112 protein-coding genes, 4 pseudogenes, 1 riboswitch and 2 other annotated features (1 of these 119 cut by a window edge) are annotated in these 115,343 nt (G+C 34.0%); of the genes and pseudogenes, 89 read left to right on the forward strand and 27 right to left on the reverse strand.

Translation table 11 applies throughout. The annotated features are described in order from the left end of the window. The 6 genes from DN393_RS02545 to DN393_RS02570 form a co-directional block, all read left to right on the forward strand. Positions 1-38 carry the 3' end of an ABC transporter permease/substrate-binding protein gene (locus tag DN393_RS02545; RefSeq protein WP_048563114.1) on the forward strand. The gene continues 1,474 nt to the left of window position 1, outside the view, so 38 of the gene's 1,512 nt are visible here — the last part of the coding sequence; its start codon lies beyond the left edge, outside the window; its stop codon occupies positions 36-38. 213 nt (positions 39-251) lie between these two features. Continuing rightward, positions 252-1,679, forward strand: coding sequence for a basic amino acid/polyamine antiporter (locus DN393_RS02550; protein ID WP_000129472.1), 1,428 nt, complete (start codon positions 252-254; stop codon positions 1,677-1,679). A gap of 75 nt (positions 1,680-1,754) precedes the next feature. After that, positions 1,755-2,015: a hypothetical protein gene (locus DN393_RS02555; protein ID WP_064477339.1), complete on the forward strand. Its 261-nt coding sequence runs from the start codon at positions 1,755-1,757 to the stop codon at positions 2,013-2,015. Between the two features lie 106 nt (positions 2,016-2,121). Continuing rightward, on the forward strand, positions 2,122-3,942 hold the full coding sequence (locus DN393_RS02560) for an AAA family ATPase (protein WP_064477338.1): 1,821 nt from the start codon (positions 2,122-2,124) through the stop codon (positions 3,940-3,942). Continuing rightward, complete coding sequence (locus DN393_RS02565; RefSeq protein WP_064477337.1) at positions 3,932-5,782, forward strand: hypothetical protein; 1,851 nt, start codon at positions 3,932-3,934, stop codon at positions 5,780-5,782. The genes DN393_RS02560 and DN393_RS02565 overlap by 11 nt, the downstream gene beginning before the upstream one ends. Positions 5,783-6,056: 274 nt before the next feature. Then, a complete protein-coding gene (locus DN393_RS02570; RefSeq protein ID WP_000487799.1) occupies positions 6,057-6,653 on the forward strand; it encodes a hypothetical protein in 597 nt (198 codons plus the stop codon). A gap of 96 nt (positions 6,654-6,749) precedes the next feature. Here the strand turns inward: DN393_RS02570 and racA are convergent, their stop codons facing one another. Next, positions 6,750-7,292 (reverse strand): chromosome-anchoring protein RacA, encoded by a 543-nt coding sequence (gene racA / locus DN393_RS02575; RefSeq protein ID WP_064477336.1) that lies wholly within the window; start codon positions 7,290-7,292, stop codon positions 6,750-6,752. Between the two features lie 353 nt (positions 7,293-7,645). Between racA and DN393_RS02580 the strand changes: the two genes are divergently transcribed. After that, positions 7,646-9,001: a hemolysin family protein gene (locus DN393_RS02580; protein WP_064477335.1), complete on the forward strand. Its 1,356-nt coding sequence runs from the start codon at positions 7,646-7,648 to the stop codon at positions 8,999-9,001. Between the two features lie 132 nt (positions 9,002-9,133). Beyond that, positions 9,134-10,558: an aldehyde dehydrogenase family protein gene (locus DN393_RS02585; RefSeq protein ID WP_149173299.1), complete on the forward strand. Its 1,425-nt coding sequence runs from the start codon at positions 9,134-9,136 to the stop codon at positions 10,556-10,558. A 120-nt stretch (positions 10,559-10,678) separates the two neighbouring features. Here the strand turns inward: DN393_RS02585 and DN393_RS02590 are convergent, their stop codons facing one another. Further along, positions 10,679-11,071, reverse strand: a complete 393-nt coding sequence (locus DN393_RS02590) for a YueI family protein (protein WP_064477333.1) — start codon at positions 11,069-11,071, stop codon at positions 10,679-10,681. 233 nt (positions 11,072-11,304) lie between these two features. Between DN393_RS02590 and DN393_RS02595 the strand changes: the two genes are divergently transcribed. Then, positions 11,305-12,438 (forward strand): BA2291 family sporulation histidine kinase, encoded by a 1,134-nt coding sequence (locus DN393_RS02595; protein ID WP_081257457.1) that lies wholly within the window; start codon positions 11,305-11,307, stop codon positions 12,436-12,438. A gap of 33 nt (positions 12,439-12,471) precedes the next feature. Here DN393_RS02595 and DN393_RS02600 read toward each other — a convergent pair whose 3' ends face one another. After that, positions 12,472-13,221 carry a DUF4397 domain-containing protein gene (locus DN393_RS02600; RefSeq protein WP_149173300.1) on the reverse strand — a complete coding sequence of 250 codons (750 nt, stop codon included), beginning with the start codon at positions 13,219-13,221 and terminating at the stop codon, positions 12,472-12,474. Positions 13,222-14,225: 1,004 nt separating this feature from the next. Here DN393_RS02600 and DN393_RS02605 point away from each other — a divergent pair. From DN393_RS02605 to DN393_RS02650, 10 genes are all read left to right on the forward strand, one after another. After that, the gene (locus DN393_RS02605; protein ID WP_001205889.1) at positions 14,226-15,536 is read left to right on the forward strand and encodes an aspartate aminotransferase family protein; all 1,311 of its coding nucleotides are present in this window, start codon (positions 14,226-14,228) and stop codon (positions 15,534-15,536) included. Further along, positions 15,533-16,231, forward strand: coding sequence for an acetate CoA-transferase subunit alpha (gene atoD / locus DN393_RS02610; RefSeq protein WP_149173301.1), 699 nt, complete (start codon positions 15,533-15,535; stop codon positions 16,229-16,231). The genes DN393_RS02605 and atoD overlap by 4 nt, the downstream gene beginning before the upstream one ends. After that, positions 16,216-16,878, forward strand: coding sequence for a CoA transferase subunit B (locus DN393_RS02615; protein ID WP_064477331.1), 663 nt, complete (start codon positions 16,216-16,218; stop codon positions 16,876-16,878). The genes atoD and DN393_RS02615 overlap by 16 nt, the downstream gene beginning before the upstream one ends. A gap of 15 nt (positions 16,879-16,893) precedes the next feature. Next, on the forward strand, positions 16,894-18,162 hold the full coding sequence (locus tag DN393_RS02620) for a peptidase (protein ID WP_064477330.1): 1,269 nt from the start codon (positions 16,894-16,896) through the stop codon (positions 18,160-18,162). Continuing rightward, positions 18,159-19,004, forward strand: a complete 846-nt coding sequence (gene ablB / locus DN393_RS02625) for a putative beta-lysine N-acetyltransferase (protein ID WP_149173302.1) — start codon at positions 18,159-18,161, stop codon at positions 19,002-19,004. Before DN393_RS02620 ends, ablB begins: the two co-directional genes overlap by 4 nt. A gap of 99 nt (positions 19,005-19,103) precedes the next feature. Next, positions 19,104-20,489: an arginine utilization transcriptional regulator RocR gene (gene rocR, locus DN393_RS02630; RefSeq protein ID WP_087980322.1), complete on the forward strand. Its 1,386-nt coding sequence runs from the start codon at positions 19,104-19,106 to the stop codon at positions 20,487-20,489. 210 nt (positions 20,490-20,699) lie between these two features. After that, entirely contained in the window at positions 20,700-22,121 is a 1,422-nt protein-coding gene (gene kamA, locus DN393_RS02635; RefSeq protein ID WP_000902134.1) for a lysine 2,3-aminomutase, read from the forward strand. Further along, positions 22,118-22,390 carry a YokU family protein gene (locus DN393_RS02640; protein WP_000995761.1) on the forward strand — a complete coding sequence of 91 codons (273 nt, stop codon included), beginning with the start codon at positions 22,118-22,120 and terminating at the stop codon, positions 22,388-22,390. Before kamA ends, DN393_RS02640 begins: the two co-directional genes overlap by 4 nt. A gap of 72 nt (positions 22,391-22,462) precedes the next feature. Further along, complete coding sequence (locus tag DN393_RS02645; RefSeq protein ID WP_000750728.1) at positions 22,463-22,678, forward strand: YozE family protein; 216 nt, start codon at positions 22,463-22,465, stop codon at positions 22,676-22,678. A gap of 189 nt (positions 22,679-22,867) precedes the next feature. Beyond that, entirely contained in the window at positions 22,868-23,530 is a 663-nt protein-coding gene (locus DN393_RS02650; protein ID WP_000101496.1) for a hypothetical protein, read from the forward strand. Between the two features lie 4 nt (positions 23,531-23,534). On the opposite strand, the gene DN393_RS02655 is transcribed toward DN393_RS02650, so the two are convergent. Further along, positions 23,535-23,702: a DUF3930 family protein gene (locus DN393_RS02655; RefSeq protein WP_000456535.1), complete on the reverse strand. Its 168-nt coding sequence runs from the start codon at positions 23,700-23,702 to the stop codon at positions 23,535-23,537. A gap of 150 nt (positions 23,703-23,852) precedes the next feature. On the opposite strand from DN393_RS02655, the gene DN393_RS02660 reads away from it, so the two are divergent. From DN393_RS02660 to DN393_RS02680, 5 genes are all read left to right on the forward strand, one after another. Then, positions 23,853-24,032: a YozD family protein gene (locus DN393_RS02660; RefSeq protein ID WP_000658451.1), complete on the forward strand. Its 180-nt coding sequence runs from the start codon at positions 23,853-23,855 to the stop codon at positions 24,030-24,032. 110 nt (positions 24,033-24,142) lie between these two features. After that, positions 24,143-24,325, forward strand: a complete 183-nt coding sequence (locus DN393_RS02665) for a hypothetical protein (RefSeq protein WP_000473373.1) — start codon at positions 24,143-24,145, stop codon at positions 24,323-24,325. Beyond that, on the forward strand, positions 24,325-25,146 hold the full coding sequence (locus DN393_RS02670) for a serine/threonine protein kinase (protein WP_088122034.1): 822 nt from the start codon (positions 24,325-24,327) through the stop codon (positions 25,144-25,146). The genes DN393_RS02665 and DN393_RS02670 overlap by 1 nt, the downstream gene beginning before the upstream one ends. Further along, on the forward strand, positions 25,128-25,883 hold the full coding sequence (locus DN393_RS02675) for a sporulation protein (protein WP_064477326.1): 756 nt from the start codon (positions 25,128-25,130) through the stop codon (positions 25,881-25,883). Before DN393_RS02670 ends, DN393_RS02675 begins: the two co-directional genes overlap by 19 nt. A gap of 77 nt (positions 25,884-25,960) precedes the next feature. After that, the gene (locus DN393_RS02680; protein WP_064477325.1) at positions 25,961-26,596 is read left to right on the forward strand and encodes a phosphatase PAP2 family protein; all 636 of its coding nucleotides are present in this window, start codon (positions 25,961-25,963) and stop codon (positions 26,594-26,596) included. Here the strand turns inward: DN393_RS02680 and DN393_RS02685 are convergent. After that, positions 26,586-27,467 (reverse strand): cation diffusion facilitator family transporter, encoded by an 882-nt coding sequence (locus tag DN393_RS02685; RefSeq protein ID WP_000380378.1) that lies wholly within the window; start codon positions 27,465-27,467, stop codon positions 26,586-26,588. The genes DN393_RS02680 and DN393_RS02685 overlap by 11 nt on opposite strands. Before the next feature lie 237 nt (positions 27,468-27,704). Between DN393_RS02685 and DN393_RS02690 the strand changes: the two genes are divergently transcribed. Next, entirely contained in the window at positions 27,705-28,073 is a 369-nt protein-coding gene (locus DN393_RS02690) for a YhfM domain-containing protein (protein ID WP_098110993.1), read from the forward strand. Positions 28,074-28,109: 36 nt separating this feature from the next. On the opposite strand, the gene DN393_RS02695 is transcribed toward DN393_RS02690, so the two are convergent. Next, positions 28,110-28,424: a thioredoxin family protein gene (locus DN393_RS02695; protein ID WP_098110992.1), complete on the reverse strand. Its 315-nt coding sequence runs from the start codon at positions 28,422-28,424 to the stop codon at positions 28,110-28,112. 23 nt (positions 28,425-28,447) lie between these two features. Further along, on the reverse strand, positions 28,448-28,600 hold the full coding sequence (locus tag DN393_RS02700; protein WP_229135726.1) for a hypothetical protein: 153 nt from the start codon (positions 28,598-28,600) through the stop codon (positions 28,448-28,450). A gap of 591 nt (positions 28,601-29,191) precedes the next feature. Between DN393_RS02700 and DN393_RS31350 the strand changes: the two genes are divergently transcribed. Continuing rightward, positions 29,192-29,365: a hypothetical protein gene (locus tag DN393_RS31350; protein WP_154131299.1), complete on the forward strand. Its 174-nt coding sequence runs from the start codon at positions 29,192-29,194 to the stop codon at positions 29,363-29,365. Here DN393_RS31350 and DN393_RS02705 read toward each other — a convergent pair. Further along, positions 29,344-29,952, reverse strand: coding sequence for a hypothetical protein (locus tag DN393_RS02705; protein WP_088046813.1), 609 nt, complete (start codon positions 29,950-29,952; stop codon positions 29,344-29,346). The two genes, DN393_RS31350 and DN393_RS02705, sit on opposite strands and share 22 nt — an antisense overlap. Positions 29,953-30,652: 700 nt before the next feature. Between DN393_RS02705 and DN393_RS02710 the strand changes: the two genes are divergently transcribed. The 3 genes from DN393_RS02710 (at position 30,653) to DN393_RS02720 (ending at position 32,456) form a co-directional block, all read left to right on the forward strand. Then, the gene (locus DN393_RS02710; protein ID WP_088046814.1) at positions 30,653-31,006 is read left to right on the forward strand and encodes a hypothetical protein; all 354 of its coding nucleotides are present in this window, start codon (positions 30,653-30,655) and stop codon (positions 31,004-31,006) included. A 280-nt stretch (positions 31,007-31,286) separates the two neighbouring features. Beyond that, positions 31,287-31,943: a DUF6944 family repetitive protein gene (locus DN393_RS02715; protein ID WP_088046815.1), complete on the forward strand. Its 657-nt coding sequence runs from the start codon at positions 31,287-31,289 to the stop codon at positions 31,941-31,943. A 234-nt stretch (positions 31,944-32,177) separates the two neighbouring features. Then, positions 32,178-32,456 (forward strand): hypothetical protein, encoded by a 279-nt coding sequence (locus DN393_RS02720; RefSeq protein WP_098110990.1) that lies wholly within the window; start codon positions 32,178-32,180, stop codon positions 32,454-32,456. 119 nt (positions 32,457-32,575) lie between these two features. Here DN393_RS02720 and DN393_RS02725 read toward each other — a convergent pair whose 3' ends face one another. Continuing rightward, a complete protein-coding gene (locus DN393_RS02725) occupies positions 32,576-32,713 on the reverse strand; it encodes a DUF3956 family protein (protein WP_000443219.1) in 138 nt (45 codons plus the stop codon). 190 nt (positions 32,714-32,903) lie between these two features. Between DN393_RS02725 and DN393_RS02730 the strand changes: the two genes are divergently transcribed. The 7 genes from DN393_RS02730 to DN393_RS02765 all read left to right on the forward strand — a co-directional run bounded on the left by DN393_RS02730 (position 32,904) and on the right by DN393_RS02765 (position 37,843). Then, complete coding sequence (locus tag DN393_RS02730; protein ID WP_064477318.1) at positions 32,904-33,302, forward strand: CHRD domain-containing protein; 399 nt, start codon at positions 32,904-32,906, stop codon at positions 33,300-33,302. Positions 33,303-33,678: 376 nt separating this feature from the next. Continuing rightward, on the forward strand, positions 33,679-33,930 hold the full coding sequence (locus DN393_RS02735) for a DUF3947 family protein (protein WP_098110989.1): 252 nt from the start codon (positions 33,679-33,681) through the stop codon (positions 33,928-33,930). A 615-nt stretch (positions 33,931-34,545) separates the two neighbouring features. Then, positions 34,546-35,046, forward strand: coding sequence for a sigma-70 family RNA polymerase sigma factor (locus DN393_RS02740; protein WP_098110988.1), 501 nt, complete (start codon positions 34,546-34,548; stop codon positions 35,044-35,046). Next, positions 35,036-36,058 (forward strand): anti-sigma factor, encoded by a 1,023-nt coding sequence (locus tag DN393_RS02745; protein ID WP_149173303.1) that lies wholly within the window; start codon positions 35,036-35,038, stop codon positions 36,056-36,058. Before DN393_RS02740 ends, DN393_RS02745 begins: the two co-directional genes overlap by 11 nt. After that, complete coding sequence (locus DN393_RS02750; RefSeq protein WP_064477314.1) at positions 36,040-36,351, forward strand: hypothetical protein; 312 nt, start codon at positions 36,040-36,042, stop codon at positions 36,349-36,351. The genes DN393_RS02745 and DN393_RS02750 overlap by 19 nt, the downstream gene beginning before the upstream one ends. A gap of 235 nt (positions 36,352-36,586) precedes the next feature. Next, on the forward strand, positions 36,587-37,123 hold the full coding sequence (locus tag DN393_RS02760; protein ID WP_098110985.1) for a C1q-like domain-containing protein: 537 nt from the start codon (positions 36,587-36,589) through the stop codon (positions 37,121-37,123). A gap of 117 nt (positions 37,124-37,240) precedes the next feature. After that, positions 37,241-37,843 (forward strand): C1q-like domain-containing protein, encoded by a 603-nt coding sequence (locus tag DN393_RS02765; protein ID WP_088046818.1) that lies wholly within the window; start codon positions 37,241-37,243, stop codon positions 37,841-37,843. Positions 37,844-38,561: 718 nt separating this feature from the next. Here DN393_RS02765 and DN393_RS02770 read toward each other — a convergent pair. Continuing rightward, on the reverse strand, positions 38,562-38,987 hold the full coding sequence (locus DN393_RS02770) for a GIY-YIG nuclease family protein (protein WP_081257454.1): 426 nt from the start codon (positions 38,985-38,987) through the stop codon (positions 38,562-38,564). Positions 38,988-39,404: 417 nt separating this feature from the next. Then, on the reverse strand, positions 39,405-39,599 hold the full coding sequence (locus DN393_RS02775; protein ID WP_000412573.1) for a hypothetical protein: 195 nt from the start codon (positions 39,597-39,599) through the stop codon (positions 39,405-39,407). Positions 39,600-39,868: 269 nt separating this feature from the next. On the opposite strand from DN393_RS02775, the gene DN393_RS02780 reads away from it, so the two are divergent. The 5 genes from DN393_RS02780 (at position 39,869) to DN393_RS02805 (ending at position 44,049) form a co-directional block, all read left to right on the forward strand. Beyond that, on the forward strand, positions 39,869-40,882 hold the full coding sequence (locus DN393_RS02780) for a glycoside hydrolase family 25 protein (RefSeq protein ID WP_149173304.1): 1,014 nt from the start codon (positions 39,869-39,871) through the stop codon (positions 40,880-40,882). Positions 40,883-41,059: 177 nt separating this feature from the next. Further along, on the forward strand, positions 41,060-41,911 hold the full coding sequence (locus DN393_RS02785; RefSeq protein WP_064477310.1) for a peptidylprolyl isomerase PrsA: 852 nt from the start codon (positions 41,060-41,062) through the stop codon (positions 41,909-41,911). 489 nt (positions 41,912-42,400) lie between these two features. Continuing rightward, a complete protein-coding gene (locus DN393_RS02790) occupies positions 42,401-42,619 on the forward strand; it encodes a hypothetical protein (protein ID WP_000864293.1) in 219 nt (72 codons plus the stop codon). A 228-nt stretch (positions 42,620-42,847) separates the two neighbouring features. Continuing rightward, a complete protein-coding gene (locus DN393_RS02795; protein WP_064477309.1) occupies positions 42,848-43,255 on the forward strand; it encodes a hypothetical protein in 408 nt (135 codons plus the stop codon). A 458-nt stretch (positions 43,256-43,713) separates the two neighbouring features. After that, on the forward strand, positions 43,714-44,049 hold the full coding sequence (locus DN393_RS02805; protein WP_064477390.1) for a YolD-like family protein: 336 nt from the start codon (positions 43,714-43,716) through the stop codon (positions 44,047-44,049). 217 nt (positions 44,050-44,266) lie between these two features. Here DN393_RS02805 and gerPF read toward each other — a convergent pair whose 3' ends face one another. Next, positions 44,267-44,482, reverse strand: a complete 216-nt coding sequence (gerPF, locus tag DN393_RS02810; protein ID WP_001141565.1) for a spore germination protein GerPF — start codon at positions 44,480-44,482, stop codon at positions 44,267-44,269. A 209-nt stretch (positions 44,483-44,691) separates the two neighbouring features. Between gerPF and DN393_RS02815 the strand changes: the two genes are divergently transcribed. From DN393_RS02815 to DN393_RS02835, 5 genes are all read left to right on the forward strand, one after another. After that, on the forward strand, positions 44,692-45,027 hold the full coding sequence (locus tag DN393_RS02815; protein WP_064477308.1) for a hypothetical protein: 336 nt from the start codon (positions 44,692-44,694) through the stop codon (positions 45,025-45,027). A gap of 41 nt (positions 45,028-45,068) precedes the next feature. Then, positions 45,069-45,269: a hypothetical protein gene (locus DN393_RS02820; RefSeq protein ID WP_064477307.1), complete on the forward strand. Its 201-nt coding sequence runs from the start codon at positions 45,069-45,071 to the stop codon at positions 45,267-45,269. A gap of 132 nt (positions 45,270-45,401) precedes the next feature. Next, positions 45,402-46,109 carry an SDR family oxidoreductase gene (locus DN393_RS02825; RefSeq protein ID WP_064477306.1) on the forward strand — a complete coding sequence of 236 codons (708 nt, stop codon included), beginning with the start codon at positions 45,402-45,404 and terminating at the stop codon, positions 46,107-46,109. A 187-nt stretch (positions 46,110-46,296) separates the two neighbouring features. After that, positions 46,297-46,956, forward strand: coding sequence for a DUF6944 family repetitive protein (locus tag DN393_RS02830; protein ID WP_064477305.1), 660 nt, complete (start codon positions 46,297-46,299; stop codon positions 46,954-46,956). Between the two features lie 134 nt (positions 46,957-47,090). Continuing rightward, positions 47,091-47,303: a YqaE/Pmp3 family membrane protein gene (locus tag DN393_RS02835; RefSeq protein WP_064477304.1), complete on the forward strand. Its 213-nt coding sequence runs from the start codon at positions 47,091-47,093 to the stop codon at positions 47,301-47,303. Between the two features lie 68 nt (positions 47,304-47,371). Here DN393_RS02835 and DN393_RS02840 read toward each other — a convergent pair whose 3' ends face one another. Further along, positions 47,372-47,581, reverse strand: a complete 210-nt coding sequence (locus DN393_RS02840; protein ID WP_000977083.1) for a KTSC domain-containing protein — start codon at positions 47,579-47,581, stop codon at positions 47,372-47,374. Between the two features lie 465 nt (positions 47,582-48,046). Between DN393_RS02840 and DN393_RS02845 the strand changes: the two genes are divergently transcribed. Beyond that, on the forward strand, positions 48,047-50,554 hold the full coding sequence (locus tag DN393_RS02845) for a transglycosylase domain-containing protein (protein ID WP_064477303.1): 2,508 nt from the start codon (positions 48,047-48,049) through the stop codon (positions 50,552-50,554). Positions 50,555-50,784: 230 nt separating this feature from the next. Here DN393_RS02845 and DN393_RS02850 read toward each other — a convergent pair whose 3' ends face one another. Next, a complete protein-coding gene (locus DN393_RS02850; protein ID WP_064477302.1) occupies positions 50,785-51,066 on the reverse strand; it encodes a hypothetical protein in 282 nt (93 codons plus the stop codon). 237 nt (positions 51,067-51,303) lie between these two features. On the opposite strand from DN393_RS02850, the gene DN393_RS02855 reads away from it, so the two are divergent. From DN393_RS02855 to DN393_RS02890, 8 genes and pseudogenes are all read left to right on the forward strand, one after another. Beyond that, entirely contained in the window at positions 51,304-52,449 is a 1,146-nt protein-coding gene (locus tag DN393_RS02855; protein WP_088046824.1) for an MFS transporter, read from the forward strand. 15 nt (positions 52,450-52,464) lie between these two features. After that, a pseudogene (locus DN393_RS02860) lies at positions 52,465-52,707 on the forward strand (HesB/YadR/YfhF family protein). 396 nt (positions 52,708-53,103) lie between these two features. Then, positions 53,104-54,225 (forward strand): citrate synthase, encoded by a 1,122-nt coding sequence (mmgD, locus tag DN393_RS02865; protein WP_064477300.1) that lies wholly within the window; start codon positions 53,104-53,106, stop codon positions 54,223-54,225. Between the two features lie 98 nt (positions 54,226-54,323). Continuing rightward, positions 54,324-55,760 carry a 2-methylcitrate dehydratase gene (prpD, locus tag DN393_RS02870; RefSeq protein WP_064477299.1) on the forward strand — a complete coding sequence of 479 codons (1,437 nt, stop codon included), beginning with the start codon at positions 54,324-54,326 and terminating at the stop codon, positions 55,758-55,760. Between the two features lie 18 nt (positions 55,761-55,778). Further along, positions 55,779-56,687: a methylisocitrate lyase gene (prpB, locus tag DN393_RS02875; RefSeq protein WP_063261135.1), complete on the forward strand. Its 909-nt coding sequence runs from the start codon at positions 55,779-55,781 to the stop codon at positions 56,685-56,687. 154 nt (positions 56,688-56,841) lie between these two features. After that, on the forward strand, positions 56,842-58,551 hold the full coding sequence (locus tag DN393_RS02880) for an acyl-CoA dehydrogenase family protein (protein WP_064477298.1): 1,710 nt from the start codon (positions 56,842-56,844) through the stop codon (positions 58,549-58,551). Positions 58,552-58,567: 16 nt separating this feature from the next. Beyond that, entirely contained in the window at positions 58,568-59,458 is an 891-nt protein-coding gene (locus tag DN393_RS02885; protein WP_149173305.1) for an NAD(P)-dependent oxidoreductase, read from the forward strand. Positions 59,459-59,494: 36 nt separating this feature from the next. Next, positions 59,495-60,955 (forward strand): CoA-acylating methylmalonate-semialdehyde dehydrogenase, encoded by a 1,461-nt coding sequence (locus tag DN393_RS02890; protein ID WP_098102831.1) that lies wholly within the window; start codon positions 59,495-59,497, stop codon positions 60,953-60,955. A 70-nt stretch (positions 60,956-61,025) separates the two neighbouring features. Here DN393_RS02890 and DN393_RS02895 read toward each other — a convergent pair whose 3' ends face one another. Both DN393_RS02895 and DN393_RS02900 read right to left on the reverse strand, forming a co-directional pair. Further along, a complete protein-coding gene (locus tag DN393_RS02895) occupies positions 61,026-61,658 on the reverse strand; it encodes a LysE family translocator (RefSeq protein WP_000572331.1) in 633 nt (210 codons plus the stop codon). Between the two features lie 227 nt (positions 61,659-61,885). After that, positions 61,886-62,941 carry an enoyl-CoA hydratase/isomerase family protein gene (locus DN393_RS02900; protein WP_064477294.1) on the reverse strand — a complete coding sequence of 352 codons (1,056 nt, stop codon included), beginning with the start codon at positions 62,939-62,941 and terminating at the stop codon, positions 61,886-61,888. Between the two features lie 316 nt (positions 62,942-63,257). Between DN393_RS02900 and DN393_RS02905 the strand changes: the two genes are divergently transcribed. The 4 genes from DN393_RS02905 to DN393_RS02920 all read left to right on the forward strand — a co-directional run bounded on the left by DN393_RS02905 (position 63,258) and on the right by DN393_RS02920 (position 68,197). Continuing rightward, positions 63,258-63,515, forward strand: coding sequence for a hypothetical protein (locus tag DN393_RS02905; protein ID WP_046955733.1), 258 nt, complete (start codon positions 63,258-63,260; stop codon positions 63,513-63,515). Between the two features lie 183 nt (positions 63,516-63,698). After that, positions 63,699-63,938 (forward strand): DUF2584 family protein, encoded by a 240-nt coding sequence (locus tag DN393_RS02910; protein ID WP_000667347.1) that lies wholly within the window; start codon positions 63,699-63,701, stop codon positions 63,936-63,938. 15 nt (positions 63,939-63,953) lie between these two features. Continuing rightward, on the forward strand, positions 63,954-65,111 hold the full coding sequence (locus DN393_RS02915) for an exonuclease SbcCD subunit D (protein WP_064477293.1): 1,158 nt from the start codon (positions 63,954-63,956) through the stop codon (positions 65,109-65,111). Further along, entirely contained in the window at positions 65,108-68,197 is a 3,090-nt protein-coding gene (locus DN393_RS02920) for an AAA family ATPase (RefSeq protein WP_103655316.1), read from the forward strand. Before DN393_RS02915 ends, DN393_RS02920 begins: the two co-directional genes overlap by 4 nt. Positions 68,198-68,320: 123 nt before the next feature. Here the strand turns inward: DN393_RS02920 and DN393_RS31355 are convergent, their stop codons facing one another. Beyond that, the gene (locus tag DN393_RS31355) at positions 68,321-68,494 is read right to left on the reverse strand and encodes a hypothetical protein (protein WP_064477291.1); all 174 of its coding nucleotides are present in this window, start codon (positions 68,492-68,494) and stop codon (positions 68,321-68,323) included. A 330-nt stretch (positions 68,495-68,824) separates the two neighbouring features. On the opposite strand from DN393_RS31355, the gene DN393_RS02925 reads away from it, so the two are divergent. After that, positions 68,825-69,124 carry an ArsR/SmtB family transcription factor gene (locus DN393_RS02925; protein ID WP_064477290.1) on the forward strand — a complete coding sequence of 100 codons (300 nt, stop codon included), beginning with the start codon at positions 68,825-68,827 and terminating at the stop codon, positions 69,122-69,124. A 58-nt stretch (positions 69,125-69,182) separates the two neighbouring features. Here the strand turns inward: DN393_RS02925 and DN393_RS02930 are convergent, their stop codons facing one another. Then, positions 69,183-69,368 (reverse strand): YkvS family protein, encoded by a 186-nt coding sequence (locus tag DN393_RS02930; protein WP_000646787.1) that lies wholly within the window; start codon positions 69,366-69,368, stop codon positions 69,183-69,185. 489 nt (positions 69,369-69,857) lie between these two features. Here DN393_RS02930 and DN393_RS02940 point away from each other — a divergent pair, with 489 nt between their 5' ends. From DN393_RS02940 to DN393_RS02985, 10 genes are all read left to right on the forward strand, one after another. Next, positions 69,858-71,060, forward strand: a complete 1,203-nt coding sequence (locus DN393_RS02940) for an L-lactate MFS transporter (RefSeq protein WP_064477288.1) — start codon at positions 69,858-69,860, stop codon at positions 71,058-71,060. Between the two features lie 637 nt (positions 71,061-71,697). Further along, positions 71,698-72,483: a 2,3-dihydro-2,3-dihydroxybenzoate dehydrogenase gene (dhbA, locus tag DN393_RS02945; RefSeq protein WP_064477287.1), complete on the forward strand. Its 786-nt coding sequence runs from the start codon at positions 71,698-71,700 to the stop codon at positions 72,481-72,483. Positions 72,484-72,509: 26 nt separating this feature from the next. Next, positions 72,510-73,709: an isochorismate synthase DhbC gene (dhbC, locus tag DN393_RS02950; protein ID WP_098102828.1), complete on the forward strand. Its 1,200-nt coding sequence runs from the start codon at positions 72,510-72,512 to the stop codon at positions 73,707-73,709. Between the two features lie 12 nt (positions 73,710-73,721). Then, positions 73,722-75,338: a (2,3-dihydroxybenzoyl)adenylate synthase gene (locus tag DN393_RS02955; RefSeq protein WP_088046890.1), complete on the forward strand. Its 1,617-nt coding sequence runs from the start codon at positions 73,722-73,724 to the stop codon at positions 75,336-75,338. Between the two features lie 30 nt (positions 75,339-75,368). Continuing rightward, positions 75,369-76,262, forward strand: coding sequence for an isochorismatase family protein (locus DN393_RS02960; RefSeq protein WP_064477284.1), 894 nt, complete (start codon positions 75,369-75,371; stop codon positions 76,260-76,262). A 33-nt stretch (positions 76,263-76,295) separates the two neighbouring features. After that, positions 76,296-83,456, forward strand: a complete 7,161-nt coding sequence (locus DN393_RS02965; RefSeq protein WP_149173306.1) for an amino acid adenylation domain-containing protein — start codon at positions 76,296-76,298, stop codon at positions 83,454-83,456. Beyond that, positions 83,453-83,677 (forward strand): MbtH family protein, encoded by a 225-nt coding sequence (locus tag DN393_RS02970; RefSeq protein ID WP_000184070.1) that lies wholly within the window; start codon positions 83,453-83,455, stop codon positions 83,675-83,677. Before DN393_RS02965 ends, DN393_RS02970 begins: the two co-directional genes overlap by 4 nt. Continuing rightward, positions 83,677-85,119 (forward strand): MDR family MFS transporter, encoded by a 1,443-nt coding sequence (locus DN393_RS02975; protein WP_149173307.1) that lies wholly within the window; start codon positions 83,677-83,679, stop codon positions 85,117-85,119. Before DN393_RS02970 ends, DN393_RS02975 begins: the two co-directional genes overlap by 1 nt. A gap of 63 nt (positions 85,120-85,182) precedes the next feature. After that, the gene (sfp, locus tag DN393_RS02980; protein ID WP_098654731.1) at positions 85,183-85,932 is read left to right on the forward strand and encodes a 4'-phosphopantetheinyl transferase Sfp; all 750 of its coding nucleotides are present in this window, start codon (positions 85,183-85,185) and stop codon (positions 85,930-85,932) included. 35 nt (positions 85,933-85,967) lie between these two features. Next, positions 85,968-86,510: a hypothetical protein gene (locus DN393_RS02985; protein WP_000959141.1), complete on the forward strand. Its 543-nt coding sequence runs from the start codon at positions 85,968-85,970 to the stop codon at positions 86,508-86,510. A 37-nt stretch (positions 86,511-86,547) separates the two neighbouring features. Here the strand turns inward: DN393_RS02985 and DN393_RS02990 are convergent, their stop codons facing one another. Continuing rightward, complete coding sequence (locus tag DN393_RS02990; RefSeq protein ID WP_001043960.1) at positions 86,548-86,820, reverse strand: HU family DNA-binding protein; 273 nt, start codon at positions 86,818-86,820, stop codon at positions 86,548-86,550. A gap of 204 nt (positions 86,821-87,024) precedes the next feature. Between DN393_RS02990 and DN393_RS02995 the strand changes: the two genes are divergently transcribed. Together DN393_RS02995 and DN393_RS03000 are read left to right on the forward strand one after the other, a co-directional pair. Next, positions 87,025-87,792, forward strand: coding sequence for a DUF3891 family protein (locus DN393_RS02995; RefSeq protein ID WP_000577278.1), 768 nt, complete (start codon positions 87,025-87,027; stop codon positions 87,790-87,792). A gap of 14 nt (positions 87,793-87,806) precedes the next feature. Next, a complete protein-coding gene (locus tag DN393_RS03000; protein WP_000666442.1) occupies positions 87,807-88,331 on the forward strand; it encodes a DinB family protein in 525 nt (174 codons plus the stop codon). Between the two features lie 100 nt (positions 88,332-88,431). On the opposite strand, the gene DN393_RS03005 is transcribed toward DN393_RS03000, so the two are convergent. The 3 genes from DN393_RS03005 to DN393_RS03015 form a co-directional block, all read right to left on the reverse strand. Then, the gene (locus DN393_RS03005) at positions 88,432-89,625 is read right to left on the reverse strand and encodes a S8 family peptidase (protein ID WP_000790928.1); all 1,194 of its coding nucleotides are present in this window, start codon (positions 89,623-89,625) and stop codon (positions 88,432-88,434) included. Positions 89,626-89,857: 232 nt separating this feature from the next. Further along, complete coding sequence (locus tag DN393_RS03010) at positions 89,858-91,225, reverse strand: alanine/glycine:cation symporter family protein (protein ID WP_000451054.1); 1,368 nt, start codon at positions 91,223-91,225, stop codon at positions 89,858-89,860. 107 nt (positions 91,226-91,332) lie between these two features. Further along, positions 91,333-91,452, reverse strand: a riboswitch (glycine riboswitch). Positions 91,453-91,660: 208 nt separating this feature from the next. Further along, positions 91,661-92,236, reverse strand: a complete 576-nt coding sequence (locus tag DN393_RS03015) for a hypothetical protein (RefSeq protein WP_064477280.1) — start codon at positions 92,234-92,236, stop codon at positions 91,661-91,663. 132 nt (positions 92,237-92,368) lie between these two features. Between DN393_RS03015 and DN393_RS03020 the strand changes: the two genes are divergently transcribed. The 4 genes from DN393_RS03020 to thrS all read left to right on the forward strand — a co-directional run bounded on the left by DN393_RS03020 (position 92,369) and on the right by thrS (position 97,024). Continuing rightward, positions 92,369-92,734, forward strand: a complete 366-nt coding sequence (locus DN393_RS03020) for a hypothetical protein (RefSeq protein WP_098102826.1) — start codon at positions 92,369-92,371, stop codon at positions 92,732-92,734. A 206-nt stretch (positions 92,735-92,940) separates the two neighbouring features. Continuing rightward, the gene (locus DN393_RS03025; protein WP_064477278.1) at positions 92,941-93,561 is read left to right on the forward strand and encodes a YdbC family protein; all 621 of its coding nucleotides are present in this window, start codon (positions 92,941-92,943) and stop codon (positions 93,559-93,561) included. 183 nt (positions 93,562-93,744) lie between these two features. Further along, positions 93,745-94,452 carry a 23S rRNA pseudouridine(2604) synthase RluF gene (gene rluF / locus DN393_RS03030; protein ID WP_001222161.1) on the forward strand — a complete coding sequence of 236 codons (708 nt, stop codon included), beginning with the start codon at positions 93,745-93,747 and terminating at the stop codon, positions 94,450-94,452. Positions 94,453-94,577: 125 nt separating this feature from the next. After that, positions 94,578-94,802 (forward strand) — a binding site (T-box leader). A gap of 35 nt (positions 94,803-94,837) precedes the next feature. After that, positions 94,838-95,060, forward strand: a binding site (T-box leader). Between the two features lie 44 nt (positions 95,061-95,104). Next, the gene (gene thrS / locus DN393_RS03035; RefSeq protein ID WP_098102825.1) at positions 95,105-97,024 is read left to right on the forward strand and encodes a threonine--tRNA ligase; all 1,920 of its coding nucleotides are present in this window, start codon (positions 95,105-95,107) and stop codon (positions 97,022-97,024) included. A gap of 125 nt (positions 97,025-97,149) precedes the next feature. Here thrS and DN393_RS03040 read toward each other — a convergent pair whose 3' ends face one another. Further along, on the reverse strand, positions 97,150-97,632 hold the full coding sequence (locus DN393_RS03040; RefSeq protein ID WP_064474092.1) for a DUF2975 domain-containing protein: 483 nt from the start codon (positions 97,630-97,632) through the stop codon (positions 97,150-97,152). A 388-nt stretch (positions 97,633-98,020) separates the two neighbouring features. Between DN393_RS03040 and DN393_RS03045 the strand changes: the two genes are divergently transcribed. The 6 genes from DN393_RS03045 to DN393_RS03070 all read left to right on the forward strand — a co-directional run bounded on the left by DN393_RS03045 (position 98,021) and on the right by DN393_RS03070 (position 105,404). Further along, positions 98,021-98,788 carry an ABC transporter ATP-binding protein gene (locus DN393_RS03045; RefSeq protein WP_064474093.1) on the forward strand — a complete coding sequence of 256 codons (768 nt, stop codon included), beginning with the start codon at positions 98,021-98,023 and terminating at the stop codon, positions 98,786-98,788. A gap of 12 nt (positions 98,789-98,800) precedes the next feature. Then, positions 98,801-100,684, forward strand: a complete 1,884-nt coding sequence (locus tag DN393_RS03050; protein WP_064474094.1) for an FtsX-like permease family protein — start codon at positions 98,801-98,803, stop codon at positions 100,682-100,684. Between the two features lie 260 nt (positions 100,685-100,944). Further along, positions 100,945-101,976 carry an alpha/beta fold hydrolase gene (locus DN393_RS03055; protein WP_088046884.1) on the forward strand — a complete coding sequence of 344 codons (1,032 nt, stop codon included), beginning with the start codon at positions 100,945-100,947 and terminating at the stop codon, positions 101,974-101,976. 214 nt (positions 101,977-102,190) lie between these two features. Next, a complete protein-coding gene (locus tag DN393_RS03060; RefSeq protein WP_149173308.1) occupies positions 102,191-103,477 on the forward strand; it encodes an MFS transporter in 1,287 nt (428 codons plus the stop codon). 54 nt (positions 103,478-103,531) lie between these two features. Continuing rightward, positions 103,532-104,398, forward strand: coding sequence for an ABC transporter permease subunit (locus DN393_RS03065; protein WP_098112040.1), 867 nt, complete (start codon positions 103,532-103,534; stop codon positions 104,396-104,398). 1 nt (position 104,399) lies between these two features. After that, positions 104,400-105,404 (forward strand): ABC transporter permease subunit, encoded by a 1,005-nt coding sequence (locus DN393_RS03070; RefSeq protein WP_149173309.1) that lies wholly within the window; start codon positions 104,400-104,402, stop codon positions 105,402-105,404. Positions 105,405-105,447: 43 nt separating this feature from the next. Here the strand turns inward: DN393_RS03070 and DN393_RS03075 are convergent. Further along, positions 105,448-107,147: pseudogene (locus DN393_RS03075) on the reverse strand (pyruvate oxidase). A gap of 81 nt (positions 107,148-107,228) precedes the next feature. Further along, complete coding sequence (locus DN393_RS03080; protein ID WP_149173310.1) at positions 107,229-107,966, reverse strand: ZIP family metal transporter; 738 nt, start codon at positions 107,964-107,966, stop codon at positions 107,229-107,231. Between the two features lie 135 nt (positions 107,967-108,101). Between DN393_RS03080 and DN393_RS03085 the strand changes: the two genes are divergently transcribed. The 3 genes from DN393_RS03085 (at position 108,102) to DN393_RS03095 (ending at position 110,544) form a co-directional block, all read left to right on the forward strand. Beyond that, on the forward strand, positions 108,102-108,890 hold the full coding sequence (locus tag DN393_RS03085) for a class I SAM-dependent DNA methyltransferase (protein ID WP_088046881.1): 789 nt from the start codon (positions 108,102-108,104) through the stop codon (positions 108,888-108,890). Between the two features lie 48 nt (positions 108,891-108,938). After that, positions 108,939-109,568, forward strand: coding sequence for an immunity protein Imm33 domain-containing protein (locus DN393_RS03090; protein ID WP_088046880.1), 630 nt, complete (start codon positions 108,939-108,941; stop codon positions 109,566-109,568). Positions 109,569-109,680: 112 nt separating this feature from the next. Then, entirely contained in the window at positions 109,681-110,544 is an 864-nt protein-coding gene (locus tag DN393_RS03095; RefSeq protein ID WP_088046879.1) for an MBL fold metallo-hydrolase, read from the forward strand. A gap of 166 nt (positions 110,545-110,710) precedes the next feature. Here DN393_RS03095 and DN393_RS03100 read toward each other — a convergent pair whose 3' ends face one another. Both DN393_RS03100 and DN393_RS03105 read right to left on the reverse strand, forming a co-directional pair. Then, the gene (locus DN393_RS03100; RefSeq protein ID WP_064474101.1) at positions 110,711-111,652 is read right to left on the reverse strand and encodes a nucleoside hydrolase; all 942 of its coding nucleotides are present in this window, start codon (positions 111,650-111,652) and stop codon (positions 110,711-110,713) included. Positions 111,653-111,685: 33 nt separating this feature from the next. Next, positions 111,686-112,288: a DUF2441 domain-containing protein gene (locus DN393_RS03105; protein WP_064474102.1), complete on the reverse strand. Its 603-nt coding sequence runs from the start codon at positions 112,286-112,288 to the stop codon at positions 111,686-111,688. A 212-nt stretch (positions 112,289-112,500) separates the two neighbouring features. On the opposite strand from DN393_RS03105, the gene DN393_RS03110 reads away from it, so the two are divergent. The 4 genes and pseudogenes from DN393_RS03110 to DN393_RS03125 all read left to right on the forward strand — a co-directional run bounded on the left by DN393_RS03110 (position 112,501) and on the right by DN393_RS03125 (position 114,794). After that, positions 112,501-112,986: a DUF2798 domain-containing protein gene (locus DN393_RS03110; RefSeq protein WP_064474103.1), complete on the forward strand. Its 486-nt coding sequence runs from the start codon at positions 112,501-112,503 to the stop codon at positions 112,984-112,986. A gap of 181 nt (positions 112,987-113,167) precedes the next feature. Beyond that, positions 113,168-113,593, forward strand: a pseudogene (locus DN393_RS03115) (DMT family transporter). A 19-nt stretch (positions 113,594-113,612) separates the two neighbouring features. Next, positions 113,613-114,307 (forward strand): annotated as a pseudogene (locus tag DN393_RS03120) (Crp/Fnr family transcriptional regulator). Positions 114,308-114,323: 16 nt separating this feature from the next. Then, on the forward strand, positions 114,324-114,794 hold the full coding sequence (locus DN393_RS03125; protein ID WP_098102813.1) for a DMT family transporter: 471 nt from the start codon (positions 114,324-114,326) through the stop codon (positions 114,792-114,794). Positions 114,795-115,343: the final 549 nt, after the last annotated feature.

Consider the following 115,343-nt stretch of genomic DNA (forward strand, 5'->3'; position numbering starts at 1 on the left):
CGAAACAATTTTTACAAAAAGAGAATTTACTTCGTTAATTTTACAAGAAATATACAAATTTATATGTATGAAATGACCGTTCATTACAAAATGAACGGTTTTTTTGTGCATACTTATACATTTTTTCAAAAAAGTATTCCATTTTTCTTCATTTTCTTTTAGAATAAGTAATGTTTTCCTGAAAAAATATAAGAGAAACGTCTATTAGAGAAAAAGGTGACTTTAATAGTTGAACGAACATAACACCTAGAATGACAGATGGGGTGGTACAAATAGAAAAGAAGTTAGGTTTTTTTCCATTAATTGCATTAGTAGTCGGAACGATGGTTGGTGGCGGTGTTTTTAGTTTACCGCATGATTTAGCAGTAGGAGCGAATAGCGGCTCTATAATAATTGGTTGGTGTATTACAGCGATGGGAATGATTCCACTCGCGCTCGTATATCAAACGTTAGCAAGACAAAAACCGGAGCTTGAGGGCGGAATTTATAGTTATGCACGTGCTGGTTTCGGAGAATATATCGGATTTAACAGTGCTTGGGGATATTGGCTAGCAGGAATTTTAGGAAACGTTGCAACAATCATGTTACTGTTTAGTACATTAGGTTATTTCTTCCCCATTTTTAAAGGTGGAAATAATGTTGCGTCTATTGTTGGAGCGTCACTTTTATTATGGACACTTCATTTTCTAATTTTATTTGGAATTCGTGAAGCATCTATTATGAATGTTATTGCAACGATAGGGAAATTAGTTCCAATCGTATTATTTATTGTTGTAATGGTAACAGCATTTCGCTGGGATACGTTTACACATGATTTTTGGGGAGAAGGAACTATATCAGTTTCCTCTATACTTGGTCAAGTGAAAAATACAATGCTTGTAACTCTTTGGGTTTTCATTGGGGTTGAAGGAGCGGTTGTATTATCTGGTAGAGCGAAAAATAGCCGAGATGTTGGTAAAGCGACAGTACTTGGACTTATTTTAGTAATGTCTATTTATATTTTAATTTCTGTCTTGTCTATGGGAGCGATGACAAGAGGAGAGCTTTCCGTGTTAGAAACCCCATCAATGGGACATGTATTAGAACATGTTGTTGGGACATGGGGCGCAGTTGCGATTAACATTGGGTTAGTTGCTTCACTTGTAGGTACATTAATAGGCTGGTTTTTACTTGTTTCTGAAATTTCCCACGTAGCAGGAAAAGATGGCGTGTTTCCGAAAGTCTTTACGAAAACAAATAAAAAACAAACGCCACATATGGCATTATGGATTTCAAATTGCGTTGCCCAAATTATATTTATAATCGTTCTGTTTTCAGAATCAACATATCAAATTATGTATTTCATAGCTTCAACATCAATTTTAGTACCATATTTATTATCAGCGTTATTCCAATTCAAATTAGTTATTACAAACGAACTAAAAGATGCAAAAGTAAAAAACGGCTCGTTAGCTTTAATTGCTTCTATTTATTCTGTATGGCTTCTATATGCAGCAGGTTTGAAAAATTTATTACTTGTTTCAATCGTGTATGGAATCGGGATTATTGTTTACATGTATGCAAGAAAAGAAAAAGGAAATCGTTGTTTTAAAGGTATTGAGAGATATGTAATGTGGGCAATTGTTATCGCAGCTATCACATCACTTTATATGCTATTAACTGGAAATATAAAAATGTAAAAGTCCTTTTAAATAAAGGGCTTTTTTCTTTGTCTAGAGAATATTTAATACATAAGATATTCAGGAGGGATGAAAATGGAAGAAAAAAAACAGTTAACCAGAATTGTTGATTTAGCGAGTGAAGTAAGGAAAGTATTAGTGCAAGAATCCTTTTTTAATCATCATCCTGAACTACGAGGAGTGATTGAAAATTTAGCGAGTGCTGTAGAGAATTTGGCGGAATTACAGCAAAATACAGATGAAAACGCTGAAGATCGATTACGATATGTACTTGCTAAAATGAAAATTGCTCATAATGCCATTTTACAAGAGAAAAAAGCATTTCCATCTCATTAATATACGTTTTTATTTTGAACCTGGCGGATAACGTCAGGTTTTTTGTTTCTAGTTTTTCATTTCTTTCATACACTAAGAATAGTATGAAAAAAAGAAGGTGACGAAGGTGAAATTACATAAAGCTCTTCAGCCAAGTTTTATAAAAAGAATGTACTATATGAGGTTTATCGGAAAGTTTACAAAAGCAGAGAGAGAGAAGAATGGAGAGAATTTTTTTGTGCAATGCCTATCGCCAATACCATTCACGTTACAAGAGCAATTAAAAAATGAACCATACGTATTTGAAGGTTTATGTAGCAATAAAAAGAATGAAAAAGTCTTTTCGGAATTAAAGAAAAGAAAATTAGAAAAGCAATTGGTTATGTTTCGTCTCTATTATGAAAGAGGACATATATACGTGGAGTTAATTTGTGCGGAAGAACCACGAGAAATGGCCAATGGCTATAAAATGATTCCAGTACCTAAAGTTTCCGAATACAAAAAAGGAGAGTCTTTAGAAAGAAAACTTGGAAATGGCTATTTGTCATTTCTAATGCCAAAATATCCGAAAGACTTTGAGCCTCCCGAATTATTGTGGCACGATGGAAGGTTATATGGAAATATATCTTTAAAGTCATCATCAATTAGTTCAATCGCCTATTTTGAACAGCAGCGGGAATGTAAGTATATAGACTTAAATGACTGGATGAAGTATGTGGAAATAGCGGTAGAAGATCAATTGTATTTTGTAAGCAATCACATGTATGAGCAATTAAAAAAACGAATGACTGAAGAAGGTAAGCATGTAGAAGTAGAGGAAATAAAAGTGCACAAGGATGAATGGGAATGGGATGAGCGTGAATCCGTCTTTTTACAGTATGTAAAAAGTTTTGTACGTAATAAAGGGCTATATTTGGATGAAACGGACATTTATAATTTCCATATAAGTGCGAAAACAAATATGTTGACGATTCTAGGTGGTATACCAGGCGCTGGGAAATCCCGATTTGTGCAAGCTTATGCAGAAGCACTTGGATTACAGTATGGGGAAGAATTGGTTTGGATTCCGATTTCACCATCGTATCAAGAACCACATGATTTACTTGGTTACCTTCACCCAAATGGTACTTTTATTGAAAGTGAAACAAAATTAGTTAGGGCGTTAATGAAGGCAAAAGAAAATCAAAATCAACTATATATAATCGTTTTTGATGAAATGAATATGTCGCATATTGAGCATTGGTTTACTCCATTTCTATCTGTTCTTCAACTTGAAAAGCAAAACCGTATTCTAAATTTGTATGAAGGTGTACAAGAAAAAGAAAATCCAATTCCATCAACAATTGAAATTGGTGAAAATATTATATTTGTAGGTACAGTAAATTTTGATGAAACAACGAAAGAACTCTCAGATCGATTATTAGATCGGACGAATTTAATAACGTTACAAAAGATTCCGTTTTGTGAGATGTGTATGGAACAAGAGAAAATTGTATTACAACCACCTCTGAAAGTAACTGCAGGAGAATTTCGTATAAGCTGGGTCAGGAATAAAGCGATGATTGAGGTGTTTTCTGAAGAAGAGTTAGAACTATTAGATAAGTTACATGTTGTATTGTCATCACATGATATGTCAAAGGGAATTTCATTTCGATGTGCAAACGCAATCGCTACTTACTTGCAAAATATACCGTTCCAAAATAATCATTCCTATATGATCAGTAGAGAAGAGGGATTTGATTTACAAATCAAGCAACGTGTATTGACGAAAATAAGAGGGACTGAAATGATGGTTGGGTCTTTACTTTCTGAAGACGTAAAAAGGGGGGCAACATTACTACCTCTTTTGCAATCGCCACTTGCAAACAGAGTATCTACATTTGAACACTCTTTAGCATATATAAGAGAAAAGCGTAGAGAACTGGAGCTGTATGGCTATGCAAAATGAAGGGCGATATGAAACAGAAATCGTTGATACGAAAGAAACGCTCCCTTTTGTATTAAAGTTAATCATTGGAACTGAGGCAAAAGGGGAATATATTTTATTAAATCGTCTTTGTACATCTACTACAGAATTAGTTCAATGTATTTATAAAGTACAAGAATTAAAACCAATTAGATTGCATTACCATTATGAAAGTCCAATGAATATTACTTTTATATGGAATAAAGTATATGAGGGACAGAAAAATATAAAAGAGTCAAAATATGAAATAAATGAAAAAAAACAAAAGGTATTAATATATGAACATGGAAAAACGGAATTCTTTTATCCATGGCGTTGTGGATTATATCATTTTGAAGTGAATATAGAAGATAGAACGTATTATGGCGCATTTCAAATCGTTCCCAAAAATTTTTTTGATGATCAATTTGAAATGATTCAAAACTATGTAAAGTCAATTTTGAATGAGTTGATTTTAGATAGAGGTTATTATAAAAAGACTTTCTCTGCACTTAGTGATATTGAAGATTCTTCTTATTTAGTGTTACTTAGAAAGTTGCCGCAAAAAATGAAAAAGATAAAGCAAATTTTCAAGAAAATAGAATCGAGTTCAAAATTTATACATGAATATAAATGGGAAGAAAAGGAGCGGAAAGCGACGAGAAAAGGAGCCATAGTGGCGGAAAGAAAACCGTATGCAAAATATTATAATCGTAAGTTGATAGAACAAAAAAATAGTAAGGAAAATGCATTTCTTAAATTTAAAGCGATGCAATTTTATCTCTATTTACTTGAAGCGGAAAGTTTTTTGCGCCAAACAATTGAAATATTAGAAAGAGCAAAAAGGAAGAAATCAGAAGAATTTCAAGCTGTAAAAACGATTATACAAACAATTGAGCGTAATGGATCAGTGACCGATAGAGAGAAACAAAAATATAAAAATATACATTTACTAAAAGAGGCGGATTTGCGAAAAAGCTCTATGAAGATACAAGAATATAAAATATTAGCGCATTTTGTACATGAAAGTGTACAATACTTTCAAACTTTAATGCATTCTCCATTTTGGAGAGAAGTTTCCGAAACTGGTAACATGCACTCACATAATTTACCGATACCACATCAACAACTACTACAGCATTTAGATTTACTTCCACAATATACAGAACAATCTCCATCTTTATTATTTGTTTATAAACCAACATTTTTAGTGTATGAATATTACGCTTTTTTTATCGTTATTTCCATGTTAGAGCAAATTGGTTTTGAGGCTAGAAATTCCATTCGTGAACAAATTCAAGAACATTTTTATGTAGATGGATTACAGGATGGAACGACAGTAGTTTTACAACGAGATGATATTAGAGTACAAGTCGCATTTAATGATTTAATTGAAACTCATCCTCTTATTGCATTAAGTAAAGGGAGTAATTTTTATAATGGAGAAGATACGAAGAAGCCAGACATTCGCTTAGACTGTTATGTAAAGGAAGAAGGGAAATACGTATATCAATCTTCTATTATTATCGAAGTGAAGTATAGCCCCATGTACAATATTTTTCAGCACGTTGGAAATACGAAGGCAACTGAGCAAATGTATAAGTACTGGTCTATAAAATATGTAGAAGAACAGGATGGAAAGAGAGTCTATTATCGAAGGGCCATTTATGAAGTTATTTGTGTATATCCAGGAAGTCATATGCATAGTAAAAAAATTGAGTCTGGATGTGGTGTGTTCTTGCAATTATATCCATATAAAACGAAACAAGGGGAAGAGAAATTAGCCGGAAAACATGGAATGGTACAAATTTTTGAGAAGTGGTTAAAAAGCATGAAGAAGTAAAAAAATCCTTTTTTATAAAGGATTTTTTTAGATTAAGAAGAAATATATGCTGTATGGAAGGCAGCTTTATACGATTTGAATTTGAAAGTAATATAAATATATTGTTAGAAGAACGGTACATGAGGGATAAAAGACAATTAAGATGGAATTTAATTCATTTTGCAGAATATAATAAGTCATAAATATTTTTAGTTGCATACGAAGATTTGTTCTTATATGATAGATAGTGAAAGCGTTATCAAAAACAGAGCGGCGATGGGAAAGGCGGGTAAATATGTTCCAGCGTGTTCAAACAAAAGAAGAACATTTTTGGTTCGAGCAACTATGGGGAGATTTTTGTGAAGAAAGAAACTTAATGTTCGTAGAACGTAATTTAAATCCATCACGATTTTTATTAATAGAAGATGAACATCATATTGGTACAGTAGAATGTATTAAGTATACGGAACCAGAGCAATCGAATTCTGAGTTTTTCTATCCGTTTTCTAAAAATGATTTAGTGAAAGATTTGAAAAATGTGTATGAAATAGGCAAGTTAAGTATTGCGAAAACGTCTCGTGGGAGAGGACACTTCAAAAGACTAACAGCTATTTTATTTATGCATGCATTAGAAACGAAAGCAGAATGGTATATTGCAGCAGTGACAAAAAGAATGTATATGTATTTATTAACACTCGGTTTCCCAATTGAACCGGTAGATAAGCCATTTCAGTTTCATGATACTTTACAAGGTGTACCAGTGCGAATTCATGCCCGAAAAGGGGCTACGCATTTGTATTCTTTAAAAGAATTTCGAGATGTGATTCAAGGGAATGCTCATGCACAGGCATTAATCGCAGAATACAGTAAAAATATTATGTTAACAAAATAAAGCGAAATGAATATATATAATAAAGAGAATGCTATTTTAATATGAAGTCTTTCTTCATGAAAAAAGACCCTTATTATTTTAATAAGGGTCTAAAAATTATAATCCAAATATACTAAAAATCATTTTGCGGCGCTTCGGCTTCTTTTCTCGTTCATATGTTGGTTTTGAATCGGGAGTAATATATATTGGTTCTTCTTTCTTGAGGGAAGCTTCTAGCTTTTGAATCCGCTCTAACATTTCCTCCATTTCACGGCGATGTTGTAAAAGTTGGTACGTAACAACATCATTTGCCTTATCTTGCATTTGTTCTTCCATTCGATCTAGCCTTCTCGTAATAGTGTTTAATTGAGCTGCTAATTGCTCAAATTCATGTGATGATTTGTTTTGAACAATTGTATTTACTTGAGTTTTTAATTCTTCAACATCATTTGATGATGTTTTTTGAGTAGGGTGAGAGTTTTGAGACTGCTCTATTTGTAAAAGATGGAATTCTAACATTTGATCTAAATCTTCTTGTGTGAAAATAAAGTGACCATATTTATTTTTTTCTATCGTAAGATTTAATTGTTGTGCAATCCGGACAACAGCCTTTGGGCTAACACCTAATTTTTTTGCGATAAATGGTGTTTTATATTCCAAAATAATCCCTCCTATATATATCCTGTTGAATGATTTCGATCTATGAAGGAAGTTCCCTTCTAGTGTGACAAAAGAAGTGTGGAATCGGCAAAGAAAGTGTTTTTTCACGAAATGAAGCTGTGAAGAATATATCGTTTATATAAAATGTTTTATCTTAAGATTTAGAACTATTTGACTAAGGGAAATGAATTAGATTATCATAATGATAAATATCTTTTTTATGTATGCATATAATATATAAAAAGGTGGTTGCTAATGTAGAATTTTGTTAGAGTATTAGAATGCTTACTTCACTTGAATAAAATTAAGTAGGAGGTGGCTTCCTTGCTTACAATGTAAGTAAGGAGAAGTATTTGGACATATATAGTATAAGTATAGTGATTGTTTTAATTGCCTTAACGGCATTTTTCGTTGCAGCAGAATTTGCAATTGTTAAAGTGCGAAGTTCACGAATTGACTATTTAATTGCAGAAGGAAATAATCGCGCAACATCTGTCAAAACAGTCATTACAAACTTAGACGAATATTTATCTGCTTGTCAGCTAGGAATAACAGTTACAGCTCTGGGGATTGGGTGGTTTGGTAAACCGGCGTTAAAGCAAATGTTTGACACGCTTTTTGCAAATTTGAACATTTCTACTCAACTAGCAGACATGTTTGCTGTAATTTTAGTGTTTTTGTTTATTACATTTTTACATGTTGTAATAGGGGAATTGGCCCCAAAAACATTCGCGATTCAAAAAGCTGAACAAGTGAGTTTGTTTGTTGCTAAACCATTAATTTTCTTTTATCGTATGGCGTTTCCATTTATTTGGCTATTAAATGGATCAGCCCGCATTATTACGAAGTTGTTAGGGCTGAAACCACCGAAAGGGCACGATGAGGTTCATTCAGAAGAAGAATTACGGTTATTAGTTTCAGAAAGTTACAAAAATGGAGAGATTAATCAGTCTGAATATAAATATGTAAATAAAATTTTTGAATTTGATGATCGTATAGCGAAAGAAATAATGGTACCCCGAACTGAGATGCATATTATAAGTAAAGAAATGCCTGCTGAAGAAGCTTTGCAAAAAATGTCTCGGGAAAAATATACGAGATATCCAGTTGTAGATGGGGACAAAGATCACGTAATAGGCTTTGTAAACTTTAAAGATATTTTCACAGATTTTGTGCAGCATAATGCAGTAAGTAATAAGAAAGTAGAGCAATATATTAGGCCAATCATTTTAGTTATCGACTCTATCCCAATACACGACTTATTTTTAAAAATGCAAAAAGAAAGAACACATATTGCTATATTGATAGATGAATATGGTGGTACGTCTGGACTTGTTACAGTTGAAGACATTTTAGAAGAAATAGTGGGAGATATTCAAGATGAGTTTGATACGGATGAACAGCCAGAAATTCAAAAAGTTAGTGAAACGAAAACAATACTAGAGGGAAAAGTGCTTGTTAGTGAAGTGAATACGTTATTAGGTTTAACGATTGATGATAATGGTGTTGATACAATTGGTGGTTGGATTTTAACGAAGAATATAGAAATTGCTGAAGAGGATTTCATTGAAATTGAAAATTATAAGTTTTGTGTAAAAGAATTAGATGGACACTATATAAAGAGATTAGAAGTTACAAAAACTGTAGAATCAATTGTTATTTTAGAAGATGAAAAACAAATTCCATTTCAAGAACAAATTAGTTCGTAGACTCTGCTATATGGCAGGGTTTTTTTGAGCATAATGTTTTTGGCAGAATAAGTGCTATGATACAATGACATAAGTCAGACCTTTCACTAGGTGAAATATTGTTGTAAACATATATTTGGAAGGGGAAGAATTATGAAAAAGCATTTATATATAAATGGAGATTGGAAGCCTGTAAACACTTATAAACCATTATACGCACCATATTCTGAAGAAACGTTAGCGGAAATTGCACAAGGAACGGAAGAAGATGTACAAGAGGCTGTTACTGCTGCAAAAAATGCAATGAAAAAAATGAATACATTATCTGCATATGATCGTGCGACTATTTTAGAGAAGGTTGCACAAAAAATGGATGAAAGAAGAGAAGAATTTGCAGAGATTATTGCAAAAGAGGCTGCAAAACCAATTCGTGCTGCGAGGGGAGAAGTAGATCGTACCGTTCAGACATACAAATTTGCAGCGGAAGAAGCGAAGCGTATATACGGTGAGACACTGCCACTTGATGCAGCACCTGGTGCAGATGGGCGTATTGCATACACAATACGTAAACCGATTGGGGTTATAGGAGCTATTACACCATTTAATTTCCCATTAAATTTAGTGGCGCATAAAGTCGGCCCTGCAATTGCTGCCGGAAACACAGTTGTGTTAAAACCAGCTGATCAAACGCCATTATCGTCTTACGCATTAGTTGAATTATTTGAAGAGGCAGGATTGCCAAAAGGAGCTTTAAATATTATTTCTGGTCCCGGTTCAACTGTAGGTGAGGCGATAGTTACAAATGATGATGTTGCTTCCATTACTTTTACGGGAAGTCCGAAAGTTGGAATTGGAATTAAGGCAAAGGCTGGGTTAAAGCGAGTTACATTGGAACTAGGATCAAATGCTGCTGTAATTATTGATGAAGATGTAGAATTAGCAGATGAATTAATTGAACGTGTAAAATGGGGAGCATTTGTAAACAATGGACAAGTTTGTATTTCGGTACAACGTGTTTTTGTACATGAAAAGAGAATGGATGAATTTCTTTCAAAGCTAAAGAAAGCGATGGAAACAGTTATTGTTGGGGATCCATTGCTGGAAGAAACGGATGTATCGGCTTTAATTTCGAAAAAAGATGTAGAGCGAATAGAAATGTGGGTGCAAGAAGCTATTAAGGAAGGGGCAGCTGTTTTATACGGTGGTAAGAAACGTGATGCAAGGATTTTTGAACCAACTGTATTAACAAATGTTCCAGAGTATGTATCTGTTCAGTGCCAAGAAGTATTTGGTCCACTCATGACAGTAAATACATTTAAAGAATTTGATGAAGCGATAGAGCAAGTAAATCATTCACGTTACGGCCTACAAGCAGGTGTGTTTACAAATAATTTGTTTAAAGCAATGCGTGCAATTGATGAGCTTGAAGTTGGTGGTGTCATGATAAATGATATTCCAACGTTTAGGGTAGATCATATGCCTTACGGTGGTGTGAAAGAAAGCGGTACGGGGCGTGAAGGAATTAAATATGCAATAGAAGAAATGACAGAAATGAAATTAGTGTGTATTAAAAAATAAAGTAGATTAAGCTTAAACAAAACAATAAAAAACGAGAAGGAAATGTTTACGATTCCATACTCGTTTTTTATTGTTTGTTTTACGTTTTTCAGAACGATTTCATTTAATCAAGTGTACCTTTTATTTCATTTCTTGTTTGAAAATAGCATCTTCTACATAAATTTGTTCTTTGTCAATAGCAGTGCTATGAGATAATACTAAACCGATTGGTGTTTCTATGCCTTTATTTTGAACAATTGTAAAAGGAACATTTTTTTCATTTGCTAATTTAATGTATTTTGATAAATGTGGGTAAGCAATGCCACCATTTAGGAATATTTGTAATGATTGAGAAGAGCGCATGCTACTAGCTACTTCAGAATATACATTACTTTGCATTACTTGACCGATAGTTAAAGCGATTTCTACACGCTCACGTAATGTAGTTAAATACATATTACGTTCTTCTGGTTTGTTCTGCTTTTGGCCGTAAATGCCTTCTTGGAGATAATCTTCCACATTTTTATTTACCATATTTTTCACACCTTTCATTTTCTATTGTACGAAAGAATGAAGCAGGATGCAAAAAAAGTCGCATCGAATGTAAAAAAATTTGAATGAAAGGAAGGAAAATGGAATGTATCAATTTAAACTTTTAATAAAGACATTAAAAATTTTATCAACACATATTAACAAAATGTGACAATAATCTATTAACGAATCGCATTTTTTGTGTTAATATTCAAAATATAAAGGGTATTCGTCGCATGGAAATGGAGGGAATGGGGGTTTTTCCAATCGATAAGGATATTAAAGAAGTATTTTGTTCGCACTTGAAAAACAACAGGCACCAATTCGTTGAGAACTGGAAAAACAAAATGATAATTTCCGATAAAGATCCATATAAACTAGAAGCAGTTCAAAATGGAGAGGATTTATTAGAGTTAATTATCGAACTTACTATGGAAGAAAAAGATATAGATTATCTTCAGCCATTATGCGAGAAAATTGCTATTGAACGTGCAGGGGCAGATGCGAATATTGGAGATTTTGTTTATAATGCAAATGTGGGAAGAAATGAACTTTTCGAAGCGATGTGTGAATTAGATGTTAGCGCACGTGAATTGAAACCGATTATGGCCCAAATACATACTTGTTTTGATAAATTAATTTATTATACTGTTTTAAAATACTCGGAAATTATATCAAAAAATTTAGAGGAAAAACAGCAATATATTAACGAAACACATAAAGAAAGGCTGACGATTTTAGGGCAAATGTCAGCAAGTTTTGTACATGAATTCCGTAACCCACTCACTTCAATTATGGGATTTGTTAAATTATTAAAAGCAGATCATCCAAGTTTATCGTATTTAGATATTATTTCGCATGAATTAGACCAGTTAAATTTTCGTATTTCGCAATTTTTACTCGTATCGAAAAAAGAAATGTGGAATGAATCAGAACGATTTTGGCTTAACGATTTGTTTCAAGATATTATACAGTTCTTATATCCGAGTTTGGTCAATGCAAATGTTTCGATTGAAAAGAATTTACCGTATCAAATTCCACTTGTTGGCTATCGGAGTGAAGTGAGACAAGTATTTTTAAATATATTAATGAACTCAATTGACGCTCTAGAATCAATGAAAGAAGAACGGAAAATTATCATTGATGTATTTGAAGAAGATCAATCGATTCGAATTGTGATAAAAAATAATGGGCCAATGATTCCAGCTGAAAGTGTAGAAACGATTTTTGAACCATTTGTAACTACTAAAAAGTTAGGAACTGGTATTGGATTATTTGTATGTAAACAAATTGTAGAAAAACATAATGGGTCCATCATGTGCCGTTCAGATAACGAATGGACAGAATTTCAAATTGTATTTCAAAAATAAACAGTCTACACCAAATGAATGGTGTAGACTGTTTTAATTTGTAAGTATAACGGCTTCTAATTTAGGATCTTTCGCTGAATAACCTAAAAGTGAAATTGTATATATGATGTTCGGTTCGACTTTGAAATTCGGTATAGTTAGTAAGACGCTGGGATTATCGGCGAGTGAAACTTCAATATCTGCTGTACCAGGACTAACTTCTAAAAAATCTGTTATTTGTTTAAAGAGTACATTTTCAAATAAATGATCTCCACCTTTTAAATCTACATTTACAACAGGGGTATCTGGAGAAAAATGTGCAAAGCGCATTTTTGCTTGACCAGCTGGTAAATGTGTATTATCAAGCATAGGTTGTAATTGTAGATGATTGTCACTATTTATTGCAGCAAAAGTATAAGTGTGATTCCCCATTATTGGTACTAAAGCTGAAAAGATGGGAGTTTCATTTCCAACTGGGACAATATCTATACGGTATTTACCTTGCGCTAATGTTAAATAGGGACTAAATTGTTTGAAAGAAATATTTTTAATAACCTTTTGCCCGTTTACTAAAATGTCAACCGCAGGTGTATTTGAAGCAGAGTGAAAAAAACGTATGTGTGACGGTAAAGCAGCTTCTTGTGAATCTCTTTTTTCATACGCCTGTACAAGTTTCGTAAGCGCATCGTAATATTTCATATATAGTTCTACATATTTTTTCGGATTATTAAATTGATAGTAACGAGCGAGCTGTTCGTAACGTGCAGCTTCTTGTCCATATTTTTCAATTTCAGATTGAGACATGAACATTCCTCCTTTGTCATCATTAAAACTATATGCTTAACAAGAAAGAAGTTATGCGAGAAAATTGTTTTTTGAAGGAGAAAAGTTAAAAATTAATAAAGAGTATTGCTTATGGATAAGTGTATTTTAGGTGAAAGTGCCTTATAATTTTCTAGAGTAAACAGCAATATATCATCTATGTTGGGTGATGATGTACCGATTACAATGTATATTTCGAAATAAAAAACCTTAAGAGCGTATGAAGTAACATATCGAAAACATGTCCAAAAATCCTTAGGAAACTAGGGATTTTTTTAATAATGGGCAAATACACATACAAAGTGATAATTGTCCTACATAAATTATAAAGGAAAGGTAGTTCAAATATAAGGAAAGGAATGAAATATTGGGATGGGGATATCCCAAAAGGAATTATGAATGGCGTTATGGACGATTTTGTGCTTTAGGATGTAGGATGAATTTTGAATTTGTAACATTATTTTTTCTATTTACGTTAGCAAGTGGCAGTATTAACCGATAAAAGAGCGTCGTGCCGAACTGATTAATGTGGTTAATCGGTTCTTTTTTTATTGTATAAAACGGAGGAGAATGTATGTGAAATATTGGTTTCTATAAAAATAATTGCTATGCATTTAGTGGGATTAATTGTCGATATTTGTTTGAAAATATGCAATATAAAGTAGGAGAATAGGAAGGAGTTTAAAGGGAGTTTCGTCGAAGTTTACACAATGTCGGCAATTGAGGGCAGCTGATATTATGTTGAGAAAGTATGTAGTGAAGCGTTTATTTTATATAAAGGAGGGTTATTTGAGCGTATAGATAAGGGTTGGTCTTCGTTTTTAAGTTCTGAATTTTCTGTTTTTCGAATTAATATTTAGCACTCATTTGTATATTTTATAATAGTTTTTTGATAAAATCACTGCTTTCGCAGAGGGTTCTTTTTTATGAAAGAAACGTCAATTTTCTTCATATATATATACAAATTGGAGAAATGGGGGAGCGCTATGCGCGATTACTTAATTAAACCACTTGTTGGTCAGCCGTATCCAATGATTTCACATGGAAAAGGTGTGTATTTGTATGATCAAAACGGAAATAAATATTTTGATGGCTCGTCAGGGGCAATTACGGCAGGTATTGGGCATGGCGTAAAGGAGATTGCAGATGTTATAAAAAAGCAAGCAGAGGAGATTGCTTTCGTTTATAGATCACAGTTTACGAGTGAACCAGCTGAAAAATTAGCGAAGAAATTAAGCGATTTAAGTGTAGGAGATTTGAACTGGAGCTTTTTTGTGAATAGTGGTACGGAAGCAAATGAAACAGCTATGAAAATTGCAATCCAGCATTTTCAAGAGCGAGGTATTCAAGGGAAGCATAAAATTTTGTCACGATGGATGAGTTATCACGGTATTACGATGGGAGCCTTATCAATGTCTGGGCATCCACTGCGCAGACAACGTTTCGTGTCAATTTTAGAAGATTATCCAACTATTCCAGCTCCATATTGTTTTAGATGTCCAGTGCAAAAGGTATATCCAACTTGTCAGCTTGCTTGCGCGACTGAACTAGAAAGATCAATTGAAAGAATTGGTGCAGAACATATCGCAGCTTTTATCGCTGAACCGATTATCGGAGCAGCTGGAGGCGCAGTCGTTCCGCCGAAAGAATATTATAAAGTCATTAAAGATATTTGTAGTCATTACGATATTTTATTTATTGCTGATGAAGTAATGACAGGGCTTGGTCGTACTGGCGCATGGTTTGCGATGGAGCATTGGGGGGTAGAACCGGATATTATGACTCTTGGTAAAGGTTTAGGAGCTGGATATACACCGATGGCAGCGACGATTGTAAGTGACCGTGTTATGGAGCCAATTTTACGTGGATCGCGTTCTGTAATGAGTGGGCATACGTTAAGTGCAAATCCATTATCTGCAGCAACAGCTCTAGCTGTTATTGAATATATGGAGAAACATAATCTACCTGAAAAAACAGCAGAAAAGGGAGAGTATTTAATAAAAGGACTACAGAAAGTTCAGCAACAATCGACAATCATTGCTGATGTGCGCGGAAAAGGGTTGCTGATTGGAGTAGAATTGCAACCGTTTACAAAAGCGTCGGAACTTATTTCGGTTGCAGCTAAAAATGGTCTTCTTTTATACCAAGCTGTTTCAGGGCAAGCAGGAAAAGAAGATAGTGCACTGCTTGTAGCACCGCCGATGACAACTACATATTCCGAGTTAGATGAATTACTTTCGATTTTTGCAAAAAGTGTAGAAGAAATGATGCAAAAAGGAGGGCATAGTATCGCATGACAACTATTACGAATACATTCGATAAATTAAAAGAGATAGAGGAAGTAATTTCTTTGTTCCACGATGATATGATATTAATGTTTGGAGGATTTGGGGGGATCGGATCTCCCCCATCTTTAATACAGGCGATTTTAGAAAAAGGAGTTACAAATTTAAATTTAATAGGAAATGACACGGGATTTCCTGATGTAGGAATCGGTCGTCTTGTTACGAATGAAAGAGTAAAATCATTAATTACTTCACATATTGGTTCAAATCCAAATGCAGGAAGACAGCTCAACGAAGGAAGGTTACAAATCGAGTTTTCTCCTCAAGGAACATTAGCAGAGCGTATTCGCGCTGGTGGTGTAGGACTTGGAGGTGTATTAGTTGATGTAGGTGTTGATACGATTGTAGAAGAGGGAAAACGTACAGTTGAAATGAATGGCAAGACATATTTAGTTGAAACAGCATTAACTGCTGAGGTTGCAATTGTATATGCAAAAAAAGCGGATCCGTTTGGTAATCTTGTGTTTGATAAAAGTGCTCGAAATATGAATCCTCACGTTGCTATGGCAGGGGATATAACAATTGTAGAAGCAGAAGAAATCGTTCCACTTGGAAGTTTAGATCCAGAAGAAATTGTTGTCCCAGGAGTATTTGTAAATTATATCGTACCGTCGGAAGGAGTGAATTGGAAATGGGTATGGGCGTAGAAGTGAGAGATAAGATTGCTAGGCGCGCGGCAAAAGAAATACAAAATGGTATGATTGTAAATTTAGGTATTGGTATACCATCGCTTGTACCGAATCATCTTTCTGACGATATAAACGTTATGTTTCATGCGGAAAATGGAATTGTAGGTATGGGACCTACGCCAAGAAAAGGGAATGAAGACGAAAATTTATGTAATGCAGCAGGTTTACCGACTTCTCTTATTACAGGAGCGAGTTATTTTGATAGTTGCACAGCGTTTGGGATGATTCGAAAAGGTTTATTAGACATAACGATTCTTGGTTCATTACAAGTAAGTGAGAATGGTGATTTAGCGAACTGGATTGTACCAGGAAAACGCGTTCCAGGTATTGGGGGAGCGATGGATTTGGCACAAAAAGCGAAGCGGGTCGTTGTTGTGATGAATCATGTCGATAAATACGGAAATGCAAAAATTGTTTCGGAGTGTACATTACCATTAACTTCAAAGAAATGTGTAGATTTAATTATTACGGATATGGCAGTTATGGAAGTGACGCAGGATGGACTCGTTTTACAAGAATTAATGAGTCCATACACAGTGGAAGATATAAAACAACATACAGAAGCTGATTTTAAAATTGGCTCTAACTTACTAGTAATCGAATGAGGGGAGATGTAATATATGGAGCAATTAAAAAAGAAAATTTGTGATTATATCGAGAGTCATGAAGAGGAAAGCGTAAAATTTTTAAAACGATTAATTCAAGAAAAAAGCGTATCTGGTGATGAAAGTGGTGCGCAGGCAATTGTAATTGAAAAATTACGTGAGCTAGGTTTAGATCTTGATATTTGGGAACCTTCATTTTCTAAAATGAAAGATCATCCTTATTTTGTATCACCGCGTACAAGTTTTTCGGATAGCCCGAACATAGTGGCAACTTTAAAAGGAAGTGGCGACGGGAAATCTATGATATTAAATGGACATATTGATGTCGTACCAGAAGGAGATGTGAATCAGTGGGACCATCACCCTTATAGTGGTGAGCAAATAGGGAATCGTATATATGGTCGTGGAACAACGGATATGAAAGGCGGCAATGTCGCACTGATGCTTGCGATGGAAGCCATTATTGAATCTGGTATTGAATTAAAAGGAGATATTTATTTTCAAAGTGTAATTGAAGAAGAAAGTGGCGGGGCAGGAACATTAGCGACTATATTACGAGGATATAAAGCAGATGGTGTTATTATTCCAGAACCGACAAATATGAAGTTTTTCCCGAAACAACAAGGGTCCATGTGGTTTCGTCTACATGTGAAAGGCAAAGCAGCACACGGTGGAACGCGTTATGAAGGAGTAAGTGCAATTGAAAAAAGTATGTTTGTTGTAGATCATTTGAGAAAATTGGAAGTTAAGAGAAATGACCGAATTACAGACCCGTTATTTAAAGGAATCCCGATTCCAATTCCAATTAATATTGGGAAAATTGAAGGTGGGAGCTGGCCAAGTTCTGTTCCTGATTCGTTAAATTTAGAAGGAAGATGTGGTATTGCGCCGAATGAGACTATAGAGGCAGCAAAAGAAGAGTTTGAGAATTGGATCGCTGAATTAAATGATGTGGACAATTGGTTTGTTGAAAATCCTGTAGAAGTAGAGTGGTTTGGAGCGAGGTGGGTTCCTGGTGAACTAGAAGAAAATCATGAGTTAATTACGACACTAGAGCATAACTTTGTTGAAATCGAAGGGAACAAACCAATTATTGAAGCATCTCCGTGGGGGACTGATGGAGGTTTATTTACACAAATCGCTAACGTACCAACGATAGTATTTGGTCCAGGAGAGACGAAAGTAGCACATTATCCAAACGAATATATAGAAGTTGATAAAATGATAGCTGCCGCAAAAATTATTGCATGTACATTACTAGATTGGTGTGAGGTGAAAAAATGAAATACTATGAATCTTTTAGAGAACAGACGAATGGCTATACAGTAGAAGGCGTTTTAGACTATTTTAATAAACGTATTCGAGTAGACCACTATACAGGAAATATTGAGAGGATTATCCAAACAATTGACGAATTAGCAGAGAAGCATTCTTTCACTAAATGTATTATTAAAGGAAAGGGAGAGCATGTTTCTACATGGCTCTCTTTCGGTTTTTTATTGGAAGCAACAATACCGCATTATTTTCAAGGTCACGATGTATACTTCTTCGTGAAATTTATTAATGATGAAAGGCGAAATAGTATTCATTGGGCTGAGGAAGATACCATTTTAAGCGGTGTTAAAGCAAAAGAAGTAAAGGAAAAAATAGTCCCAGAGAAATTTTTATTAAGAAAAGCGACAGAAGAGGATGCGGAAGAATTAGTAGCTGTCTTTGGAGAAGTATTTGAAGTTTATCCGACACCTTTAAACGAAGCGAGTTATGTAAAACAAACGATGAAAGAAGACGATACAATATACTATGTGTATGAATTTGAGGGGAAAATAATTAGTACAGCCTCTGCAGAAATGAATATAAAAGAAGGAAATGCAGAATTAACGAATTGTGCTACTTTACCCGAATATCGTAAACATGGGTTTATGAAAAGTTTACTAATTAAGTTAGAAGAAGAACTGCAAGAAAAATCGATTTTCTGCTCCTATACAATTGCTCGATCGCTTTCTTTCGGAATGAATGCGGCTTTTCATCAGTTAGGTTATACGTATACAGGAAGACTGGCGAACAATTGCTACATTTTCGATAAGCTGGAAGATATGAATATATGGGTGAAAGATTTGTCTAAATAGTACGGTATAAAAAATAGAACGGAATCGTCATGCTTATAATCGCATATAGGTATGCCGGAAATTCGGCATGTTATTGCTGGATTTTCGGCAAAAGGGGGGATGACATTGCTAGCAGTTTCGACACAAGAAGTCATTGAAGCGATTTTGGGCAGTATTGATGAGGCTATACACGCAGTAGATGAAAATGGTATTACAATTTTTTATAATACTGTAGCTGCAAAACACGATGGATCAAAAATTGAAAAAGTGTTAGGAAAACATTTGTTAGAAGCGTTTCCTTCTTTATCTAGGGAAACAAGTACGTTAATGAAAGTGTTAGATACAAAAAAACCAATCGTTCATCAAGTTCAGCATTATCAAAATTTAAATGGGGAAGACATTTGTACAGTAAATACGACGTTACCTATTTTTATAGATGGAAATATTGCTGGAGCTGTTGAAATTGCAAAGGACTATTCTACAGTTCAAAAACTTACGGATACAATTGTAGATTTGCAGTCAAAAATAAAGCGGTCATCTAGAAAAAAAGCAATTAAAAAGCATGTTGCATTTGAGACGATCGTGACGGATGATGCTCGATTTAAACAGACGAAAGAATTAGCACAAAAAGTAGCGCCAACTGATGCAAATGTTTTAATATATGGGGAAACAGGAACAGGGAAAGAGTTATTTGTACAAGCGATTCATGAAGATTCTAAACGGAAGAACAAGCCATTTATTGCACAAAACTGCGCAGCTTTGCCAGAGTCGCTATTAGAAAGTTTATTGTTCGGAACGACAAAAGGTAGCTATACCGGGGCAATTGAACGAGCGGGGTTATTTGAACTTGTAGATGGTGGGACATTGTTTTTAGACGAACTGAATTCAATGCCTCTCGATTTACAAGCGAAAATGCTACGTGTGTTAGAAGATGGTGTAATTCGTCGAATTGGTGATAATAAGACGAGAAAAGTAGATGTTCGCGTTATTACCGCAATGAATCAGCCACCAGAAGTATGTTTAAGAGAGAATAAAATTCGTACGGATTTATATTATCGATTAAATGTCTTTTCATTATATATTCCGCCGCTACGTGAAAGAACTGAGGATGTATTATTATTAGCGTCTTATTTTTTGAACGAATATAATAAAAGTTATAAAAAAGGTGTACTTCAAATGGATAAGGAAGCGAAAGAAAGACTACAAGCTTATCAATGGCCTGGCAATGTTCGTGAACTAAAACATACGATCGAACATGCTGTCATTATTGCAGAAGGGGATACACTAACAGCCAATTGTTTACCGCGTACATTTCGGAAAGAGGATCTGCCAAAGAAGAAGAGCATATTGCCACTTAGAGAAGCACTTCATCAAACGGAAAAGGAATTAATAGATCAAGCGTTAATTGAAACGGAAGGGAATATATTACAAGCTGCAAAAATGTTAGGTATCCCTCGCCAAACGCTTCAATATAAATTGAGTAAGTACGACAAAACCGCCGAATAATTGGCGGTTTTTGTGTGTTTGCACCAATAAAAGCGTGTTTACATATATAAAAAGTAATGAATATGATAGTATGTATGGATTTCATACAGTGCTTACAAATATTTTTTTGTTTATGTAATAGCGTTCTCCATACATTTACTTATCAATAATGTAAAGTTGGCATAACTATTGCTTATATAAAGGATGAGCGTATAAAAAGGGGGAATAGCAATGTTACATGATGTATACAAACCAAATCGTCACTGGAAGGATATCGAGTTGTGGAAGGATGTTACTGAAGAGCAATGGAATGACTGGGTTTGGCAATTAACGAATACGATCAAAACTTTGGATGACTTAAAGAAAGTGATTAATTTAATACCTGAAGAAGAAGAAGGCGTTAAAATTTCAACAAAAACGATCCCGTTAAATATTACACCGTACTATGCTTGGCTAATGAATCCTGATGACCCACGCTGTCCGATTCGGATGCAATCTGTACCGATCTCGGAAGAGTTATATAAAACAAAATATGATTTAGAAGATCCGCTTCATGAAGATGAAGATTCACCAGTTCCAGGGCTAACACATCGTTATCCAGACCGCGTATTGTTCTTAGTAACGAATCAATGTTCTATGTATTGTCGTTACTGTACACGACGTCGTTTTAGTGGACAAATTGGAATGGGTGTGCCGAAGAAACAATTAGATGATGCAATTGGTTACATTCGTGATACACCACAAGTACGAGATGTATTAATTTCTGGTGGTGACGGTCTTCTTATTAACGATAAAATTTTAGAATATGTATTAAAAAATTTACGAGAGATTCCGCATGTCGAGATTATTCGTATCGGAACGAGAGCGCCGGTAGTATTCCCGCAGCGTATTACAGAAAACTTATGTAATATTATTAAAAAATACCATCCAGTATGGTTAAATACACATTTCAATACTTCTATTGAAATTACAGAGGAATCGAAAAAAGCATGTGAAATGCTAGCGAATGCTGGTGTTCCAGTTGGAAACCAAGCAGTAATTTTAGCTGGTATTAACGACAGCGTTCCAATTATGAAAAAACTTATGCATGACTTAGTAAAAATCCGTGTACGTCCATACTATATTTATCAATGTGACTTATCTGAAGGTATTGGTCATTTCCGTGCACCAGTATCTAAAGGTCTTGAAATTATTGAAGGTTTACGCGGTCATACATCTGGTTATGCGGTTCCAACATTCGTTGTAGATGCACCAGGAGGCGGCGGGAAAATTGCGCTTCAACCAAACTATTTAATTTCGCAAAGTGCAGATAAAGTTGTACTTCGTAACTTTGAAGGTGTTATTACAACGTATCCAGAGCCAGAGAGTTATATCCCAGGAAGAGCAGAAGGGTACTTTAAAGAAATCTATCCAAACTACGAAGAAAAACGTTCAGATGTTGGTATTGCAGGTCTTATGAGTGATAAGAAATTTAACCTTGTTCCAGACGACTTACAGCGTATGAGCCGTCGTAAAGACTATGAAGATAATGACACTCATGCATCACTAAAAGATAAACGTGATAAGCGTGATCAACTTAAAGATAAAAAGTATCAATCGCAAATGGCTAAATTAGAAGAAAACGACAAAAAAAATGAGGGTGATGCAGTATGAATTGTATGTGGTGTGACAGTACAGAAGCGAAAGAAAGCTTGAATACTGTATATTGGGAATTACCAGATGGTACGAAAGCCATTGAAATCCAAGAGACACCATGCATTTCTTGTTCCTCATGTGGTATGGACTATCAAGCAGATCAAACAGTGAAAGAAATAGAAGATCAATTGTTTCTAATTTATACGAAAGATTTACCAAAACAACTAACATATGAAGAATTAATGGGAAGACCACGTCTATTAAAAAGAAATTATTTCGACTTTTAACCAGCTTTTATGCTGGTTTTTTTCTTTTTTGCCTTGTATAATGTATCCAAGTTAGAAAGGCAGGGAATATTTTTGAAAAAGACATTTTACCACTATATGATGAAGCATCGTGCAGCTTTATTTAGTAATGAAGTATCGAATTTAGCAGAAGCAATGTATGATGATTTAAGCTTTCCAAAGCAATCTGAAGATTATGATGAAATTAGTTCATACTTAGAGTTAAGTGGATTGCTAGAAAGTATGTCTATATTTGATGAAGCTTGGGATTTATACATACAAGAGAGATAAGAACTATATGAAATTTTTGACGTGAAGCTAGTCTATTTGCTAGCTTTTTTACGTTGTAAATATTTTTTTTTATACAGTGATATTTTTTATTGAAAAAATTTATGAATATACGCTTCTGTGATAAGCGTTTTTATGTAGGTTGCATATACTGTTATCAAAATCACGACGTCAAAAAAAGGAGAGATATAGATGGCAAGAAAAAAGCAACCTAAATATAACGTAGGGGACATAGTCGTGATTACGCTATATGGAACCGTTGGTAAAATCACAAATATGAAGGTTTTAGATGGAGTTTACGTTTACGAAGTCAATAATCACGATGGGTTTTACGTAGAGCAAACGTTGCAGCACGTTTCAGAGCAAGATATGAAAAAAGGTGAAACTGAGTGGATTGAATTAAACTATAATTTCACATTTGGTGATCTCGTGCAAGTAACAGGATATGATAAAGATGTGTTTCGTATTGTTGGTTTTCGTACAGAAGTATGGAGATATAAAAATGACGCATGGGAAGATACTATATACGAATTGTCACGAATTACGGATGGTGAATGGTTAGAAGCGGATGAATCAGATTTAACGTTACTTGCTAATGCTCAAACGGCAAATGCAATTTTGAAGAAAATGAAACAAGATAAAGCTGGTATGAATAAATTAGATTTAGGAAAATTAAAGTCAATTAACAACTCAAAAAAAGTGAGTGTTAAGACAAATCGTCAAGAAATCATTGATGGATTACTTGATATTTATAACGATTATCAATTGTTATTCGATACATTTAAAGATGAAGAATACAAAATTGTTATGGATGTTGTTCATAATTATTTAGTTAAATTGACAGAGAAAAAATAGTTAACTAGAAAGAGAGAATGAATTGAACAACAACATATGCAGTATAAGGTATGCCTACAATTATTAAAAAAATAAAAAGCCATTTAATAAGAGAGTCTGCCCATTGATCTTCATGCATGAACTCTTCTTTTGTTTGCCCTACTTCTTGTTCTACCTCATATTGGTACTCCATAATTAAATCCCCCTTTTTGATAGCTTGTACTACCATCGTATGTATCTCGTCCAAAGGATATGACCTATAAAAAAAGAAAAACTATTTTTCTAATCTCATATACATAATTTTGAGATTTTTTCATAAAACAGAAATAAAGGAGTGATGCTCATGAAGGAAATTGAGGTCGTAATTGATACGGAAGAGATTGCGGAGTTTTTTTATGAGCAACTAATTGAAAGAGGATACGTCCCAAAACGAGAAGAAATTGAAGATCTCGCAGATATTACATTCGAGTATTTATTAGAGAAATGTATGATTGATGAAGTTTTTGATGAAGAGGATGAGTGAAAGTAACGGCGGGCTTAACTCGTCGTTTTTTACTCTTTACAAACTTGTCACAACTATAGTCGGAAATTATTGGTATAATTAAAAGAAAATTTTACTCAAGAGGTGAAGGGATGTTCAAAAAAATTATTGATTCTTTATTAGGTAGGAAAAAAAATCGTTCGTATTCTAGTAGTGATTATCGCCATAGAGGTCGCTCTTATTCAAGTAGCGATTATAAACGACGTTCATCTGGTTATGGGCATCAGCATTATAAAAGAAAACGTAAAAGCCGTAGCTTCTTTTCAAGTAGCTGATGAAATGGCGTCGTATACTAGCTTTATTTGATAGACCACTGCGAAAAAATACAATCGTTGCAGAACGTTATAAAATTGAATCAGTAATTGGAATGGGCAGTTATGGGGTTACATATGTCGTTAATGATTTACAAATAAATAGAAATAAAGTCTTAAAACAATTAAGACAAAGTAAACAAAGGTATGAGTCTGGTAGAAAATCATTTGAACAAGAGAAAATGATTTTACAAACATTAAATCATCATGCAATTCCTAGTTTATATGATCATTTCGTATGGGAGAAAAAAAGCTTTTTCGTGATGGAATATATGCCTGGTAAAAATTTCGAAGATTATATTTTCTTAGATGGGCATGCATATACAGAACGTGAAGTTTTAAAAATTTTATATGAAATATTAGAAATTGTATCGGTGTTTCATAATAAAGGTATTATTCACCGAGATTTACGCATTCCAAACATATTAATGAAAGAAAACCAAATTAGTATTATTGATTTTGGATTAGCTAAATTGAAGGGTGAGGGTGATGAACGAGCTACAGCTTATGAAGGTGAACAAGCTTTGATGCGAGAAGTTCACTTTCGTAGCGATTTTTATGCGCTTGGTCATTTCTCGTTATTTTTATTATATGCAGGCTATGAATCTAATGAAAAACATGAAAAACCATGGTATGACGAATTAACTTTGGAAAATTATAACCGTGAAATGCTTATGCGAATGTTACAAATAAAAACGCCGTACTATGAGAATGTACAAGATTTAAAAAAAGATATAGCTTTTGCTTTAGAAAGGATGGAGGTTCCATGTTTCAAAAGTTTTTAGCAAGTGTTGGTATTGGTAATGCAAAAGTAGATACAGTTCTTGAAAAAGATGAGTATATTGTTGGAGAAGAGATACTAGGGAAGGTTCATATAACTGGTGGTTCAGTTAGCCAACAAATTGAAAGCATTTACTTAACGTTATCGACGTCGTATGTACGAGAAGTGGATGATAAAAAAGTAACAGCAACATATGATTTAGAGCGAGTTCGTTTAACAGAACCTTTTTCTGTTGAGCCAAATGAAAAAAAAGAAATTCCATTTTCATTTATAATGCCAGTTGAAACGCCGCTTACACTTGGAATGAAAACAGTTTGGGTGCATACAGGTCTTGATATTAAACGCAGTATAGATCCAAGTGATCGTGATTACATTCAAGTGTTGCCCAATGCACTATTAAATAGTGTGTTAGAGAGTGTAAATCAATTAGGTTTTAAAGCGCGTCATATAGAATGTGAAGAATTACCGTATCGATTACGTAAGCAAGTTCCGTTTGCACAAGAATTTGAGTTTGTTCCTGTTTCCGGAGAGTATTATGGGAAATTAGATGAACTAGAATTATTAATCTTACCAAGCGCTTACGATCGCTTAGAAATTATTATGGAAGTAGACAGAAAATCTCGCGGATTAGCAGGTTTATTTGCAGAGGCGCTTGATCTTGACGAGAAAGTGATTCGCTTTACAGTAACGAATGAAGATATTCCAACAATGCAAGAAAAAATTAACAATTATATTTTTTAATAAACTATGCATAAAAAAGAAATGGAGAGGAAAACTAAAACAACCGCTCCATTTTTTTGCATAGTGAGGTTATGTATGTGAAACGATATCGACATTTATACTTGTTAAGTTTTACGCTACTCATTTGTTTTGTCGTATTATCACTTTCGTATCATACCGCTTGTATTGAGAAATTTGACAATATAGTCGCGCATTTTATTCAAAGCTTTCGAAACGATTACTTGACAGCCTACTTTACTTGGATGTCTTTTATCGGTTCCAAAAGAATATATTTTCCGTTACTCATCATTCTTGTAATGTATTTTCTCGTTAGAAAAAAGTTGCTTAGCGCATTACTTCTAACAATTAATTATTATGGATCTCGTTATTTAAACAGTATGCTTAAACTATGGTACGAACGAGCAAGACCGGATGTAACGCAGCTTGTTACGGCAACTGGATATAGTTTTCCGAGCGGTCATACGATGAATGCTACTGCTTTTTTAGGATTTATTGCATACGTCACAATTACAGAAGAACGTATTACATTGCATAAAAAATTGTTGATTATTTTTATAGCGAGCTTTGTTGTATTATCTATTTCAGTTAGCCGAATATATCTTGGCGTTCACTATCCATCTGACATATTAGCAGGATGGGCAGCTGGCGGTAGCTGGCTCGTTTTATGTGTTATATTTCATAAAGCGTTCATTAAAAAAGAACCTATGTCATAATAGGTTCTTTTTCCATTGGTTCAACATGAATGTGTGCATGGTAAATGCCAAACTTTTTCCGAAGCATAGCCTCGATGTTGTCAGTAATACAATGACTTTCACCAACATCCATACGAGCATCTACCTCGATTGTAATATCAACGTACGTTTGATTCCCGTACATACGCGCGCGAATGTCTACGATGTTTTCCACCCCACCAATATGTTCAATAGCACCAGCGTACTCTTCCATCTTATCTGGATCGATTCCATCCGTTAACATATGAGAAGCTTCTACGAAAATCTCCCATGCAGTTTTACAAATAATAAGGCCGACAATTAAAGCGGCAATAGGGTCTAAAATAGGCATTTGGAACTGCGAACCGACAATACCTACTACTGTACCGATACTTACGAGAGCATCTGATAAATTATCCTTTGCAGCGGCTTCTAATGATTTACTTTTTGTTCGTGCTGCAATCTTTTTCGTATACAAATACACAAAGTACATAACGACAGCAGAAAATAAGGCTACCCATGCAGCAAGTACATTAGGCGCTGCTTGTTTCGGATTAAAAAAAGATTGAATGGCACTAATAACAACTTCTAAACCGACCGTTGCCATAATAAAAGAAGCAACGAGTGATGCAATTTGTTCTGCGCGCGAATGCCCATAAGGATGATCTGGATCACGAGGTTTACGAGAGATTTTTAGACCAATTAATATCGCTAAAGAAGCACCGATATCCGTTAAGTTATTTAAACCGTCAGCACGTAATGCGCTAGAGAGGGTAATATAACTGATGATGATTTTCATAGAGGATAAAAATATGTAGGCCATAATGCTAACAATAGCACCTTTATCAGCTTCTTTATGAGAAAGAGTATCCATTTTAATCACTCACCTTTCTACAAGGAATTTCTTTCTATAAATAGAGTACCAAACAAAACTCGTGTGGGTCTATACAAACATTGTTGACGTTTTTTAGGTTTTTAAGAAGGGGATAACAAAGTTTCGTGAAGGAAAAATATGTTGTAAAGTGCAAAGTTAGAGTGTAAAATTAATTGGGTTTTATTCCCAATTAAAAAGGGAGGGTAAGAGGATGAAAAAACTAATATTGTTCTTATAATGATTGGTTGTAATTCATCAAATATCGAAAATATGAAGGAACATAATATTTCTAAAGTATCCATATCTACTTTTAATGGCTACGGTGGATTAAATGAAAATTATTTTCTAAACATAGAAGACAAACAAATAATCAATGGAATTAATAATATGTTTAATGGCATGAAAAAACAAAAGAAAAGAGGCGAAACACCACAATACGATATACTAATTACATATGAAAATAGTGATACGAAGGGGATACATTTATACCTCGGAGATGAAGGGGAAAGGAGTGTAATTATGTACATTGGTCATGAAGAAACTGTATACTACACTTCTGAAGAAATGACGAAACAACTACGAAAGATAATTGTGAAAAAAGATTAAAACCCTCTAGAAATTATTTTTCAGAGGGTTTTAATCTTAGTATGCTTCTAAAAACTCAGTAACTTGCTCTTCAGTTTTTGCGTTAGCACTATGTAAGTGGCCTAGTTTCTCACTATTTTGATATACAAGTAAACTTGGAATACCCATTACTTGATACTCTTCAGCGATACTTGGAAACTCATCTTTGTTAATAGAATACCATCCAAACTTATTGAACTCTTCCATTACATCTCCGATAAAGTTGTCCATACGCACGCAATCTGGGCACCATGTCGTAAAGAACTTAACAACTACTGGTTCCTCACTTGCGATGATATCTTTGAATTCCTGTTCAGATTTGATTTCTTTCATGTTTTGTTTCTCCTTTTTCACTATCAATATTTTTGGTTGTTTAGTTGGTGTATTTGCTGTGAAACGAAAACTTCTAACGAAATTCTAACTAGAGTTTTCTTTCCGAATAATTCGTTTGCAAATTGATCCACCGCAGTTTCTTGAAGTCCTGGTACAACATGGAAGTAATTGTCCAATGTGATACCTACTCTGTTAAGTCCGAAACGTTCGCTTGTGATCTGCGGATATATACCTTAGATACTAGAAAAGAATATTAGGAACCTCACTTTTCTTTATAAGCTTTTTCATGAGCTGTGTCAAACTTATGAATTTTTAAGTAGGGTAAATCAAATTGTATTCATGATAGCCATCGCTATAACGTTCTTCTCTCACATATTTTTATGAGATGTTTATGAAGCGACTGAAATGTAATATCGGATAAAACAAGCAATCTCTTTCCGGTACTTAGAGAAGGTAAACGGTGGTTGATCATTACTCATAAATTTTATGAGTAATGATCAACAAGCAGGAAATTCAAAAAAAGATGTAGGGGATGCATATATGATCGTTATAAGAACTTATTCGTGAAGTTGTGAGAGAAGAGATTAGGGCGGCGTTATCAGAGTTCCAGTAATAATCACAACCAAATAAAGTAATGTGGGTGAAACAAGCGTGACTAACAAGAGGGGATGTATAGAGTGAAAGAAAAAACATGATGTGGAACGTGAAAGGGATCATAAGAACATCTTAGGAATTATTTAGCGGTTAAGAAGTCAGGGGGAATTAGGGTGTTGAAATGGGGGAAGAAACAAAAACGCCCACCTTGCATTGTCTGTGAGAAACAAGAAGGTGAGCCTCAATTAAACGAAACGAATTGGATTTGTGAAAATTGTGCCCAAATTACGCATGAACAAGGTATTGAAAGAGATACCTATACCCTTTATATCTTATTCCATAAATAACAAAGCTGGTGGGCTTCTGATTCAAGAGCTATTAAATGATCGTTATTAATAGAGTTATTCGTATACATTTTGTTCTTTTGGATGTTAAGGACAGTATAATTCACATCGTTATATTCATTTGAAAATGTTGATTCATTTAATAATGTCAGTGTTGAGTTGATGTTATATTTATCAATTCGCTCTTTCTTTCCTTTGAAAAATAGTTTAATAAGATGCGGCTCATCATTTATGAGCAAACCGAGTTCAGGTGATGAGCGGACGATTAAATTATCTGATAACCAATGCGATTTACCTGGATCAAACCAAGAGACGTCTTTGTTTTTAATAAATTTTTTGTACTGCTTTATAACATCAATGTAGTTTTGCTTTTTCTTCTGGTCAACAGTTTGTACTAATGTTTCAAAACATTCAAAAGGTAGTTCGTTTTTATGAAATTTAATAACAGTTTCTCGTAATTGTTTCCAGTAATCAAAAACCGGGTGATATTCAGGTTGAGATTTTAGATTCTTTACAAAATTTGTTTTAGCTGCACTACTTTTCAGTGTGAAGTCTAAAAATTGTGTAAGTCCCACTTTAATTTCCTCCATGTTACACCCCCTTTCCAAACATTACAAATTCGATATTGGATAGGGAAATCCTGCATTTTTAAGGAGATGAACTAGATGCTAGAAAAATCGATGTTCATACACAATGGCAATTGTAAAGCTGATTCGCAAAAATGACGAATAACGTGCTTTTTTTATTTTCTTTATAAAGCGCATGCATATTCATTGATTTACAGATATGTATTACATGAGCATAGTGTTTTTGATAAATAATAGAATGGTTATAAGATGGAAGTAAATGGAAATTCGATTATATGAAAAAAGGTCCTGTTGTTTTCAACAGGACCTTTCCTAAAATGGCAAAGAGTAACTCTTACCTTACTCTTCTCGTATATAATACATCAAAAAGATAGATGTGTATACAACAAGAAATTCCAATATAATTATTTGAATATAGGGTTTAAAAATGATAAGGTGGAATTTTAAATAAGGAATTAAATGACAAATGTTGATTTGTCAGGTGATTCAAATGAATTTCTATCAAATTGTAGTTAATAAATTGATATTGAGATAATAAGATATGCAATTTTGCATACCGGATTTTAATAGCGAACAAGAGTATGAAATATCTAAATAATACGGAAGTTGAGGGAGAGTAATACTAAAATTTCATTTGTTTTTTACTGTAATAAATAAATTCATTTGAATAGAGTCGAAAAATAGAGGTTTGCCTTAGTCATTTATGAAAGTCAAGAATATTTATAACCATAGGAGTAAATACGCAGGTCCGATTTTTGTAATGATGGAGGGAATTGATGTGGACATAACTCAAAGCATGGCAAGAATAGTGGTAAATGGAAAGGATCTTCCGTTTATTTCAGTTAGAACTTCTGTATGGAATCAAGGACCTGTAAATGATTTAATTGTTTCGACAAACTTGAGAGTCGAGGAGCTTTATCAGTTTATGTGGTCGCAAGTGCCAGTAATGCTTGCGATGTATTTTCTTCAAGGAGCGGACTTAATGCGGTTTGCTAGAATTAATGGGATTAATCAAAGGGGAATGGGAGAATATATATATCATTTCACTTGGGGATAAAACGAATGTAATGTAGCTTAACAGCTGCTTTTTTATTTTGTAGAAAGAAAGTGGGGATTTTAATACCTTACAAATGTATAGTCATTAAAAAAGAAGTAGCAATATGTATAAAAATAATACAGAATTACGCTCAATATATGAGCATGATTTCTTAGAAAATTTGCTTTTATAAAGCAACCTAATAAAAGAGGGAAAACGAAGAGATAATTTGAATTTTTAACAGGTAGATGTGGGATTGAATAAGATGAAAGTAATTACTTAATGTTGGGATAGGTTATAAATGGAGAACCAACTAAAGGAAATATTTGGTGCGTTAATAGCAGCTATAGGTACAATAACTGCCGCTATTGGAAGTACACCTTTTTATTTTATAAGCAGTAATGTAAGGAAAGATTTGAATGTATACGGGAACGTATTACAAGCAGTTGGAAATGCTTTAGAGGCTGATGGTCAAGGGGAAATATCGCTTGAAAAAATCGGAAATGAAATTCAATCAATTGGTAATGTAACTGTAATATCTGGATTGGTTATTGAGTTTAAAGATGAAACAAAAATTAAATTAGTGATTGCTGGGAATTGGACACAGGCTTTAGGAGGACTTACAGCATTAGCAGATGAATTTGAGGATACTTCAGATAAAGATGAATCTTTAAATATTGTAGGAAACTTATTGCAAGCTATAGGGAATTCATTGCAAGCAATTGGGGGTATTTATGAACTGAAAACTAATAGAGAAGAGAGACAGTATGGTAAAGAAAATCAATTAAATGATATTGAAAAAAATTCAAACATTCAAGTGAATAGCGAACCGAATGAAAAAAATAAAGAAGGTCAACTTATAGAAATAACAGGAAGTTGGATACAAGCCGTAGGTTCCGTAATTTCATTAATTGGACAAATACGTGAAGAAAGTGAGGAGTTGGAAGGGAGCGATTGATAGACTAGCTTAAAAAATTAAAATGTAACTATGTTCTAAAACGACAATGAGTAATTTTCACCTTTTTTTGATGAACCATTATTATATGAAAATCATATAATATATTGTAGGACAAGCAACCAGCTTATAATCTATTAAATACTCAAAGAGCTTACCTTTTATATATCTTCGCATCTACTGATCTAGATGCTCTTTTTTATTGAACAAAACAACCATTTGGATAGGAGGTTAATAATGGGGATGACATTAGAAGAATTAGAAAAGTGTTATAATAAAGCCTTTATTGAGGGAGCAGAGTACGTAGCTGTTCAGATTGAAATGGATGGATTTCATAGCGATGAAGTAATTATTAACGACAAATACAGTATAGATTCTAAATTAAAGTATTATAAGAAAACATACAATGAAAATTTAGAACATAGATGGATTCCAGGGATTCGTATTGTAGGTTTTGCATATGGCTATTCGTTCTCGGAAATTCTATATGAATTAGGGTTGCTAGTGAAGAAATGATTAAACAAATAGCAGTTATTTTACGCGATGCCGTGCTTTTAGTGGTGTCTTTTTTGTTGTGAAGGAAAGATATAAATAAAAAGAGAGCCTAAGCTCTCTTTTGAATAGATACCTAACGTTTATGCACAGATTGGAATTCCTAATGCTATTAGGGTCAATGCTACTTGAAGAGAAAGTTCTAATCTAGCAATTTCGATTCCAGCGACTGAGACCACTAAAAGAGGTTGTCCATTAACGAACAAAACACAACTTTCCATACTTATGCCTCCTTCCGAGTAATCTAATATAGTATATGAATAAAAATTTAATACGTAATAGTCAGATTATAGAATTGATAATTTAACCTATGGTATAAAAAATTTAAGTAGACTAACAGCCGATTTATTAACACCATATATGAAGGGCAAGAATATATTAGGAGTATATAAAAACGTAGGAGTGGTAAATATGTTCTTTGCAAAGTTACGCGGTAGGAATGAAGTTCCATCAGTAGAAACAGATGCTCGAGGAGAGGCTTTTTTTAAATTAAGCCTGGACAAGCTTAGCTTAAAATTCAAATTAGATTTATTCGATATAGAGGATGTAGTTGTTGCTCATCTGCATCTTGGATCAAAAGGAACGAACGGTCCTGTTGTAGCTTTTTTATTTGGACCTATAACAAATCCAGTTTCAATAGAGTGTGCAACCCTCACAGGAATGATTACTCAAGATGATTTGATAGGGCCGTTAGCGGGTCAAACATTAGGTAACCTTGTAAATGAAATCATATCTGGAAACATATATATTAATGTTCATACAGTACAATATCCTAATGGTGAAATTCGTGGACAATTGAAGTATTGCTAATGAATTATAGTATTGTAAAAAATAAAGCATCCGTTGAGGGTGCTTTTATTTGGAGGAGGATGTATTAATAAGTCATATACCTTTAATAATCTTGAAAATTCATTTTCATAGTTTCAAAAGTAAATGAATTTAATTAGACGTAGTTAATTCACTATCTCTTTAGTTTGTGAATCTATTGACAGAAAATTCAAAATAAAACACCCTCTAAAATTAAATTAGTATTAGTAGATGAACCTTGTAAATGAAATATGAAAGTGTAACAGATAATAAAAATCTTTAAACCTAATCAAAGCTAATAGATTAACTCTCCGCACCCACTGAAATAAAGAATCATAACATAAATTGTAATTACTTTTACGGAAGTGAGTTGAAAATAATGTATTATTCATATTTTGCTTCTCAAGCAGGTATGCGACCAGCGTATGGTACATCAAAAACGTTTAGCGGAGCACAAAGTACAGTTCAAGCTGTTCAACAAGCGTTACAAATGCAACAACAAATGCAAATGCAGCAACAAGGTATCCAGCCGTATTATTCATCTACGGAGTATTTTTACCCAGTGCATCAAATCACACCGTATGGAAGTTCTTTTCTTACTATCCCATATGGAACTGTATTTAATCTATAAATTGAAAGTTTAATTAGTAGGGGCAAGTATCCCAAACCGATTATTAGTCCTCACAAAGTGGACATATACGGACGATCCGGCTCCTACCTATCTTTCTTGCATGTTCCGAAATTTTTTTTTGAGTCTTATTACCCGCAAATGGAGAGGGGGATATGTAAGCGTCAAATAGTCCCCACCTACAATTTGTAAATAACCGATGAGATAATCACCGTACATACTACAAGTGGAATTTTTTTGATGCGAATATACCGATTAAAGAAAGAATGAGAATTATTTTATCATGACAAATGATGGTTAGTGGCTCCGTATGAAAGGATACATAAATATTTACTTACGCGAACCTGGTTGAGATGTAAAAACGAAGTCCTATCTGTGGTTATTTTGTACAGGAAGATTGTCCTAAGACTATCAAGTTACAAGAGTAGGAGAACATCTGAGTCGTTTTTTGACTGTTTTTGAAAGATATTTACAGCTATAACATCACATATTTTGTTTATAATTGTAAATAGTTATTGAAATGTATAAATGTTTTTTTATTAATAAAAAAGAAATAAAGGAAAAATAATGCAACTTTTTAATTTGCTTATTCGTGTTATATATGAAAGGAGGAGGGGGATGGAGATTGAAGAAATATATAAGGTTTATATAAATGATGTGTACCGGTATTTATTTTCCCTTTCTCGTAGCCATCACGTAGCGGAGGACTTGATGCAGGAGACTTTTTATCGGGCGTATCTTTATTTAGAAGACTATGAAAACCAAAAGGTAAAATCATGGCTATTTAAAGTGGCATATCATACTTTTATTGATTTCGTTAGGAAAGAGAAAAAAGTAACCTTTGTAGGAACGGAGGAATTAGAGACAATACAAGCAGGGGAATCTACAGAAGAGTATGTAGTGGCAAAAAATAGTTATGAAAAGTTAATTCAGATTATTCATACTTTACCAGTGATAGAGGCACAAGCTATTTTATTATGTGACGTACATCAATTAACGTACGAAGAGGGTGCTTCTGTACTAGAGTTAAAGGTAAATACGTATAAAAGTCACATATTTCGCGGGAGAAAGAGATTAAAAGAATTGTTAAAGGAGGAAAAGAGTCAAAATGACAAATGATAAACCGCATCCTGAACAAGATGATTATAAAAAATTGTTACAAGAAGCTCTTCATGAAAGACCGGCTTCACTTCCAGATGGAAAACAGGAGCAAGTGTTGAAAATAGGTAAAAAAAGAGCACGTATTACGAATATTTTGATTGTATTTACTTTTTTATTACTCATTCAACCTACTTTATATATATCTACACTCTTATATTATACATTGGCACCTACAAACGCGATGGAGATACGGAATGTAGTAAATCAAACGTTAAGTGTAACAGAACCAAATGTATTTTTGAAAGATAGGGACATGGAGCAAACGTTGTTACCGCTTAGTTTGCAATTGCATTTTGATTTGTATAAAAGAGTAGGAAAGAAAGATATTCGAATAGGAGAAGAGAAAACAGATTATGTATTTAGTAGAGCAACGAAAGTAAGCCGTGAATATACAACAGATGAGAAAATTCCAGAAATCCCGTATATAGATAACGAAGTATTGTCTCATCCTAATAATTATAATGCGTCCTATGATAGTAGCGAAGAAGCGCAGGTATTAAAGGGTCTTCCGCAAGAATCTGTTGTAGAAGCATTTGTATCTTTTAGAGAATTATTAAGTGTACAAGAGGTAACGGATATGTTTCCTACTATTGATATCGTTTGGTATGCCGTTAATACAGGATTAGAGGAGAAGCAAATGAATGATGAGGGTATGTATGTAGCCCCGATTGGCTTCCCAGCAGATATGATTTCAAGGCCAAGTGGTGCTTTTGAAAGTGATTCACCTCATGAGGAACAATTTATTGATGTTTTAAAGTCATTACAGAAGCATGAAAGTTTAGCAGTGAAGCTATCTAGAGCGAAAGTATTAGAGTTGTCAAAGCGTATTTCTTTCCTTGAAAAAAATGGGATAAAAACATACGGGGCAGTTGTAACTGGGCCTAAAGTAGAAGTTGAAAAATTGATGAGCCACGAAAAAGTTAGAAAATTGAAAGTAGGTGAAGCGAGGTTATGGAATTGGCATTCTTAAAAAAAGGACAGAATCGTATGTATAAACAGGAAACGTGGATGGGGACTATTTCATTAATTATTGCCTTTCTAGCGTTATTGTATTTGAACATTATATTGCTTATTCAAGAAACATTTATAGGTAAAAGTTTTCTGCAAATAGTTGGTATTGGAGTGGTGTGCTCAGTCATAGGTATGATTACCAAAAACAAAAGTCGAAAATATGCATTGTGGGCATGTAGTTTATTTATTTTTATACTGCTGTTTTCTGTATTTGGATTTATGCTAGGTTGGATGATAAGCTTTGGGCCATAAAAAAAGAGCGAATGTAGATTCGCTCTTTTTTATGTATAAAAGTAAACTAGATAAGAGAAGAACTTATGAAATTTGAATAGTAAGCATTATACATCTAGGTTGAAGTTTTATTGATATGTTTTCCGCCCGTGTATATATAAATAGGCGCAAATTTTGGACTAAAACAATAGCTCGTCCAAACATTGCCAATCCCTCTTACATAATATGTAGTAATAAGCATGAAAGGGGAACTAGTATGTCTTGCTATTACTACTGTAAGTATTGTAAAGAGTATAAAAAGAAACAGCATGATTGTTGTAAGTGCACGAGTAAGTGTAATGACAACGAGGAGAAGCTTGTTAGGGCATCTGCATTTAGAGCTAGAAATACGGTGAATCAAACAGTTCCTGCCAATACTTTTGTAAAGGTATTGTTCCAAAATGAACAATTTGATTTAGCAAATGAGTATAATCCAGTAACGTCTATTTTTATTCCGAACACTAGGGGAGTTTACTCTATTATTGGAACGATTGGTTTCTTTCCAAACGATCCTAGCTTAAATTATAGAGCTCGTGTAGAAATTCGTGTAAATGGAAACGCAGCAATAGCTATAGATAATGACTTTTTCGGTCCAATAAGTTTTGGAAATGTAGTAAGTGTTTCGACGATTATTCAATTGAATGAAGGAGATCAAGTTGAGGTTTATGCACAAAGTAGCATAGACGGAGTTTTAAGCACTTCGGAAGACGGCTCACATTTTGAAGCTGCAAGATTCCCTTCTCCAATTAAATAAAGTCGAACATACAGAAAATAAAGAATAATCCTCATCGAAATGGTGGGGATTTTTTTTTGTTGAAAATAGTATCAGTTTGTCCAAACTATTCTAATCTATATTGCATAGTATGTAATAATAAATAAATATAAAGGGGGACTTACTACGTCATATTATTACTGTAAGTATTGTCAAGGTTACAAAAATAAAAGTCATGATTGCTTTAGAAAAAATAGTCAATGTGATAGAAAGTATGTACAAGTGAATTGTTGTGATGATAAGAAAGAAAAGCTTGTAAGAGCGTCTGCGTTTAGAGCTGTTAATACAATGAATCAGCCTGTTCCGGAAAATACTCCTGTTAAAGTATTATTTCAAAATGAACAGTTTGATCTAGCAAATGAATATAATCCTGCAACATCTATTTTTACTCCGAAGACTAAAGGGGTATATAGTGTATTAGGGAATATAACATTTTCTCCAAATGATTTTAATGTAAATTACAGAGCTAGGGTTGAAATTCGTGTGAATGGAAATCCAGCAATAGCAATCGATAATGATTTCTTTGGAACCGGGGTATTTTTTAATAATGATGTTTCAGTAACGTCTATTTTGCAATTAGAAGCAGGGGATTCAGTTGAAGTTTTTGCTGAGAGTAGTGTTGCTGGAGTAATTGTTCAAAATGTTAATGGTTTGAATACAGTTCATTTTGAAGCTGCAAGATTTCCTTCTCCAATTAAATAACGAAGAGAATATATTACTTTTCAGTAGGTTTAGTTAATCCCCTTTACCAAATGGTGGGGGATTATTATTGTTTTTCTAAAATATATAAGTAAATAGGTTAATTATAGTTTGTTTCAGGAGAATTTCACATGCTAGGATGTAAGGTTGAAAGTGCTAGCTTATTATGGGTATTAGATATTCTGCAGGTAATAAAAAGAGTAAAACAAAAAAATGTAACATGGTTGTGAAAATTTTTTGTTTTACATTTACCAGTTGTCTTATAGAATAGCAAAGACATCTTGACTTATGAATATATATAAGTCCGTATAATTACGGTTTTTTTCTTTACTATATAGAAATTACATATTTAACATAGGTTTGTGTAGGTATTGCTATTGAATGGAAAGGAATAACATTAAGGCGATTACACTATATAAAAATAAAATTAATCCTAAGATGAGTAGTATGGGATACAACTTGAACATGTTGGACCTCCTTGAGTATATAAAGAATTTCAATAAATATTTGGTCAATTTAGAAGGGGAATGTATGAATGAGAATTGAATAATACACTAATTTAACAGCGATTAGTTTAAAGGAAAAAGAGCATGACATAGCTATCAAGCTCTTTTCTCAATGGCGAAGAATAAGTCTTTATATTGTCTTGTTATCCGTTAAAAACCATAGCGGACTTTAAGGGAGAGTGCCAAACTCTATTAAACTAATTTATGATCTGAGCTCATGCCCATTCATAGTTCTGAGTAGTTATTTTTTTATCAATTAATCCTCTTTGTCCAAAGCTGATAACTTCTAAGGCTTCTCTTCCTATATAGTAATTCGTACATTGGGTGTTTTCTAGTGGAGTATGCCAAGAAATTAAAAGTGCTTCTACATCTGATAATTTTTGCTCAGAATATTTACCTCCATTAGGAAATTCTAACATCCCTAACCTTACATGGATGCCTCTTGCCCCATGAATCCATTCTTTGTAATGTTCATTTAATCGTTTCGAAAAACTTCTTTTTGTTTTTCCGATATATAGTAATTTTTCCTTCCCACGATACACTCTATAAATTGCATATATACCTTTTGAAAAAGCTTCTTCATAATGATTGATTTCAGATAAATTATAAAGTTTAGACCACCTAATATGTACAATAGTCATACATCTCACCCTTTTATCAAGATATTAAAATAAATCGTCTTTTTTCAATTTCTCAAAAATCGAAAGAAAATGCAAGGATTATAGTGAACGTATAATAAATAAAGGAGTATTGTTGATTACACATTGATTAAATTGTTTATAAGCAGCAGGTAGATTGATCGCTCGTAAAATATAAAAGTGAGCAGGTTTATGTGTACAGAATGAGAGATAAATAAAAAAAGAGCATACATAAAAAGTACGCTCTAAAGAAAGATAGGTTTTATGAGTGGATAATCTCCATACGATAATATATGCTCGATTAATAAAAACGTGTAAAAAATCAATAGATTATCAATGGAATAACATGAAATGAGTAATTTTGGTCTATTCCCGTAGTCGCGGAGCTAACCAAATTGTAAGGATTGCGAATAGAATGGATTAACAACTGGATAATGATCGTACTTCAGTTTCGTATTTCTTATAGTTTGGATATTGCGTAATAGTTTGACACTTAGGTGTGGAAAGTTGATTAATTATAGAAACATTTGTAATTACCTCGTTACAAGGACCGAAAAATGTGATTTTTAGTTTTGAGTTTGGTGGAACTTTGACCACGATAGGTTTTTTTTCCATGAAATCAGCTCCTAAGACGCAGTATTGTATACTGCGTTTTTTTGTTTAGATTAATATATAATATGAAATTTTTAGTTGAGTTGATAATGATATGGAGTTTGATGGTGTGATTAGATTATGAAAAATTAGTAGAAACTTAATTAAAAGATCGTATATTTTGAAAAATAATATAGATTTTCTTTATTTATAGTATAGATAGCTAGTATTAGGCATAAGGGGCTTTCAATAAGTCAAGCTTTGAATATGATATTAAAAGGGGATGAATTGTATTGGGGTATATTATCGATATTTCAAAATGGAATGGAACTATTGATTGGGGTATTGCAGCATCTCAGCTAGATTTAGTTATTGTTAGAGTTCAAGATGGCTCGAATACGGTAGATTTTATGTATCAAAATTATGTGAATGAAATGAAGAAACGCAGTATTCCATTTGGTAATTATGCATTTTGTCGTTTTATATCTATTGCTGATGCAAGGAAAGAGGCACAAGATTTTTGGAGTCGTGGCGAGAAATCTGCTAAGTTTTGGGTGGTGGACGTAGAAATTCAAACGATGATGGATATGCAAGGGGGGACACAAGCGTTTATAGATGAATTACGCCGTTTAGGTGCGAAAAAAGTAGGGCTATACGTGGGGCATCACACGTATGTATCATTTGGAGCACGTAATATTGAAGTTGATTTTTTATGGATTCCTCGTTATGGAGGAAATAAGCCAGCATATCCGTGTGATATTTGGCAATATACTGATACGGGAAATGTTCCTGGTATTGGGAAATGTGATTTAAATCAATTAATAGGAAATAAGTCGCTTTCTTGGTTTATAGGCTCGGATCAAGTAAATCAATCTATTCAATTTAACAGAGAGAATACACAGCAATCAAATGGTATTGGTATTGCAGTTTCGAAATATTCTGATGGATATGAAATAAACCTATATGAAAATCCTGCGAATCCTCAGTTTACAGGTACAATCACTCAAAAAAATCCATATTTAGTCTTACATGGTTATTGGGAAGACGCAGATAAAGATATGATTTGCTTAGGCAATGATAAACAGTGGGTATATGTAAAACATTTTGATGTAGAATGGTTTTATGCAGTTTCAAAATATCCTGTTGGGTATGGAGTGAATTATTATGCAGAGCCTGAATGTATAAATTATAAAGGAAATATTGATGGATCAAAATCTTTTCGTGTGTGGGGCAGAGCCAAAAATGCGGTAGATATCGGGCAAAATAATTGGATACTGGAAGAACATGTAACTATTAAGAATCTATAGGAATACGTAAAGGGTCATTTTACTGATACATAGTAAGATGACCTTTAATATTTGAACAAAAAAGAACATGATACATAGCTTATTCAAATGAAATGAATTACATGTGGAAAACACATTGTTAACACAAGTACATTGTATAGTTATTCTTATATAATAATAAAAGTGAGGTATTTTGAATTGAAAAAGAAAAAGCTATTTTTAGGAACAATTATTTCATGCGTAGTACTGGCATTATCGGCATGTGGTTCCTCAGACAATGTAGTAACATCAAAAATAGGGAATGTTACAGAGAAAGAGTTAAGTAAAGAATTAAGACAAAAATATGGGGAAAGTACTTTATACCAAATGGTGTTAAGTAAGGCGTTGCTAGATAAATATAAAGTTTCAGATGAGGAAGCAAAAAAACAAGTAGAAGAAGCAAAAGATAAAATGGGTGACAACTTCAAATCGACTTTAGAGCAAGTTGGATTGAAAAATGAAGATGAATTAAAAGAAAAAATGAAGCCAGAAATCGCATTTGAGAAAGCGATTAAAGCGACTGTCACAGAAAAAGATGTAAAAGATAACTATAAACCAGAAATGAAGGTAAGTCACATTTTAGTGAAAGATGAAAAGACTGCTAAAGAAGTGAAAGAGAAAGTAAATAATGGAGAAGATTTTGCAGCTTTAGCGAAGCAATATTCAGAGGATACTGGTTCAAAAGAACAAGGTGGAGAAATAACTGGTTTTGCTCCAGGGCAAACGGTGAAAGAATTTGAGGAAGCTGCATATAAATTAGATGCAGGACAAGTAAGTGAGCCGGTAAAAACAACTTACGGATACCATATTATTAAAGTGACAGATAAAAAAGAATTGAAGCCATTTGATGAAGTAAAAGATCAAATTCGTAAAGATTTAGAACAGCAAAGACTACAAGATACGACAGGTAAATGGAAACAACAAGTAGTTAATGATTTATTGAAAGATGCTGATATTAAAGTGAATGATAAAGAATTTAAAAATACATTTGAATTTCTAGAAAAGAAATAATGATTGGAATTAGAAAAGGGAACCTATATAGGTTCCCTTTTCTAATTAGTGTGTGTGTTATAAATAGATAGTAAGACAATATAATATTACATTTAAATATTAAGAATTACAATGGGAATTTATGTAATTATTTTAAATAGGAATGATCAATGCTTCATAGAATGTTGATATTATAATGTTTCGTTTGCTTAATTTCATTAAATATAAAGTGGGTTTATTAATTTCATCCCACTATTTGCATGTAGTCTGATTGGCGTGGGCTAATTAAAACCTGAATTGATTTAAGTTTTTCTTTATTGAAGTGGATAAACATAATTTACAGAATGAAACATACAATAGTATTGAAAAAATATTGATATTAAATGAAGTGAAAGCAGAGCATTCTACTAAAAAAGGATGTTCTTTTTAGTATGAAATTTTTAGGATATAGAAAGAATGCTTTTAAACGAATTACTTAATAGATAAATATATTATGTAGGAGGAGAAAATATGAAAGTAATTTTTCAGAGAGAAGGCGGGGGGAAGGTTTTTGAATCGCATGATGAAGATATAAGTAACTTATTAGCTATTTTAAAAGAAACGAAAGGGATTAAGATTGGGATGGTTGACTATGAAGTATTAAAATACGAATTAGAGTATTTTCGTAACCCAAAAAAAGCAGTAACGGAGAGGGAATTACATATAATAGTACAACCAAAATATATGTAGTAAGGGGAGATTATGTATTCTTAAACAGTATGTACGGAAAGAGAGTGTTTACATTGCTCTCTTTTCTATAGAAATTTTGTGAGTTCGTTCTTTATAATATATGCTTTCATTTATAGTTGGTTAATAAACTTGAAAAATTAAAACTTTTTAGTTTAGGCAGGGATTTTATATTCAAGTAGATAAATGTTCATATAAAGTGTTTTTTATACAAATATTGGAGGAGTAAAAATGAGTTTAGCAAGTTATATAGGGTGCAATGTAGAAATTCCGTTAACGAATCCAGATTCCAATGATGTAATTGTTTTTGGATCGTGCTTTTCAGATGAAAGTATGCTTGAAATTGTACAAGAATTTCAATTTCAAACAAGTTACACGTATGAAGTTTCAACGAGCTGGGGCATTGAACTTGTTGAGTGGCAAATTGAAAAGGAGAAGAAAGATGCTAAAAAAAAGCTATTAGCTTTATGCTCGATTATGGAAGGTTATTTAAATGAGGGGGACTATTTTGAATTATTCAGTTGTTGGGTTGGTGATGAAGATCAGGAACGAGTGGGAGAATTAAAATTAAAAATAAATCATTTTAATATAGATGAGATTTGTATTCCGGAAAGAACGCTTGTCAGGATAGAAAAGTAAATATAGAAATATACGTTATTAGAAAAAAGCGACTTCTCTTTGTATGAAGTCGCTTTTTCTGTTGATATGTGAACGGCCTATTATATAAGAAGTGAAAAGCTCATTTGATGAAGAAAAAATAAATGATGGATAAAAATATAATTTAAATCATTTCAAAAGAACGTAGGTTCGTGTATAATTAGAACGAATGTTCTTGTGTGTGTACATAGTATACGAATAAGAAATAAAGTGAAACTTTAATTAGCGAGGTGTTCATCGTCCGTTATTTATTAGCTTTCACCAATTAAGCGTTTACGGGCAGTTGATTTTCGTATTACCTCCTCGCATATAGCGGATTTTGAGGTAGGAGCTCCACTACCTGTTAATGCGGGATAAATATGAGCCTAGCAATTATTAACGAATAATTGAGGAACAATATGTGTGAAATAGAATGGATAAATGATCAAGGAGATAAAGAAATGAATGATGTAAAGGTGCAGAAAATAGAAAGAGAATGGGTTCCATTTACAGTAATGTCGGAACAGTTGTTAAGTATGCGAAAGGTTGTTGTAGAGAAGTTTAAAGTACAAAAACCGTTCTTAACAAACGAAGCAAAAGAGAGAATTTCTGATAAATTATTAACGTCATTATTGTCTGAGAAAGAAATATTGGTGACATATTTTGAAGATGGATACATCCTTACAAGTTATATGACAGTTGTGCATATAAATCCGCTAAAGCACAGTGTAATATGTACTGACGCATTTTATAAAACTTACGTATTTAATACTTCTGATATTATTGAAATAACGTAAGGGAAGCTGAAATTTCAATTTTAGCTTCCTTTACGTTATGTTAGATGAGGGATATAAATAATGAAACGAAAAAGCAGCTAGCTTCATACTAGCTGCTGAGCCCCAGGGAAAGGGAGAAAAAGATAGGGTACTCCAAAAATCAATAATAGCTGTGTAACAGCCTGATTATAGTATAGACAAATTTAAAATTCCTAAACAGAACGATGAAAAAATAGGATTAGGCTGTACCCACTTGGTTTTGATCTGCAAGGTCAGAATCAAACGTATTAGTCGCGCTCACGCCATTAAAAGTATTAACAACAAAACCAACATTTGAAGCACCAGATCCATTATAAGCCTTCGTATTTTCTTTCGGAGAAACGTTGTAGAAATCACCTAAATTAAATGAACCGTTACTATTTTGTACAACTAAATTCCCTACAACTGAGGGCATAGTTTTCACCCGCTTTACAATCATTTGTTAACACTACTATATGGTCTTATAGTCCAAATGGTTCATGTAACAAAAATTGTGGAATAGTAAAACGTTTGAAGTGTAGCTTAATCCCGTAATAAAAGTATGCTAAAATTAATGTAAGGTTGAGTAATTAATAATAACAATTGTATAATTAATATATACGAAATCGAAGGAGGCAAAATGTAATGAATAATGTTATAAAAAAAGTAGATTTAACAGATACAAAATCAAGTAATCTTGTTGCGCTTATTTATAGCAATGAAGTTATTTTGGTTGAAGAAGCATTTTGTCCAAATGAAATAAAATTAAAGTTTAATGAAATTGCAATTTTATCGGCTATTAAAACAGCACATATAATGAAAGTAACCATGAGAAAAGAACTGGAAGCAATTTTTCATGACACTGGTGTTTTATTTGTGAAGCATAGTGTTGATTATGGTAACAGTCAATCTATCACTATGCATTTTGAACAATTCAAAAAGTTGCAAAATGAGATTGAGAATTTAAATAAAAATAGGTAATCAGACTAGATGAAGATTCTTTCATAGAGGTGAACTGTTCTATGATGAAAAATTGGTTTGAAATTTTTTCAGATGTATCTCACTGTAAGCATAAATATGGTTTTATTAAGATGCAGGATAATGAAGATTTTAAAAGAAGTAATCTACGTGTAGCTTTTATGTATCGGTGTGAGAAATGCGGGAAAGAGAAGCGGAAATATAAAAGCAATAACGAAATGAATAATGACTTTTTTGATATATAAGCAAGAGTAACTGTTATGGTTACTCTTTTTGCTTACATAAAAACTCCTACTAAAGTATGAAATGAGTTGATACTTTAGTAAATGGCTGAATGAAAAGGGAGAGTGTAAAATTTTATAAAGGAGGAGAGGTACATGCAACGAAACGAAACTGGAAAAATTGTAATGATTACAGGAGTGACGCAAGGATTAGGTCGTGCAATGGTTGATCGATTTCATGAATTGGGATGGAATATATATGGCTGTGGACGTTCAAAAGATAAAATTGAAGAATTGAAAAAATATTACGGTAATATACATGATTTTCAAATAATCGATGTTTCAGACTCCCAGCAAGTAAGTAGTTGGGCAAATTATATACTTCATAGAAATAGAGCACCAGATTTGCTAATAAATAATGCATCGATTGTTAATAAAAATGCGCCACTGTGGAAAGTAACCGCTCAAGAATTCGAAAATATAATGAATGTAAACGTAAATGGTGTAGTAAATGTAATTCGGGCATTTGTCCCAGCGATGGTAGCTAGGAAAGAAGGAATGATTATTAATATGAGTTCTAGTTGGGGCCGAGAGGGAGAAGCTGAGCTTGCGCCATATTGTGCCTCAAAGTTTGCAATTGAAGGTATCACGAAATCTATGGCACTTGAATTACCCTATGGTATGGCTGTTGTTGCTTTAGATCCGGGCGGAAGTATCAGTACCCCAATGCTGTATTCATGTGCACCACAGTATGTAAATGAATCACCCACACCTGAAATGTGGTCACGTAATGCGATTAAATTTATATTAAATATAACAATAGATAAAAATGGAGCTTCATTGACATGCCCAGAATGTACGTAAATATATATTGAATTGCCATATTTTTAGTGATACACACTTTGTCCAAAAAAGTACCTTTCAGGTGCTTTTTTTGTATGATTAGCACATTATAGAATGCACAAAATTACATATAGAAAATAAATATGAGTTAGAGGATACCATTTATGTATTTCGAAAGCACTAGAAAATTTCTAAATAGGTGATAAAAATGAATCCAAGCGGTTTAAAAGTGACAGGGGCATGGTTTCAAGTAGGAGGAAATCTTACAGCGGCTATTGGGACGACAAGAGGATTTATTGGAGAAGAGAAAGTTGAATCGGATCTTGTAATTGTAGGAAGCTCATTACAAGCCCTCGGGTATATATTACAAATTATAGCGAGTAATGATACCGGAGATGAACCTGAAAGAGAAAATCAAAATATGTGTTTGGAGAATAAAATTGAAATGCTTGATAAAATGGGCATTGAGTTATTAGCATTAGGGAATATATCAAATATAATAGGAACATATTTTAATATACATGAACAATTGAAAGAGAATGATTATCTTATAATTGTCGGGAACAGTTTACAATCGATTGGTGCATTTTTAGGAGTGGAAGCGGCTTTGCTTGAGATGAAAGCAATACAGAGAATTATTATATTAGGTAATTCTCTGCAAAGTTTAGGTGCTGGACTTCAAGCGTATCAAGGTATTATTAATGTATCAAAGAACGAAATAGAAAAGGAAGACAGTACGGTTGATAAGAAAAATGAGAGAATAATAGCACTCATTGGTGTTTGGATACAAGCGATAGGAACTTCTATTTCTGCGATTGGATTAACTATAATAGAGGAAGAAGAAAGATTAGAAAAAATAGATATGTGAAAATACACATTTGATAAAGGTAGGGAAATTTCAATTTTACATATGTGGTAAGATTGAAGTAGTAGGTTTTTAGGCATATGAATAGAATATATAAGAATAGAGATAAAAAATACAAAACAAGGAGTTTTCAAGAGATGATGTATTTATTGGCAATTCTACTACCACCTGTAGCTGTATTATTTTGCGGAAAACCATTTCAAGCAATCATTAACTTCATATTAACATTAATATTTTGGGTTCCAGGAGTTATACATGCGATATTAGTTGTACATGATAAAAAAGCAGACCGGAGATTAAAAAAACAAATTCAAGCATATGATGAAATGAATAAGAGGGATAGAAGATAGCTAAGTCGTGAAATGATTAAAAAAAGAAAGGGGGGACTACCTCCTTTCTTTTTTCATTCTGTTTAAGTTTAAATTTTAGTATAGCGGTAAGAATTTTTAATATAAGTATTGTGATAATTAGTTTTAGATTGTGCACTTAATAAACCGGTGTAAATATTTTCAGGCACGTTAAAGAAATCATACATTCCATTCTTTAATTGAATGCGTAAAATCATAGAAAAAGGATTATAGCCAACAGCAACTATATTTTTTGAACTCACGGGAGATAGCTTCATCATTACGCAACTCCTCACTTTTCATTTTTTATTATTTCTTGTAGATGTTGAGTTTGTGGTGTTGAAATCCTTATAATTAAAGAGGTATTATACTTATATGCAATATATTAAATGTTTGTTATACGTAATAATAAGGAAGTTCACACGAAGTACATATCGTTGTGCTATTTTTATTTCACCTTTGATTTATAAATAAGAAAATATTGACCATTTGAAAAAAAGGTATATTATTTATACGAGGTATAAAAATTCACTTTTTACATTCTATGCTTAAAGGGGCAGCATTATTAGGAAAAATAGAAGTGAAAATAGTTTGCATAAGAAGAATTCTAAAATTTATAATCTGTGAATTAGGAAAATATTGAATGCTCCAGGTCAATATACTTTCTTAATGAAATTCAGTTTAGAAAGTGACCTCAATATTTTTAAGTAAATCAACGGGAGAATTGAAAGGCAGGAGAAAGTAACATGTCAGAAAATTATCGTTCTCGAGAGGAGCGACGACAAGTTAAAAAGAAAAAACAGCCAGCTTCTAAAACACAAAAACCAAAAGGGAAAACATCGTTCTTTCGTAAGTTTTTAATTACTTGTTTATTACTTGGTATTGTTGGTTTAGTGGCAGGGGTTGCTACCTTCTTCGTAATGATTAAGGATGCACCAAAACTTGAGAAAGCAAAACTTGTTAATCCGTTATCCTCAAAAATTTATGATAAAAATGGCGATTTGGTTTATGAATATGGGAAAGAAAAACGGACGAATGTTACGTATGATCAAATTCCTAAATTAGTAGAAAATGCATTTTTAGCAACAGAAGATGCACGTTTTTATGAGCATAGCGGAGTAGACTTCAAAGGTACTGCCCGGGCTGTGTTAGTGAGTCTTAAAGGAGATTACGGCTCACAAGGTGGAAGTACGATAACGCAGCAGGTTATTAAAAACTATTTCTTATCGATGGAAAAAACATCAAAACGTAAGGTTCAGGAAATATATTTAGCGTATAAGCTAGAACAACAGTATTCAAAACATGAAATTTTAGAAATGTATTTAAATAAAATTAATTTAGGAAACCGTTCATATGGAATCGCAACAGCAGCACAAAACTACTATGGTAAAGAATTAAAAGAGTTAACATTACCAGAAGTTGCGATGCTTGCAGGTTTACCGAAAGCACCGAATAACTATGATCCAACGAAAACGGACAATATTCAAAGAGCAACAGAAAGAAGAGATGTTGTATTAAAATTAATGAATCGACATGGTTATATTACGAAGGCAGAAATGGAAGAAGCTTCGAAAGTTAAAGTAACAGATGGACTTAAAACTGCAACTGTACAAGCAATGCCATATCCTGCATTTATGGATGCAGTTGTGAAAGAAGTAGAAAAAGAATTGCCAGATGCTAATATTGGTTCTGACGGTTTGGAAATTTATACAACTTTAGATAAAGATGCACAGAAAGCTGCTGATAGGATATTAGATGAAAATATTATTAACTATCCAAATGATAAATTCCAAGGTGCTTTCACATTTATGGATACGAAAACAGGTGAGGTTCGTGCTATAGGTAGTGGGCGCGGTGAAAATAAAGCAGTATTTAAAGGGCATAATATGGCAATTGAATTAGATCGTGCAGCTGGTTCGACGATGAAGCCAATCTTTGATTACGGTCCTGCAATTGAATACTTAAAATGGGCTACATATCATCAAATTGATGATTCTCCATTTAAATATTCAACTGGACAAGAACTTCGAAATGCGGACAGAAGTCATTTAGGCCCAATTACTATGCGTGAAGCATTAAAAATGTCGCGTAACGTTCCAGCAGTTAAAACTGCAAAAGAAGTAGGACTTAATAAATCAAAGGAATTCTCTGAGAAATTAGGTATTACATTTAATAAACCGCTGGCAGAATCAACAGCTATAGGTACAAATGAAGTTTCACCAACTGAAATGGCGGGTGCTTATGCGACATTTGGTAATGGTGGAAAGTATGCAAAACCGCATTTTGTTAAGAAAGTAGTTTATCCAGACGGCAAGTCACAAAGTTTTGAGCAAAAACCAAAACAAGTTATAGCTGACTCTACAGCATATATGATCACTGATATGCTTCGTTCAGTAGTAACATCAGGTACTGGTACAGCAGCAAATATTAGCTCTTTAGATGTAGCTGGTAAAACAGGTACAACAAACTATGCTTCAAAACAATTAGCTCAATATAACATTCCAGAAAGTGCGACTCGTGATAGTTGGTTTGCAGGTTATACGCCGCAATATACGATGGCGGTATGGACTGGATATATGAAAGATGGTAAAGACGAGTATATTAGTAGTAAAAATACGAAAATTGCACAGTTGATCTTTAAAGAAATGATGAGTGAGTTTGCTACTGACAAATCACGCTTTAAAATGCCAAGTAGCGTTATTCAAGAAGGTAGTGAGCTACGTATAAAAGGTGAAAAACGTGATTCTTCACCAAATACGAGCGTACCGGATACAACGGAACAACCAAAACAAGATCAAAAGCAAAAAACTGAAGAAGAGAAAAACAAAGAAGAATTAAAGAAACAAGAAGAGCTTAAAAAACAAGAAGAACAAAAGCAACAAGAGGAACTGAAGAAGCAAGAAGAACAAAAGAAACTAGAAGAGCAAAAGAAACAAGAAGAAGAAAAGAAACAAAATGAACAAAATAATGGAAATGGCCAAGGAACGACACCTCCAGCAAATAACGGAGGAGGCCAAGGAAATACAACACCTCCAGCAAATAATGGAGCTGGTCAAGGAAATACAACACCTCCAGCGAATAACGGAGGAGGTCAAGGAAATACAACACCTCCAGCAAATAATGGAGGAGGCCAAGGAAATACAACACCTCCAGCAAATAATGGAGCTGGTCAAGGAAATACAACACCTCCAGCGACCACACAACCAGATACTGGCGGGAATGCAGGAGAAGCCCCTGTCAATAATGGACAATAAGAGAAGTTAATAAAAAGTACAAAAAAGCACTTAAGATTTGTAAAAATTACAATCTTAAGTGCTTTTTTATCGTTTAAATTAAAATGTTGATTATTGATTTCCTACAGAAAAGTCTATAGTAAGCAGTTTATAGGTTTTTAGGATTAAATAGTTGTTCTGTGAAATTACTACATAATTTTCTATTTGAAGTATTATTTTTGTTAAAATGCAGCAGCTATGCAAGGATGAATTTAAATGTTAAAAGTACCGTGGAAATTTTGGAAATAAATAGAAGGGAAATGATAAAAAACTTGAGCCTGAGGTAATGGAGGATAACTTTGGCTTTGAAAGGTGGTACTACTTGGATGTGCGCCATGATGCCAAAATGAGGGAGTAACTTGACCTGGAATTTGATATTGTTGCCAAGTTGCAGGAAGTTCAATTCCTACATCGGAACTAGCTGTATGAACGGCTGGAACGTGTATCCCAGGAGTCGAAGGAACGACGGCCGTTACTCTTGAAGATACCCACATAACATAATCACTCCTAAGTTGTGATAATAAAGTAGTATATTCTTTTCACGCGTATAAAGGTACATATAGATAGGACTTTAGGCTAATGTATACTTATAAAGTTGTAAGACCAATTTATATTGATGGTGGACCATTTATTATAAAAAGTTACGTCTATTTACGGAGGGAAAAGGGACTGAGAAAATGTAAAATGGAGGTGTTAATTGCAAGAATATACGTGTTTATGGAGGAATTTTAATGGAACGATTATGGACGAAATCATTTATTCAAATGACTTTCGCAATGTTATTTTTATTTACAGGATTTTATTTACTTGTACCAACGCTCCCGCTCTTTATTAAAGAGATAGGCGGCAATGAATCACAAGTTGGACTCATGATGGGAATGTTTACAATAGCTGCAGTTGTAATACGACCGATTATTGGAGGGATGTTAGATCAATATGGTAGAAGATCGTTTATTATTTTCGGACTCATCCTTTTTGGGCTAACGATGTATTCCTATAATTTAGCATCGACTATAGTCCTTTTAGCAGTTTTACGCGTTATTCACGGAGTGACATGGGCTGTTTCTACAACAGCTGTTGGAACAGCGATAACTGATATTATTCCAGATTCACGCCGTGGTGAAGGTATGGGTTGGTACGGGATGGCTATGACAATTGCAATGGCAATCGGCCCAATGATTGGATTATCGGTTGTACAACATTATTCATTTCACGGTCTATTCTTGTTGGCAACTCTTTTATCCTTTATGGCAGTCCTATTATCGTTCATGACGAAAATGCCATTCACACCACAAAAAGAAAAAGGGAAAATGCAGTTGTTTGAAAAATCGGTTCTATCCATTACAATTGTAGTTTTCTTTTTATCATTTGCATATGGAGGAATTACGACGTTTTTACCGCTATTTGCATCTTCAATCGATGTGAATCCTGGGACATTCTTTCTTGTATATGCAGTTGCTTTAACGATTGTAAGACCAATTTCAGGAAAACTATTAGATAAGTATGGAGAAGTATTTATTATACTCCCGGCACTATGTATTACGATTATCGCGATAGTTGTATTAACGATTTCAAATAGTTTAATAGGGGTAGTTATCGCAGCTGCATTATACGGTGTTGGATTCGGTTCAGCACAGCCCGCATTACAAGCAGCGATGCTTACAATTGTTGATCCGAGTAAAAGAGGAGTTGCTAACGCTTCATTCTTTACTGCATTTGATTTAGGGATTGGACTTGGTGCGATTTTACTTGGAGTTATTTCGCAAATGTTTGGTTACCGTATTTTATTTGTAGGTAGTGCAATTTCAGGACTAATCGCTTTCATTATTTTTGTCATTTTTGTAAAACAGCGATTAGGTAAAAAAGAATTTGCGTAAACGGGAGTAACAAAGATGAAAATTTCAATTGAACTTAACGATTTACAATGGTTAAAGGATAACATAATAATAGTTCAATTCAGCCGGCCTATTCTTTAGGGATAGTTTCTGAGAAATCAGATGGGGAAATCGTGTCAGTTGAGAAAGAAGTCATTCTATTTTGGGAGATGTTTATAATCTTTGGTACTTTAAAACTATCATTTAGTTAAATGTTACTATGAGGAAACGGAAGAAATTCAATTTAATTATGTGAAATAATAACTTTTTTAAAAATAAATAAGTTTTATATAAGAATTATATTGATGAGATAGTGAAATAAATATCATGTAGAAACGAGTTGTATATGTGTACAGCTCGTTTTTTTTATTTTCTTAAAAAAATTGGTTGAATGATATATTCTGTGGGATTTTCTGAGTCATCCTTATATTTTGTTTTAATAAGACATATAAAGAAGTCAGTCCTTTCTTTATAAAATGTGAAAATTATTTTTGAAAAATTGTATTGTTACATCGGTAAAAGTATAGGAAACTTATCATTATAAAATAAATTGAAATCTTCTAAAAACTCTGATACATTGAAATAGAAATGTAGTTTCACGATTTTGTAAAGGCTTACAGTTATGTGCACGAAGATCTATTAGGATTGGAGGAAATAATGATGAAAGCTGAAGAAAAATTTTCCCCGGGATTAGATGGTATAGTGGCAGCGGAGACGAAAATTTCGTTTCTTGACACAGTGAAAGGTGAAATTGTAATTCAAGGGTATGATTTAATCGAACTCTCAAAAACAAAAGAGTATTTAGATATTGTGCACCTTTTATTGGAAGAACATCTACCGAATGAGGATGAAAAAGCACAACTTGAAAAGAAATTAAAAGAAGAATACGCGGTACCAGAAGGTGTATTCAACGTATTAAAGGCATTACCGAAAGAAACGCACCCGATGGATGGATTGCGTACAGGTGTGTCCGCATTAGCTGGTTACGATAATGATATCGAAAACCGCTCGTTAGAAGTAAACAAAAGCCGCGGGTACAAATTATTGAGCAAAGTACCAAACATTGTAGCGAATAGCTATCATATTTTAAATAATGAAGAGCCAATCCAGCCTCTTCAAGAATTAACATATAGCGCGAATTTCTTCTATATGTTAACAGGTAAAAAACCAACTGAACTTGAGGAGAAGATCTTTGATCGTTCCCTTGTTTTATATAGTGAACATGAAATGCCAAACTCTACATTTACAGCGCGCGTTATTGCATCAACGCAATCGGACTTATATGGTGCTTTAACAGGGGCAGTTGCATCTTTAAAAGGTAGCTTACACGGTGGTGCGAACGAAGCGGTTATGTACATGCTGTTAGAAGCTGGTAATGTTGAGAAGTTTGAAGAGTTGTTACAGAAGAAATTATATAACAAAGAAAAAATTATGGGCTTTGGACATCGTGTGTACATGAAGAAGATGGATCCAAGAGCACTGATGATGAAGGAAGCTTTGAAGCAGTTATGTGATGTAAAAGGTGATTATACACTATATGAAATGTGTGAAGCTGGAGAAAAGATTATGGAGAAGGAAAAAGGAATTTATCCGAACCTTGATTATTATGCAGCTCCAGTATATTGGATGCTTGGTATTCCAATTCAACTTTACACACCAATCTTCTTTAGCTCTAGAACAGTAGGACTATGTGCGCACGTAATTGAGCAACATGCGAACAATCGATTGTTCCGTCCACGTGTTAATTATATTGGCGAGCGACATGTACTTAGTAAATAAGAACAACTGGGGAGTTGTTAGCGCCGCCCGCTAGATGGGTGTTTGACCGACACCCATCATTAATAATAACGAATTTTCGACAGAAAGGGAAGAATAGTATGATTAAAACAAATGAAATTAAACAAAAAGATGCATTATTAGAAGAAATTGCGGATTATGTATTAAATAAAGAGGTAACTAGTGCAGAAGCATTCAGTACTGCTCGCTACGTATTACTTGATACGCTTGGATGCGGAATTTTAGCACTACAATATCCAGAGTGTACGAAATTACTAGGACCAGTTGTACCAGGAACAATCGTACCAAATGGTACACGTGTACCAGGTACGTCATATGTGCTTGATCCAGTGAAAGGTGCATTTAATATCGGATGTATGATCCGTTGGTTAGACTATAACGATACTTGGCTTGCAGCAGAGTGGGGACATCCATCTGATAACTTAGGCGGAATTTTAGCAGTTGCAGATTATATTAGCCGTGTTCGTATTTCAGAAGGAAAAGAACCATTAAAAGTACGTGAAGTATTAGAAATGATGATTAAAGCACATGAAATTCAAGGTGTACTAGCTTTAGAAAATAGTTTGAATCGTGTTGGTCTTGACCACGTATTATACGTAAAAGTAGCAACAACTGCTGTAGTTGCAAAAATGCTTGGCGGAACACGTGAAGAAATCTTTAATGCATTATCACATGCATGGATTGATAATTCTAGTCTTCGTACATATCGTCATGCACCAAATACTGGCTCACGTAAATCATGGGCAGCAGGTGATGCAACAAGCCGTGGTGTTCATCTTGCAATGACTGCTCTAAAAGGTGAAATGGGTTATCCAACAGCATTATCTGCACCAGGTTGGGGATTCCAAGATGTATTATTCAATAAACAAGAATTAAAGTTAGCAAGACCGTTAGAGTCTTATGTAATGGAAAATGTATTATTTAAAGTTTCATACCCAGCAGAGTTCCATGCACAAACAGCTGCAGAGTGTGCTGTGAAATTACATCCAGAAATTAAAGAAAGATTAGATGAAATTGACCGTATTACAATTACAACTCATGAATCAGCAATTCGTATTATCGATAAAGAAGGTCCATTAAATAACCCAGCTGATCGTGATCATTGCTTACAATACATTACGGCAATTGGTTTATTAAAAGGAGATATCGTTGCGGATGATTATGAGGATGTAGTAGCAAATGATCCACGTGTAGATGAATTACGTAATAAGATGGTTGTTGTTGAAAACAAACAGTACAGTTTAGATTACCTTGACCCGAACAAGCGCTCAATCGCCAACGCTGTTCAAGTTCATTTCAAGAATGGCACTGTAACAGAAAATGTGGAATGTGAATATCCACTTGGTCACCGTTTCCGTAGAGACGAAGCAATTCCAAAAGTTGTTCAAAAATTCACTGCAAATATGGCAGGTCATTATTCTAGTAAGCAGCAAGAACAAATTCATGAAGTTTGTCTAAATGAAGAAAAACTAGAAAATATGAATGTAAACGAATTTGTAGATCTATTTTTAAATTAATGATAGGGGGAATTTAGAATGGCTTGGGTTGTGAATAAACAGTCAACACAAGAGGAGCTTGCGAATCGCTTCCGAGCTTTAGTAGAAGCAAATGAAATTTTGCAAATTCCAGGTGCACATGACGCAATGGCAGCTTTAGTTGCGAGAAATACAGGATTTTCAGCTCTTTATTTATCAGGAGCTGCTTATACTGCAAGTAAAGGACTGCCTGATTTAGGAATCGTGACGTCTACTGAAGTAGCAGAGAGAGCAAGAGATCTAGTAAGAGCTACAGACTTACCAGTTCTTGTTGACATTGATACAGGATTTGGCGGTGTCTTAAACGTAGCGAGAACAGCGGTAGAAATGGTAGAAGCGAAAGTTGCAGCTGTTCAAATTGAAGATCAACAATTACCAAAGAAATGTGGACATTTAAATGGTAAGAAACTCGTTACTACAGAAGAATTAGTTCAAAAGATTAAAGCGATTAAAGAAGTTGCACCAAGCTTATATATTGTGGCACGTACAGATGCTCGAGGTGTAGAAGGCTTAGATGAAGCGATCGATAGAGCGAACGCCTATGTAAAAGCAGGTGCAGATGCGATATTCCCTGAAGCACTTCAATCAGAAGAAGAGTTCCGTCTATTTAATAGTAAAGTAAATGCACCTTTACTTGCGAATATGACTGAGTTCGGGAAAACGCCGTATTATAGTGCAGAGGAATTTGCGAATATGGGCTTCCAAATGGTTATTTATCCTGTAACTTCACTTCGTGTTGCAGCGAAAGCATATGAGAATGTGTTTACTTTAATTAAGGAAACAGGTTCTCAAAAAGATGCACTTTCAAGTATGCAAACGAGAAGTGAGTTATATGAAACAATTTCATATCATGACTTTGAAGAATTAGATACTGGAATTGCAAAAACAGTATTATCAGAGGATCAATAGATAAAACAACTAAGGCGATGAGAATACATCTTTGGCAAAACGAACTGCTTGATGTGAAAATTCATCGCCTTCTGTTTTCAAAAATAAGAAATTCCACTCATCGTAGACGAGCATACGTAGTAGCAAGTAAGGCCGAAATGATAGGGGGATTCAGATGGAGAAAACGAAGTTACCGTGGGATGAATTTTTTTCACTTAATAAAAATGTGAATCATAGTTTCTTTACGCCAGAAGATTTTTCCGGAGATGAAGATTTAATCGCAAAAACGACAGAACAATTCGTTAAACAAGAAATTGTTCCACAAATGGAGACTATTGAACAACATAACTATGAAGTTTCTCGTCAATTATTTGAGAAAGCTGGAGAACTTGGATTATTAAGTATCGAGGTCCCAGAAGAGTACGGTGGATTTGAGTTAGGAAAGGCAGTTTCAGGGCTTGTAGCAGAAAAAATGGGATATGCTGGTGCATTTAGCGTTTCCTTTAATATACACGCTGGTGTAGGTACATTGCCTTACATATATTATGGAACGAAAGAACAAAAAGAAAAATATTTGCCGAAAATTGCGTCTGGAGAATGGATTGGGGCTTATGCTTTAACTGAGCCAAATGCTGGTTCTGATGCTTTAAGTGCAAAAACGAGTGCTGTATTAAATGAAGATGGAACTGCTTGGAAGTTAAATGGTGAGAAGCAGTGGATTACAAATGCTCATATGGCAGATGTATACGTTGTTTTTGCGAAGACAAATAAAGGAATGACAGCGTTTATTGTCGAAAGAACATGTGAAGGTGTATCCATTGGACTAGAAGAAAAGAAAATGGGGATTAAAGGTTCTTCAACGGCTACCCTAATTTTAGAAGATGTTGTCATCCCTGCTGAAAATGTTTTAGGGGAAGTTGGGAAAGGGCATCACGTAGCTCTTAATATCCTTAACTTTGCTAGACTAAAGCTGGCTTTTGGAAATATTGGAACAGCAAAACAAGCAATTGGTTTATCGGTTCAATATGGAAAAGAGCGAAAACAGTTCCAAACAGAATTAGTAGATTTTACGATGATTCAAGAGAAAATTGCAAATATGATCATTGCTACATATGGAGCAGAAAGTGCAGCTTATCGTACAGCAGGTGTCATTGATGAAGCAATTCATGAGAGTGATGAAGATCTTATGAAGAAAATGTCTCAATTTGCAATTGAATGTGCACTTAATAAAGTAAATGCTTCTGAAACACTTGGTCATATCGTAGATGAAGCTGTACAAATTCATGGTGGTTACGGTTATATGCAAGAGTACGAGGTAGAACGATTATATCGTGATGCTAGAATTAGTCGTATTTTTGAAGGAACGAACGAAATTAATAGATTAACAGTTGCCAAAATGTTAATGAAGCAAATGGAACAAATTGAAGATACTGAAGTAGAAATTGATGTAGAAAATGTCGAAAGAAACCATCGTTACATTTTATTAGCAAAAAAATTGTTGAAACAATCTTTGAAAACGCTCTCTAAAACTCCGGGGTTGAAAATTGATCAAGAGCAAGAATATTCACGTGTATTATCAAATATGTTAACGGACGTGTACGTCATGGAATCAGCATTTTTACGTACGAGTAAAGCAATTAGTAAAAATGGTGATGAGAAAGAGCGTACGAAACAAATGATAACTGACGTTATTTGTGAAGAAGGCTATCGTAATGTAGAAGAAGCAGCGGTTTCTATACTTTCAGCGGCTGTCACAGAAGAACAAGATAGACACGTGATTTTAACTGAAATTCGTCAATTATTAGTGCCTTTATACACGAACGTATTTACAAAAAAGAGAGAAATTGCGAAAGCTATTATAAATCGTGGAAAGTATATTGTGTAAATAGGAGGAAAGCGATATGAAAAAGATTGGTTTTATCGGTTTAGGTAACATGGGTCTTCTAATGTCTAAAAATTTAGTTAAATCAAGTTACACAGTATATGGTGTGGATTTAAATAAAGAGGCTGAAGCTTCCTTTGAAAAAGAAGGAGGAATTATCGGCTTATCAATTTCAAAACTAGCAGAAACATGTGATGTGATTTTTACAAGTTTACCTTCACCTCGCGCTGTTGAAGCGGTATATTTTGGCGAAGAAGGCTTATTTGAAAATAGCCATTCGAATGTAATTTTAATTGATACAAGTACTGTATCTCCACAGTTAAACAAACAGTTAGAGGAAGCTGCGAAGGGAAAGAAAGTAGACCTTTTAGCCGCACCTGTTAGTGGTGGGGTAATTGGAGCCGAAAACCGTACATTAACGTTTATGGTTGGTGGATCGAAAGAAGTATATGAGAAAACGGAATCTATCATGAGCGTACTAGGCGCGAATGTTTTCCATGTTAGTGAGAATATTGATAGTGGTACAACAGTGAAATTAATTAATAACTTATTAATTGGTTTTTATACAGCTGGTGTGAGTGAAGCTTTAACATTAGCGAAAAAGAATAATATGGATTTAGATAAAATGTTTGATATTTTAAATGTAAGTTACGGTCAAAGCAGAATTTATGAGCGTAATTATAAAAGTTTCATTGCAACTGAAAACTACGATCCAGGCTTTACTGTAAATTTATTAAAGAAAGATTTAGGATTTGCAGTAGATTTAGCGAAAGAAAGCGAACTGCACTTACCAGTTAGTGAGATGCTATTAAACGTATATGAAGAAGCAAGTGAAGCTGGGTACGGCGAAAACGATATGGCTGCTTTATATAAGAAAGTTAGTGAACAATTAATTTCTAATCAAAAATAATAGAATTATATACATCATAAAAAAGGAGAGAATATAATGATTACAACTGAAATTAAACGAGTAAAAAATCATATTAATGGTGAGTGGGTAGAATCTACTGGTACAGAAGTAGAAGCAGTTCCAAATCCGGCGACTGGAAAAATTATCGCTTACGTTCCATTATCTCCGAAAGAAGATGTTGAAAAAGCTGTTGAAGCGGCAAAAGCAGCATACGAAATATGGTCTAAAGTACCAGTTCCGAATCGTTCAAGACAATTGTATAAATATTTACAGCTTTTACAAGAAAACAAAGACGAGCTTGCAAAAATCATTACGCTAGAAAATGGTAAAACGTTAACGGATGCAACTGGTGAAGTACAGCGTGGGATTGAAGCGGTAGAACTTGCAACATCAGCACCAAATTTAATGATGGGACAAGCTCTTCCGAATATTGCTAGCGGCATTGATGGATCGATTTGGCGCTATCCAATTGGAGTTGTTGCTGGTATTACACCGTTTAACTTCCCAATGATGATTCCATTATGGATGTTCCCACTTGCAATTGCTTGCGGTAATACGTTCGTATTAAAAACATCTGAAAGAACGCCACTTTTAGCAGAGCGACTTGTAGAATTATTCTATGAAGCTGGTTTTCCAAAAGGAGTATTAAATTTAGTACAAGGCGGAAAAGATGTTGTAAATAGCATTTTAGAAAGTAAAGATATTCAAGCTGTTTCGTTCGTTGGCTCTGAGCCGGTAGCTCGTTACGTGTATGAAACAGGTACGAAACACGGGAAACGTGTACAAGCGTTAGCTGGTGCGAAAAACCATGCGATTGTAATGCCAGATTGCAATCTTGAGAAAACAGTGCAAGGTGTAATTGGATCTGCATTCGCAAGTAGTGGAGAGCGCTGCATGGCATGTTCAGTAGTAGCGGTAGTAGATGAAATTGCTGATGAATTCATCGACGTACTAGTAGCAGAGACGAAGAAATTAAAAGTAGGTGACGGTTTCCACGAAGATAATTATGTTGGACCATTAATTCGTGAATCTCATAAAGAGCGTGTATTAGGCTATATTAATAGCGGTGTAGCAGATGGAGCAACTTTATTAGTTGATGGCCGCAAAATTAAGGAAGAAGTTGGAGAAGGTTACTTTGTAGGTGCGACAATCTTTGATGGTGTAAATCAAGAAATGAAAATTTGGCAAGATGAAATTTTTGCTCCAGTATTAAGCATTGTACGAGTTAAAGATTTAGAAGAAGGTATTAAATTAACAAATCAATCTAAATTTGCAAATGGCGCGGTTATTTATACGTCAAATGGTAAACATGCACAAACGTTCCGTGATAATATCGATGCTGGTATGATCGGTGTAAACGTAAACGTTCCAGCACCAATGGCATTCTTCGCATTTGCAGGAAATAAAGCTTCCTTCTTTGGTGATTTAGGTACAAATGGTACAGATGGTGTTCAATTCTATACACGTAAAAAAGTTGTAACTGAGCGCTGGTTTTAATATAGAGTGAACAGCCAAATCAGTTGTTAAATGAAAACCACCACTATTAATAGTGGTGGTTTTCGTCTTGTTAATTATTTTTTTCAAAAGCTAGTTTAATACCAAAACCGATTAAGACGATTCCTGTTAAGCCTTGAATATAACGTTGCGTCCTCGGTTTTTTCATAAAAGCACTAATTTTATCAATTAAAAATATATAAAAAGCGAACCAAATAACTGTTAAAACGAGGTAAGTAAGACCCATTACGAGAAGTTGGATAAACGTATTATGATTTGGATTTAAAAATTGCGGTAAAAAGGTTAAAAAGAAGACTGCAACTTTAGGGTTTAATAAATTCGTAAGAAACCCTTGGCGAAAGCAAGAAGTGTGTTCATCTTCATTATTTAAAGATATATCGTTCGTATCAAAGCCTTCTTTGTTTCTTACCGCTAAAAGGGCTTTAATGCCAATATAAATTAAATATAGAGCTCCAACGTACTTGAAAATAGAAAATAAAAGAGCTGACTTTACAATAATTGCGGAAAGTCCGATTACTGCTGCTAAAGTATGAATTAAAAGTGCAACACATGTACCGAACACTGTTTTCACTCCACCGACTTTACCAGCAACCAATGTATTTTTCGTCGCCATTGCAGTATCAGGACCGGGTAAAATAATAAGACAAATAGACATAATGATGAAAAGAAAATAATTTTCAATCATAGTTGCTCCTCCTTTTTTATTTTTAGAATATTTGATTAAAAATAGTGTAGCACATATTTTGATTTAATAAAATTAAATTTTATTAAAAATTATTAAATGAGAAAGAGGCTATATAGTAGTGGAATTTCACTACTATATAGCCTCAATTTTAGCCCGCATGACCGGACGATCGGTGAGGGCTAATAATAAGCGGGCAATGAACCCCCACTTATTAATGTTTCACCTTATTATGCATTAAGTAAGTTAAAGAATCGATTTACATCTTCTTCTGAAACATCACTTAACTGCTTATATTTATAATTCGGATTTTGATCTTTATCAACGACAACAGAACGTACTCCTTCGAAAAAATCCGCATGTCTCATGAAATTTTTAGCAAGTACAAGGTCGGTAGCAAAACATTCTTCAACGGACTTATCTTGTCCATCAATAAACTGTTTTAATGTTACTTTTAACGAAATAGGAGATTTTGATAATAGCGTTTCTTTCGTTTTTAAAGCAAAGGAACTTTGATCTTTCTCCAATGAATGGATGATTTCTTCAATTGTATCGAATGCAAAATGTGAATTCATTTCTTCTAATGAAGGAGCAAGTTCACTTTCTAAGCTTGGAGCAGTTGCAAATGTACGAATGACTTTTTTTAAATTAGTATGTACATCATCTTCTTTATGCCAATTTACACTTTCAAGTTCAGTAAGGAAATTTGGTAATGAATCAGATGTCATAAAGTAATCAGCAGCGTTTATAAATAATACGTCAGAAGCTTTTAAAACAGCTGCTGTTAACGCAACATAGCGGCCAGCAAATCCTGGAGCTTTATTTAAGAAATAAGCAGCACCGACATCTGGGAAGAAGCCGATATTCATCTCTGGCATTGCCCATTTCGTACGCTCAGTTACAATTCGATATTTCGCACCATTTGTAAGACCGACACCACCACCCATTACAATTCCATCTAAACAAGCGATGATTGGTTTTTTATATTGATAAATATATGTATCAATTTCATACTCTTCTTCAAAGAAACGTTCCGCATGCTGTAATGCAGCTTCATTTGAACGTGCTTCATAAAGAGTTTTAATGTCGCCGCCTGCACAAAAACCTTTAGTGCCAGCTCCTTTTAATACGATAAGCGCAATTCGCTCATCATGTTCCCATTCTTTCAGTTTTTGCCCGATTGGTTGCAACATGTCATAAGATAAAGAATTAAGTGCTTTTGGGCGGTTTAAAGTAATTGATGCAACGCCGTTTTCGCTAATAGAAAATAAAACGTGTTCAGTCATAATTCACCCTCCCTTACATATCTTCTTATTCTTAATTCTTGATACGTACTGAAATGTCCTTTATAAATTTTGTCTAAAGTTGACGGTATGTGTTAATTTGTATACCGCATATTTTGACGAGATATATTTGCAGGATTTTTGAGGTTGAAAATGAATATTACAACATTACTGTAATTGTAATTATTTGAAATTATCATGATAAACACGCTATTATATATGTGTAAATTGTACATAATCACTTCAAAAAGAGTATTTGAAGTGATTATGACGAAAGAAAAATTGCTTTTCATTAGAAATAGAGAAAGGAGAAATCGGAATGCCAGGACCTTTACTATTGTCGGTGATTATTTTGTCTTCTTTAATGATAGGGATTACGCAGTATTTTCATCATACAGATACGACAGAGGAAGTGAAGGATAAAGTACGGCTTGTATTTCCGATTTTTATCATATCTATTTCTTTTTGCATTTTATTAAATAAGGATGGGTACATTATCGCAGTATTTTCATTTTTTGTAGCGATCGTTTTCATTACAGTTTTATATTATGTAATGAAAGACTTTATACAAAAATAAAGATGTCACATTAGACATTTTTATTTTTACAATAAATAAAATTTCACATACCGTATTATATGTAAAAATAAAAAACATATAGCGGTAGAAAAGTGTGTACTTTGCCGTGTATTTACTTGTCAATCTTGCATAGCCAATATACTATTAATAATGTGGAAATTAGAAAAAGGGGTTGTATCTGTCATGAAATTTGAGATGCACACAAAAATTATTTCAAATGAAAAAGAAGTAAGATTACATATAGAAGAAAACATATTTCAATTAAAATTGGATGGTTATCACTTATTTACAGTTCAAGAAATATTGCCTTTATATAAATCAAATGAAGAAAGAATTGGTAGTGCAATGATACAAAAGTTAGAGTGGGAAAACGGAAAAACTACAATAAACTATCAACTCGTATCACTAAAATCAGTAAATTAAAAGGAGCAGGAAACTATGAAGTTATTTCATACAGCGGATTGGCATTTAGGAAAGCTCGTTCATGGCGTGTATATGACTGAAGATCAAAAGATTGTATTAGATCAGTTTGTACAAGCTGTTGAAGAAGAAAAACCAGATGCGGTAATTATTGCAGGGGATTTATATGACCGAGCAATTCCACCTACGGAAGCAGTAGACTTATTAAATGATGTTTTACAAAAAATAGTGATTGACTTACAAACACCAGTTATTGCGGTTGCTGGAAACCATGATAGTCCAGATCGTATTCATTTTGGAAGTAATTTAATGAAGAAACAAGGATTATTTATTGTGGGACAATTTCAATTTCCATATGAGCCAATTATATTAAATGATGAATATGGCGAGGTTCACTTCCATCTCGTTCCATATGCGGATCCAAGCATAGTTAGACATGTTTTGAAAAACGAAGACGTACGTTCTCATGATGATGCGATGCGTATTTTTATGAATGAGCTTTCTGAAACGATGGATAAAGAAGTAAGACACGTATTTGTTGGTCATGCATTTGTAACTTCTGCGGGAGAAGCGGAAGAGAATACAAGTGATGCAGAACGACCACTTTCAATTGGTGGTGCTGAATACGTAAATAGTCATTATTTTGATAAGTTTCATTACACAGCGCTTGGACATTTACATCAAGCGCATTTCGTACGTAATGAGACAATTCGATATTCAGGTTCTCCACTTGCATATTCTATTTCTGAAGAAAAACATAAAAAAGGATATTATATTGTGGAACTGGACGAGCAAGGTGAAGCAACAATTGAAAAAAGGTTACTTGCACCACGTCGTAAAATGCGAACAGTAGAAGCGAAAATAGATGAATTATTACAACATCCAGTAAGTGAAGATTACGTGTTTGTAAAATTATTAGACGAAAATCCTGTCTTGCAGCCAATGGAAAAAATACGCTCTGTATATCCAAATGCAATGCATGTTGAAAGATCTATTCAAAGACGAGAGTTCACAGAGTCAAATGAAGTAACTGTTTCAAGACATAAAACGGATGATTTATCGTTATTAAAGGCTTTTTATAAAGAAATGAAAGGCTTAGATTTATCAGAAGAGAAAGAACGTCTATTTGTAGAAGTACTACAAACAGTGCAAGAACGGGAAGGTGAACGAGGATGAGACCGATTCAGCTAATTATGACAGCATTTGGGCCATATAAACAGAAAGAAGTAATCGATTTTAACGATCTTGGAGATCATCGTATTTTCGCCATTTCTGGGAATACAGGAGCTGGAAAGACAACGATTTTTGATGCGATTTGTTATGTGTTATATGGTGAGGCAAGCGGAGAAGAACGTAGTGATACGAGCATGCTTCGCAGTCAATTTGCTGATGATAATATGTATACAAGTGTAGAACTAACCTTTCAGTTAAAAGGGAAACGTTATGAAATAAAACGACAACTTGGACATAAAAAACAAGGGAACAAGACAATTACGGGACATGCAGTAGAACTATATGAAGTGATTGATGAAGAAAATGTTCCAGCTGTTGATCGTTTCCATGTAACGGATGTAAATAAAAAAGTGGAAGATTTAATTGGTTTAAGTAAACATCAATTTAGCCAAATTGTTATGTTACCACAAGGGGAATTCCGAAAACTATTAACATCTGAGACAGAAAACAAAGAAGAAATTTTACGTCGAATTTTTAAAACGGATCGTTATAAGTTAATGCGTGAGTTACTTGATCAAAAACGAAAACAATGGAAAGACGTTTTACAAGAAAAGCAGAAAGAGCGAGAGTTATACTTCCGTAATGTTTTTAAATTACCAATCCGCGATGGAGCATTATTAGAGACATTAGTGGAACAAGAACATGTAAACACGCATCAAGTAGTAGAAGCATTAGAACAAGAAACAGCTGCGTATAAGGTAGAGGTTGAGCAATTACAACTAGAACAAGATGTTCAAACGAAGCAATTAAAAGATGCTGAAACTCGTTTTCATACAGCGAAATCTGTAAATGAGAAATTTATAGATTTACAACAAAAGAATGAGAAATATAATACTTTACAGGAAAATCGTACCGTTATTGAAATGAAAGAAACATCTTTTAAACGTGCGGAAGAAGCGAAGCGCTTATTACCATTTGAACAATGGTATGAAGAAGCAATGCAAAATGAGCAGAAGGCTGAAAGTTTGTTAAAACAAATAATCGCCAAAAAAGAAAATATAACGAGTAGCTTTGAACTTGCTCAGGAGAAATATGAAGCAGTAAAGAATAAAGAACCTGAGAGAGAAAATGCAAAAAAACTTGTTCAAAGATTAGAAGAGTTACAACCGATTATTGCATCATTGGCTGAGAAACAATTGAATTTAAAAAATGCAGAACTTCAAGTAGGGAAACTAAAAGAAAGTATGCAAAACTTAGATCGACAATTAGAGGAGCATACAAATCAAAAACAGCTAATGTCTGGTGAATTACAGCAATTAGAACGAGCACTTGAGCAATATGTAGCTAAAGTAGAAGAACTAACGAATATGCGAGAAGATGCAAAAGTTTTAAAGCAAGCATATGATGTTTGGCAAGAAAAACAAAAATTCGAGAACGAAAAAGAAGCGGCATACAATAAGATGCAAATGGCAGTGAACGCATATGAAAATATGGAACGCCGCTGGTTAAGTGAACAAGCTGGTATATTAGCTCTTCATTTACATGATGGTGGATCTTGTCCAGTATGCGGTAGTACGAACCATCCGAAAAAAGCTATAGAACAAAGTAATGCGATCGATGAAAAAGAGTTAAATGATTTAAGAGACAAGAAGAATATTGCTGAAAAGTTACATGTTCAATTAGAGGAGAAATGGAATTTCTATCATCTTCAATATGAGCAGGTAATAGAAGATGTTAAGAAGCGAGGCTATCGCTCGGAAGAATTAGTTGAAACATATAGTGCGCTTGTTCAAAAGGGAAAGCAATTAGCAACTGAAGTGAATACGTTAAAAGCAAGCGAAGAAACGCGTAAGCAAACTGCTGTGAATATAAAAAGCGTAGAAGAAAAAATAGATGCACTTCAAAAGCAAAAGCGTGAGGTAGAAACAGAGCAGCACCGTATAGAAATGGAGTGTATGCAGCTTCGTACGTCATATGAACATGATAAGAAAAATATTCCTGAAAACTTACAAACAGTCCAAGCTTGGAAAGTCCAGTTTGACCAAGCTATGCATGAACTCAAATTAATGGAGGACGAATGGAAGAAAGTGCAGGAAGCGTATCAACATTGGCAAAATGAAAATATACGAATTCAAGCAGAACAGGAAAGTGCTTCTAATCAATTTGAAAGTACAAAATTAAAGAAAGAAGAGACGTTTACGCGCTTTATGAAAGAGCTTGAACAGAGCGGATTTACAGATCAATCCACGTATAAAGAAGCTAAATTAAGTGATATTGAGATGGAGATGTTACAAAAAGAAATTCAAAGTTATTATTCATCTCTTGAAGTGCTTGCAAAACAAATTGAAGAGTTACATGCTGAATTAAAAGATAAAGAGTACATGGATATTACGGCGTTAGGTGAACACATAATAGAATTACAAATTAATCTCGATATAATAAAAGAAAAACGCCAACGTGCGCAAACTGCGGTAACATATATTTCTGATTTACATGAAAACATTAGACGAATTGATGAACAAATTCATGAGGAAGAAAAAGCTTTCCAAGAACTTGTTGATTTATATGAAGTAATGAAAGGTGATAACGAAAGCCGTATATCATTTGAACGTTACATCTTAATTGAGTATTTAGAACAAATTGTTCAAATTGCAAACGAACGATTACGTAAATTATCAAATGGACAATTTTATTTAAAACGAAGTGAACGAGTTGAGAAGAGAAATCGTCAAAGTGGATTAGGCTTAGATGTATACGACGCATATACAGGTCAAACACGCGATGTAAAAACATTATCTGGCGGTGAGAAATTTAATGCATCACTTTGTTTAGCGCTTGGAATGGCAGACGTCATTCAATCGTATGAAGGTGGTATTTCCATCGAAACGATGTTTATCGACGAAGGTTTTGGTTCATTAGATGAGGAGTCATTAACAAAAGCAGTTGACGCCTTAATTGACTTACAAAAATCAGGCCGATTTATCGGTGTTATTTCACACGTTCAAGAGCTGAAAAACGCAATGCCGGCTGTGTTAGAAGTAACGAAGCAGAAGGATGGGTGTAGTCAGACTAGGTTTGTGGTGAAGTAAGTTCAATTGTAATTCATGCACAAAGTATTGTTTGCGATTTTCTAGTAAAGAACTTATGAACAAACAAATGCCGTCTCTTTTTAGAGACGGCATTTGTTTGTTATTCAGAATTAAATAATTCACCTAAGAGTTATCTGTAGAAGGCGGTGTATTTTCCAAGCGATTATACGTTTTAAAGGCCGAAATTGCCGAGATAACACCACCGACTAAAAATAAAGCTGATCCACCGACCAATATGATACGACTGACATATGTTTCGTGCGCTTCTTCAACTTCTTCTTGTAACATTGTTGGCATTTGAAATCCCCCTAAACAACATTTATTTTGTAGATAGTATATACAAACGCCTAAAATATGTTAAAATCACTGGATAGTATTATGAGGATGTATATAGTTAGATGTGAATTGTTTGAAAAATCTTCATTACAAATTTATGCTAACTTCACATAGAGCACATATTAAAATTGTATTATGTATATGTACCAAATAAATAAAGTGAATTGTATTTCGTTCTGTTTTTAAAAATTTAAAATTCTATTATTTTTATATAAAGGTTTCACATCGGAGTTTTAAATATTTTGGAAATAGATCTAAATAAGAGGAATTCATATAAAAGGGGAATGTCTTATGACAACATATACGAATGAAATGAGAAAAAGTTTAGTTTCAGAAGAAGATGTAGATATTTTAAAAATCATGGCGCATCCAATCCGATTACAAATTGTAAATGAATTAAGTACGAGAAAAACTTGTAACGTAACACAATTAACAGAATTACTAAATATTCCACAATCGACTGTTTCGCAACATTTATCAAAAATGAAAGGTAAAGTGTTACGAGCTGAGCGAAGAGGTTTAGAAATTTATTATCATATTAATAATTTAAAAGCGAGTAAGATTGTAAGTGTTTTAGGATATATAAACTAATGAAGTGTTTTCATATAAAATAGCCGCTGCTGGTGAGCAGGGGCTATTTTTTGTTGTTTTATGTATTCGCATTTAAAATTTTATAGTTTTTATGATTTACAATTGTTCGATCAAATTCAAAAGTACCACCGCTTACATCTGTAATTTCAACTAAGACCGATTCAGTATAAAGTTTTAGTACAGATCCCGTAATTTTTAAATTATTTCGTTGAAAAAGTATAGTATCGCCTACGTTTGCTTTCATAGTACCTCCTCATTAAAGACAGAAATATTTTTTTATTATATATATTAAACCACGTAAAGCTATATTAGTGAATATTTAGTTTTATTTTTTTAAAAAATATTTGTTGTTTTATTGATAAATAAAACTAAAGTACATCGTAGTGTAAAAAGTGTTTTTTTCTGTTTGTATAGGAAAATCAAAATTTTGCAATCTAGCCATCATATAAATTGAGACATAATTTTTATAAAAGAAGATGATAAAACCGCTGTAAGTCGTATTGATGCAAAATATTATAATAGCTACTTACGTATTTAATAATTCGTTTTTTGTATTTCGACCTTCGTTTTCTGTAACTGATTCCATATTTTTGACGCTCTATCTTGTAAGTGCTTACATAATCAGGGACATCTTATACAATGAAGGTGTTAAATCAAATGAGGTGGCCAATATGAACATAAAAAAAGAAAATTTAGCGAATAGCATTGAAATAGAAAGAGGAGGCGGAATGATATGAAAAAATCAAATGTTAATCCATGGCTTGTTGTCCTTGGCACAGTCATAGTACAAATGGGACTTGGGACGATATATACATGGAGTTTATTCAATCAGCCTTTAGTTAGTAAATATGGTTGGAGTCTAAACGCTGTTGCTATAACTTTCTCAATTACTAGTCTTTCCTTAGCGTTTTCAACTTTATTTGCGAGTAAATTGCAAGAAAAGTGGGGACTTCGAAAACTTATTATGATAGCTGGACTAGCGTTAGGACTAGGATTAATACTTAGTTCACAAGCTTCCTCATTATTATTGCTTTATGTACTAGCAGGGGTTGTTGTAGGTTATGCAGATGGTACAGCATATATCACTTCACTATCCAATTTAATAAAGTGGTTTCCAAAGCGTAAAGGTTTAATTGCTGGTATTTCTGTCTCTGCATATGGTTCGGGTAGCTTAATCTTTAAATATATTAACGCACAGTTAATTGAATCAGTTGGTGTATCACAAGCGTTTATATACTGGGGTTTAATTGTTACAGCTATGATTGTCCTTGGCGCTTGTTTAATCCATCAAGCTGCAGATCAAGGAGCAGTTCATGAAACAAAAACTCAGGAATATACAACGAAAGAAATGTTAGGCACAAAACAAGTATACTTATTATTTATTATGTTATTTACATCATGTATGAGTGGCTTATACTTAATTGGTATGGTAAAAGACATTGGTGTTCAACTTGTAGGGCTTAGCGCAGCGACAGCAGCTAATGCGGTGGCTATGGTTGCAATCTTCAATACATTAGGTCGTATTATTTTAGGACCGTTATCAGATAAAATTGGCCGTTTAAAAATCGTTACTGGTACATTTGTTGTTATGGCAGCTTCAGTCTTGGTTTTAAGTTTCGTAGATTTAAATTATGGTATCTACTTCGTATGTGTAGCAAGCGTAGCGTTTTGCTTTGGTGGAAATATCACTATTTTCCCAGCTATCGTTGGTGATTTCTACGGTATGAAAAACCATAGTAAGAACTACGGAATTGTGTATCAAGGATTTGGATTTGGAGCACTTGCAGGTTCCTTTATCGGTGCTCTTCTAGGTGGATTCAAACCAACCTTCACGGTGATCGGTGTATTATGTGTCGTATCATTTGTTATCGCAATATTAATTCAAGCACCTAAGCAGAAAAAAGAAAAAGAAGAAGAGTATCGCAGTGTAGCATAAGTATATAAATCTTCTATCACACTATAAATACGAAAAAGCATCCTATTAAATAGGGTGCTTTTTTATGAATGGTTGTAACGAAGTTATATAATTTTTGGGATTTTTTGAGACAAAAAAGTTAGTGAAATACCAATTTGGATTATATTGGAATATTGAAAAATGATACATCATATTCGAAATACGAATTAAATCTTAAATTATAAACAAGACATACATTAGTAATTGCAAGATATATTTTATCGGTATTTTCAGAAAAATATTGAGAAAATATGTACTTGAGTTTTTGATAAGGCTTTGTAAATGAAGGTATCTACAGTTAATCTTCTACAAGTTTAAAAAGAGGGGGATGAATTAAATGTGTAATGTAAGTACTTATTAATGCTTTTAGATGTAATTGTATTGAGAATCACTAAAATGTTTTATCTGAAAAATAAAAATAGGTTGACAAGTTTATTGAGAAAGATTATCATTTCGGTGTAAGAATATTAAATGAAAAACATTATCAATGAATAATATTTTGATGAAAAGTACACTTGACCAATTAGTTTAGTAAGTGTATTATTTTTTACATCGATAATGATAATCGTTATCATTATTTGTTTAATTAGATTAATTTTCAAATGAAAGGATAGAGGAAATGAACATAGGGGAATTTGATAAGAAAACGGTTTTAGTAACTGGTGCAGCCCAAGGTATAGGTAGTGTTGTAGCAAACATGTTTTTAGAAAGAGGAGCTACAGTTATTGCGGCTGATCAAACTGAAGAGGGGTTAAACGTACTCTTAAATCAAAATGAATTAAATGAAACACGTGTGAAAACGTTTCGTTTAGATGTGAGTGATAGTGTCGCTGTTGAAGATATGGTAAAGAGTATTGAAAATGATATAGCACCGATAGATATATTAGTAAATGTTGCAGGAGTTTTACGTATGGGAGCAATTCACTCTTTAAGTGATGAAGATTGGAATAAAACATTCTCTGTAAATTCTACAGGAGTTTTCTATATGTGCCGAGCAGTAAGTAAATATATGATGCAAAGAAAGTCAGGGGCAATTGTTACAGTTGGTTCAAATGCAGCAAATACGCCCAGAATGGAGATGGCTGCGTATGCTGCATCAAAAGCTGCAACGACGATGTTTATGAAGTGTTTAGGATTGGAACTTGCAGCGTATAACATTCGCTGTAACTTAGTTTCTCCAGGTTCTACTGAAACTGAAATGCAAAGGTTACTATGGGCTGATGAGAATGGAGCAAAAAATATAATTGCGGGTTCTCAAGATACGTATAGACTCGGTATACCGTTACAAAAAATTGCACAGCCTTCAGAAGTTGCTGAAGCAGTATTGTTTTTAGCTTCAGATAAAGCGAGTCATATTACAATGCACAATTTATGTGTCGATGGCGGAGCTACATTAGGAGTTTAATAAAAAATTCAGGGGGTTACTATACTATGAATGAATTTACGGCTGTAAAGGAACTGTCAGAAAAATTACTAGAAGATTATAAGACTGAATCTTCATTCTTTTTTGCTTCACCAACTCGAACGATATTGACAGAAGGAGGATTTACTACAGTAAAGCATCGTGAAATTGAAAGTTTCCCAGAGCTTGTGCAAGCAGTATTACGTAATGCAAAACAAGCAGGAAATCCGAATCCTATCGTTGTCGGTGCCTTGCCATTTGATCGAAGAAAAGAAGTTCAACTTATCGTACCAGAATATAGTAGGATTTCCGAGTGTTTACAATTGGATACAACAAATCAGCTTGAAACACATGAGAACTTAACATTTGAAATGACGCCTGTACCAGATCCTGAAGTTTATATGAATGGTGTAAAGCAAGGGATTCAAAAAATAAAGGACGGCGATTTAAAGAAAATCGTTCTATCTAGATCGCTAGATGTTGAATCTTCCGAAAAGATTGATAAGCAAAAACTCCTTCGAGAATTAGCAGAGCATAATAAGCATGGTTATACATTTGCTGTGAATTTACCGGAAGATGAAAACGAGTGTAATAAGACATTAATTGGAGCAAGTCCTGAATTACTCGTTTCACGTAATGGTATGCAAGTTATTTCTAATCCGTTAGCTGGTTCAAGACCACGTAGTGATGATCCAGTAGAAGATAAGAGAAGAGCAGAGGAATTACTTTCTTCTCCGAAAGATTTACATGAACATGCGGTAGTAGTGGAAGCGGTTGCTGCTGCGCTTCGTCCATACTGTCATACATTACATGTTCCGGAAAAACCAGCCGTTATTCATAGTGAAGCGATGTGGCATTTGTCTACTGAAGTGAAAGGTGAACTAAAGGATCCAAATACTACTTCTTTGGAATTAGCAATTGCTCTTCATCCTACGCCAGCAGTTTGCGGTACGCCGATGGAAGAAGCGAGAGAGGCGATTCAAAAAATTGAGCCATTTGACCGTGAATTCTTTACAGGAATGCTAGGGTGGAGCGATTTAAATGGAGATGGTGAATGGATTGTTACAATTCGCTGTGCTGAAGTGCAGGAAAATACACTTCGATTATTTGCAGGAGCAGGAGTTGTTGCTGAGTCAAAACCAGAAGATGAGTTAGCAGAAACATCAGCTAAGTTCCAAACAATGCTGAAGGCTTTAGGATTAAGAGATAATTCGCTGAATCAAAAATAGGGGGAAGAAAGAATGTTAACAGGTTATACGGAATGGCCAGAAGAATTTGCAAATCGTTATCGAGAAGTAGGATGTTGGCCTGGAGAAACTTTTGGTTCGTTGTTAAGAGAACGTGCTGAAAAGCATGGAGATGAAATTGCGGTTGTAAGTGGTGATACGCAAATAACATATAGTGAGCTTGATAAAAAAGTAGATCGCTTAGCTGCAGGCTTACTGGATTTAGGAATAAAGCAAGAGGATCGAGTTGTAATCCAATTACCTAACATTATCGAGTTTTTCGAAATATGCTTTGCGCTATTTCGCATTGGGGCACTTCCTGTTTTTGCACTACCTTCACATCGAAGCAGTGAAATTAGTTATTTTTGCGAGTTTGGTGAGGCGAGTGCTTACGTTATTTCAGATAAGGCTCTCGGCTTTGATTACCGAAAACTAGCAAGAGAAGTAAAAGAAAAAGTGCCTACTTTACAACATGTAATCGTAGTAGGAGAAGAAGAAGAATTTGTGAGTATAAATGAACTTTACATGGATCCCGTTCCATTACCAGAAGTTCAGCCAAGTGATGTTGCGTTTCTCCAATTATCAGGAGGGACAACAGGACTTTCTAAATTAATTCCTAGAACACATGATGACTATATTTATAGTTTACGTGTTAGTGCTGAAATTTGTAATTTGAATGCAGATAGCGTCTATATGGCTGTTCTTCCAGTAGCACACAATTACCCGATGAGTTCGCCTGGTACATTTGGAACTTTCTATGCGGGTGGAAAAGTAGTGTTGGCAACTGGTGGTAGCCCAGATGAGGCATTTGCTCTTATAGAAAAAGAAAAAGTTACGATTACTGCTCTCGTTCCACCATTAGCAATGATTTGGCTTGATGCAGCTTCTTCTCGTAATAACGATTTATCGAGCTTAGAAGTGATTCAAGTAGGTGGTGCTAAGTTTAGCGCTGAGGTTGCAAAGCGCATACACCCTACATTTGGATGTACGTTACAGCAAGTGTTCGGTATGGCAGAAGGGTTAGTAAATTACACAAGATTAAATGATCCTGAAGAAATCATCATTCATACACAAGGGAGACCGATGTCTACATTCGATGAAGTAAGGGTCGTTGATGAAAATGATAACGATGTGAAACCTGGTGAAGTAGGTAGTTTATTAACACGAGGGCCATATACAATTCGTGGCTATTATAAAGCGGAAGAGCATAATGCAAGGTCATTTACTGAAGATGGATTTTATCGCACAGGTGATCTTGTAAAAGTAAATGAACAAGGTTACATCATTGTAGAAGGTAGAGATAAAGATCAAATTAACCGTGGTGGCGAGAAGGTTGCTGCTGAAGAAGTTGAAAATCATTTATTAGCACATGATGCAGTACATGATGTAGCCATTGTATCAATGCCTGATGATTATTTAGGGGAACGTACTTGTGCCTTTGTTATAGCTCGAGGACAAGCTCCAACAGTAAGCGAATTAAAAATGTTTTTAAGAGAACGGGGTATAGCGGCTTATAAGATTCCAGATCGAATTGAATTTATTGATTCATTCCCGCAAACAGGTGTTGGAAAGGTAAGCAAAAAAGAGTTACGTAAAGTCATTACTGAAAAACTTATTACGGTAAAACAATAAAAAATATAAAAATTGGAAGGAAGTGATTAGATGGCTATCCCATCTATTTCAGTATACAAAATGCCAGTTGAATCAGAACTACCAAAAAATAAAGTGAACTGGAAACCAGATCCGAAACGTGCGGTTCTTCTAATCCATGACATGCAAGAATATTTTCTTGATGCATATAGCGATAAAGAATCACCAAAAGTAGAACTTATTTCAAATATTAAGGTGATTAGAGAAAAATGTAAGGAACTTGGTATACCAGTTGTTTATACAGCACAACCAGGTGGACAAACGTTAGAACAACGAGGGTTATTACAAGATTTCTGGGGGGACGGTATTCCTGCTGGACCAGATAAAAAGAAAATTGTCGATGAACTTACTCCTGATGAGGATGATATATTCTTAACAAAATGGAGATATAGTGCATTTAAAAAGACAAATCTATTAGAAATCTTAAATAAACAGGGAAGAGATCAACTTATTATTTGCGGTATTTATGCGCATATCGGCTGCCTTTTAACAGCTTGCGAAGCATTTATGGATGGTATAGAGCCGTTCTTTGTAGCAGATGCAGTTGCTGATTTTTCATTAGAGCATCATAAACAAGCATTGGAGTATGCATCTAATAGATGTGCAGTAACGACATCAACAAACATACTGTTAAAAGATTTACAAAGTGTAAAAAGTGATGAGAGTGAAGGAATCACTATACAGGAAGTGCATGAACTAGTTGCACAACTACTTCGTGAGCCAGTAGTGAGTATTGATATTGATGAGGACTTACTAAATAGAGGACTTGATTCGGTCAGAATTATGAGTTTAGTAGAGAAGTGGCGTCGCGAAGGGAAAGAAATAACTTTTGCAGATTTAGCAGAACGTCCAACTGTTTCCGATTGGTACAGTTTACTATCTTCACAGACAGCACAGGTACTGTAACAAATAGACTACATAATAAAGGGGTAGTAAAGAATGCCTAATAGTCAAAAGCTTCGCCATTCGTTATCATCTGCGCAGACTGGTATGTGGTTTGCACAACAATTAGATCCGCTGAATCCGATTTATAATACTGGGGAATATGTTGAAATAAATGGAAATATTAATCAAGGAATTTTCGAATTAGCAGTACGTAAAGTTGTAATGGAAGTAGAAGCACTACATGTTCGTTTCGAAGAGGATGAAATTGGTCCGTCGCAAGTTATTGAGAAATCGTCAAATTTTCATATGCATTTTATTGACGTTCGTAAAGAAGAAGATCCTGAAGAGGCTGCTAAAGTATGGATGAAAAATGATTTATCTATGCCCGTGGATTTAAAAGAGGATAAATTATTTACTGAAGCACTTATTCAAGTGGAAAAAAATCGGTTCTTTTGGTATCAGCGCATCCATCACATTGTGATGGATGGCTATGGATTTTCACTTCTTAGCCAAAAGGTAGCGAGAGAGTATACAAAACTTATAGAAGAAACAAATAAGAAAGAGAAACCATTTGGTACTCTTTCAAAGATTGTACAAGAAGATATTGTATATCGTGAGTCGAAACAATTTCAGGAAGATCGTACTTTTTGGTTAGAGAAGTTTGCTGATGAACCAGAAGTTGTAAGTTTAGCAGAAAGAGCACCGAGAACATCAAATGGATTTTTACGGGAAACAGCTTATTTATCTAGTTCTAGTACGAAAACTTTACTAGAAGATATTAATGTTTCGTTAACAAGTTGGCCAGAATTCATTGTGGCTGTAACAAGTATTTATATACATAAGTTAACAGGTGCAAATGATATTGTTTTAGGTTTACCGATGATGGGGCGTCTAGGTAGTGCATCAATTCATACACCGAGTATGGTAATGAATTTAGTACCACTTCGTCTCACTGTAACTCCAAATATAACTATTACGGAATTATTACAGCAAGTTTCTAAAGAAATCCGAGACGTACGTCGTCATCATAAATATCGTCATGAGGAATTAAGAAGAGACTTAAAGTTACTAGGTGAAAATCAAAGGTTATTTGGGCCGTTAGTGAATGTTATGCCTTTTGATTACGGTCTTAACTTTGCTGGGAATCGTGGTATTACACATAATTTATCAGCAGGACCTGTCGATGATTTATCGATAAATGTTTATAAACGTTTCGATGAAAATGAGCTAATGATTCATTTTGATGCGAACCCGGAAGTATATAATGGCTCGGAACTAGCATTGCATAAAGAAAGATTTATGAATGTATTAGAATTAGTGATAAATGATTATGAAAAAGGCGCGTCGATTGGAAGTATAAACATTACTCTTCCTGAAGAAAATCAAAAAGTTTTATTCGAATGGAATGAAACTAAAGAAGCGGAAGAGTTAATTTCTCTACCTATATTATTTGAAAAACAAGTACAAAAAAATCCAAATAAAATAGCAGTTACTTGTAATGGAATAAATCTTACGTATAAAGAGCTAAATGAACGAGCGAATGAACTAGCACACTATTTAGTAGAAGAAGGAATAGGGTCAAATCAGTTTGTAGCTTTAGTATTTCCAAGATCAACGGAAATGGTAGTTAGTATGCTAGCAGTATTAAAGGCTGGTGCAGCGTATTTACCGATAGATCCAGAATATCCAGCCGAGCGAATAAATTATATAGTAAATGATGCAAAACCAGCTTGTATTATAACGCATTTATCGGTTGCATCAACTTTAGTTATAGAAAATGATATAAAAAAGATCGAATTAAATAGTGAAAAAATGCAACTAGCGTTAAACACATATTCTCATATGAATCTACCATTTAGAAATGAAGAATCACTTTTAAAGCCTGCGTATACAATTTACACTTCAGGCTCAACTGGCAATCCAAAAGGTGTAATTGTTCCTATGAAAGCTTTAAGTAACTTTTTATTGTCCATGGATGATATGTTTTCATTACATGAAAATGATCATTTATTAGCAGTTACAACATTTGCGTTTGATATTTCTGCTCTAGAGATTTATTTACCTCTTGTTAGTGGTGCAAGTATAACAATCGCTCCAAAAGAGGTGATTCAAGAGCCTTCGGCGTTAACGGCATTGTTACAAGAAGAAAGAGTGACAATTATGCAAGCTACACCGACACTATGGCAGGCGTTAGTAACTGAATATCCAGAGAGGCTACAAGGACTAAATGTGCTCGTTGGTGGTGAAGCGCTTCCGGCCCATTTAGCAAATACATTAAAAGAATTAGGTTGCTCTATTACAAATTTATATGGACCAACTGAAACGACTATTTGGTCTACTTTCATGAACATCGATGAAAGGGAAAGTGGTATACCTCCTATTGGAAAGCCAATTTGGAGTACAGATGTGTATGTATTAGATGCAGGTTTACAACCAGTACCACCTGGAGTAATTGGTGAATTATATATTGCAGGGGAAGGGCTTGCGAACGGATATTTAGGAAAACCAGAGTTAACGGCTGAACGGTTTGTTGCAGATCCTTATGGAAAACCAGGGAAGCGCATGTACCGCACAGGTGATCTGGTAAAATGGCGTAACGATGGAGTGTTAGAGTACATGAGCCGCGCAGATCATCAAATTAAAATTCGTGGTTTCCGAATTGAATTAGCTGAAATTGAAATGGTATTACAACGACATGAATATATTCAACAAGCGGTAGTAATGGTACGAGAAGATCGCCCAAATGATAAACGAATCATTGCGTATATCGTTGCCGAAGGGAGTGAAGGGATTAACCTTTCAGAAATTCGTTCTTATGTTTCAGAAAGTTTAGCGAATTATATGGTGCCATCGGCATTTGTTGTGCTAGAAGAATTACCATTAACGCCAAATGGTAAGGTTGATAGAAAGAAATTACCTGCTCCTGATTTTAATGAAATGAATAAGGAGAGAGTTGCTAGAAATCCGAAAGAAGAAATATTATGTGATTTATTTGCAGAAGTACTTGGTGTTTCTCGCATTAGTATTGATGATAATTTTTTTGAAATGGGTGGCCATTCGCTTCTTGCATCTCGTCTAATGGCAAGAATCCGTGAAACGTTAAGTGTTGAATTAGGAATTGGAAAACTATTTGAATCGCCAACTGTTGCTGAACTTGCGAAACAATTGGATCAAGCAAAAACTGCAAGACCAGCTATTAAGAAAGTAAGTAGACCAAATGAAGTTCCACTTTCATTTGCGCAGCGCAGGTTATGGTTCTTAAATTGTTTAGAAGGTCCAAGTCCTACTTATAATATTCCATTAGTCATTCGTATTTCTGGAAAGTTGAACGAGGAATCATTGCAAGGTGCTTTTTATGATGTAGTTGAGAAACATGAAACGCTTAGAACGATTTTCCCTAACGTATTAGGTAGTTCCTATCAGAAAATTTTAGATATGGAAAATTTAAATCTAGAGATGATAATAACAAAAACATGTAAAGATGAATTAGAAAGTGTGCTTGTAGAGGCGGTAAGATATAGTTTTAACCTTGATGTTGAACCAGCAGTTCGTCTGCAACTATTTACAGTGAATGAAAACGAACATGTATTACTAATTCTATTGCACCATATTGTAGGGGATGGCTGGTCATTACAACCGTTAACGAGAGATTTTACAGCGGCATATAAAGCACGATGTCAAGGTAACAGAGTTCAGTTAGAGACACTTCCAGTTCAATACGCAGATTATGCACTTTGGCAACAACAGTTGCTTGGTGATGAAACTACACAAGAGAGTCTTATTTCAACACAATTAGAGTTTTGGAAGAAAGAGCTAGAAGGTTTACCAGATCAGCTGGAGTTACCTACAGATTACCAGCGTCCAATTGAAACGAGTTATCGCGGAGAAACAATTCATTTTCAAATAGATGCGGGTATGCATAGTAGGTTAGTAGAGCTTGCACGGAAAAACGGAGTTAGTTTGTTTATGGTGTTGCAAGCAGGACTTAGTGCGCTATTTACAAGATTAGGTGCAGGTACTGATATACCAATCGGTAGTCCGATTGCTGGAAGAAACGATGATGCACTCACTGACATAGTTGGTTTATTTGTAAATACATTAGTGTTACGTACAAATACATCAGGAGATCCAAGTTTTAAAGAATTATTAAATAGAGTGAAGCAGTCAAATCTTGCAGCTTATGAAAATCAAGATGTTCCATTTGAACGACTCGTTGAAGTGTTAAACCCAGTACGTACTCGAAATAGTCATCCGCTGTTTCAAGTTATGTTAGCTTTCCAAAATACGCCAGAAGCAACGTTTGATGCTCCGGATATAGAAGCGAACCTTGAAATTCAAAGCGTTGGTTCTGCGAAATTTGATCTAACATTTGAAATTAGCGAGAGTAACGGAGTTGATGGTACGCCAGACGGCTTAAACGGGTTACTAGAATTTAGTACGGATTTATATAAACGTGAAACGATTCAAAAATTGATTGAACGATTCATTTTGTTATTGGCTGATGCAGCGAAACATCCGGATCAATCAATTGGCACATTAGAAATATTAACTTTAGCAGAGAAAAATACAGTGTTAGAAAAGTGGAATGGTGGTTTTCAAATTGTACCAGAAATGACATTGCCACAATTATTTGAAAAGCAGGCTCATATAAATCCAAATTCTATTGCTGTCGTCTTTGAAGATGAAAAGTTAACTTATGAAGAGTTGAATAAAAAAGCGAATAAAATAGCTCGATTGCTAATTGCAAAAGGAGTTGGCCCTGATCAACTCGTTGCTTTAGCGATGCCGAGATCTTTAAATATGGTTGTAAGCTTACTAGCTGTTCTGAAAGCTGGTGCGGGATACCTTCCGTTAGATCCGGATTATCCGTCAGATCGTATTTCATTTATGCTCCACGATGCGAAACCATCATGTGTTTTAACAAATTCAGATGTGGAAATTGAATGTGATGAGGAACTGAAAATTTTAGTTGATGATGTGAAAGTAATAGGGGAAATTGAGAAATATAGTGAAGACAATATTGATGAAATGGAGCTCATGAAGCAGTTATCTCCTTCCCACATTGCGTATGTTATTTATACATCAGGCTCAACTGGTAGACCGAAAGGCGTTATGATACCTCATCAAAATGTAGTAAGACTTTTAGGCGCAACTGATCATTGGTTCCAATTTGACGAGAACGATGTATGGACAATGTTTCATTCATATGCTTTTGATTTCTCGGTTTGGGAAATTTGGGGACCTTTATTATATGGTGGGCGTTTAGTCGTAGTACCACATACTGTAAGTCGCTCACCGAAAGAATTTTTACAACTTCTTGTTAAAGAAAAGGTAACTGTTTTAAACCAAACTCCATCAGCGTTCTATCAATTGATGCAAGCAGATCGTGAAAATGAAGAAATTGGCCAAAAATTATCTTTACGATATGTTGTTTTTGGAGGAGAAGCACTTGAGCTAAGTCGATTAGAAGATTGGTATAGTCGACATTCTCATAACGCACCAAAACTTATTAATATGTACGGTATTACGGAGACGACAGTACATGTTAGTTATATTGAATTAGATGAAACAATCGTCTCTTTACGAGCAAATAGTTTAATTGGGTGTAGTATACCTGATCTTAAAGTGTATGTGTTAGACAACTATTTACAACCGGTGCCACCTGGAGTAGTTGGAGAAATGTATGTTGCAGGTGCAGGGCTTGCTCGTGGATATTTAGGAAGAGCAGGTTTAACTGCAGAACGTTTTATTGCAGATCCATTTGGTAAGCCAGGTACAAGAATGTATCGTACTGGAGACTTAGCACGTTGGCGTCAAGATGGGACGCTAGATTATATAGGACGTGCAGATCATCAAATAAAAATTCGTGGATTCCGAATTGAATTAGGGGAAATAGAAGCGGTAATAATGAAACATCCTAAAGTTGAGCAAGTAGCTGTTATTGTACGGGAAGATCAACCAGGGGATAAACGGTTAGTTTCTTATATCGTTGCATTAAATAATGAAATGATTGATACGAATGAAATGCGTAAGTATGCTGGAGGTAGTTTACCAGATTACATGGTTCCATACGCTTTTGTAGTAGTAAATGAGTTGCCTTTAACTCCAAACGGTAAATTAGATAGAAAGGCATTGCCGGCTCCAGAATTTATCGCATCATCTTCTAGTCGTGGACCAAGAACACCGCAAGAAGAAATGTTATGTGACTTGTTTACAGAAGTTTTAAGTGTGCCGCAAATTGGAATTGATGACGGATTCTTTGATCTAGGTGGCCATTCACTTCTTGCAGTGCAGCTTATGAGTCGTATTAAAGAAGCACTTGGGGTTGAACTAAATATCGGAACTTTATTTGCCGCACCTACTGTTGCGGGTCTTGCTGAAAGACTTGAGGTCGGAAATGGACAAAGTGCACTTGATGTGTTGCTTCCATTACGAGCAAGCGGAGAACAACTACCACTATTTTGTGTACACCCAGCAGGTGGATTAAGTTGGTGCTATGCAGGACTTATGAAATCTTTAGGGACAGATTATCCAATCTACGGTGTCCAAGCACGTGGTATCGCTAAAAATGAAGAACTTCCAAGAAGTTTAGAGGAGATGGCGGCGGATTATTTAAAACACGTTCGTGAAGTACAGCCTCACGGACCATATCGGTTACTCGGTTGGTCGCTCGGAGGAAATGTTGTTCATGCAATGGCGGCGCAACTGCAAAATGAAGGAGAAGAAGTAGAATTACTCGTTATGTTAGATTCTTATCCAGGTCACTTCTTACCGAATACGGAAGCACCTACTGAAGAAGAAGCGTTAATCGCATTACTTGCTTTAGGCGGATACGATCCAGATAATATGGATGGTAAACCACTTACGATGGAAAGTGCAGTAGAAATACTTCGTAAAGATGGTAGTGCATTAGCAAGTCTTGAAGAAGAGACTATTTTGAACTTGAAAGAAACATATGTAAATTCGGTAGGATTGTTAGGGAAATATGTACCGAAAGTTTATAACGGAGATATTTTATTCTTTAGATCTACTGTTATACCAGACTGGTTTGATCCTATCTCTCCAAATACGTGGCTAAATTATTTAGATGGGCAAATTGTGCAACACGATATTGATTGTAGACATAAAGATTTATGTCAACCAGGACCACTTACAGAAATTGGACAAGTATTAGCGAAATATTTGCAGAATAAGAAAGGGGTAAGTACAGTATGACGAATCCGTTTGAAAATGATAATTACACATACAAAGTATTAAAAAATGAGGAGGGCCAGTATTCTCTCTGGCCTGTCTTTCTTGATGTACCTATTGGTTGGAATGTCGTACATGAAGAGGCTAGTAGGAATGATTGTTTACAATATGTTGAAAATAACTGGAAAGATTTGAATCCAAAAAGTAATCAAGTTGGCGAAAAAATATTAGTAGGAAAACGATAATGAAGGCAAAAATAAATCCAAAAATAGTTGTAAGTATCGTATATATAACAGCGATGTTTATGGCTGCGATGGATGCAACGATTGTGAATGTAGCACTCCAAACAATAAGTAAAGAACTACAAGTGCCTCCATCTGCAATGGGGACGGTTAATGTTGGGTATTTAGTTAGCTTAGCTGTTTTCCTTCCGATTTCTGGTTGGTTAGGAGATCGCTTCGGTACGAAAAGGGTATTTCTAACTGCTCTTTTCGTATTTACAACTGCGTCTGTATTATGTGGAATAGCGAACGATATTACTTTATTGAATATTTTTCGTATCATTCAAGGTGCTGGCGGGGGGCTTTTAACGCCAGTTGGGATGGCGATGTTATTCCGAACATTCTCACCAGAGGAAAGGCCGAAAATTTCACGGTTTATTGTGTTGCCAATTGCTGTCGCACCGGCAGTAGGACCAATTATTGGCGGTTTCTTTGTAGATCAAATGTCTTGGCGCTGGGCATTTTATATTAATGTACCGTTTGGAATCTTAGCGTTACTATTCGGTCTTCTATTTTTAAAAGAGCATATTGAAAAATCAGCTGGTCGCTTTGATTCTCTCGGTTTTGTTCTTTCAGCACCAGGATTTGCGATGCTTATTTATGCACTTAGCCAAGGACCATCAAAAGGCTGGGTTTCTCCAGAAATTATGAGTACTGGGATAGCTGGGATTGTACTCATTACATTGTTCATCATTGTAGAACTTAGAGTAAAGCAACCGATGTTAGATTTACGCTTATTAAAAGAACCAGTCTTTAGAAAAATGAGTCTTATTTCATTGTTTTCATCCGCTGGTTTACTAGGAATGTTATTTGTTTTTCCACTTATGTATCAAAATGTAATAGGAGTTTCCGCATTGGAATCAGGTCTTACGACATTCCCAGAGGCGATTGGGTTAATGATATCGTCACAGATTGTCCCATGGTCATATAAGAAATTAGGAGCTCGAAAGGTAATTTCTATTGGACTAATTTGTACGGCGATTATTTTTGTTTTATTAAGTTTTGTAAATCACGATACGAACCCATGGCAAATTCGGGCATTATTGTTTGGTATCGGTATTTTCTTAGGTCAGTCTGTTGGAGCAGTTCAATTTTCGGCATTTAATAATATCACGCCACCTTCTATGGGGAGAGCTACGACTATATTTAATGTGCAAAATCGATTAGGTTCAGCGATAGGAGTTGCAGTTTTAGCTAGTATACTAGCCGGTTTTGGAAATAATAGTGTACAAAATAATGCTCAGTCAGATTTTTTACCATATCAAGCTGCATTAATTGGATCAGCAATATTTTTACTTGTAGCATTACTATTTTCTTTACGTATTTCTGATAAAGAGGTAATGGCAAAGAAGAAGAAAAAGCCGTTACCTGTATTACAAAAAGAGAAAGAAGCTGTAAACGAATAAGTTAATAGCATGATAATATTTTTGAAATAAAGTGATATTCGTACTAAGAAGGAGAGAGTTTACATGATAGAGAGTAAAGTTGTAGATTCTGTACCAACTCTTAATGAGAATAGTTGTCAAATATGGTGGGCAAGAATTTCAGATTTACAATCATGGCATTACAATTTACTAAACGATGTTGAACGAGAGAAAGCAAATTCATATCATCAATCGGCAGATCGTGCACGATTTATAATAGGTTGTGTAATTAGTAGATTAGTTCTTGGAAAGATCCTTTCTATGTCGCCAGTTCAAGTACCGATTGATCGAATGTGCCCTGTATGTAAGTTACAACATGGTAGACCACAATTACCAGAAGGAATGCCGCAAATATCTGTTTCACATTCGGGTGAGTGGGTTGTGGTTGCATTTACAAAGTCTGCACTTGTTGGCGTTGATGTTGAACAAATGAATCCAAATGTAGATGTTATGAAAATGGCAGAGGGCGTATTAACAGACATTGAAATAGCACAAGTTATGAAATTACCTAATGAACAGAAAATAGAAGGTTTTTTAACATATTGGACTCGAAAAGAAGCAGTACTAAAAGCGACAGGTGAAGGACTAATGATTCCGCCAGTACATATTACTGTGTCGGCTCCAAATGATCCTCCAAATTTGTTAGTTTTTAAGGATAGGCAAGAATTAGTAGAAAATACAATGATGGCAGATATAAGGCCTAGTGTAGATTATATGGCTTCAATTGCAATATTTAGTAAAGAAGTAACTGAAATCACACAGTTAGATGCAGTAGCGCTTTTAAATTATAAATAAGTTAAATAAAAAATCTTATAGAAGAGGTGTTCCTCATGTTAGTAGCGGAAAATAGAACAAATGAATTCACTTATAATGTACAAGCAATAAAAAATATTTTATTTTCTGGAGATACATCATCTATTCATGCATTAGAAAAGCTTTTGAATGATACAGTTCAGTTTGATGTTCTCGAACAAGAGGTACTTGATAGACAGTACATCCCAAAAGAAGCAAAGAATTTCTTTGATAAAAACGGAACATTTCTTTATCGTGTATCCAATGTTAGTTATAAAGGAAAAGTGTTATCTGAGAATCTAATTTTTGCGGACACTTCGTTTTTACCAAATACAATTAAGAGTGAATTAGAGAGTGGAAATATTCCAGTTGAAAAACTTATAGAAAAGATGGAAGTAAGAAGAAACGTACTATACGAAGGATATCAGCCATCTGGGAATATTATTGAATTGTTTGATGGATGCTCTGTTACGGCGAATGTGTATCCAACTAGAAAATATCAAATTGTAAGTAACTGCAAATGTATATTTTATATTTGTGAAGTGTATCATGCTGAGAATATAAAGGAATTACTTAAATAAAACAAGAAACCAGCCTATAAAATGGCTGGTTTCTTGTTTATTTAACAGCTTCTTTTAACTCTTTACCTGCTTTAAATGCTGGAACTTTACCGGCAGCGATTTGAATTTCTTCGCCAGTTTGCGGGTTACGTCCTGTACGAGCAGATCTTTCGCGCACTTCAAAAGTTCCAAAGCCGATTAATTGAACTTTATCGCCTGATTGTAATGCAGTAGCAATTGTGTCAAATACGGATTGTACCGCTGCAGAAGCTTCCTTTTGAGAAATATCAGCGGATTGTGCCACGTTTTTAACTAATTCTGTTTTGTTCATGTTTTCACCTCATAAAAAGTTTTTTAGAATGAATGTTTTAGTATAATGGATAGTATAGAGAAAGCTATTTATATGGTTAGAAAGAATACTATATAGTTATGTTAATTTCGTTGTAAGAGACTGAATCCCTGCTAATAATTAGGGATTAATTAAGAATTGATGTATAGAAAACGCTGTAATATGAGGATGAGGGGGAGAATATGAATGATTTTTCGTGAAAAGAATGAGAAAGAAAGTATATTAATTCGTCAACATGATCATGGTTTTTTAGCTGGAGAGATTGCAAAGCATATAAAAGAAGATTTTTTTGAAGATGAAACATACTTAAAAGAGACAATTGATGCAATATATGAGCATGATAGAGGATGGATAGAACTTGATAAAGTACCAATTTTGAATGATGCTAAAAATATTCCATATACATTTATGGATTGTCCAAGTTCATTGCGTTTTGTTTTTTATACGATTGGTTTGAATGAAATTGAAGATTCAAATCCATACGGAGCATTACTTTGTAGTAAACATTTTTTATCATTTCCATTAAATGATGAAGATGAAGAGATGCTTTCATTTTATACAGGGGAATTGGAACGACAAAAAAGAATATTGAAAACGTTAACAAAAGAACAATTTGCGATGTTCGATAAACATTATAGATTATTAAAGTTTTGCGATGAACTTTCTTTATATGTGTGTATGAATAAACCTGGCGTAGAAAAGACAGATGAAATTGATTTGTTTAAAGATGGTTTTGAAGGAACAGAAATGTTTAATAGTAAAGTGGAGAAACCTATTCAAGCTGAATGGGTGGACGAGGAAACAATTCGGATTACACCGTTTCCATTTCAAACGGAATTTCATACGTATGTAAATTATAAAACAATAAATAAACGTGAAATTGAAGAAAAAGGAATTGCAAAAGCTGATAGAGAATCGGAAATGGAGAAACAAAACATTCGTTTCGTACAATAAGGAGGCGATTTAGATTGAAAGAGTACATGTTAAAACAGGTGGATTACCATGCTTGGGCTAATATACGGTTATTCAATCGACTAAAAGAATTACCAAGCTATGAGACTATTTTTAATGAACAGATACAGAGTGTATTTCCATCAATTAAGGATACTTTTACGCATATTTATATTACAGATCAAGTGTGGTTACACGTATTGCATGGTAAAAGTATGAATGAAGCAATACAAGACCGAGAAAATTTACGCAAACAAATCGAAACTAAATCGTTACATGAATTAGAAAAAATGTTTGAAAACATGGCAAATCAATATAAAGACTTCTTAATTACAATACAAGACGTGAATGCTGTATTTGTTATTGAGAATCCATATGCAGGGAAATTAGAAACTTCAATTTTAGAGTTAGTACAACATGTTGTAAATCATGGGACATATCATAGAGGAAATATAACAGCGATGATCCGTCAACTTGGTCATTCATCGACAATGACGGATTTTGTGCTATATTTACATATGGTTAAAAAGCAGGGGGAGTAATATAGTTTGTAAGAAGGAGAGGCTTTAATTGTAGAAGTCTCTCCTTCTATTTTATTTCGTATTAATGATAGATCGACTGATTAAAGTTTTGCTTTATTTCTTAAGAAGCTTTATTTTCTTGTAATTGCTTAGCGTATTGTACAGCCTTATATGCATTGACTCTACCGTTTTTCCAGTACGTACCTGTACCACTAATTTTATCAGTAGTAGACTCAATAATTTGGCGGATTTGTGTATTGCTATATCCTTGATTTGCTAAAAGAGCAGCGACTCCTGCAACATGAGGTGTTGCCATAGATGTACCACTTAATGATTGATACGTGCTTCCTTTATATGTGGAATATATATTTGAACCTGGTGCTGCAACATCTACCCAGCTACCATAAGTAGAAAATGAAGATTTCTTATCTGATTGATCTGTAGAAGCAACTGCAATCACTTCGCTGTAATAAGCAGGGTAATTAGCTTTTGTATTTCCAGCATTTCCAGCAGCTGCAACTATAACAGAACCTTTATTCCATGCATATTGAACGGCTTGTTGTAATGCAGTACCACCATTTGGAGCTCCTAAACTTAAACTAATTACTTTTGCACCCGAATCAGCAGCTTCTCGAATACCTTGCGCTACAGCATCAAGAGTCCCACTTCCTTGATTATCTAATACGCGGACAGCATAAATTGAAGTTTGTGGGGCAACACCAGCAATTCCGACACTGTTATTCGTAAGTGCTCCAGTAATTCCAGCGCAATGTGTACCATGACCATTACCATCATCAGATGTATTGTCGTTATCAACATAATCATGCCCGTAAATTACTTTCAAAGCCAAATCAGGGTGTGAGCCTTGAACTCCTGTATCAATAATAGCTACTTTTACACCAGGATCACTTCGTTGGCTATCCCAAGCTTGTGGAGCTTGAATCTTTTGCAATCCATATTGATTTTTAAAATATGGGTCGTTTGGAGTCCAAAAGGCGTGAACGTAATAATTCGGTTCTGCATATTCTACATCTGGATTATTTTTATAACTCTTTATTTTTTCTTTTACAGTACCTTTCGAAAATTGAACGACTTCAAAACCTAACTTATCATCTTTAGATAAGACATTGGCTCCGACAGATTTATGAAAAGATTGCACATTACTTAAAGATGCATTTTGCTTGAACTTAACGATTAATTGGTTAGGAACGTAATCAGTAGATGATGTTTCAGCGCTTGAAGTATTCGTGTTAAAGAAGAAACCACCAATAATAAAAGATAAAACAGATAGGAAAACAATGATTTTGTTTTTCAAAAGATTTTTCCTCCCTTTTCTTGTATGAGTTTTTCAGCGACACTTTAATGTCGCATTCTTTTTCAACTATATAGTTAGACCATACGATTTATGACATTTATGTGAAAAACTTTTGGAGGAATAAAAAGGAGTAAACATTGATATAAATATATTTTTAATGAAAGTAATTAAGTAAAAGAGGGGATAAAAAAAGGAATGCTCATCATGTATGAGTCATTCCTTTTTTCATAGATTAACTTGCCTGTTTTTTATGACTTTCTTTCAATTTTTCTGCTTGTAAAAAGCGATTTGTTTCAGCAACAACAATACCACTTAACCCAATAAGGCCAATTAAGTTTGGAATCGCCATAAGTCCATTTGCAATATCAGCAAACGTCCATACGATGCCTAATTTTAAATTCGCACCAATTGCAATCATGACGATAAAGATTGCTTTATAATATTTAACAGCACCTTCTCCAAACAAATAAGCCACGCACTTCTCGCCGTAATACGACCATCCTAAAATAGTAGAGTAGGCAAATAATATAATTGCGATACCAAGAATCATACTACCAGCAGTGCCAAATACAGATTGGAACGCAAGTGTCGTCGCTTCAACGCCAGTTTTACCTGATTTCCATGCACCTGTAGTAATTAATACTAGCCCTGTAATTGTACATACGATAAACGTATCTAGAAAAGTACCAGTCATAGAAACTAAAGCTTGCTTTGCAGGCGAATCTGTTTTTGCAGCCGCTGCTGCAATAGGGGCGCTCCCTAAACCAGCTTCGTTCGCAAATACACCGCGCGCCATTCCAATTTGAATTGCAGATGCAATTGTTGCGCCAATAAAACCACCAGCAGCTGCAGTACCATTGAATGCGCCAGAAAAAATAAGTGAAAATGCTTCTGGAATTTGATCGTAGTGATAGAAAATAATAATAAGTCCAGCAATGATATAAAAGAAAGCTTTAATAGGAACGATGTATCCTGTCACTTTCCCGATTTTTTTCACACCGCCTAAAATAACAATGGCGATTAAAAACGACATGAATATACCAGTTAAAGCAGGGGGGAAAGAGAAATTAATTCGCATTGCCTCTGCAACTGAGTTAGATTGCACCATATTACCGATACCGAAAGAAGCAGTTGTACCGAATATAGCGAATAAAACAGCAAGCCATTTCTTACCTAAACCACGTTCTAAATAGTACATTGGACCACCTGAATATTCACCATTTTCATTACTAACACGGTATTTCACCGCAAGAATGGCTTCGGCATACTTTGTTGCCATACCGAACAAAGCAGTAATCCACATCCAAAAGATTGCACCGGGTCCACCAATTGTCACAGCAGTTGCAACACCGGCTATATTCCCCATACCAATCGTTGCCGCCATAGCTGTCATAAGTGCTTGGAAGTGGCTAATATCTCCAGAGGAGGATGTATCTTCTGATTTTTTAAAAGCTAGTTTGTGAGCGTATAATAGTTTACTAAACTGTAAACCTTTTAAACGCACTGTGAGAATGATACCAGTACCAACGAGTAACAACAACGTTGGTAATCCCCACACATAGTGATTGATTTGTTCTAATACTGTACTTACTGTCTCCATCTGTATTCTCCTTTTTATGAAAAAATAAAAACCACTTCAAGAAAATGAAATGGTCTCTGGAGAAACAAGGGATAGAAAAATAAACCGATACAAATCGGCATTTTCTTTCGCTTGTCTCTGTCCTTTTACCTGAGAGATTATCCGCTATAGTAGCGGATTTGCTCCTTCGGTGCTCGTTTTCCTCCGCGCTATATAAAGCGAGAGGGAGTCTCTCCAGAGATTCGTCCCCATGCAGTTCTACTTGTAACCAAGACCTGAGAGTTTCAAAGTTGATTCAGCAACTTTTTGCCCCGTCGGTAGATCAATAGACCTTCTCCTGAATGGTTCATCCGAATTATAAAATTTATAAAAACATTGATTGTAAATCAATAAAAACATTATAGACAGACAAAATGTGAATTGCAATCTTTTTTTATTTTAAAATAGTAACCAGTTTTATTTTTTTGCGAGTCCTAATTTAACTTCAACTTCATTTAACGTAGATAAAGCGAGGACAATATGTTGGTCCGCAAGTCCTAAAGCATGTTTAGTATTTTCAATTGTTTCATTGGATGGAGTAGAGTTATTTGCTCCGTCTATAATTAAATCTGCTGCATTTTTCATAAATTTAGAAGCAGTCTTAAATTCAGTTTTGAAATAAATTAGTTGTTCTTGTATTTGTACTTCCGATATATTTTCTTTAATTTTCACAGTGTCTATTTCGTTTATAATTTTTTCATATTGCTTGGAAATAGCAGTCATTGTGACTAATAGTTTATTTCTGTCTACTGAATCTCCGTTCGTGTTAATCTCTTCCCAGGCAGGCAACCAATCTTTTTCGATGATGTCATTATAATTTGTAGTTAATTCATCAATTTTTGGTTGTAATTTAGTTTTAAAAGTTTTTGTATCAATTGTTTCTACGGTGGTTTTTTCGTTATTATTTTTATCTTTAGTTGTGTAGAAAATCGTACAGGTAATAATAAAAATAGAAATAACTATTGTCCATTTATTAAAAAATAATTTCTTCAATGGGTAATCCCTCCAAAAATAAACATATTATAATTATAATATATAACAATAATATTATTAATGGTAGAGAATATAGTATGTAATTGATTTTAATTATATTTTTTATATACATAAATAACTAAGATTAGTAAAATGATGAAAGTAATATGTGAGAAAAGAGGGTTTTTAGTGAAAACGAATAGAAAAAAGCTAGTTTCAAATATTTCAATGGCTATGATATTAGTTGGCTTATTTGCACTCATATATCTGGACAAAGAATCTAAAATGGAAGATTTTCCAGTACCAATGTCAGCAATCCATATTAACGATGATAATGAAGCGGATTATAAATATATAAGTGTAATACCTATTACAAAGGCAAGTGGATGGGAGCACTTAGGGGAAAATGGGCATACTAATAGTTTTAAAAAAGGGGAGCGGAAGGTAACTGTATTACATTATCCAGGAGAAATTACATATTATTTATTTGAACAAAAGGTGAATAAGAAAGGGAGATAAGATAAAGTTGTAATTCGTTAAGGGTTACAGCTTTTCTTTTAATTCTGAATTATTTGAAATGAAATCAGATAAATGGTTTGATAGATGTAGTGATAAATATGATTAGTTCTATATGTCTATAAAGAGTATTAGAGGATTATAAAATTATTATGTGAACTAAATGTTGTGAGAAGAAAATAAATTATATTCTAAAGGGGGAATTAAAAATGTTACTAAAAACAATCTATTGTAAAGTGGAAGAAGAGAAAAAAGAGTTATTTTCAATCGCACAAGAAAAATGGCGTGATATACAGCATCTAGATGGTTTTCACGGACAATTTGGTGGATGGAATGAAGATGAGGCGTGTGTTTATACTTTATGGAATGATAGGGGTGCGTATCAATCATTTATGAATGGTGCTCACGATACCATTTATTTAAATAGTAATCAAGAGGATACGTTTCTTTCATGTGAAATTGAACTGTTTCAAACATTGTATGATATAACTGATATGCCTTTGAAAGAGGTTGTTACAGAAGGGTCATTTGTCAGAGTTGCTATATGTGATGTAAAACAACAGAGAGAAAAGCAGTTTTTACATAAGCAAGAGGAAATTTGGAATAAAGGAATGGAAAAAGCAAACGGGATGATAGGTGGAGTAGTTGGGAAGTCTTTAAAAACTGAAAATCGTTACATAGTGTTAACTTATTGGAAAGATGAAATGGCGCATCAAAATTATGTAGAAGAGATTTTCCCAGAGCTGTATAAACTAGCTAATATTCATGAGGATTTAAAAGACATAAGAGGTAAACAAGCTGTATGTAAGGAAGAGTGGCTTGTATATTAAGTGTTCAAAACGTGCATAAATGAATGTATAATAAAGATATTTTCTTATAAACGAGTAATTAATAGAAGACGTTATATACCCTTTCATGTTAATATATTTAAGTTATAATAGAAGGCTTACCCTTTTGTATTGTACGGTAGAATCAGTGTGAGCTAGAATTTTTTTGAAAAGGATGTGCCTAATTTGCGTATCAATAAATTTATTAGTGAAGCTGGAAAAGCGTCTCGACGTGGAGCAGATAAACTAATTAATGAGAGAAGAGTAATTATTAACGGTAAGGTTGCAAAAATTGGTGACCAAGTAAATCCAGGTGATGATGTACGCGTAAATGGAGAGCAACTTCGTATTGCTCGAGATCACGTATATATCGCTTTAAATAAACCAGTAGGTATTACATGTACGAGTGAAAAAGCTGTAAAAGGTAATATTATCGATTTAGTGAATCATCCATTACGAATTAGTCACATTGGACGTCTTGATAAAGATTCAGACGGTTTAATTTTATTAACGAATGATGGTGATATTGTTAATGAAATTTTACGTGCTGAAAACAAACATGAAAAAGAATATATCGTTTCAGTAGATAAGCCAATTACACCTGATTTTCTAGAGAAAATGGCAGCTGGTGTGAAAATTTTAGGAACGAAAACCCTTCCTTGTGAGGTAACACAGTTATCAAAATATGAATTCCAAATTATTTTAACTCAAGGGTTGAATCGTCAAATTCGTCGTATGTGTGAAGCTTTAGGTTATCAAGTATACACGTTAAAGCGTACAAGAATTATGAATATAGAATTAAATAATTTACCTGTTGGACAGTGGAGAGATTTATCGAAGAAAGAGAAACGACGTCTATTTTCAGACTTAAATTACGAACCACAAGATTGGTAAAATTGAGAAGAGGAAACCAAAAATCTATTTTTGGTTTCTTTTTTTATTTAATAAAAAATCATTTTTAAACACTTGCAAAAATAAAATGAATAAGATATAGTAAATAACAATTAATGGATGTACTTTTAAAAGCAAAGAAAAGGACACGAGTTATTTTATCCGGTTATACAGAGAAGGAAGGAAAGCTGAGAACTTCCTAACGCAGAAAAATAACTTACCACCTTAGAGCTGCACTAGGGAAACTAAGTATCTAGTGCCGTGTAAGCGACGTTATCGCAAAAGAAGCCATTATGTTTTTTTGTGATGGGAATCTGGGTGGAACCACGGATATAAGCATATTCGTCCCTATTTTAGGGATGAATATGCTTTTTTGTATTCAATTTCATAATAAGCGAAGAAAAGGACACGAGTTATTTTATCCGGTTATACAGAGAAGGAAGGAAAGCTGAGAACTTCCTAACGCAGAAAAATAACTTACCACCTTAGAGCTGCACTGGGGAAATTAAGTATCTAGTGCCGTGTAAACGACGTTACCGTAAAAGAAGCCATTGTATATTTACAATGGGAATCTGGGTGGAACCACGGGTAAAAGCACGCTCGTCCCTATTTTAGGGATGAGTGTGCTTTTTATTATGAAATGGAGAGATGAAAAATGAAAGAACAGATGATTGAAATGAAATTTCCGGATGGAAGCGTTAAAGAATTTGTAAAAGGAATTACTTTAGAAGAAATTGCGGGATCCATTAGCAGTAGTTTAAAAAAGAAAGCAGTTGCAGGGAAAGTAAATGATCAGTTATATGATTTACGCCGAAATATTGAAGAAAATGCGGAAGTAGAAATCGTTACTATAGATTCAAATGAAGGGGTAGAAATTGCAAGACACTCTGCGGCACATATTTTAGCGCAAGCTGTAAAGAGAATACATGGTAATGTAAACCTTGGTGTAGGACCTGTTATTGAAAATGGATTTTATTATGATATGGATCTTCCGAGTAGTGTAAACGTAGAAGATTTACCGGAAATCGAAAAAGAAATGAAAAAAATTATAAATGAAAATATAAAAATAGAGCGAGTTGAGGTTTCACGAGAAGAGGCAAAAAAACTGTTTCAAGAAATGAATGATCACCTGAAATTAGAATTGTTAGAAGCAATTCCTAGTGGGGAAAGTGTAACACTATATAAACAAGGTGAATTTGTAGACTTATGTAGAGGACCACATGTACCGTCAACAGGCTATTTGAAAGCATTCCAATTAACTCACGTTTCTGGTGCATATTGGCGAGGTGATAGTAACAATCAAGTGCTTCAGCGTATATATGGTGTTGCGTTCTCTTCTCAAAAAGAATTAGAAGATTATTTACATTTCGTTGAAGAAGCAGCAAAAAGAAATCATCGTAAATTAGGTAGTGAGCTGGAGTTATTTATGTTTTCTGAAGAGGCTCCGGGAATGCCATTTTATTTACCGAAAGGACAAATTATTCGTAATGAATTAGAAGCATTTTTAAGAAAAATTCAAAAAGAGTATAAGTATCAAGAAGTACGTACTCCGTTTATGATGAACCAAGAATTATGGGAGAAATCAGGACACTGGGGACATTACAAAGACAACATGTATTTCTCTGAAGTAGACAATAAAAGTTTCGCATTAAAACCAATGAACTGCCCAGGACATATGTTAATGTTCAAAAATAAATTACACTCTTATCGCGAATTGCCAATTCGTATGTGTGAGTTCGGTCAAGTACACCGACACGAATTTAGCGGGGCATTAAATGGATTATTAAGAGTACGTACTTTCTGCCAAGATGATGCTCATTTATTTGTAACTCCAGAACAAATTGAAGATGAAATTAAATCTGTAATGGCGCAAATTGATTACGTTTATAAAACTTTTGGATTCGAATATGAAGTAGAGCTTTCTACTCGTCCAGAAGATTCAATGGGTGATGATAAGTTGTGGGAGCAAGCAGAAGAGGCATTAGAAAATGTATTACATTCATTGAATTATAAATATAGACTAAATGAAGGTGACGGTGCATTTTATGGACCGAAAATCGACTTCCATATTAAAGACGCCTTAAATAGAAGTCATCAGTGCGGGACAATCCAACTAGATTTCCAAATGCCAGAGAAGTTTGATTTAAATTATATAGATGAGAAGAATGAAAAGAGAAGACCAGTTGTCATTCACAGAGCAGTTTTAGGATCTTTAGACCGTTTCTTAGCGATATTAATTGAGCACTTTGGAGGCGCGTTCCCGGCATGGGTGGCACCGGTTCAAGTGAAGGTCATTCCAGTTTCGAATGCAGTCCATGTACAATACGCAGATGAGATTGCGGATAAATTAGCACAAGCTGGCATTCGTGTTGAAAGAGATGTACGAGATGAAAAGTTAGGATATAAAATAAGAGAAGCACAAATGCAAAAAGTTCCTTATGTTCTTGTTATTGGGGATAAGGAAATGGAGAACGGATCTGTAAATGTACGTAAATACGGTGAAGACCAGTCAGAAGTTATTGAACTAAATGGGTTTGTGGAGAGTATAAAAGAGGAAATAAAAAATAAGAAATAGAGATTGAAAATAAAATACACCATTAACATGTATTACTGAATTTAAAGTAAGTAAAGAACCATAATAAATGATGAAGGGATAGCGATTAAGCTATCCCTTCATCATTTATTGCCATATACTTCACTTCATACTGTTAAATCATTTTCTGATTTTATATTAATGGCTTCTTGTAAGAGCTTTTGGAGAACTGCAGCAAAAATAGCAACCAAGATAGAGGTGAAAATAATGATTAGTCCAATTGGTATAAAACTTGGAGGATCAATTTTTTTTGCCATAAGATAGTAGAGCGGCATACCTAGTAAGTATATGGTACCGATCGTGAGAGCACAGTATTTTATATTTTTTAAAGACTTTACTGATAATTCCGAGAACGCTTTGTTCTTATCAATATAACTTAAAAGTTTAAAAACTTGATACAGAGCAAAGTAAAAAGGTATCGTTGCTACGTAAATATCGATTAAAACGAGAGATTTCATATAAGCGATAGCTGGATACAATTCTCCAGCAAAATTCCCGATTTTAGGCACTAAAAATATGCACAATGCAAGTACTACTATACCTATAAAAACAATAGCTAGTTTTAAAAAGAGTGTTGTAACTTGTTTCATAAAAAGCACCTCGTTTATTTAATAACAACATGATTTTATCATATAATTTATCGTTTTAAAATAAAATTATATTGTTTTTTAATTTATTATTATTGTTATTTATGTATCCTATTCGTTTTGATGAAAATAAAAAGCTTTTTCATTACAAAGAAAATGCCCTTATAAAGTGGTCTGTCATATTTTTACCTTACAAAAATGTAAGGTAAATGTAAGCGAAATCGAAGGAACGAGTTTTAGAAAAGTGAGAATATGAAATAGGAAAAAGGTTTACGTTACTCGTGTAATCCTTACTGATTGAAAAATTAAAAAATTCTTAAGGTTTTACATGAGAAAAAGATAAGAAATATGTGAGAAAGTAATTTTATACAAAAGGGATGGAGTGAAAGAGATGTCAACAAATGTAGTTACTGTAGAAAGTGTAGAAAAAACGTATGGGAAAAGAAATGAGAATCAGTCAAAAGCATTAAGGGGTGTGTCATTAAGTATAAAAGAAGGAGAATTCGTCGGGATTATGGGTCCTTCTGGATCTGGAAAAACGACTTTACTTAATGTGATTAGTACATTGGATCAAGCGACAGGTGGCAGTGTGACAATAGCCGGTACTAATATTACTTCGATGAAGGGGAATGCTCTATCAGATTTTCGATCTCAAAAATTAGGTTTCATTTTTCAAGATTTTAACTTACTTGAAAACTTATCAATTTATGAAAATATCGCTTTACCACTTTCTCTGCAAGGCGTACCTTCAAGTGAGATTACTGGAAAGGTGAATGAGGTTGCGAAGAAGTTAGGGATTACTGAAATTTTAACGAAATATCCAACTGCTGTTTCTGGTGGACAAAAGCAAAGAACAGCGGCAGCACGAGCTTTAGTACATAATCCAGCAATCATATTAGCAGATGAACCGACAGGAGCGCTTGATAGTAAAAATGCCAAAAGCTTGTTAGAAGCGATGCAAGACTTACATGAAAATCACAATGTAAGTATTTTAATGGTTACACACGATGCATTTAGTGCAAGTTATTGTGAACGTATTTTATTTATTCAAGACGGACTTCTATATAAAGAGCTAAAGCGTCAAGGAACGCGAGAAAGTTTCTATCAAGACATTTTAGGTGTGCTCGCTCATATGGGCTCAGCTGCTGAGTCTAAGTAGGGGGGCGAAACTATGTTATTCAAATTATCACGTCATAGTATGAAAAAGATGTTAAAAGATTATATGGTGTTACTAATTGGTCTCGTTATTAGTATTAGTATTTTCTACATGTTCCAAACAATGGCGATGAATAGTGAATTTACGAAGGATAATAGTCTTATTAGTAGTATTAGACTCGTATTTTGGGTAGGTGCCATACTATTATCTTTCATTACTGTATTTTATATTATATATGCCAATTCGTTCTTACTCACATTAAGAAGAAAAGAACTCGGTATGTATATGATGCTCGGTGCGAAAAAGAAAAAAGTAGCACAGTTACTATTTATTGAAACATTCGGTATGGGTATTGTCAGTATTATTATTGGTATTTTAGTAGGGATGTTACTTGCAAGTGTAGCAGGAAACCTTTTAATGAATGGTATGGAAATTTCAGCAAAAGGTAGTTATTCATCTGTATATACACCAGCAATCTTAGTTACAGCTATTTTCTTCTTAATACTATTTTTTATTACTGGTTTAATGAATAGCATCCGGTTATTACGTAAAACAGAATTGGAGTTAATTCGTGAAGATGAAACACTAGATGAAGTAAAGAAAAGTAAAACTCGCATTATTATAATGACGGTACTTGGTATATTGCTAGTAAGTATAGGATACTACTTTATGATCAATGTAAAAATATATGCTGAAATCGGTTTTATAATAGCGACAATCGTTACAACACTTGGAACATATTTTATCTTTAGTTCATTGCTCCCATTTTTTGTGATGAAAATTAAAGGGAATAAAAAACGAAATGAAGTGGGCTTAAATAGTTTTACATATGCACAGCTACGCTTTCGTGTAAATAGTTTATCGAGAGTATTAGGTACTGTAGCGATGTTAATTGCATTAGGTGCAGGGGCAATGACGGCAGGTATGGCGTTTCAAAAAAATGTCGGCATTATGACAGACTTTTCTCGTGTATATGATGTTGTAATTCATGATCCAAATGATCAAGATAAAGCAGCCTTAAAAGAAATGGAAATTGTGGAAGAAAGCAAGTATAAGTATAAAGTAGATGGAGAAGCAGTTTATTATTTACGTAACGACTTAACGGCGAAACCACCACTCGTTTCCGATCACTTTGATACAAAAACTTTAAAAGAGCCAGCTCGAAAACGTGTGGCTGAACCTTTAACTGAACCTGTTTATTCTGCTTTGGAAGCTCCCGAAGCAGCCAATAAACTTCCTCGTATGCCAAGGGATTGGGAAGATGCGGTTGTAAGAGAAATACAAATTACACATAATCAATTTAACGGAAAACCGGTAAGAATTGCTGATGAAGAACACTACAAAGCAGTTCAAGGAACGGAACATAGTGTAACATTAGCAAAAGTAGATGATATGAAAAAATATAAACCGTTGTTGCTCGATATAGATAAGAGACAAAAAGAACAAATTGAAAAAACAACAGGTACAAAAGTAGACTTATTTACAAAAATGACAATTTATCAGTTTATGAACAGTTTCATGAGTGGAACAATGTTTATGGGATTTTTCCTTGGAATTGCCTTTTTAGCAATGATGGCAAGTTCGCTAATGTTCAAAATATTAACAGGTGCTTCTCGTGACGTACGCCGTTATGAAATGTTACGAAAAATCGGTGTGAGACGTAGTATGTTAACGAAAAGTATTTATAAAGAAATTTCATATTTATTTATCTTCCCAGCAATTATTGGAATTTCCCACGTGTTAGTAGGGCTTAACTTATTTAGCTTTATATTAGTTGACCCGTTTGTGAAGGTATGGGTGCCGATAGGGATTTTCTTAGTCATTTATTTCATCTATTACTGGATTACTGTCCAGCTTTATAAAGGTATGGTAATGCCGAAAGAAGAGGTTGCGAAATAGTTAAAGGAAAAAAGTCTTTGTTTTGAAAACAAGGGCTTTTTTCTTTATTTTTAATACATTGTGATCGAGTCATTCTAAGAATTTTATATTGAAAATTAAGGGAATATTAAGAGTTTATATAGCGGAAAGTTAAGAAGTGTATGGGATATTAAGAATGTGCAAAAGATCAAGGTGAAATTGTTGTATATTTATATTTTTTTGAGGTAGTTTTACTGAACTAAATTGATGTTTTTATAAATTTAAAAGAAAGGAAACTACTTATGAAGAAGATAAAAAAATTAATAAAACTTATTGGAGTCATCATTTTACTATTATTAATCGTAGCACTAATATTTCCTACATGGACCTCGCAAATAAAAGGGAAAAACAGTATAAGTACATTAGAGCAAGTAGAGATAAATGGAAGTGATCATGAAATTATGATACGCGGAAAAGATAAGAACAATCCGGTTATTATTTTTGTACATGGTGGACCAGGTACTTCAGAAATACCATATGCGCAAAAATACCAAAACTTATTGGAAGAGAAATTTACAGTTGTTAATTACGATCAAAGAGCGAGTGGGAAGTCGTATCATTTCTTTGAAGACTATTCGAATCTTACATCAGATCTTCTTGTAGAAGATTTATTAGCTATGACAGATTATGTTTCAAAACATCTTGGTAAAGAAAAAGTAATATTGGTTGGTCATTCTTACGGTACATATATCGGAATGCAAGCTGCCAATAAAGCCCCTGAAAAATATGAAGCATATGTTGGCATAGGGCAAATGAGTGATACAGTAGAAAGTGAAATGGATAGTTTAAACTATGTGATTGAACAGGCACAAAGTGCTGGGAATACAGATGAGGTTGCCTATTTAAATGAGTTGACTGAAAAAATTAAAAATGGCGATACATACACTCCGAGGAATTATGTTGCAAAATATGGTGGAACATCAAGACTCATTGAAAATCCAGATGGTGATAATATTGGGATGCTACTCAGTAATGAATATAACTTTTTAGATGTAATTCGTTATAACGTTGGATTATCACATTCTCAAACTGTCTTATTAGAAAAGGATTTAAAGAACCCATTGCCTACTAAGGTGACTGAAATGAAGCTACCGCTTTATTTCCTTATGGGAAAATACGACTATAATACTTCATTTCATGCAGCGAAAAAATATTTTGATATGATTGAAGTGAATCAAAAAGAATTCATTACTTTTGAAAAGTCAGCTCATTATCCGCAATTTGAAGAGAAGGAAAAATTTTATGAGTGGATGTGCGATACATTCATAAAATAAATAAAGTATATCCGAACTTTAGAGAATTAAAATAGTTAGCGAGACGTATAAAGATTTTAGCTACATATCATTACGTGAAGCGAAGTTAAATAAAAAGACTCTTGTATAAAAAACATGAGTCTTTTTTTTATTGTGCTCTATACAGAAGGAAAAGATTGGATAATGGTCGAAAAATATAATGTAACTTCCGAGAAATGACTGAAAAAATAAAATTTTGTCGAGAGAAAGGGTTAGAAGTATGAAAGAAATGCTACAGTTATTTCGTAACAAAGTGTATGCACGTTTTTTTCTAGCAAATATTTTAGAGCGACTCGGTTCTATGATTGCTGGAGTTTCTTTAATGTTTTATTTGTTAGACCAATACGGAAAACAACCAGTTTACGCAACGATGACACAAATTATGATGGCATTACCTGCATTAATCTTTTTTCTATTAGTAGGGACAGTAGTGGATCGTTTTGATAGAAAACGTATTTGTACGGTAAGTAACATATGTTGTTCGCTCTGTAATATCGGAATTCTAATTTCGCTTTATTACGGAATGATTATACTCGTCTTTATATTTTTATTTTTGGAAAATGCATGTATACAATTTTTCTCTCCATCAGAACAGTCGATGATACAGGGAGTAGTTCAATCCGACCAATACGGTGCAGCAGCAGGTGTGAATCAAATGGTGAATAGTTTTTATGCTTTGTTTGGTGTAGGAATTGCAACGATGGTGTACTGGACTTTTGGAATATACGGGAGTATTTTAGTAAATACGCTCACTTTTATTATGAGTGGTATTTTGATTCAAACGATCTCCATTCCAGAAAAAGTGCGTTTGCCAAACGGTAGAACAAAATGGAAAGAAGTTAATTTGAAAATGTTAATAACAGAGTTTCAAAAAGGGATCAAGTATATATATCAAAATGACACTTTAAAAAAATTACTTTTAGGATTTATCGTGTTTGGACTATTAAATGGTATTTTAAGCGTATCCACAACTTACATATTAAAATATAAATTAGCACCAGCAACGTATGAAAGTTTAGCGATGGTGGGTGGTGTAGTTGGAGGGATTTCATTACTAATTGGAAGTGTAGTAGCAACAAGTGTAGGGAAGAAATATGCACCCAAGCCTATTATTGTCTTTGGTATGGCTGGCTCAGGGGTCTTTTTCGGTATGTGTTACTTTGTAAACCACGTATGGTCTTTTTATGTATGTATCGCTTTTGCGACTTTCTTTTTACCGTTTATTAATGTTGCAATTATGGGCTGGATGTATGAAATTGTAGAAGAATCATTCATGGGACGTGTTCAAAGTTTGCTTAGTCCATTAACGACAGGATTCCAGCTGTTATCTCTCGGTGCGATAGCGATGTTGTTCCCGAAATGGATTAGTGCAGATACGTTGTATATTATTTTATTTGGTTTATTATTTTTTGTTACGTGTTTATATCAAACCATTTTACCGAGTGGGAAGAAACGGGTGCAAAGTATAGCTGAAGAGATGTAATATATGTGGTTTTTGATTTCTGAATATTCTATCGGGTGGTAAGGGGAAATCGTTATGTTGATGCGAATTGCTAAATGGTGTGGGGTTACTTGTTTACAACTAGTAGCTGCAATTTTATGTATAATCTGTCTAGGCGCGCTACCGCGTTTATTTAAGGGATTGCAAATTGATTTAATCGGTTTTTGGAACACGATTGTCTTTCTTGGAGGGAAGATACTTCAACCGGGTGAAATTACATATGGATTTCGAGACTCAAGAAAATTATTTCCGCAAATATGGATTCATTATTTTGAAACGATGATTGTATTTCTATCAGCGTTTTTACTATCTTTGCTTATAGCGTATATACTTGTCGTTTGGGTATTGCAGCGTTCTTATATGAAACAGAAAATGTGGAACGGGGTTTTTCTTACGCTTGAGAGTATACCGGATATTTTACTTATTTTATTATCGCAACTTCTTGTCGTAATTATGTTTCAAAAAACAGGATTTATGCCGGTCAAACTGGCTGGATTAGGGGAAGAAAGGATACGTTTGTTACCAATTATATGTCTTACAATACCAACAACATTATTGTTTATTAAACTGTTGTTATTTCGGTTTAAAGAAGAATTAGAGAAAGATTATAGTTTGTTTGCCAAGAGTAAAGGGCTAAGCTTCCGGCATATTTTGACACATCATATTTCAAGAAATGTTTTATTAACGACAATTTATTACGCGAAAACAAATATTTTATTTATGCTTTCCAATTTATATATTATTGAATGGATATTTAATACATATGGTATGTTTGTTTTTGTGAAAGAAAATCCAAAATTAGAAATATTTACAGTGAGTCTAGTAATATTATACGTACCGCTTTTTATACTATTTCGTATATTACATACGCTTTTACAAAATGTTATAAAGGAGCGTGTGTAACATGTGGCAAGTTGTAAAAAGAGATGTGAGATTTTGGATAGGTATTACTTTTTTGAGTGTACTAATGATTGTTAGTATTGGATATACGGTGTTTTTTGATGGGAATATTCGTGAACTTACGATGATGTATAACGAAAAAGGGGAACTAGAGGCAGCACCATTTTCGCCATCAAGTAAATTTTGGTTTGGAAGTGATGTGAAAGGTCGTGACCTTGTTCAATTAATAATAGAAGGTGCAAAATGGACAGTTGGAGCGAGTATAATTATAGCGATTTTACGAGTTATAGTTGGAGGGGGAGTTGGTTTACTTCTTGGTATGTATGGTAAACGTTCTTTTCCAGTTATTTCATCCTTTTTTGATCCTTTTAGTATTGTACCGATGGTTATGATTTCTTATTTTATGTTAAATGAAGTTTTAACGTTTGATAGTGGAGCAGAAGTTGTGCCGTTGTATTTGCGTGTGGCATTTCAAATTATAGTTCTTGTATGTCTTGCTGTACCAACGGTTATGTTGTATGTAGCGCAAGAAGTAAAGCGTATTAAGAAAGAAGAATTTATGTTGGCAGCTACTGTGCTCGGCGGAAGTAAGTGGCATAGGTTGAAGCGCCATATATGGCCGCATATGTTACCGCCATTTCTTTTATTAGTAGCGCAACAATTTGTAAGTACTTTATTACTACTTTTACACCTTGGTTTGTTGCAATTATTTTTTGGTGGAACAATAACCTTCAGTGGAATGGATCCAGATAGTGTAACAAAAGAATGGACTGGCCTAATTGGTCAAAACTTCCGCCATTTAACTACACATACATGGATTGTACTTATACCAATTGCTTTTTATAGTATGACAATTTTAGCGGGAAATCTAGTTAGTAATAGTATGCAAGATGCGATTAAACTAGGAAATGTAAGAACACCAAGGAGCAAGGATAAAGAGGTAAAGGAAGAGAAGCGAGTACAAACTAATGTGAATGATTTTTCCTTTTATAGAGAGATACAAAAATAAAAAAGATAGCTGAAGACAAATTGTTTTCAGCTATCTTTTTTGTTTATAGTGGTGGTAAATCAATCTTACCTTCTTCAAATAATTCTTTTATCATATGCTTCGTATAACCAGCGGCTTGACCAAAGGTGATTTTTGCTGGCATTGGTGCTTCGTTTGCATCTACAACTATATCAATAATACACGGTCTATTTTGTTTTACCGCATTTTCGAAAGCAGGAAGTAGTTCATCTAAATTCTCAACTCGGTATCCAATACCTCCGCAAGCCTCTGCGTATTTTGCAAAATCAGGGTTTGTTAAGTCTGTGCCAAATTCGATATTCCCCATAACTTCTTGTTCGAATTTAATCATGGCGATCTTATTATTATTTAAAACAACGACCACGATCGGCAGTTTATATTTAACAGCTGTTACGAAGTCGTTCATTGTCATTCCAAAACCACCGTCACCACAAACTGCAAATACTTGTTTATTCGGGTAAGCAATTTTTCCAGCAAGTGCACCAGGTAAACCGCAGCCAAGTGTTGCGAGCCAACTAGAAATGATAAATTGTTGATTTGTCATACGGAAGTGTCTTGCTGTCCATACTGTTACATTTCCGACATCGACTGATAATATTGCATCATCTTGAGCTACTTGTTGCAGTGCATGCATAACACGTTGTGGCTTAATTGGAGTAGATGTATCGTCTTCTTGATTGTGTAATTTTTCCTCCCAATTTTTCATCATTTCTTGATGATGCTCTAAGAAGGAATGGTCCTCGTGTTTTTCTACATTTTCAATTAACCATTTTAATGTTTTATCAGCATCACCGGCTAAGCCGATATCTGTTACGTAACGTTTACCGATTTGGGCCGGATCAGTATCGATATGAATTGTTTTTGCTTTTTCGGGTAAGAAACCGGTGAATGGATAAGAAGTACCAATCATAATTAAAGTATCTGCATGTTTCATTGCATCATAAGAAGGTTTCGTTCCAATTAATCCTAATCCGCCGATGCAAAGTGGATGTTCATCAGGGATAATCCCTTTAGCTGGTAATGTAAGTACGATTGGAGCACCGATGTGTTCTGCGAAAGTAAGTAAAGATTCTCTCGCATGTTTCGCACCTTTTCCAGCTAAAATTACAGGCTTTTTCGCTTCACTTATTGCGAGTTTTGCAGCATGTAAATCTTCTTCTTGCGGAAATAACTCAGGTAATGTAAAAGAAGTATTTGTAACACGAGCACCACTTTTTACTTCGAATTTCGGAACATCATCTGGAATCGTAAGAACTGATACACCTTTTTTCGTATAAGCCATTCGAATCGCTTGATTCACGACAGCAGGCAACTGTTCTGCTGACATAATGCGCTGGTTATATACCGCAACATCATCGAATAATCTTTCTAAGTTTACTTCTTGGAAAAAATCCGTCCCGAGTAAATCTGTTTCTACTTGACCTGAAATTGCTAGAACAGGGCTTTATCGAGTTTAGCATCATATAAACCATTTAATAAATGGATAGCGCCCGGCCCTGCGATTGCCATACAAACGCCGAGTTTTCCTGTTAACTTAGCATAGGCAGCTGCTGCAAGTGCACCAGCTTCTTCATGGCGGACTTGAATGAATTTGATTTTATCTTGTTTTTTTCTTAAAGCTTCAATTATAGAATTGATAGAATCTCCAGGCATTCCGTAAATGTGTTCTACTCCCCAGTCAATTAATAGGTCAACTAATGCTTCACCGGCTGTTTTCCCAAACATAATTTTTCCTCCTTATAATAGGTAGATACTATTATGTTTTGGAGAAAAAGGAAAAATATACAAATGATTATATTATTATCTTTAATGATGACCAGTAAATAGTGTAAATACTGTTATTAGTAAAAACCCGCTAGTTGCCCATGTTAAAAATGTAAGGAAGGAGAGCTGTTTTTTAGCCTTCCAAAGCATTTCATGAATTGTGACATAGCCAAGTGAACCGATAGCGCTCCCCATAATGAGCTCTTGTAAATGTAGAGCCTTTCCTTCCATCAAAATACCAAAGACAGTACCAGTTCCGAGAATAAGTGAAAGTAATAAAGTCGTAAATAAAAATGAAATGCATTTATGCTTTGTAAAGAGGAAGGGGATGATTAATGCTAGGCCTTCAGGAATATGGTGAATTATAATCGCAAGTAAGAAAGGAATGGCAGAATCATTATGATTTATAAATGCTGTACCTAATGCAAAGCCACTCGGCAAATTATGAATAAATATAGCAAAAGAAAGAAAAAGGAAAGTTTGCCACGCTTGTTGATCTTTTTTATGTATCATTGGATGATGACAATAGTTATCTAATAAGTTCATAACCAAAATACCGATAGCTATACCAAGTATAGGCCCAATTATTTCATAGCTTGCAAATGTTTCAGGAATAATTTCAAGGGATAAAAGGCCAAGCAAAATTCCGCCACATAATGCATATAAACGATGCATTTTTTCTTCAATTAGTTGGCGCGTAGCAATGCCGACAGCACCGCCTAATAGTAATCCACCGAATGAAAAAAATGTAACTATCATAGGAATCCATAATCGTTCCATCGTATCACACTCCGATTCTTCCACTTATTTTTAGCTTACGAAAAGGAAAGTTAGATTAGTCCAAGTAATTGTGTTTGATTATAGAGAAAAAACTAATAATTCGTTATAATTTATATATTAAACTTAAGTGGAAATATGAAATGGGGAATACGTTTGCAAACAAAATGGAGTCTATCTGAATACGAAAATCCAAAACGATATGATATAGAAAATAAAAGTCTGTCAGATTTTCCGTTCTTACTATCATGGGCACAAAAACTAAATATACAAAATGAATGGATTCTAGATATTGCCTGCGGAACAGGAAGGGTTACAATTCCATTTATAGAAAACGGATATCAAATGATTGGTGTAGATATACATGAAGGTATGCTTGCTGAAGCGAAGAGAAAATCTATGGATTGTAAAAAAGTAAAATGGTTACAACAAGACTGTTTACAATTAAAGATTGAAGAAACAATTCTGTTAGCATTTATGGTTGGTCATGGATTTCAACACTTACTTACGAACACAGATCAAAATAAGTTATTAACATCTATTCATCATGTGTTAGCTGATAATGGTATATTTATATTCGATACACGTTTTCCTTCAAAAGAAGAATTAATACAACCATCTACAGAAGAATATTGGACAACTATTATTGATGAAAAGGAAAGAAAATGCGATCTATATACTGAAATGACATACGATTCAATTCAGCAAATACAGCATTACATAACAACAAGAAGGTTTTATGAGGATGATGTGAAAGTAGAAGAACTGAAAACAACGATCGATCTTCGCTATACATATCCGCAAGAGTTAGAAAGATTATTAGTAGTGAATGGTTTTGAATTATTACATATATATAATGATTGGGAAGGAAATAAGTTAGGGGAAGACTGCTATTCTATGGTAGTAGTTTGCCGGAAGAAAAAATAGTGTTATTTTTAAAATATGAGTGTGAAAAGCTTTTAAGGAGAGAAAAAGATGACTTGGTACTTAGATAATGTTTATGAAATAAACAAAGAAGCGCCCTATACATTCTATCTTCCTAGTTCAGAAGTGTTGGAGAAATTAAAGGTTGGAGATTTGGTAAAGCTAATTTTTGTATCTAAAAATGAGGAAGAAGATGGATTTCATGGTGAAAGAATGTGGGTTGTAATCACTGAAAGAAATGAGAAGAAGTTCGTAGGGGAACTGGACAATGATCCGTATCGTTTAGATTTAAAAATAGGTGATAAAATTTCATTTGGAATTGAAAATATATGTGATACGGAATATGATGATCCAGCTTCAAGTGATTGGGATTTTTATTTTGATACGAAGGTAATTGTTAGTGATGATGTACTTGAAAAAAGAGAATTTAACTTTATGCTTAGAGATAATCCAACAGCAGAAGGCGATCCAGGTTGGTCAATTTTAAGTGGCTATGAAAGTGATGACTATGTCAATAATCCTAAAAACTTTCAAATTATTTCAATTGGAGTTATTTTGAATATAGATGATTCTATTTTAAACTTTCTTGAGGAACCACCTTTATGTGCATATGAAAGAAATGATGAAGGTAGATTCTATAAAATTGAAGACTATGATTGGGATGCTTATTTAAATGGATAGATGAAGTTACTATGTTCTAAAGAAAGCGATATATATTATTTCATGCTATGTGCTGGATGAAGGTTTTACAGATAATAATTGAAGAGAATAGTAGTAAATGGAGGAACTAATTATGCAGCAAATAAAAAAAATAGGAAACTCATTTTGGTATATGACACCTGTTTCTGAAACAGATAGACCTATATTAGGAATGGTCGTTGGACAAGAAAAAACTTTAATGATTGATGCAGGGAATTCAGAAGAACATGCACAATTATTTTTAGAAATGCTAAAAGAACAGAATGTATTAAGTCCTGATTTCGTAGCATTAACGCATTGGCACTGGGATCATATTTTTGGATTGCCTGTATTACAAGATGCATTAACTATTGCGCATGCAGAAACGAAGAAAGAAATGCAGCCACTAGTATCTTATGAATGGACAGATGAAGCGTTGGACGCACGCGTAAAAGAGGGTACTGAAATTGCATTTTGTGCGGATTGCATCAAGAAAGAGTTTGAAGAAAAAGCGAGAAATATTAAAATTATTCCTCCAACCTTAACGTTCGAGGATCAAATTGAATTAGAACTTGGTGAAGTGACATGCGTGTTAAAACATGTCGGCGGAAATCATGCATATGATTCAGTTGTTATTTACGTGAAAGAAGAAAAGATATTATTTTTAGGAGACTGTATATATGCAGATATCTTTTCTTCAAAATGGAACTATACGACGAAACGAACGTTCAAATTAATCGAAGAATTGGAGTCATTTGATGCTGAAACTTATATTCTTTCTCATGGGACAGCTATAAGTCGGGATGAGTTTTTACAAGAAATGCATTTGTTAAAAACAGTAGGAACTTATACAGAAATTCATAAAGGCGATGAAGAAAACATAAAGGAAGCGTATAAACGAGACGTAAATAGAGAATTAAATGAAGATGAATTAGAAACAATTACGTTTTTTGTAAATGGTTATGAAATGAATAATTAGTAAGACACTACACTAATCAAATATAATTAAACTGCATAAAAAGAGTATTGAAAGTTAATTCAATACTCTTTTCAATAGTTAAATATGTAGTTTCAAACAAATTCTAAATATGGGGTTTATCGTCTGAAATAATGCCATTCTATTTATTTTTCATATAGATAGTGGTTCAAGTGGAAGCTTTCTTCGCTAATTCAGTTATATAGTTAAAAAATCCATTGTGGTTTACATCATATACTACATTTACAGGTCGTCCAGCAACAGTTTCCACCGTACGCCCCTGGCTAGGTCCATATGTATGAATAATACTATTAATTGTTTGTAATTTTGCAAGGCCAGATTTCCCGATAAAGGCAGCAGTTAATACATCCCACAAATAGTAAGTAGAGTTAGTTGAGAAATGAACGAGGGGAGGAACCATTGCATAGCATTGACCAAGAAAATCAACACCAATATATTTACGCTCTTTTGCCCAACTTTCACGTATGTCTATAGTTAATGGAACTTGGTTTGTACTTTCTAGCGTTACTAAGTCGATTTTAATTTTTGATTCCCACACACGAGCTACTGCTTCAGGATCCCAAAACGAATTCCACTCAGCAGTTCCATCATGTTCTGGTTCATGTACATTGCCGGCAGTACGAAATGTTCCTCCCATCCAAACAAGGCGCTCAATTTTCCCCTCGATTACAGGTGCTTCATATAGTGCACGCGCTAAATCGGTAAGAGGCCCTGTAAATAATAAAGTTGTTTTCTCTTCAGTTTGTAGTAGGGTTTCAATTAAATGATGATGTGCAGGTTTTTCTGCTACGGGTGTTACAACTTTTTCAGACTCATTTAAAATGGGTAAAGCATCTACATAAAATGCATGCATCCGCCAATCTTTTGGAAATGGGTTTTTTGCACGGGAATTTGATGCAGCTACTTCAATATTTCCTTTGCCGAAGCGATCAATAATTTTGCGACTCGCAGACATTGCTGGTTCTAAATAGCAATCTGCAGGGATAACTGAAACACCTGTAAGCTTGACATTATCCATCTGGAGTAATAAAAATAGTGAAATTAAATCATCTACACCACCATCATGATTGAAGTACACTTTTTCCCTCATTGTAATCCCCATCCTATATGATTTAGTAAGGAATTAAATATGAATTGTGGAAAAATCATCAATGATTTCCACTACTTCACTTTTTCCATTTATCAGTAATTCCGGAAGTTCATTATTTACAGTTCCTTTCCAATACTCTCTTGCTTGTTCAATTTTTTGAGAGAAAGGAATACCATCTTCTTTTGGTAAAAGATTTCCGTCACCTTCAAAACAATTTCCAATTACTCGTAGTTTAACAATCTGCAAAACTTCTCGATTGTAAGAATCAAATAATGCTTTCCATTTTAAAGTATCTTCATAGCTCTTTGCAGCATATAAACAAGATAATCTTGAAGGGTATTCAGGAAATTCTTGTAGTCTAACCATTTCTACAATCGTTTCTCTAACCGTTCTAATTGTTTGATCGATATAACTCATAACTACTTTAGCATTTTCATTCTTTATATGTAATTCTTCATTTTTATAGTGGTTATTTATAATTTTTATGCCATCTTCACCACTAGAATTTAATTGTTCTCTTTCAAAAAAGAACCGATATAGAGTATTAGTTTGATTTTTACCGAAATGAATGATTTGTCCAATCTTCATTTTTTCCCTTGTAACGATGTGGTATACGTAAAATTCTATGTCATTCATGGTTATCCTCCTTGTAGTAATGTATTTTAATGTTAAATTTAGTAATTCAACATTGAAATATATAAAACCTTTATAAGTAAGAGTGAGAATTTGATCAGAAAGTATAGTGAATATATGATAACGCTTTAAATTTGTTCACAAAATGTTCACTTACGAAGAGGTTTCCATAATCGATATAATGACAAAGACTTAAACAGAAAGGATGATAGAAATTGCCAACAACAAGAAAGGAAAACCTCCAATTTGGTATGATGATGTGCCTTGGGATGGTTATTGTAATGACGTTTTATAATTTATTACTGAATGGAGCAGGAGGGCCAATTCATATTAAGGAGATCACATTAGAACTACTAATTGGATTCATTATTGCATTATTAATTGAAATATGTATCGTTGGACCTTGTGCGAAAAAACTTGTATTCATGTTACCGTTTGATAAATCGAAGAAAATAAATATGATAGTTGCGATGGCGACAGCTATGGTAATTGGAATGGTTTTCTTTATGTCTTTTTACGGAATGGCTATGATGTATTTACATGGTGGACTACAAGGAGACTCATTTGTATCGATGTATTTTTCAATTTTTATTAAAAATTTCATTTTGGCGTATCCATTACAATTAATTATTATGGGGCCACTTGTGCGTTTCTTATTTGGAAAGTTTGTTATGAAGAATAAACCTGTTAATATAGCGTAGTTATAAATATTAAAATATTATATAACGATAAAACAATAAAAAACACATCTCAAATATTTTGAGTTGTGTTTTTTATTGTTCATTTGTAGCTATTTTCATACTGATGTGTCATTTGTCCTTTTGCCTTTATAGGATTATAGCTTTTAATTAAGTCAGAAATAGAAGATTAGGAGATGATTTTTTGAAGGGCGTTTTATTTGCTATTTTAGCTGGCGTATTTATTACACTTCAAGGTACATTTAATGCGAAACTTAGTTCACATATCGGTATATGGTCAACGAGTATTATTACGCATTTCATTGGATTCCTTATTGCAACAACAATATTTTTGTTAAAGAAAGAAGAGAAAATAGCGGATTTAAAGGATGTGAAAAAAATATATTTAGTAGCTGGTGCACTTGGCTGATTAATTATTTGTGCAGAAACAGTAGCGATACATGAAATGGGAGTTACATTAACAGCTGGAACACTTATGGTTGCTCAATTATTAACAGCAACTCTAATTGAAATGAAGGGATTATTTCAAATAAAAAAGATACAGATGGAGAGATATCATATTGTGGGAACAATAGTAATGATTATAGGTATTGTTGTATTTAATATGTAAATGAAAGGAGGAAATGAAAATGGAGAATAGATCAGATTTAATTATCCATTATTTGAAAACTAATAAAATGCTTGAAATTTTTTCAGAGATAGATACAGCTTATTTTCAAGTAAATCATTTTGAAAAGGCGAGCTTATTTGCAATATAGATGACGCAATGGATCGTTTATATTTTGTTGTTAAAGGTAAAGTAAAAGTTTATACGATTACACCAGAGGGAAAGAAACTGATCCTTCGTTTTATCAATCCATTGGCGGTTGTTGGCGATATTGAATTCATACAAAATAGCAAAGCGCATAATGTCGTTGAAGCTTGTTCAGATGTTATAGCCATCTCTATTTCTCATGCTGTAATTAGAAATAAGTTATTACATGATCCTATATTTATGAACTTCTTGCTTGAAAACATTGCAAACACATTAAAAATATCGACTCGTTTTACAGCACTTAATTTACTTTATCCAGTAGAAGTACGTGTAGCTAGTTATTTACTTTCTATTTCTACTGATAGTAACGGGAATATGTATAAAAAAGATTTGGATGCAACTTCGATATCAAGTATTGCGGATTTTATAGGAGTAAGTTATCGGCACGTAATTCGGTTGTTACAAAAATTTTATAAAGAAAAATTAATTGAAAAGAGAAATGGAGTTATTGTAATTAAAGATTTTTTTAGAATGAAGGAAGTTGCTAAAAATAATATATATGAGCAATGAAAAGGGGAGAGGGAGTATGATTGGATTTAGTTTAGCTATATTAGCTGGAGTATTAATTAGCTTACAATCTGTTTTTAATACGAAAGTGAATGAAAATGTAGGGCAGTGGTTAACAACTGCATGTGTTCTTGGAATAGGTTTCATAAGTTCTATTCTATTTTATATCATTACAGAAAACAGTATTAGCATTAAAGTGTATACTACAAATTATTTGTTTTATGTAAGTGGATTGTTTGGCATCGGGTTAATAATTTGTATAATGGGTGCAATAAAGAGTTTAGGTCCAGCTTATACGGTGCTAATTAGCCTTATTACTCAATTAGTTGTTGCTCTCTGCATTGATACATTTGGATTATTTGGAATAGAAAGGGTTCCCTTACAAATAAATAAATTACTTGGAATAGCTATATTAATTGTAGGGGTAGGAATTTTTAAAGATCTTTTTTCGAATAAGAAAGATATTAATATAAATGAGGATAGAGCTTAAATAAATTACAGGGAGAGTTGTAAATGGTTAGAGAAGTAGTAGTGAATGCTCTTCTTGTGAAGATGTCACATTTATTTGAGGAAATCGTAAGTTAACAATTAGCATAGTTGAAAAATAAGTAAACAAGCCTTAGATAAATTGTGATCTTTTATATAGCACTTATTATTTTGAAGTTATGTGAACTATCGTAGTAGGAGAAGTGCCTATAAAGTAGGGTATGATTAAAGTTAAATATTACCTAGTATATTTAACTAATGAATACAATGTCTTTTTCAGTTATTATGTTGTAAATAATTTTATGGTAAAATCTTTAACATAATGAAATAAAGGGGTAGTATTCTATGGGTTATTTCTCAAACAGTTTATTAGTTTTGTTTGTCCTGATCGTCTGTAGCTGTATGATTTTTGGTTAATAATATAATGATGGATTTATATAAAAGGAGTTAACTGAGGAGAGGTTAACTTCTTTTTATTTTAAGTTGAGAAGGAATAATATTATTCTTATGGAAGTTTGTATAAATTAATTTCAAAGTAAAGATAATTTTATGA

It is taken from the genome of Bacillus sp. BPN334 (genome assembly GCF_008368885.1).
Classification (GTDB): domain Bacteria; phylum Bacillota; class Bacilli; order Bacillales; family Bacillaceae_G; genus Bacillus_A; species Bacillus_A wiedmannii.

Bases quoted from the DNA above. Each gene is read 5' to 3' on its own strand.
- DN393_RS02825 (WP_064477306.1), top strand. From the start codon at position 45,402: ATGCAACGAAACGAAACTGGAAAAATTGTAATGATTACAGGAGTGACG.
- DN393_RS02730 (WP_064477318.1), top strand. From the start codon at position 32,904: ATGTTCTTTGCAAAGTTACGCGGTAGGAATGAAGTTCCATCAGTAGAA.
- DN393_RS02690 (WP_098110993.1), top strand. From the start codon at position 27,705: ATGATTGGTTGTAATTCATCAAATATCGAAAATATGAAGGAACATAAT.
- DN393_RS02850 (WP_064477302.1), bottom strand. From the start codon at position 51,066: ATGTGGGTATCTTCAAGAGTAACGGCCGTCGTTCCTTCGACTCCTGGG.
- DN393_RS02615 (WP_064477331.1), top strand. From the start codon at position 16,216: ATGGGTATGGGCGTAGAAGTGAGAGATAAGATTGCTAGGCGCGCGGCA.
- DN393_RS02965 (WP_149173306.1), top strand. From the start codon at position 76,296: ATGCCTAATAGTCAAAAGCTTCGCCATTCGTTATCATCTGCGCAGACT.
- DN393_RS02655 (WP_000456535.1), bottom strand. From the start codon at position 23,702: ATGGAGTACCAATATGAGGTAGAACAAGAAGTAGGGCAAACAAAAGAA.
- DN393_RS02740 (WP_098110988.1), top strand. From the start codon at position 34,546: ATGGAGATTGAAGAAATATATAAGGTTTATATAAATGATGTGTACCGG.
- DN393_RS02885 (WP_149173305.1), top strand. From the start codon at position 58,568: ATGAAAAAGATTGGTTTTATCGGTTTAGGTAACATGGGTCTTCTAATG.
- DN393_RS02890 (WP_098102831.1), top strand. From the start codon at position 59,495: ATGATTACAACTGAAATTAAACGAGTAAAAAATCATATTAATGGTGAG.
- DN393_RS02835 (WP_064477304.1), top strand. From the start codon at position 47,091: ATGATGTATTTATTGGCAATTCTACTACCACCTGTAGCTGTATTATTT.
- DN393_RS02590 (WP_064477333.1), bottom strand. From the start codon at position 11,071: ATGGTAAATAAAAATGTGGAAGATTATCTCCAAGAAGGCATTTACGGC.
- DN393_RS02555 (WP_064477339.1), top strand. From the start codon at position 1,755: ATGGAAGAAAAAAAACAGTTAACCAGAATTGTTGATTTAGCGAGTGAA.
- DN393_RS02585 (WP_149173299.1), top strand. From the start codon at position 9,134: ATGAAAAAGCATTTATATATAAATGGAGATTGGAAGCCTGTAAACACT.
- DN393_RS03010 (WP_000451054.1), bottom strand. From the start codon at position 91,225: ATGGAGACAGTAAGTACAGTATTAGAACAAATCAATCACTATGTGTGG.
- DN393_RS02550 (WP_000129472.1), top strand. From the start codon at position 252: ATGACAGATGGGGTGGTACAAATAGAAAAGAAGTTAGGTTTTTTTCCA.
- DN393_RS02900 (WP_064477294.1), bottom strand. From the start codon at position 62,941: ATGACTGAACACGTTTTATTTTCTATTAGCGAAAACGGCGTTGCATCA.
- DN393_RS02915 (WP_064477293.1), top strand. From the start codon at position 63,954: ATGAAGTTATTTCATACAGCGGATTGGCATTTAGGAAAGCTCGTTCAT.
- DN393_RS02855 (WP_088046824.1), top strand. From the start codon at position 51,304: ATGGAACGATTATGGACGAAATCATTTATTCAAATGACTTTCGCAATG.
- DN393_RS02990 (WP_001043960.1), bottom strand. From the start codon at position 86,820: ATGAACAAAACAGAATTAGTTAAAAACGTGGCACAATCCGCTGATATT.
- DN393_RS02830 (WP_064477305.1), top strand. From the start codon at position 46,297: ATGAATCCAAGCGGTTTAAAAGTGACAGGGGCATGGTTTCAAGTAGGA.
- DN393_RS02570 (WP_000487799.1), top strand. From the start codon at position 6,057: ATGTTCCAGCGTGTTCAAACAAAAGAAGAACATTTTTGGTTCGAGCAA.
- DN393_RS02910 (WP_000667347.1), top strand. From the start codon at position 63,699: ATGAAATTTGAGATGCACACAAAAATTATTTCAAATGAAAAAGAAGTA.
- DN393_RS02750 (WP_064477314.1), top strand. From the start codon at position 36,040: ATGGAATTGGCATTCTTAAAAAAAGGACAGAATCGTATGTATAAACAG.
- DN393_RS02600 (WP_149173300.1), bottom strand. From the start codon at position 13,221: ATGTCTCAATCTGAAATTGAAAAATATGGACAAGAAGCTGCACGTTAC.
- prpD (WP_064477299.1), top strand. From the start codon at position 54,324: ATGATTAAAACAAATGAAATTAAACAAAAAGATGCATTATTAGAAGAA.
- DN393_RS02905 (WP_046955733.1), top strand. From the start codon at position 63,258: ATGCCAGGACCTTTACTATTGTCGGTGATTATTTTGTCTTCTTTAATG.
- DN393_RS02620 (WP_064477330.1), top strand. From the start codon at position 16,894: ATGGAGCAATTAAAAAAGAAAATTTGTGATTATATCGAGAGTCATGAA.
- DN393_RS02955 (WP_088046890.1), top strand. From the start codon at position 73,722: ATGTTAACAGGTTATACGGAATGGCCAGAAGAATTTGCAAATCGTTAT.
- DN393_RS03045 (WP_064474093.1), top strand. From the start codon at position 98,021: ATGTCAACAAATGTAGTTACTGTAGAAAGTGTAGAAAAAACGTATGGG.
- DN393_RS02880 (WP_064477298.1), top strand. From the start codon at position 56,842: ATGGAGAAAACGAAGTTACCGTGGGATGAATTTTTTTCACTTAATAAA.
- DN393_RS03090 (WP_088046880.1), top strand. From the start codon at position 108,939: ATGACTTGGTACTTAGATAATGTTTATGAAATAAACAAAGAAGCGCCC.
- DN393_RS02795 (WP_064477309.1), top strand. From the start codon at position 42,848: ATGAGTTTAGCAAGTTATATAGGGTGCAATGTAGAAATTCCGTTAACG.
- DN393_RS02775 (WP_000412573.1), bottom strand. From the start codon at position 39,599: ATGGAAAAAAAACCTATCGTGGTCAAAGTTCCACCAAACTCAAAACTA.
- DN393_RS03125 (WP_098102813.1), top strand. From the start codon at position 114,324: ATGATTGGATTTAGTTTAGCTATATTAGCTGGAGTATTAATTAGCTTA.
- DN393_RS02720 (WP_098110990.1), top strand. From the start codon at position 32,178: ATGGGGATGACATTAGAAGAATTAGAAAAGTGTTATAATAAAGCCTTT.
- gerPF (WP_001141565.1), bottom strand. From the start codon at position 44,482: ATGCCCTCAGTTGTAGGGAATTTAGTTGTACAAAATAGTAACGGTTCA.
- dhbC (WP_098102828.1), top strand. From the start codon at position 72,510: ATGAATGAATTTACGGCTGTAAAGGAACTGTCAGAAAAATTACTAGAA.
- DN393_RS02970 (WP_000184070.1), top strand. From the start codon at position 83,453: ATGACGAATCCGTTTGAAAATGATAATTACACATACAAAGTATTAAAA.
- DN393_RS02715 (WP_088046815.1), top strand. From the start codon at position 31,287: ATGGAGAACCAACTAAAGGAAATATTTGGTGCGTTAATAGCAGCTATA.
- DN393_RS02815 (WP_064477308.1), top strand. From the start codon at position 44,692: ATGAATAATGTTATAAAAAAAGTAGATTTAACAGATACAAAATCAAGT.
- DN393_RS02685 (WP_000380378.1), bottom strand. From the start codon at position 27,467: ATGGATACTCTTTCTCATAAAGAAGCTGATAAAGGTGCTATTGTTAGC.
- DN393_RS02735 (WP_098110989.1), top strand. From the start codon at position 33,679: ATGTATTATTCATATTTTGCTTCTCAAGCAGGTATGCGACCAGCGTAT.
- DN393_RS02770 (WP_081257454.1), bottom strand. From the start codon at position 38,987: ATGACTATTGTACATATTAGGTGGTCTAAACTTTATAATTTATCTGAA.
- DN393_RS02760 (WP_098110985.1), top strand. From the start codon at position 36,587: ATGTCTTGCTATTACTACTGTAAGTATTGTAAAGAGTATAAAAAGAAA.
- DN393_RS02895 (WP_000572331.1), bottom strand. From the start codon at position 61,658: ATGATTGAAAATTATTTTCTTTTCATCATTATGTCTATTTGTCTTATT.
- DN393_RS02710 (WP_088046814.1), top strand. From the start codon at position 30,653: ATGAAAGTCAAGAATATTTATAACCATAGGAGTAAATACGCAGGTCCG.
- DN393_RS02650 (WP_000101496.1), top strand. From the start codon at position 22,868: ATGGCAAGAAAAAAGCAACCTAAATATAACGTAGGGGACATAGTCGTG.
- DN393_RS03025 (WP_064477278.1), top strand. From the start codon at position 92,941: ATGTTACTAAAAACAATCTATTGTAAAGTGGAAGAAGAGAAAAAAGAG.
- DN393_RS03105 (WP_064474102.1), bottom strand. From the start codon at position 112,288: ATGAATGACATAGAATTTTACGTATACCACATCGTTACAAGGGAAAAA.
- rocR (WP_087980322.1), top strand. From the start codon at position 19,104: ATGACATTGCTAGCAGTTTCGACACAAGAAGTCATTGAAGCGATTTTG.
- DN393_RS02790 (WP_000864293.1), top strand. From the start codon at position 42,401: ATGAAAGTAATTTTTCAGAGAGAAGGCGGGGGGAAGGTTTTTGAATCG.
- DN393_RS02995 (WP_000577278.1), top strand. From the start codon at position 87,025: ATGATTTTTCGTGAAAAGAATGAGAAAGAAAGTATATTAATTCGTCAA.
- DN393_RS02660 (WP_000658451.1), top strand. From the start codon at position 23,853: ATGAAGGAAATTGAGGTCGTAATTGATACGGAAGAGATTGCGGAGTTT.
- DN393_RS03100 (WP_064474101.1), bottom strand. From the start codon at position 111,652: ATGAGGGAAAAAGTGTACTTCAATCATGATGGTGGTGTAGATGATTTA.
- ablB (WP_149173302.1), top strand. From the start codon at position 18,159: ATGAAATACTATGAATCTTTTAGAGAACAGACGAATGGCTATACAGTA.
- DN393_RS02665 (WP_000473373.1), top strand. From the start codon at position 24,143: ATGTTCAAAAAAATTATTGATTCTTTATTAGGTAGGAAAAAAAATCGT.
- DN393_RS03080 (WP_149173310.1), bottom strand. From the start codon at position 107,966: ATGGAACGATTATGGATTCCTATGATAGTTACATTTTTTTCATTCGGT.
- DN393_RS02925 (WP_064477290.1), top strand. From the start codon at position 68,825: ATGACAACATATACGAATGAAATGAGAAAAAGTTTAGTTTCAGAAGAA.
- DN393_RS03070 (WP_149173309.1), top strand. From the start codon at position 104,400: ATGTGGCAAGTTGTAAAAAGAGATGTGAGATTTTGGATAGGTATTACT.
- DN393_RS02920 (WP_103655316.1), top strand. From the start codon at position 65,108: ATGAGACCGATTCAGCTAATTATGACAGCATTTGGGCCATATAAACAG.
- sfp (WP_098654731.1), top strand. From the start codon at position 85,183: ATGATAGAGAGTAAAGTTGTAGATTCTGTACCAACTCTTAATGAGAAT.
- DN393_RS31355 (WP_064477291.1), bottom strand. From the start codon at position 68,494: ATGCCAACAATGTTACAAGAAGAAGTTGAAGAAGCGCACGAAACATAT.
- DN393_RS03055 (WP_088046884.1), top strand. From the start codon at position 100,945: ATGAAGAAGATAAAAAAATTAATAAAACTTATTGGAGTCATCATTTTA.
- thrS (WP_098102825.1), top strand. From the start codon at position 95,105: ATGAAAGAACAGATGATTGAAATGAAATTTCCGGATGGAAGCGTTAAA.
- DN393_RS02565 (WP_064477337.1), top strand. From the start codon at position 3,932: ATGCAAAATGAAGGGCGATATGAAACAGAAATCGTTGATACGAAAGAA.
- DN393_RS02805 (WP_064477390.1), top strand. From the start codon at position 43,714: ATGAATGATGTAAAGGTGCAGAAAATAGAAAGAGAATGGGTTCCATTT.
- atoD (WP_149173301.1), top strand. From the start codon at position 15,533: ATGACAACTATTACGAATACATTCGATAAATTAAAAGAGATAGAGGAA.
- DN393_RS02745 (WP_149173303.1), top strand. From the start codon at position 35,036: ATGACAAATGATAAACCGCATCCTGAACAAGATGATTATAAAAAATTG.
- DN393_RS02675 (WP_064477326.1), top strand. From the start codon at position 25,128: ATGTTTCAAAAGTTTTTAGCAAGTGTTGGTATTGGTAATGCAAAAGTA.
- DN393_RS02670 (WP_088122034.1), top strand. From the start codon at position 24,325: ATGAAATGGCGTCGTATACTAGCTTTATTTGATAGACCACTGCGAAAA.
- DN393_RS02960 (WP_064477284.1), top strand. From the start codon at position 75,369: ATGGCTATCCCATCTATTTCAGTATACAAAATGCCAGTTGAATCAGAA.
- DN393_RS02845 (WP_064477303.1), top strand. From the start codon at position 48,047: ATGTCAGAAAATTATCGTTCTCGAGAGGAGCGACGACAAGTTAAAAAG.
- mmgD (WP_064477300.1), top strand. From the start codon at position 53,104: ATGATGAAAGCTGAAGAAAAATTTTCCCCGGGATTAGATGGTATAGTG.
- DN393_RS02595 (WP_081257457.1), top strand. From the start codon at position 11,305: ATGGAAATGGAGGGAATGGGGGTTTTTCCAATCGATAAGGATATTAAA.
- dhbA (WP_064477287.1), top strand. From the start codon at position 71,698: ATGAACATAGGGGAATTTGATAAGAAAACGGTTTTAGTAACTGGTGCA.
- DN393_RS03020 (WP_098102826.1), top strand. From the start codon at position 92,369: ATGATGAAAGTAATATGTGAGAAAAGAGGGTTTTTAGTGAAAACGAAT.
- kamA (WP_000902134.1), top strand. From the start codon at position 20,700: ATGTTACATGATGTATACAAACCAAATCGTCACTGGAAGGATATCGAG.
- DN393_RS02725 (WP_000443219.1), bottom strand. From the start codon at position 32,713: ATGGAAAGTTGTGTTTTGTTCGTTAATGGACAACCTCTTTTAGTGGTC.
- DN393_RS03095 (WP_088046879.1), top strand. From the start codon at position 109,681: ATGCAGCAAATAAAAAAAATAGGAAACTCATTTTGGTATATGACACCT.
- DN393_RS02640 (WP_000995761.1), top strand. From the start codon at position 22,118: ATGAATTGTATGTGGTGTGACAGTACAGAAGCGAAAGAAAGCTTGAAT.
- DN393_RS03085 (WP_088046881.1), top strand. From the start codon at position 108,102: ATGAAATGGGGAATACGTTTGCAAACAAAATGGAGTCTATCTGAATAC.
- DN393_RS02705 (WP_088046813.1), bottom strand. From the start codon at position 29,952: ATGGAGGAAATTAAAGTGGGACTTACACAATTTTTAGACTTCACACTG.
- DN393_RS03050 (WP_064474094.1), top strand. From the start codon at position 98,801: ATGTTATTCAAATTATCACGTCATAGTATGAAAAAGATGTTAAAAGAT.
- DN393_RS02695 (WP_098110992.1), bottom strand. From the start codon at position 28,424: ATGAAAGAAATCAAATCTGAACAGGAATTCAAAGATATCATCGCAAGT.
- DN393_RS02840 (WP_000977083.1), bottom strand. From the start codon at position 47,581: ATGATGAAGCTATCTCCCGTGAGTTCAAAAAATATAGTTGCTGTTGGC.
- DN393_RS03065 (WP_098112040.1), top strand. From the start codon at position 103,532: ATGTTGATGCGAATTGCTAAATGGTGTGGGGTTACTTGTTTACAACTA.
- DN393_RS02930 (WP_000646787.1), bottom strand. From the start codon at position 69,368: ATGAAAGCAAACGTAGGCGATACTATACTTTTTCAACGAAATAATTTA.
- DN393_RS02985 (WP_000959141.1), top strand. From the start codon at position 85,968: ATGTTAGTAGCGGAAAATAGAACAAATGAATTCACTTATAATGTACAA.
- prpB (WP_063261135.1), top strand. From the start codon at position 55,779: ATGGCTTGGGTTGTGAATAAACAGTCAACACAAGAGGAGCTTGCGAAT.
- DN393_RS02940 (WP_064477288.1), top strand. From the start codon at position 69,858: ATGAAAAAATCAAATGTTAATCCATGGCTTGTTGTCCTTGGCACAGTC.
- DN393_RS02820 (WP_064477307.1), top strand. From the start codon at position 45,069: ATGATGAAAAATTGGTTTGAAATTTTTTCAGATGTATCTCACTGTAAG.
- DN393_RS03040 (WP_064474092.1), bottom strand. From the start codon at position 97,632: ATGAAACAAGTTACAACACTCTTTTTAAAACTAGCTATTGTTTTTATA.
- DN393_RS02975 (WP_149173307.1), top strand. From the start codon at position 83,677: ATGAAGGCAAAAATAAATCCAAAAATAGTTGTAAGTATCGTATATATA.
- DN393_RS02605 (WP_001205889.1), top strand. From the start codon at position 14,226: ATGCGCGATTACTTAATTAAACCACTTGTTGGTCAGCCGTATCCAATG.